66 protein-coding genes and 1 tRNA gene are annotated in these 83278 nt (G+C 68.8%); 32 read left to right on the top strand and 35 right to left on the bottom strand.

The features are described 5' to 3' along the window. Nucleotides 1–21: 21 nt before the first annotated feature. Nucleotides 22–1242, bottom strand: a complete 1221-nt coding sequence (locus tag FFS23_RS08590) for a dicarboxylate/amino acid:cation symporter (protein ID WP_137898270.1) — start codon at nucleotides 1240–1242, stop codon at nucleotides 22–24. A 59-nt stretch (nucleotides 1243–1301) separates the two neighbouring features. Between FFS23_RS08590 and glmM the strand changes: the two genes are divergently transcribed. The 7 genes from glmM (at nucleotide 1302) to FFS23_RS08555 (ending at nucleotide 8622) form a co-directional block, all read left to right on the top strand. Continuing rightward, a complete protein-coding gene (gene glmM / locus FFS23_RS08585) occupies nucleotides 1302–2654 on the top strand; it encodes a phosphoglucosamine mutase (RefSeq protein WP_137898269.1) in 1353 nt (450 codons plus the stop codon). Continuing rightward, a complete protein-coding gene (locus FFS23_RS08580) occupies nucleotides 2654–2878 on the top strand; it encodes a DUF1272 domain-containing protein (protein ID WP_137898268.1) in 225 nt (74 codons plus the stop codon). Before glmM ends, FFS23_RS08580 begins: the two co-directional genes overlap by 1 nt. 618 nt (nucleotides 2879–3496) lie before the next feature. Next, nucleotides 3497–4297, top strand: a complete 801-nt coding sequence (gene thiD, locus FFS23_RS08575; protein ID WP_171009427.1) for a bifunctional hydroxymethylpyrimidine kinase/phosphomethylpyrimidine kinase — start codon at nucleotides 3497–3499, stop codon at nucleotides 4295–4297. After that, the gene (gene rnhB, locus FFS23_RS08570) at nucleotides 4298–4984 is read left to right on the top strand and encodes a ribonuclease HII (protein WP_137898266.1); all 687 of its coding nucleotides are present in this window, start codon (nucleotides 4298–4300) and stop codon (nucleotides 4982–4984) included. 175 nt (nucleotides 4985–5159) lie between these two features. Further along, nucleotides 5160–6311 carry a site-specific DNA-methyltransferase gene (locus tag FFS23_RS08565; protein WP_038663953.1) on the top strand — a complete coding sequence of 384 codons (1152 nt, stop codon included), beginning with the start codon at nucleotides 5160–5162 and terminating at the stop codon, nucleotides 6309–6311. Nucleotides 6312–6610: 299 nt separating this feature from the next. Then, the gene (gene folP, locus FFS23_RS08560) at nucleotides 6611–7666 is read left to right on the top strand and encodes a dihydropteroate synthase (RefSeq protein WP_137898265.1); all 1056 of its coding nucleotides are present in this window, start codon (nucleotides 6611–6613) and stop codon (nucleotides 7664–7666) included. 71 nt (nucleotides 7667–7737) lie between these two features. After that, the gene (locus tag FFS23_RS08555; RefSeq protein ID WP_038663948.1) at nucleotides 7738–8622 is read left to right on the top strand and encodes a bestrophin family protein; all 885 of its coding nucleotides are present in this window, start codon (nucleotides 7738–7740) and stop codon (nucleotides 8620–8622) included. Here FFS23_RS08555 and FFS23_RS08550 read toward each other — a convergent pair whose 3' ends face one another. Beyond that, nucleotides 8623–9363, bottom strand: coding sequence for an SDR family NAD(P)-dependent oxidoreductase (locus FFS23_RS08550; RefSeq protein ID WP_137898264.1), 741 nt, complete (start codon nucleotides 9361–9363; stop codon nucleotides 8623–8625). A gap of 36 nt (nucleotides 9364–9399) precedes the next feature. Then, nucleotides 9400–10818: a sigma-54-dependent transcriptional regulator gene (locus FFS23_RS08545; protein ID WP_038663941.1), complete on the bottom strand. Its 1419-nt coding sequence runs from the start codon at nucleotides 10816–10818 to the stop codon at nucleotides 9400–9402. 155 nt (nucleotides 10819–10973) lie between these two features. On the opposite strand from FFS23_RS08545, the gene FFS23_RS08540 reads away from it, so the two are divergent. The 8 genes from FFS23_RS08540 to FFS23_RS08505 all read left to right on the top strand — a co-directional run bounded on the left by FFS23_RS08540 (nucleotide 10974) and on the right by FFS23_RS08505 (nucleotide 15818). Further along, nucleotides 10974–11096, top strand: coding sequence for an aa3-type cytochrome c oxidase subunit IV (locus tag FFS23_RS08540; RefSeq protein ID WP_137898263.1), 123 nt, complete (start codon nucleotides 10974–10976; stop codon nucleotides 11094–11096). Nucleotides 11097–11107: 11 nt separating this feature from the next. Continuing rightward, nucleotides 11108–12229 carry an NAD(P) transhydrogenase subunit alpha gene (locus tag FFS23_RS08535; RefSeq protein WP_137898262.1) on the top strand — a complete coding sequence of 374 codons (1122 nt, stop codon included), beginning with the start codon at nucleotides 11108–11110 and terminating at the stop codon, nucleotides 12227–12229. A 2-nt stretch (nucleotides 12230–12231) separates the two neighbouring features. After that, nucleotides 12232–12477 carry a type II toxin-antitoxin system HicA family toxin gene (locus tag FFS23_RS08530; protein WP_249340595.1) on the top strand — a complete coding sequence of 82 codons (246 nt, stop codon included), beginning with the start codon at nucleotides 12232–12234 and terminating at the stop codon, nucleotides 12475–12477. After that, nucleotides 12474–12689, top strand: a complete 216-nt coding sequence (locus FFS23_RS08525; protein WP_137898261.1) for a type II toxin-antitoxin system HicB family antitoxin — start codon at nucleotides 12474–12476, stop codon at nucleotides 12687–12689. Before FFS23_RS08530 ends, FFS23_RS08525 begins: the two co-directional genes overlap by 4 nt. A gap of 12 nt (nucleotides 12690–12701) precedes the next feature. Beyond that, on the top strand, nucleotides 12702–13001 hold the full coding sequence (locus FFS23_RS08520; RefSeq protein ID WP_038667399.1) for an NAD(P) transhydrogenase subunit alpha part 2: 300 nt from the start codon (nucleotides 12702–12704) through the stop codon (nucleotides 12999–13001). A 45-nt stretch (nucleotides 13002–13046) separates the two neighbouring features. Then, entirely contained in the window at nucleotides 13047–14555 is a 1509-nt protein-coding gene (locus tag FFS23_RS08515; protein ID WP_137898260.1) for an NAD(P)(+) transhydrogenase (Re/Si-specific) subunit beta, read from the top strand. A gap of 193 nt (nucleotides 14556–14748) precedes the next feature. Beyond that, nucleotides 14749–15687, top strand: coding sequence for a MarR family winged helix-turn-helix transcriptional regulator (locus FFS23_RS08510; protein WP_249340594.1), 939 nt, complete (start codon nucleotides 14749–14751; stop codon nucleotides 15685–15687). A gap of 55 nt (nucleotides 15688–15742) precedes the next feature. Continuing rightward, a tRNA-Val gene (locus FFS23_RS08505) sits at nucleotides 15743–15818 on the top strand. On the opposite strand, the gene FFS23_RS08500 is transcribed toward FFS23_RS08505, so the two are convergent. Beyond that, nucleotides 15819–16547 (bottom strand): hypothetical protein, encoded by a 729-nt coding sequence (locus tag FFS23_RS08500; RefSeq protein ID WP_038663924.1) that lies wholly within the window; start codon nucleotides 16545–16547, stop codon nucleotides 15819–15821. A gap of 4 nt (nucleotides 16548–16551) precedes the next feature. After that, a complete protein-coding gene (locus FFS23_RS08495) occupies nucleotides 16552–17760 on the bottom strand; it encodes a toxic anion resistance protein (RefSeq protein WP_137898259.1) in 1209 nt (402 codons plus the stop codon). A gap of 197 nt (nucleotides 17761–17957) precedes the next feature. Between FFS23_RS08495 and typA the strand changes: the two genes are divergently transcribed. Then, complete coding sequence (typA, locus tag FFS23_RS08490) at nucleotides 17958–19802, top strand: translational GTPase TypA (protein ID WP_038663919.1); 1845 nt, start codon at nucleotides 17958–17960, stop codon at nucleotides 19800–19802. 59 nt (nucleotides 19803–19861) lie between these two features. Here typA and FFS23_RS08485 read toward each other — a convergent pair whose 3' ends face one another. Continuing rightward, a complete protein-coding gene (locus tag FFS23_RS08485; protein ID WP_137898258.1) occupies nucleotides 19862–20668 on the bottom strand; it encodes an SDR family NAD(P)-dependent oxidoreductase in 807 nt (268 codons plus the stop codon). Nucleotides 20669–20739: 71 nt separating this feature from the next. On the opposite strand from FFS23_RS08485, the gene FFS23_RS08480 reads away from it, so the two are divergent. Beyond that, nucleotides 20740–21177 carry a winged helix-turn-helix transcriptional regulator gene (locus FFS23_RS08480; protein ID WP_137898257.1) on the top strand — a complete coding sequence of 146 codons (438 nt, stop codon included), beginning with the start codon at nucleotides 20740–20742 and terminating at the stop codon, nucleotides 21175–21177. 18 nt (nucleotides 21178–21195) lie between these two features. Here the strand turns inward: FFS23_RS08480 and FFS23_RS08475 are convergent, their stop codons facing one another. From FFS23_RS08475 to FFS23_RS08455, 5 genes are all read right to left on the bottom strand, one after another. Beyond that, complete coding sequence (locus tag FFS23_RS08475) at nucleotides 21196–23502, bottom strand: TonB-dependent receptor (protein WP_171009430.1); 2307 nt, start codon at nucleotides 23500–23502, stop codon at nucleotides 21196–21198. Between the two features lie 219 nt (nucleotides 23503–23721). Beyond that, complete coding sequence (locus tag FFS23_RS08470; protein ID WP_137898256.1) at nucleotides 23722–26082, bottom strand: glycoside hydrolase family 31 protein; 2361 nt, start codon at nucleotides 26080–26082, stop codon at nucleotides 23722–23724. Between the two features lie 114 nt (nucleotides 26083–26196). Next, nucleotides 26197–27708 (bottom strand): tryptophan halogenase family protein, encoded by a 1512-nt coding sequence (locus FFS23_RS08465; RefSeq protein WP_137898255.1) that lies wholly within the window; start codon nucleotides 27706–27708, stop codon nucleotides 26197–26199. Beyond that, a complete protein-coding gene (locus tag FFS23_RS08460) occupies nucleotides 27705–28439 on the bottom strand; it encodes a DUF6445 family protein (RefSeq protein WP_137898254.1) in 735 nt (244 codons plus the stop codon). Before FFS23_RS08460 ends, FFS23_RS08465 begins: the two co-directional genes overlap by 4 nt. A 5-nt stretch (nucleotides 28440–28444) precedes the next feature. Beyond that, nucleotides 28445–28990: a hypothetical protein gene (locus tag FFS23_RS08455; protein WP_137898253.1), complete on the bottom strand. Its 546-nt coding sequence runs from the start codon at nucleotides 28988–28990 to the stop codon at nucleotides 28445–28447. A gap of 215 nt (nucleotides 28991–29205) precedes the next feature. Here FFS23_RS08455 and FFS23_RS08450 point away from each other — a divergent pair, with 215 nt between their 5' ends. Further along, entirely contained in the window at nucleotides 29206–30606 is a 1401-nt protein-coding gene (locus tag FFS23_RS08450; RefSeq protein ID WP_212742931.1) for a family 43 glycosylhydrolase, read from the top strand. 117 nt (nucleotides 30607–30723) lie between these two features. Here FFS23_RS08450 and FFS23_RS08445 read toward each other — a convergent pair whose 3' ends face one another. Beyond that, entirely contained in the window at nucleotides 30724–33513 is a 2790-nt protein-coding gene (locus FFS23_RS08445) for a TonB-dependent receptor (RefSeq protein ID WP_137898251.1), read from the bottom strand. Between the two features lie 191 nt (nucleotides 33514–33704). Here FFS23_RS08445 and FFS23_RS08440 point away from each other — a divergent pair, with 191 nt between their 5' ends. The 4 genes from FFS23_RS08440 to FFS23_RS08425 all read left to right on the top strand — a co-directional run bounded on the left by FFS23_RS08440 (nucleotide 33705) and on the right by FFS23_RS08425 (nucleotide 38455). After that, entirely contained in the window at nucleotides 33705–34382 is a 678-nt protein-coding gene (locus FFS23_RS08440) for a FadR/GntR family transcriptional regulator (protein WP_245640722.1), read from the top strand. A 71-nt stretch (nucleotides 34383–34453) separates the two neighbouring features. Further along, entirely contained in the window at nucleotides 34454–36073 is a 1620-nt protein-coding gene (locus tag FFS23_RS08435) for a DUF5597 domain-containing protein (protein WP_137898250.1), read from the top strand. Further along, complete coding sequence (locus tag FFS23_RS08430) at nucleotides 36070–37086, top strand: glycoside hydrolase family 43 protein (protein WP_137898249.1); 1017 nt, start codon at nucleotides 36070–36072, stop codon at nucleotides 37084–37086. Before FFS23_RS08435 ends, FFS23_RS08430 begins: the two co-directional genes overlap by 4 nt. Before the next feature lie 4 nt (nucleotides 37087–37090). Continuing rightward, entirely contained in the window at nucleotides 37091–38455 is a 1365-nt protein-coding gene (locus FFS23_RS08425) for a family 43 glycosylhydrolase (RefSeq protein WP_137898248.1), read from the top strand. Nucleotides 38456–38516: 61 nt separating this feature from the next. On the opposite strand, the gene FFS23_RS08420 is transcribed toward FFS23_RS08425, so the two are convergent. The 3 genes from FFS23_RS08420 to FFS23_RS08410 all read right to left on the bottom strand — a co-directional run bounded on the left by FFS23_RS08420 (nucleotide 38517) and on the right by FFS23_RS08410 (nucleotide 43038). After that, nucleotides 38517–39065: a GNAT family N-acetyltransferase gene (locus tag FFS23_RS08420; RefSeq protein ID WP_038663897.1), complete on the bottom strand. Its 549-nt coding sequence runs from the start codon at nucleotides 39063–39065 to the stop codon at nucleotides 38517–38519. 89 nt (nucleotides 39066–39154) lie between these two features. After that, nucleotides 39155–40633: a glycoside hydrolase family 30 protein gene (locus FFS23_RS08415; protein ID WP_249340592.1), complete on the bottom strand. Its 1479-nt coding sequence runs from the start codon at nucleotides 40631–40633 to the stop codon at nucleotides 39155–39157. Next, entirely contained in the window at nucleotides 40630–43038 is a 2409-nt protein-coding gene (locus FFS23_RS08410) for a glycoside hydrolase family 127 protein (protein WP_212742930.1), read from the bottom strand. The genes FFS23_RS08415 and FFS23_RS08410 overlap by 4 nt, the downstream gene beginning before the upstream one ends. A 198-nt stretch (nucleotides 43039–43236) precedes the next feature. Here FFS23_RS08410 and FFS23_RS08405 point away from each other — a divergent pair, with 198 nt between their 5' ends. Then, a complete protein-coding gene (locus tag FFS23_RS08405) occupies nucleotides 43237–46464 on the top strand; it encodes a glycoside hydrolase family 2 TIM barrel-domain containing protein (RefSeq protein WP_137898247.1) in 3228 nt (1075 codons plus the stop codon). Between the two features lie 304 nt (nucleotides 46465–46768). Here the strand turns inward: FFS23_RS08405 and FFS23_RS08400 are convergent, their stop codons facing one another. From FFS23_RS08400 to FFS23_RS08385, 4 genes are all read right to left on the bottom strand, one after another. Then, nucleotides 46769–49186, bottom strand: a complete 2418-nt coding sequence (locus FFS23_RS08400; RefSeq protein ID WP_137898246.1) for a TonB-dependent receptor — start codon at nucleotides 49184–49186, stop codon at nucleotides 46769–46771. Between the two features lie 70 nt (nucleotides 49187–49256). Further along, the gene (locus FFS23_RS08395; RefSeq protein WP_137898245.1) at nucleotides 49257–50834 is read right to left on the bottom strand and encodes an alkaline phosphatase D family protein; all 1578 of its coding nucleotides are present in this window, start codon (nucleotides 50832–50834) and stop codon (nucleotides 49257–49259) included. 77 nt (nucleotides 50835–50911) lie between these two features. Further along, nucleotides 50912–51652: a hypothetical protein gene (locus FFS23_RS08390; RefSeq protein WP_137898244.1), complete on the bottom strand. Its 741-nt coding sequence runs from the start codon at nucleotides 51650–51652 to the stop codon at nucleotides 50912–50914. A 34-nt stretch (nucleotides 51653–51686) separates the two neighbouring features. Further along, a complete protein-coding gene (locus FFS23_RS08385) occupies nucleotides 51687–52514 on the bottom strand; it encodes a glycoside hydrolase family 16 protein (protein WP_171009426.1) in 828 nt (275 codons plus the stop codon). 117 nt (nucleotides 52515–52631) lie between these two features. On the opposite strand from FFS23_RS08385, the gene FFS23_RS08380 reads away from it, so the two are divergent. From FFS23_RS08380 to FFS23_RS08350, 7 genes are all read left to right on the top strand, one after another. After that, complete coding sequence (locus tag FFS23_RS08380) at nucleotides 52632–53402, top strand: AcvB/VirJ family lysyl-phosphatidylglycerol hydrolase (protein ID WP_137898243.1); 771 nt, start codon at nucleotides 52632–52634, stop codon at nucleotides 53400–53402. A gap of 69 nt (nucleotides 53403–53471) precedes the next feature. Beyond that, nucleotides 53472–53903 (top strand): DUF2147 domain-containing protein, encoded by a 432-nt coding sequence (locus tag FFS23_RS08375; RefSeq protein ID WP_137898242.1) that lies wholly within the window; start codon nucleotides 53472–53474, stop codon nucleotides 53901–53903. Beyond that, nucleotides 53900–56458, top strand: a complete 2559-nt coding sequence (mprF, locus tag FFS23_RS08370) for a bifunctional lysylphosphatidylglycerol flippase/synthetase MprF (RefSeq protein ID WP_249340591.1) — start codon at nucleotides 53900–53902, stop codon at nucleotides 56456–56458. Before FFS23_RS08375 ends, mprF begins: the two co-directional genes overlap by 4 nt. A gap of 22 nt (nucleotides 56459–56480) precedes the next feature. Continuing rightward, the gene (locus FFS23_RS08365) at nucleotides 56481–57317 is read left to right on the top strand and encodes an HpcH/HpaI aldolase/citrate lyase family protein (RefSeq protein ID WP_137898241.1); all 837 of its coding nucleotides are present in this window, start codon (nucleotides 56481–56483) and stop codon (nucleotides 57315–57317) included. A 39-nt stretch (nucleotides 57318–57356) separates the two neighbouring features. Next, complete coding sequence (locus FFS23_RS08360; RefSeq protein ID WP_137898240.1) at nucleotides 57357–57671, top strand: ArsR/SmtB family transcription factor; 315 nt, start codon at nucleotides 57357–57359, stop codon at nucleotides 57669–57671. Next, nucleotides 57668–57982 carry an SRPBCC family protein gene (locus FFS23_RS08355; RefSeq protein ID WP_137898239.1) on the top strand — a complete coding sequence of 105 codons (315 nt, stop codon included), beginning with the start codon at nucleotides 57668–57670 and terminating at the stop codon, nucleotides 57980–57982. Before FFS23_RS08360 ends, FFS23_RS08355 begins: the two co-directional genes overlap by 4 nt. 21 nt (nucleotides 57983–58003) lie before the next feature. Next, nucleotides 58004–58606 (top strand): ATP-dependent Clp protease proteolytic subunit, encoded by a 603-nt coding sequence (locus FFS23_RS08350; RefSeq protein WP_137898238.1) that lies wholly within the window; start codon nucleotides 58004–58006, stop codon nucleotides 58604–58606. Here FFS23_RS08350 and FFS23_RS08345 read toward each other — a convergent pair. The 16 genes from FFS23_RS08345 to FFS23_RS08270 form a co-directional block, all read right to left on the bottom strand. Next, nucleotides 58603–60693 (bottom strand): PAS domain-containing protein, encoded by a 2091-nt coding sequence (locus FFS23_RS08345; protein ID WP_137898237.1) that lies wholly within the window; start codon nucleotides 60691–60693, stop codon nucleotides 58603–58605. The two genes, FFS23_RS08350 and FFS23_RS08345, sit on opposite strands and share 4 nt — an antisense overlap. A gap of 96 nt (nucleotides 60694–60789) precedes the next feature. Continuing rightward, entirely contained in the window at nucleotides 60790–62154 is a 1365-nt protein-coding gene (locus FFS23_RS08340) for an efflux transporter outer membrane subunit (RefSeq protein ID WP_137898271.1), read from the bottom strand. Between the two features lie 314 nt (nucleotides 62155–62468). Beyond that, complete coding sequence (locus FFS23_RS08335; RefSeq protein WP_137898236.1) at nucleotides 62469–63620, bottom strand: HlyD family secretion protein; 1152 nt, start codon at nucleotides 63618–63620, stop codon at nucleotides 62469–62471. Next, nucleotides 63617–65275 (bottom strand): efflux MFS transporter permease, encoded by a 1659-nt coding sequence (locus FFS23_RS08330; protein ID WP_137898235.1) that lies wholly within the window; start codon nucleotides 65273–65275, stop codon nucleotides 63617–63619. The genes FFS23_RS08335 and FFS23_RS08330 overlap by 4 nt, the downstream gene beginning before the upstream one ends. 180 nt (nucleotides 65276–65455) lie before the next feature. Then, nucleotides 65456–66463 carry a glycosyltransferase family 4 protein gene (locus tag FFS23_RS08325; protein WP_137898234.1) on the bottom strand — a complete coding sequence of 336 codons (1008 nt, stop codon included), beginning with the start codon at nucleotides 66461–66463 and terminating at the stop codon, nucleotides 65456–65458. A 9-nt stretch (nucleotides 66464–66472) separates the two neighbouring features. Continuing rightward, on the bottom strand, nucleotides 66473–68035 hold the full coding sequence (locus FFS23_RS08320) for an alpha-amylase family glycosyl hydrolase (protein ID WP_137898233.1): 1563 nt from the start codon (nucleotides 68033–68035) through the stop codon (nucleotides 66473–66475). Continuing rightward, nucleotides 68032–69144, bottom strand: a complete 1113-nt coding sequence (locus tag FFS23_RS08315; RefSeq protein ID WP_137898232.1) for a glycoside hydrolase family 130 protein — start codon at nucleotides 69142–69144, stop codon at nucleotides 68032–68034. The genes FFS23_RS08320 and FFS23_RS08315 overlap by 4 nt, the downstream gene beginning before the upstream one ends. Nucleotides 69145–69297: 153 nt before the next feature. Further along, complete coding sequence (locus FFS23_RS08310; RefSeq protein ID WP_137898231.1) at nucleotides 69298–70143, bottom strand: TorF family putative porin; 846 nt, start codon at nucleotides 70141–70143, stop codon at nucleotides 69298–69300. 161 nt (nucleotides 70144–70304) lie between these two features. Next, entirely contained in the window at nucleotides 70305–71822 is a 1518-nt protein-coding gene (locus FFS23_RS08305) for a SulP family inorganic anion transporter (RefSeq protein ID WP_038663865.1), read from the bottom strand. Beyond that, the gene (locus FFS23_RS08300; protein WP_038663861.1) at nucleotides 71819–72514 is read right to left on the bottom strand and encodes a carbonic anhydrase; all 696 of its coding nucleotides are present in this window, start codon (nucleotides 72512–72514) and stop codon (nucleotides 71819–71821) included. The genes FFS23_RS08305 and FFS23_RS08300 overlap by 4 nt, the downstream gene beginning before the upstream one ends. A 155-nt stretch (nucleotides 72515–72669) precedes the next feature. Then, complete coding sequence (locus FFS23_RS08295; protein ID WP_137898230.1) at nucleotides 72670–73980, bottom strand: ATP-binding protein; 1311 nt, start codon at nucleotides 73978–73980, stop codon at nucleotides 72670–72672. A 145-nt stretch (nucleotides 73981–74125) separates the two neighbouring features. Further along, nucleotides 74126–74836, bottom strand: a complete 711-nt coding sequence (locus tag FFS23_RS08290) for a response regulator (protein WP_038663855.1) — start codon at nucleotides 74834–74836, stop codon at nucleotides 74126–74128. A 51-nt stretch (nucleotides 74837–74887) separates the two neighbouring features. Next, nucleotides 74888–76429, bottom strand: a complete 1542-nt coding sequence (locus FFS23_RS08285; RefSeq protein WP_137898229.1) for a DHA2 family efflux MFS transporter permease subunit — start codon at nucleotides 76427–76429, stop codon at nucleotides 74888–74890. Between the two features lie 133 nt (nucleotides 76430–76562). Next, entirely contained in the window at nucleotides 76563–77729 is a 1167-nt protein-coding gene (locus FFS23_RS08280; protein ID WP_137898228.1) for an HlyD family secretion protein, read from the bottom strand. Next, on the bottom strand, nucleotides 77726–79126 hold the full coding sequence (locus FFS23_RS08275) for an efflux transporter outer membrane subunit (RefSeq protein ID WP_171009428.1): 1401 nt from the start codon (nucleotides 79124–79126) through the stop codon (nucleotides 77726–77728). The genes FFS23_RS08280 and FFS23_RS08275 overlap by 4 nt, the downstream gene beginning before the upstream one ends. Nucleotides 79127–79128: 2 nt before the next feature. Next, entirely contained in the window at nucleotides 79129–79602 is a 474-nt protein-coding gene (locus tag FFS23_RS08270; protein ID WP_038663843.1) for a MarR family winged helix-turn-helix transcriptional regulator, read from the bottom strand. Nucleotides 79603–79775: 173 nt separating this feature from the next. Between FFS23_RS08270 and FFS23_RS08265 the strand changes: the two genes are divergently transcribed. After that, complete coding sequence (locus FFS23_RS08265; protein ID WP_137898226.1) at nucleotides 79776–82259, top strand: DegT/DnrJ/EryC1/StrS family aminotransferase; 2484 nt, start codon at nucleotides 79776–79778, stop codon at nucleotides 82257–82259. Beyond that, nucleotides 82256–83278, top strand: a 1023-nt coding sequence (locus FFS23_RS08260) for a glycosyltransferase family 2 protein (protein WP_137898225.1), incomplete at its 3' end; no start/stop codon positions are given. The genes FFS23_RS08265 and FFS23_RS08260, both read left to right, overlap by 4 nt.

Genomic DNA, 83278 nt, shown 5'->3' with positions numbered 1-83278 from the left:
CCTCCCCGCCAGCGGGGAGGATCAGTCGCGCTTCCCCACCACCCCGGTCACCGCGACGTCCATCGTCACGTTGCCGACGGTGCGGAACAGGTCCGGCACCGTCTCCACCGCGACGAGCAGCCCCAGCGCCTCGATCGGCACCCCCATCGCGAACGCCACCGGCGCGACGCTGGCGAAGAAGCTGACGGTGCCCGGGAGCGACACCGATCCCATGGTGGTGATCGCCGCGGTGGCGATTCCCGCGGCGAGCTGCCCCGGCCCGATCGGCACGCCCAGCCAATGCGCGACGTACAGCGCCACCGCGAGGTTCATCGCCGGACTCGTCGCGCGGAAGATCGCGACCGCCACCGGCAGCACGATCCCCGCCGTCGCCGGCGCCACGCCGATCTCGGCCGACCCCTTGAGCATCGCCGGCAGCGAGGCGAGCGAGCTTTGCGTGCTGATCGCCACCGCCTGCGCGGGCGCGACCGCGCGCGCGAAGCGGCGCAGCGGCACGCCGCCGGCGAAGCGCGCCACCGGATAGGCGGCGAGCAATACGATCAGTCCGATCGCCGACACCATGACGATATAATGGATCAGCGCGCCGAACGCCGCCGCGCCGGTCCGCGCGCCGACGCCATAAGCGAGCGCGAAGATGCCGATCGGCGCCAGTTTCAACACCCAGCCGATGATGACCAGCATTGCGTCGGTGATCGCCTGGAACAGGTCGGTCAGCCGCTGCCGCGCCGCATCCTCCAGCCGGGTGATCGCGAAGGCGAAGGCGAGCGTGAAGACGGTGAGCGGCAGGAAGGCGTCGCCCGATGCCGCCGCGACGACGTTGGTCGGTACGATCGTGGCGAAGAAATCGGCGAGCGTCGGCACCTTGCCGAGCGGCGCGGTCGCGGTCAGCGCGCTGCGCAGCGCGACCGACCACGCCTCGGGCAGCGGCCACAGATCGAGCAGCAGCGGCATCACCAGCGCCGACATCAGCGTCGTGCACCACAGGACGACGACGAACAGCACCACCGCGCGCCCGGCGATCCGCCCCGCTCTGGCCGCCTCGGCGGTGGCGGCGATGCCGGTCACCAGCAGTCCGACGATCAACGGCACGATCACCATCTGCAGGCCGTGCAGCCACGCCTCGCCGATCGGCTGGGTGACGCCGGTGACGCGCAGCGCCCAATCCTTGTCGAACGCCACCGCGGCGATACCGAGCGCGATGCCGGCGACGAGCGCCAGCAGGATACGGGTGGCTTGCGACATCGGGTTCCTTGGCGCATCGGGGGATCGAGCAAGCGGCATAGCGGAACGGATCGCACGCAATGGCAAGGAAATATTTCGGTACCGACGGCATCAGGGGCGCGACCAACGCCGGCGCGATGACCGCCAGCATGGCGATGAAGGTCGGCATGGCGGCCGGCACCTATTTCCAGCGCGGCGATCACAAGCATCGCGTGCTGATCGGCAAGGACACGCGCCTGTCGGGCTATATGCTCGAGTCCGCGCTCGTCGCCGGCTTCACCAGCGTCGGCATGGACGTCATCATGGTCGGGCCGCTACCGACCCCGGCGGTGGCGATGCTCACCCAGTCGATGCGCGCCGATATCGGCGTGATGATCTCGGCGAGCCACAATCCCTTCGCCGACAACGGCATCAAATTGTTCGGCCCCGACGGCTACAAATTGTCCGACGAGGCCGAAGAGACGATCGAGCAATTGATCGACAGCGCCAAGGAGGGCGACGTCGCGCTGTCGCCCTCGGTGCAGATCGGTCGCGCGCGCCGCATCGACGACGCGCAGGGCCGCTATATCCACTTCGCCAAATCGACCTTTCCGAGCGACCTGCGGCTCGACGGGCTGCGCATCGTGATCGATTGCGCCAACGGCGCCGCCTACAAGGTCGCACCGCTGGCGCTATGGGAGCTGGGCGCGGACGTGGTCTCGATCGGCATCACGCCGAACGGCACCAACATCAACGACGGCGTCGGCTCGACCGCGCCGCAGACGCTGTCGGAGACGGTGGTCGCGGCGGGCGCCGACATCGGCATCGCGCTCGACGGCGACGCCGACCGGCTGATCGTCGTCGACGAGACCGGCCGGGTGATCGACGGCGACCAGCTGATGGCGACGATCGCCGCGGGCTGGGCGCGCGCCGGGCGGCTGGCTGGCGGTGGGCTGGTCGCGACGGTGATGTCCAACCTCGGCCTCGAACGCCATCTCAAGGCGCAGGGACTGGGGCTCGTCCGCACCAAGGTCGGCGACCGCTACGTGCTCGAGAAGATGCGCAGCTCGGGCTATAACGTCGGCGGCGAACAGTCCGGCCATATCATCCTGTCGGATTACGGCACCACCGGCGACGGCCTCGTCGCCGCGCTGCAAGTGCTCGCCGAGCTGAAGCGCGCCGGCGCGCCGGCGAGCGAGGTGCTCCACCGGTTCGCGCCGCTGCCGCAATTGCTCAAGAACGTCCGCTTCGCTGGCGGCAAGCCGCTGGAGCATGCCTCGGTCCAGTCGGTGATCGCCGCCGCCGAGGCCGAGCTTGCCGGAACCGGCCGCCTCGTCATCCGCCCGTCGGGCACCGAGCCGGTCATCCGCGTGATGGCGGAGGGCGACGACGCCCGCCAGGTCGAGACCGTGGTCGACCGGATCTGCGACGCGGTGCGGCAGGCGGCGGCCTGATGCTGGCGATGCGTCCCGATTGCGAGCGCTGCGGCGCCGACCTGCCGGCGGATGCGCCAGGGGCGTTCATCTGCTCGCTGGAAACCACCTATTGCAGCGAATGCGCCGATGAACTCGACGAACGCTGTCCCGATTGCGGCGGCGAACTGCTCGACCGGCCGACCCGGATCAGCAAGGTGCTGAAGGCGCATCCCGCCGTCGCGGAGCGGCGCTTCCAGAGCTGAGACGGGGGTTCTCGCGCGAAGACGCGAAGACGCGAAGATGGTGCGCGCGCGGCAGCGTCACCTGCTACCGCCGCGGCTGTTCCTGTGGCGGGCAGGGCTATGGCATATGGTTGCGGTGATGAGGCTCGATCGGTTTCCTTACTAGTTACGTCACCCCGGACTCGTTCCGGGGTCCACCGGGCCGCGGGAGAACGGTGTCGAATCAAGCCCTTCCCCTCGCCGCAGGGTGGACCCCGGAACGAGTCCGGGGTGACGGGGTGGGCTTGGACGACGACCGGCTCGCACGAGCGTCCATATATGCGATAGCCCTGCTGCGGCTGGGGGGAAGAGCTGTCGCAAAGCCGCACAAAACACCTTCGCGCCTTCGTCTTCGCGTGAATCGATAGCCTTTCGTATTCTCTGCTCGAGCTGTCGCGTGCGAGTCCCACCGTGCTTCGACAGGCTCAGCACGAACGGTCGGGAAGGAGAAAGCCCTGCCCACCGGGTCCGACCCTCCGCGCCTCTGCGCCTCCGCGCGAACCACCTTCTTCTATTCTCCACCCCCCGACCTGTGGCATGGGCGGCCACCATGGCGCATACGATCAGCCACCCCACGACCATCGCCATGTCCTGCGAGCGATGCCGTCGCGCCGGCACCGTCGGGGCCGGGCGGTGATCCCGCGTGTGCTCATCGTCGCCGGATCCGATTCGGGTGGCGGCGCCGGGATCCAGGCGGACATCAAGACGGTCACGATGCTGGGCGGTCATGCGATGACGGCGATCACCGCGATCACCGCGCAGAATACGCTCGGCGTACAGGCGGTCCATGCCATCCCGGTCGACATCGTCGTCGCGCAGATGCGCAGCGTGGTCGAGGATATCGGCGTCGACGCGGTCAAGATCGGGATGATCGGTTCGGCGGAGACCGCACATGCGGTCGCCGACCTGCTCGACCAGCTCGACGTGCCGATCGTCTTCGATCCCGTGATGGTTTCGACCAGCGGGTCGGTACTCGCCGATGCCGCCACCATGGCGGCGTTCGAACGGTTGATGGGCGTCGCCTCGGTGGTGACCCCTAATATCCCGGAGATGGCGGCGCTCGGCGGGGAGGCGGCGGTGCTCGCGCACGGGTGCCATGTCGTCGCCAAGGGCGGGCACGGCGAGGAGGCCGAGATCACCGATCGCCTGCTGTCGCCGCAGGGCGAGCTTCGCCGCCTGATCGGCAAACGCTTCGACACGGTCGATACGCACGGCACCGGCTGTACGCTGGCCAGCGCGCTCGCCACCGGGCTCGCCAGCGGCCTCGGCATCGAGGCGGCGTTCGAACAGGCGGTGCGCTTCGTCCGTATCGCGATCGTCAACGCGCCGGGTCTGGGCGGCGGCCATGGCCCGATCGGTCATACGCTCGGCGTCGTCCCCTTCGACGAACTGGAGGGCTGAATGCCCGGATGGAAGCATGAGAAGACCTGCCTGCCCCCCGTCGCCGGGGTGGACGAGGCGGGACGCGGGCCGCTCGCCGGGCCGGTGGTCGCCGCCGCGGTGGTGCTGCCCGCAAAGGGCACGCCGCGTGGCATCGACGATTCGAAGAAGCTCTGCGCCGCCGAGCGCGAGCGGTTGTACGGGCTGATCACCACGCGCGGCGTCTATGGCGTCGGCATCGTCGAGCCGGCGGAAATCGACACGCTCAACATCTACTGGGCGACGATGAAGGCGATGACGCTCGCGGTCGATGCATTGGTCGCGCGGCTCGGCTGCGATCCCGGCCATGTGCTGGTCGACGGCAACCGGCTGCCGCGCTGGACCTATCCGGCGACCGCGATCGTCTCGGGCGATGCGCACAGCGTGTCGATCGCCGCCGCCTCGATCGTCGCCAAGCATATGCGCGACGGCATCATGCTGGAGCATGCCGCGGTCCACCCGCAATACAATTGGCATTCGAACAAGGGTTACGGCTGCAAGCACCATCTCGCCGCGCTGCGCGACCATGGACCGACGCCGCTGCATCGCCGCAGCTTCGCGCCGGTCGCCGCCGCCTACGCCCGAATCACGGGCGACGACGCGTCGGCCGCTATCCAGCTCGACCTGCAGGGCATGGACGGCAAAAATTTGCAGCAAAGCGCGCGCTGAGTCTTTTGAGTCACAGACCCCAGCACTTGGGGTCGGTGGCGGCCGCGCTTCCCAACATCTGGGTCGAGAGCATAGCGGCCCGCCGCGGCGACCGAACGGCGGAACCCGACGTTAACCAATCATCCCTTGACGGGAGTCCGCTGTTTCGCGCGAATAGGGCGGCAAGGGGGACGTAATGGCGGTTATCGAGAAGGTCAGGCAGTCGCGGGTCGCGGCGCGCGCAGCGGCGCCGGCGACGGCGCGCCCGGCCGCACCCCTGCCGCTGGACAGCATCATCCGCGGCGATTGCATCGCGGCGATGCGCGCGCTGCCCGACAAGTCGGTCGACATGGTCTTCGCCGATCCACCCTACAATCTCCAGCTCGGCGGCGAGCTGTTCCGCCCCGACGGCACGCACGTCGATGCGGTCACCGACGATTGGGACAAGTTCGACACCTTCGCCGCTTATGACGCCTTCACCCGCGCCTGGCTGGCGGAGGCGCATCGTATCCTCAAGGACGACGGCACGATCTGGGTGATCGGCAGCTATCACAACATCTTCCGCGTCGGCGCCGCGGTGCAGGATCTCGGTTATTGGATCCTCAACGACATCGTCTGGCGGAAAGCCAATCCGATGCCGAACTTCCGCGGCACCCGCTTCACCAACGCGCACGAGACGCTGATCTGGGCGGCGAAGGGCGAGGGCGCCAAATACACGTTCAACTATCGCTCGATGAAGACGCTCAACGACGAATTGCAGATGCGCTCGGACTGGGAATTCCCGATCTGCGGCGGCGGCGAGCGGTTGAAGAAGGGCGGCGTCAAGGTCCATCCGACGCAGAAGCCCGAGGCGCTGCTGTATCGCATCCTGCTCGCCTGCACCAAGCCGGGCGACGTGGTGGTCGATCCCTTCTTCGGCACCGGCACAACCGGTGCGGTGGCGAAGCGGCTGGGGCGCCGCTGGATCGGTATCGAACGCGAGGGCGATTATATCGCCGCGGCCGAGGAGCGGATCGCCGCGGCGCTGCCGCTCGACGAATCGGCGCTGGCGACGATGCAGAGTCCGCGCCAGCAGCCCAAGGTCGCGTTCGGCGTGCTGGTCGAGAACGGCTATCTGACGCCCGGCGCGGTGCTGACCGATTCGAAGCGCCGTTTCCGCGTGACGGTGCGCGCCGACGGCAGCCTGTTGTCCGATTGCGGCGCGGCGGGATCGATCCACAAATTGGGCGCGGCGCTGCAAGGCGCGCCGGCGTGCAACGGCTGGACCTTCTGGCACCATGACGGCGAGGGCAAGCTCAAGCCGATCGACACGTTGCGCCAGACGTATCTGCTCGCCACCCAGCCGTAAGCCATTCCTCCCCGTTCCGGCAGGGCTATCGCATATGGCTGCGGTGATGAGGCTTGATCGGCTTCCTTACCACTTTCGTCACCCCGGACTCGTTCCGGGGTCCACCGGGTTGCGAGAGAACGGTGCCGACTCAAGCCTTTCTCCTCGCCGCAGGGTGGACCCCGGAACAAGTCCGGGGTGACGGGGTGGGCTTGGAAGACGACAGGCCCGCACGAGCTTCCCTATGCGATTGCCTTGCCCGTTCCGGGGAGGAATGCGCGGCGCTTGCCTTGTCGGCGGCGCCGTCGGATGGACCGGCGATGAGTCTCCACCTTCGCCCCGTCCAGTTCGTCGACACCCCCGTCACCCAGCCGGACGGCGCGGTCGCGCGTCTCGCCGGCGGCCTGCAATGGTTCGCCGCCTACGAGGTCATCGAAGCAGGCCGCCGCCGCACCATCCCCGTCGCCGACGTCGCCACCCTCGGCGAGAGCGCCGTCCGCCTCCACGCTGCGATCACCGCGCCGCGCCCGCCGCTCCAACTCGGCGAGCGCGTGCTGCGGCTCGACCAGCCGCTGGTCGCGGGCATCCTCAACGTCACGCCGGACAGTTTCTCCGACGGCGGCCGGCACAGCGACGACCCCGCCGCCGCGGCCGCGGCCGGCGTCGACATGGCCGCCGCCGGCGCGGCGCTGATCGACCTCGGCGGCGAATCGACCCGCCCCGGTGCGGCGCAGGTCTGGGAGGGTGACGAAATCGCCCGCGTCGTGCCCGTCGTCGAGCGGCTCGCGCGCAGCGGCACCCCCGTCTCGATCGACACCCGCAAGGCCGCGGTCATGGACGCCGCGCTCGCCGCCGGCGCGCATATCGTCAACGACGTCTCCGCCTTGCTGTGGGACGACCGCGCGCTCGACGTGGTGGTGCGGGCGCGATGCCCGGTGGTGCTGATGCACTCGCCCGATCCGAAGGAGGGCGGGCACGCGCGTACCGGCTATCGCGACGTGCTGACCGACGTGTTCGACTGGCTCGACGCGCGCATCGCCGCGGTCGTCGCGGCGGGAATCGAGCGATCGCGGATCGTCGTCGATCCCGGCATCGGCTTCGGCAAGACGCTCGCCGAGAATCTCGCGCTCATCAACGGGCTGGCGATCTTCCACGGTCTCGGCTGCCCGATCATGCTCGGCGCCAGCCGCAAGCGGATGATCGGCGCGCTCGACAACGAAGCTCCGGTCGACGCGCGGCTCGGCGGCAGTCTCGCGCTGGCGTTGAAGGGCGCGGAGGCGGGGGTGCAATTGCTCCGCGTCCACGATGTCGCGGCGACCGTCCAGGCGCTGCGGATCTGGCGCGGCCTGCGCGACCGGGCGCTGGTGGGTGGCTGAATTGTGATTTTGCGTTGCAGCAGATCGATTGTTGATGCGTTCGGACCGTTCCGATCCCATCTGGACACGCTATGATCGTTGCAACCACTCCCCGCTTCACCCGCGTCGTCGCCGAAGTCTGGAAGCCGCTGGTGATCCTGTTCATCTGGGATGTCATCGTCACCGTCAGTTACTATGCGCTCGAGTTCAAGGCGCCCTCCCTGCCGCTGACGCTGTTCGGTACGGTGCTCGCGCTGCTGATCGGCTTCCGCGACAATTCCGCCTATCAGCGCTGGTGGGAAGGCCGCGTGCTGTGGGGGGCGATGATCAACGCCTCGCGCAGTCTCAGCCGCGAGGCGCGCAACTTCCTGCCGGTCGACGAGGCGCACGACCTGCGCCGCACGATCGTGATCCGCCAGATCGCTTACGTGAATGCGCTGCGCTGCCAGTTGCGCCGCCAGCCGGTCGACGAGCAGGTGCTCAAATTCCTGTCGCGCGGCGAGGCGGAGCCGGCACTGACCCGCAGCAACATCGCCAACGGCCTGCTCGACGGCACCGGCCGCCGCATCGACGATGCCCGCCGCCGCGGCTGGATTGACACCATCCAGCAGACGCGGATGGAATCGACGATGGTCGACATCGCCAATGCGCAGGGCGGGATGGAGCGGATCAAGAACACGCCGCTGCCCAATCAATATCGTTTCTTCCCGACCCTGTTCACCCACATCTTCTGCATCCTGCTGCCGATCGGGCTGGTCGAGACCTTGGGCTATGCGACGCCGCTCGGCTCGACGCTGGCCGGGCTGATGTTCCTCGCGGTGCTGCAGATCGGCGACGATCTGGTCGATCCCTTCGCCAATACCGTCCACGACGTGCCGCTGACCGCGATGTGCCGGACGATCGAGATCGATCTGCTCCAGTCGATCGGCGATCCCGCCCCCGAACCGACCAAGCCGGTCAAGGGCGTCCTGTGGTGATCACAACGTATAGCCGCCGTCGCTGACCAGGCAGGCGCCGGTGATCAGCGCCGCGGCGTCGGAGAGGAGGAAGCCGATCTGCGCGGCGATCTCCTCGGCTTTCGCATAGCGGCCGAGCGGCGTCGCCAGCACGGCGAGTTCGGCGAAGGCGGCATCGCGGCCGACCGCGGCGACGCGCTCGGCGAACATCGGGATCGCATCCCACACCGGCGTCTCGACCCCGGCGGGTGCGATCGCGTTGACGCGGATGCGGTTCGCGGCACCCTCCTTGGCGGCGACCTTGACGAGATGGATCAGCGCCGCCTTGGACGCGCCATAAGCGGCGACGCCGGCCTCCGCCTTGATCCCCGCCGCCGATGCGGTGGCGACGATCGCACCGCCCCCGGTCATCGCGCGCATCGCGGCGCGCAGCGTCAGGAACGCACCGTCGAGGTTGACGCCGAGGATGCGGCGCCATTCGGCGAAGGACAGATCGGCGATCGGCCCCGCGCCGGCCACCCCCGCATTGACCACCGCACCGTCGATCCCGGCGAGATCCGCGGCCGCTTCGTCCCAGAAATGCTCGTCGGCGACGTCGCCTGCCAGTGCCCTGATCGGACACGGCAAAGCGACCCGCGCCAGTGCCGCGGCATCGACATCGACCAGCACCAGCCGTTCCGCTCCCGCCGCGGCGAGATGCTGCGCGGTGGCGAGGCCGATGCCCGATGCGGCGCCGGTGACGAGGATGTGGCGACAGGGCATCGGCCGATGCTAGCGCCGCGCCGCCGCCGGGAGAAGTCAGGCGGCGTTGTCGATGCCGAGTTCGCCGAGCTTGCGATAGAGCGTCGAGCGGCCGATGCCGAGGCGGCGGGCGACCTCGGTCATCCGGCCGCGATAATGGCCGATGGCGAGGCGGATCACGTCGGCCTCGATATCCTCGAGCGGGCGCAGATTGCCGTCCGGCCGGAACAGCGTGATGCCCCCGGCCGAGGCGCTCGCCGAGCCGATCGTGCCGACGCGGCGGTCGCCGAGCGCGGCGATCTGCGGGAAGTCGGCGCGGGTCAGCGCCGCGCCCTCGCAGAGCACCGCGGCGCGGAACAAGGCGTTCTGCAACTGGCGGACGTTGCCCGGCCAGTCGTATTGCACCAGCAGCGCCAGCGCGTCGTCGGTGATGCCGAGCGGCCGCAACCCCGGCTGCTGCGCGATCCGCGCGAGCAGATGGCGGGCGAGCGCCGGCACGTCGCCGAGCCGCTCGCGCAGCGGCGGGATCGCCACCTGGACGACGTTGAGCCGGTAATAGAGGTCTTCGCGGAACCGCCCCGCCTCGACCTCCTCGAGCAGTTTCTTGTTGGTCGCGGCGATGACGCGCACGTCGACCTCGCGGGCGTGGCGCGCGCCGATCGGCTGGATTTCGCCCGATTGCAGCACGCGCAGCAATTTGACCTGCGTCTCCAGCGGCATCTCGCCGATCTCGTCGAGCAGGATGGTGCCGCCGTCGGCGTCGACGAACTTGCCGATCTTGCGCTCGAATGCGCCGGTGAAGGCGCCCTTCTCATGCCCGAACAGCTCCGATTCGACGAGATTGGCGGGGATCGCCCCGCAATTGACGGTGACGATCGGTTTCTTCGCGCGCGGCGAGGCGGCATGGATCGCATCGGCGACCACCTCCTTGCCGACGCCGCTCTCGCCCTCGACCAGCACCGGCACCCGCGCGCGTGCCGCCTTGGCGGCGATCGCCAGCGCGGCGCGGAAATCGGGCGACGATCCGACGATCTCGTCGAACGCGAGCAGCGCCGGGATCTTCTCGGTCAACGGCCGCAGCTCCCCGGCGGCGGTGCCCGCCACCGCCGCCTCGAGCGCGGCGAGCAGGCGTTCGGGGGCGAGCGGCTTGACCAGGAAATCGGTTGCGCCGGCGCGCATCGCCGCGACCGCGTGCATCACCGATCCGTTGGCGGTAAGCATCAGGATCGGCAGCGCCGGCCGCCGCTCGCGCAATTCGGCGATCAGCGGCGCGGCATCGGCGTCGGGCGCCCAATGATCGAGCAGGATCGCATCGAGCTGCATCCCGTCCTGCGTGCCGAGCTGCGCCAGCGCCATCTCGCCGTCGGCGGCGAAGATCGAGCGCCAGCCGGCGCGGGCGGCAAGCGCCGACACCAACCGGCGCTGCGCGGGCTCGTCGTCGATCAGCAGAAGCAGGCGCTGTCCGTTGCGCGTCATGGTATTTTCCTGTCCCGGTTCGGGGCACCTGATACAAGCCACCGGTAAAGGCCGACTTAAGCCCGCCGGCCGCCGCCCGCCTTGACGGCCGCGGCGCTTTGCGGGCAGGTATCGCCACAAGGGCGCAGACGCCACGAGCAGACGAGGGTTGGACGATGGCCGGCAATGGTGACCTCAAGGCGCATGAATCGACCTATGTCAGCGTCACGAAGATGCTGTTCTGGGGCGCGATCGCCTGCGCGGTGATCGTCGCGCTGGTGATCTGGGCGATCGCATAGGCGCCGATGGCATGAAGATCGCCGTCCTCAGGGAACATGCAGACGGCGAGCGGCGGGTCGCGGCGACGCCGGAGACCGCCAGGAAGTTCGTCGCGCTGGGTGCCGCCGTCGCGATCGAGGCCGGCGCCGGGGTCGCCGCCAGCTACGCCGACCGGGCCTATGCGGAGGCCGGCGCCACCGTCGCCGATCGCGCCGCGACGCTGGCCGGTGCCGACATCATCCTCGGCGTGCAGGGACCCGATCCGGCCGGCCTCGCAGGCGCGGCGCAGGGGGCGTGGATCGTCGCCGGCCTCAATCCGTTCGGCGATCGCGCGCGGATCGACGCCTATGCCGCCGCCGGTTACGAGGCGCTGGCGATGGAGTTCATGCCGCGCATCACCCGCGCGCAGTCGATGGACATCCTGTCGTCGCAGTCCAACCTCGCCGGCTACAAGGCGGTGCTCGACGCCGCGTCGGAATATGGCCGCGCCTTTCCGATGATGATGACCGCGGCGGGGACGGTCAGCGCCGCCAAGGCCTTCGTGATGGGGGTCGGCGTCGCCGGTCTGCAGGCGATCGCCACCGCGCGGCGGCTCGGCGCGCAGGTCTCCGCCACCGACGTACGCGCCGCGACGCGCGAACAGATCCAGTCGCTTGGCGCCAAGCCGATCTTCGTCGAGGCCGTCGCCGGTATCGAGGGCGAGGGCACCGGCGGCTATGCCGGCGAGATGAGCGAGGACTATAAGGCCGCGCAGGCCGAGCTCGTCTCCGGCCATATCGCCAAACAGGATATCGTGATCACGACGGCGCTGATCCCCGGCCGCCCGGCGCCGCGGCTGATCAGCGACGCGCAGGTCGCGTCGATGAAGCCGGGCAGCGTGATCGTCGACCTCGCGGTCGAGCAGGGCGGCAACGTCGAGGGCGCGGTGGCGGGCGAGATCGTCGAACGTCATGGCGTCCGCATCATCGGCCACCGCAACATGGCCTCGCGGCTGCCCGCCGACGCTTCGGCATTGTTCAGCCGCAACCTCTACAATTTCCTGACGACCTTCTGGGACAAGGACGCCGGCCGCCCGGTGCTCGACGCCGAGATCGGCGACGCGGTGCGGCTGACCCGCGACGGGCACATCGTCAACCCGCGGTTGCTCGCCTAGACGTGAGGGCGGAGGCGCTCCTCGAACGGATGCGGGAGGCGCCGCGCGACTGGCGCATCGCGGACATCGAAACGTTATGTCGTGGCTTCGGTATCGCTTGTACGCCGCCCCGTCAGGGGTCACACTATGAGGTGAAGCATCAATCGGTCGCGCAGATCCTGACCATCCCTGCGCATCGTCCGATCAAACCCGTGTATATCCGCGAACTCGTGAAGTTCGTGGACGCGGTTCGGGAGCAGGCTGAATGAACCCGCAGGATTACGAAGTCGACATCGTGCCCCTCCGTGACGACGACGGTGGCGGTTACGCCGCGGTCGTACCGGAGCTACCGGGCTGCCGCTCGGACGGCGATACGCCGGAAGAAGCGCTGGCCAACGCCTATGATGCCGTACGCTGCTGGATGGAAGCGGCCGACGAAATGGGGCGGGCGGTGCCGTCGCCCCGCCGCATCGCCGCCTGAAGGAATGGGATAATGGACTTCGTAGCGATCCTGTCGATCTTCGTGATGGCGTGTTTCGTCGGCTATTATGTCGTCTGGTCGGTGACGCCGGCGCTGCACACGCCGCTGATGGCGGTGACCAACGCCATTTCCAGCGTCATCATCGTCGGCGCGCTGATCGCCGGCGCGGCGGCGGGGAGCAGCGCGTCGAAATGGCTGGGGCTGCTCGGCGTCGTGCTCGCCAGCATCAATATCTTCGGCGGCTTCGCGGTGACGCAGCGGATGCTGGCGATGTACAAGAAGAAGGAGCGGCCGGCGGCGGCCAAGCCGTGATGCGCCACGCCGACGGCCGTCGTCTTTCGAAAACCCGGGGGTAGGATGGAACACGCAACCGCAGGCAGTTCGTTCGCGGCGCTCGCCTATCTGATCGCGGGGGTGTGCTTCATCCTCGCGCTGCGCGGCCTGTCGTCGCCGACGTCGAGCCAGCGCGGCAACCGCTTCGGCATGATCGGCATGACGATCGCCGTGGTGACGACGCTGATCACGCACGTGCCCGTCGACCGGCTGCTGATCAGCGGCTCGACCGCCGCCTACGACTATAGCGCGATGATCGCGCGGATCGATTATCTCACTGTGGTCGAACTGCTCGCCGCGATCGGCATTGGCGCCGCGATCGGCCTGATCACTGCGCGGCGGATCGCGATGACCGCGATGCCGCAGCTCGTCGCCGCCTTCCACAGCCTCGTCGGGCTCGCCGCGGTGCTGGTCGCCGCCGCCGCCTTCCTCAACCCGATCGCCTTCGGCATCGCCGACATGGTGATCCCGATGCTCGGCCAGCCGTTCGCGGCGATCCACCCGGTCAGCCGGATCGAGATGGGGCTCGGCGTCGCGATCGGCGCGATCACCTTCTCGGGCTCGGTGATCGCCTTCCTCAAGCTCAACGGCAACATGGGCGGCAAGCCGATCCTGCTGCCCGGCCGCCACGTCCTCAACCTCGGAATGCTCGCCGCGATCCTGCTGCTGATCGTCGCCTTCACCCAAGACCAGAGCCCCTGGATCTTCTGGACGATCACGATCCTCAGCTTCGCGATCGGCTTCCTGCTGATCATTCCGATCGGCGGGGCGGACATGCCCGTGGTGGTGTCGATGCTCAACAGCTACTCGGGCTGGGCGGCGGCGGCGATGGGCTTTACGCTGCACAACAGTGCGATGATCATCACCGGCGCGCTGGTCGGCTCGTCCGGCGCGATCCTCAGCTACATCATGTGCCGGGCGATGAACCGCAGCTTCGTCTCGGTCATCGCCGGCGGCTTCGGCGCGGAGAGTGGCGGTGGCGGCGACGGCGCCAAGGTCGATCGCCCATGGAAGCGCGGCAGCGCCGAGGACGCGGCCTTCCTGATGAGCCAGGCCGAACAGGTCATCATCGTTCCCGGTTATGGCATGGCGGTCGCGCAGGCACAGCATGCGCTACGCGAAATGGCCGACAAGTTGAAGGCGCACGGCGTCCGCGTCAAATATGCCATCCATCCCGTCGCCGGCAGAATGCCGGGCCATATGAACGTGTTGCTCGCCGAAGCCAACGTGCCGTACGACGAGGTCTTCGAGCTCGAAGACATCAATTCCGAGTTCTCGCAGACCGACGTCGCCTTCGTCATCGGCGCCAACGACGTCACCAATCCCGCCGCCAAGACCGACAAGAGCTCGCCGATCTACGGCATGCCGGTCCTCGACGTCGAAAAGGCGAAGACGGTGCTGTTCATCAAGCGGTCGATGGGCGGCGTCGGCTATGCCGGTGTCGATAACGATGTGTTTTACATGGACAATACGATGATGCTCCTCGCCGATGCGAAGAAAATGGTCGAAGAGATCGTCAAATCGCTCGACTGATCATGGTGCATCCGATTCGGAGGTGATAACCTTCTAAACATGCTTACCGCAGCAGTGATGATGCCGGAACGGAGATGAATGCGGGCGAACCGTTCGCGGTGCCGCTTATTCTGCGTCTATGGGGATCACAACGCTGGCTGACGCCAAAACGGAGAGACGCCCGGCGCGTCCTTATGGCGATCGCGGCCACCCCATGCTGCTGATCGCCGATGCCGCCGCGGCCGCGCCGTTCCATGCCGCGATCGACGCCGTCGGCGCACGCCTGCTCCAGCGCATCGGCTGGGCGGAGGTCGCGGGGCTGCTGCCGCGGCTCGGCGGTCGGCCGGTCTTCGCGGTCGAGGCACGCGACGTGGCGGCGGCGACGCTCGATGCGGTCCTCCCGCTCCTCGCCGATCATCTCGCGGCGGAGGAGGGGCGGGCGGTGCTCGCGCTCGCCACGGCGCAGATCGATCTCGTCGCGCGGCATCTGCTCGGCGAGCGCATCGAATTGCTCTGCGACCCCAGTCCGGCGCAGCGTGTCGTGGCGCTGGCCGAGGCGTGCCGGCGGATGCCGCCGACGCTGCGGGAGGGGCTGTCCGATACGGTGCGCAGCGACCGCGAGCCGTTCCTCCACGCTGGCCGCGAGAGCGACGAGGAGCGGTTGCGGCGGCTGACCGACGGCATGGCGCGTATCTCGCGTTTCGCCGCCGATTTCGTGCACAATCAGCCGATGACGGGCGCGTCCGAACTCGGCGACCGCCGCACGCGCTTCGACGGCGAGCCGGCGATCGGCCACGCCGTGCGGCCGCAGGACGTGCGCCGCGTCATCCATCGCCGGCAGTTGCGCAGCAAGTTCTTCGGCCAGTTCGGCGGCGAGGCGCTGTTCGAGGACCCGGCCTGGGACATGCTGCTCGACCTGTTCGCCGCCGAGCTGGAGGGCGTGCAGGTCAGCGTATCGAGCCTGTGCATCGCCGCCGGCGTCGCGCCGACGACCGCGCTGCGCTGGATCGCCAAGATGACCGAGATGGAGCTGTTCATCCGCCACCCCGATCCCGCCGATCGCCGCCGCGCCTTCATGACGCTGTCGCCGCGCGCCAGCGAGGCGATGCAGGCCTATATGATCGCGCTGCGCAAGATCGAGGCGGCGGGGTGACTGCACCCCCTTGCGGATCGCCGCGCGCTTTGGCAGGGCAGGCGAACCCGTGATGGGGCGATTAGCTCAGTTGGTAGAGCGTCTCGTTTACACCGAGAATGTCGGCGGTTCGAGCCCGTCATCGCCCACCATCACCGGTCGCCGGCCTCGTCGCGATATTTGATCTCCAGGAAGCGCCCGCGTGTCGACAGGCTGTCGAGGTCCGACTGCGCCAGCCGCGCGGTCATGTCGGCGATCTCCTGTTCGATCAGCCGCAACCCCGCGACCAGCTCGGCATCGGGCGTGCGGCCGTTGCGCTCGACCCGGCGCAGCGGTTCGGGAACGCGGGCATAATCGTTGACGAAGGCGGGGAGCTGCTCGCCGATCAGGCGGCGAACCTCATAGGCTTCCTCCTCGCGGCCATCGAGCCGGCCGAGCTGCGGCGACAGCGTCTCGAGCCGCACGCCGATCTGGTCGATCAGCCCGCGCGCCGGCGCGGGGAGGGCGGGGCGCTGCGCCTCGAGCCAGCGTTCGGTCTTGGCGGGAAGCGCCTTGATGTCGACCTCGCGCAGCACCTTCTCGCTTGGTGCGCGGGCGATCGGGGCGAGCGCGATGCCGATCGTCACCGCCGCCATCAGCAGCATGACCGCCAGAAAGCCGAAGATGCCCAACGGGATGAACATGCCGGCGACGCCGGCGGCAAGGAGGATCAGCGCATCGACCGCGCAGATGATCGCCAGCCGCGTGCCGACGCTGGTCGCCTTGCGCTTGAGCCGCTTGCCGTGCGCACGATAGGTCGCACCCGCCTGTCCGCGATAATCCTCGCTGATCCGTGCCATCGCGGCGCGGGCGCGTTCGATCTGCTGGTCGACCTCGGTCATCCGCTCACACCGATTCGAGACGGTAGGAATCGGTCGCGCCCGGTCCCTTGAGCGCGGCCTGGTTGGCGCCCTCGGCGCGGGCGATATAGCCCTTCGACTTCTCCACCTCGCTGCCCAGCGCGGTGACGGTGGTCTTCATCGAATCGAGCGCCTTCAGTTTGAACGAATCGATCGCGTCCATCGTGTCGTAGATGTTCTGGAAGGCGCGCTGCAGCGTCTCCAGCGGGATCGTCGAGGCGGCGGCCTGTTCGTGGATCGCCGCGGTGTTCGAGCGCAGCAATTTACCGGTCGAATCGATGATGTTGGCGGTCGTCGTGTTGAGCTGGGTGATCGATTCGAGCACCAGCTTCTGGTTGGTCAGCGCCTGCGCCACGGTGACCGCGGTGCGCAGCGCCGAGACGGTGGTGGTCGAGGCGCGGTCGACGCCTTTCACCAGCTCGACGTTGTTCTTCTTGACCAGATCGAGCGCGAGATAGCCCTGCACCGTCACCGCCATCTGGGTGAGCAGGTCCTGCGTGCGCTGGCGGGTGTAGAAGAGCGCGGTCTCGCGGATCGCCTTGGCCTTGGCGGGGTCGGTATGGTCGAGCTCGTTGGCCTTGTCTTCGAGCTTCGCGTCCATCGCCTTGCTGAGGTGGATCATCTGTTCGAGCCGCCCCATCGCGCTCCACAGATTGGCGCGCTCGGTATCGATCGCGGCATTGTCCATCAGCAGCTCGTCCTTGCCCGCGGCGAGGTTTTTGAGGATCGAGCTGATATGCGTCTGCGACGATTGGTAGCTGTCGAAATAGTCGCGCATCTTCGACCCGAAGGGGATGATGCCGAAAATCTTCTTGGGGCCGGACAGCGCGCCCTTGCGACCCGGATCGAGGTCCTCGATCACCCGGCGCAGCTGCGCGAGGTCGGCGCCGACGCCGGTGTCCTTGTCCATCGCGCGGATCGGCCGGTCGAGGAAGCGGTTCGACTGGCCCGCGGCCTCGCGGATTTCCTTGGCGCCCATCGCGGTGATCGCATCGACACGCTTGCCGAATTCGGGACTGTTGACGTCCTCGGCGACCAGATCGGCGACGAAGGCGTCGACGCGCGCGTCGAGCTGCGTCTTCTTGGCGTCGTCGATCGGCACCAGCCCGGCGGCACGCTCGGCGCTGACGGTCGGCACCGGCTCGGGCGGGGTCAGCACCAGATCGCGTTCGGGCGTGTCCAGATTCGTCGCCATTCCATTCGTCTCCCAAGCCGTTGCCCGCAAAATGGTCGCGTTCGGGCGCGACGGCAAGTGTGTTGGCGCTGTAATACGCGAACGCGTCGCCTTCAATGCCGGCGCCGCGCGGCGCGTGGAAACGGCTCCCCTTCCCGCGACGCAACATTTCGGCTATGGGGGCGCGCACTCCAAGCTCCATCTATTCAGGAATTCCCATGAGCCTCCGCAACGTGGCGATCATCGCGCACGTCGATCACGGCAAGACGACGCTGGTCGATCAGCTCTTCCGCCAGTCCGGCACCTTCCGCGACAACCAGCGCGTCGAAGAGCGCGCCATGGATTCGAACGACCTCGAAAAGGAGCGCGGGATCACGATTCTCGCCAAGCCGACCTCGGTCGACTGGGCGCCTCCGGGCGGCGGCGAGAGCATCCGCATCAACATCGTCGACACGCCCGGCCACGCCGACTTCGGCGGCGAGGTGGAGCGCATCCTGTCGATGGTCGACGGCGTCGTCCTGCTGGTCGATTCGTCGGAAGGCGCGATGCCGCAGACGAAGTTCGTCACCGGCAAGGCGCTGGCGCTCGGCCTCAAGCCGATCGTCGTCGTCAACAAGGTCGATCGTCCCGACGCGCGCATCCAGGAAGTACTCGACGAGGTGTTCGACCTGTTCGTGTCGCTCGACGCCAATGACGAGCAGCTCGACTTCCCGGTGCTCTACGCCTCGGGCCGCAACGGCTATGCCTCGACCGACATGGACGCGCGCGAAGGCACACTGATCCCGATGTTCGAGACGATCGTCAATCACGTGCCCGCGCCGAAGGTGGAAGTCGAGGACGTGCCGTTCACCTTCCTCGTTACGCTGCTCGATCGCGACAATTTCCTCGGCCGCATCCTTACCGGCCGCGTCAATTCGGGTACGGTGCGCACCAACCAGGCGATCCACGCGCTCGATAACGACGGCAAGATCGTCGAGACCGGCCGTGCGTCGAAGATCATGTCGTTCCGCGGTCTCGACCGTGTGCCGGTCGACGAAGCCAAGGCGGGCGATATCATCAGCCTCGCCGGCCTGACCGTCGCGACCGTCGCCAACACGATCGCCGACATCACCGTCACCGAGCCGCTGCACGCGCAGCCGATCGATCCGCCGACGCTGTCGATGCGCTTCGCGGTGAACGATTCGCCGATGGCGGGCCGCGAGGGCACCAAGGTGACCAGCCGCATGATCCGCGACCGTCTGTTCCGCGAAGCCGAATCGAACGTCGCCGTGAAGGTGACCGAGGCCGCCGACCGCGACAGCTTCGAAGTCGCCGGCCGCGGCGAGCTCCAGCTCGGCGTGCTGATCGAGACGATGCGCCGCGAGGGCTTCGAGCTCGGCATCAGCCGCCCGCGCGTGCTGTTCGGCGAAGACGAGAACGGCAAGAAGACCGAGCCGTACGAAACCGTCATCATCGACGTCGACGAGGAGCATTCGGGCACCGTCGTCGAGAAGATGAACCTGCGGAAGGCCGAACTGACCGACATGCGTCCGTCGACCGGCGGCAAGACGCGCATCACCTTCTCGGCGCCGTCGCGCGGCATGATCGGCTATCACGGCGAGTTCCTGTCGGACACCCGCGGCACCGGCATCATGAACCGGCTGTTCGAGAAGTACGGCCCGCACAAGGGCACGATCGAAGGCCGCAAGAACGGCGTGCTGATCTCCAACGGCGCCGGCGAGGCGCAGGGCTATGCGCTCGGCCCGCTCGAGGACCGCGGCGTGCTGTTCGTCGGCCACGGCGAGGCGCTGTATGAAGGCATGATCATCGGCGAGAACGCCAAGACGGACGACCTCGAGGTCAATCCGATGAAGGCGAAGCAGCTGACCAACTTCCGCGCGAGCGGCGGCAAGGACGATGCGATCCGCCTCACCCCGCCGAAGAAGATGACGCTGGAGCAGGCGATCGCCTATATCGACGACGACGAGATGGTCGAGGTGACGCCGAAGACGATCCGTCTGCGCAAGCGCTACCTCGATCCGAACGAGCGCAAGCGCGCGAGCCGGTCGAAGCAGGCGGCGTAAGCCGGCCGCGATCGTTGCAAACAAAGGGGGCGTCCGAGCGATCGGGCGCCCCTTTTGCGTCAGGCGTCTACCGAGACGCGATAGCGGGCGGCGGGGCGGTTGCCGCCGAGCACCGGCACCATCGCCGCGCGCGCCTGATCGGCGGCGATCCACAGCCCCTCGTCGGCGAGCGGTGGGATCGTCACTTCCTCGCGCGCGTCGAAGCCGACCAGCGCGGCGTCGACGAGGTCGCCGACCTCCATGACGATCTCCGTCGGGAAACTGTCGATGTCGATCCCCGAGCGTTCCCAGATCTCGGTGCGCGTCGCGGCGGGCAGCACCGACTGCACGTAGACGCCGCGATCGCCGAGCTGGCGGTTGAGCCAGCGGCTGACGGTGAGCAGATGCGCCTTGGTGCCGTTATAGGCGCCGTCGAACGTCTCGACGACCTGCGACAGCACCGACGAGACGTTGACAATCGCGCCGCCGCCGCGCGCCGCGAAGGCACGGCCCGCCGCAGCGGCGAGCCGGGTCGGGGCGGTGACGTTCAGCGCGATCAGCCGCGTGATCGCCTCCGGCTCGGCGGTGAGCAGATTGCCGGTCAGGCTCATCCCCGCATTGTTGACGAACAGGCCGATGCGCGCGTCCTCCGTCAGCCGCGCCTCGACGCGGGCGATATCGGCCTCGTCGGTGAGATCGGCGCGCAGCACCGTGACGCTGCGGCCGGTTTCGGCGTGAAGGCGATCCGCGAGTGCGGTCAGCCGTGCTTCGTCGCGCGCGACAAGGATCAGGTCGTGGCCACGGCGGGCCAGCCGGTCGGCATAGGTGGCGCCGATGCCGGCCGAGGCGCCGGTGATCAGGGCAGTGGGCAGGGGGGTATCGGTCATCGCGCATCTCCTTCACCCCGCATCCACGCCGGGTGACTTGCGAAAAGATAGAGAGTCACTATCTTATTGCAATGGACTGTGAAGGATTATCCAAAAGCGACTGCCCGCTCGGCCGCGGTATCGCCCGCGTCGGTGATGGCTGGAGCATGCTGGTGTTGCGCGACGTGGCGCGCGGCGTGCATCGCTTCGACGCGTTGCAGAAGGGGCTGGGGATCGCGCCCAACATCCTGACGCGGCGGCTGGCCGCGCTGGTCGAGGATGGGCTGCTGGAACGGCGGCGCTATTCGGAGCGGCCGCCGCGCCACGACTATGTGCTGACCGCGATGGGGCGGGACTATCTGCCGGTGCTCCATGCGCTCGGTGCGTGGGGGGCGCGGCATTTCGGCGATGAGACGATCGTGCGGCTGGTTGCGGCGGACGGCCATGTCGTCGAGCCGGTGGTGATCGACGCGGTCACCGGCACGCCGCTTGCGGAGATGGACCTGACGGTAACGGCGGCGGCGCCGTGAGACGCCGCCGCTATCGGCTCAGCGGAACTTGCCGCTGACCGAGACGCCGATGATCCGCGGTTCGTTGAACACCGCGGCCATGTAGTTCTCGATCACGCCCTTCAGGTTCTTCTCGTTGGTGATGTTGCGGGCGAAGGCGGCGATTTCGTAATTGTCGTCCGGCGTGGTGTAGCCGATCTTCAGGCCGCCTTCGAAATTGCCCTTCGCGTAGAATTCGCGCGTCTTGTAGAGCACGAAATTGGTGTAGCCTTGGATGTTCCAGTCGGTCGCGACGAACAGCTTGCCGTCATTGGCGAGCGGCAGGTCGTACCGCGCGGTGGCGTCGAGGTTCCAGCGCGGCGCGTTGGGCAGGGGGTTGCCGTCGATCTGCGCGAAGACGTTGCTGCCCACGCGGATCGTCGGATCCTGTACGGTGCAGACCACCACGCCGTTGAGGATGCAGACCTGCGCATAGACGCGCTTGTCGCGGATCTTCGACGCCAGCGCGCTCGCGCCGAGCGTTAAGGTGAGGTTCGGCACCGGGCGGAACTGCGTGTCGATCTCGACGCCATAGGCACGCGCCTTGTCGGCGTTGAAGAGCACGCCGTTGCCGTTGACGTCATTGCCGTTCAGCTGGATGTCGTTGACCGTATAGGTGAACAGCGACGAGTTGATGCGCAGCCGGCCGTCGAGGAAGACGCCCTTCGACCCGATTTCATACGAGGTGATCGTCTCGCTGTTCGCGGTCGAGAAGGGCGAGTTGAACACCGCCGAACGCCCCTGGATCGTCGGGCCGCGGAAGCCGCGCGCGACGCGGGCGTAGACGCTGTTGCGCGGATCGAGCTGGTACAGCGCCGAAACGTCCCAGCTCGGCTCCTTGCCCTCGAGCCGCACCGCGGTGGGGGCGGTCGCCGGGAACAGGCTGGCGGTGCCGGTCGCGTTCAGCACCGGCTTGACCAGCGTCGTGCGCTTGACGTCCTCGGTATAGCGGCCGCCGGCGGTGATCGTGAAATCTGGCGTCACCTTGAAGCTCGCCTGACCGAATGCCGCCCAGCTGGTGTTGATGTCGCGCAGGCGCACCCAGTTGTTCGGGTTGCGGGCCGCGGTGTTCAGGAAAAAGCTGCGCTGGTAGAATTCGGTCGTGTCGTTCTGGCGGAAGTAGAAGCCGCCGACCTGCCAGGTGAAATGCTGGTCGGATTGCGAGGCGAGGCGGACCTCCTGCGTATATTGGCCGAGCGCGCGGATATTGCCCTGGCTCTGGCCGAAGCCGTTCGCCACGCCGTTGACCGGGAAGTTCGCCGCCGCGCCGCCGTCGGTGTCGCCGCGGCTGTAGCCCGAGGTGGTTTCATAGGCGCTGATCGAGGTCAGCGTGACCGGGCCGAAGTCATAGGCCGCGTTCACCGAGCCGCCGTAGGTGTCGTAATCCTGCGGGTTGTTGTCGCCCTCGTCGAGCGCGATGCTGCTCCGCGGCTCGGCCGAGACCGAGTTCGAGCCCTTGCGGAGCGCGGCGCGGTGGAAGATCGTCGAGGTGCCGTGATAGCCGCGGGCGTGGCCCGAGACGTTGACCGAGAAGGCCTCGGTCGGGGTAAGCAGCACCTGCAGGCGCACGTCGCGCTCGTCGAAACCGCCCATCGCATCCTTCTGCGGGGTGCGCGTGCCGTCGGCGCTGACCCCGGCGAAGCGGTTGTCGACCCAGTCGTTGCGATGCTGGATCAGGCCGGACAGTCGCACCGCGACCTTGTCCTGAATGATCGGACCGCCGACGCCGGCGTCATAGGTGAAGGTGCCAAGGCTGCCCGCCGACGCCGACATGCGGCCCTGCCACGTCTGGCTGGGGCGGATCGTGTCGAACTTGATGATGCCGGCGGTGGTGTTGCGGCCGAACAGCGAACCCTGCGGCCCGCGCAGCACCTCGACCTGGTTGACGTCGTAGACCGGGTTCGACTTCAGCACGACATGTTCGAGGACGACGTCGTCCTGGATGATCGACACCGGCTGGCTGGCGCCGAGATAGAAATCGATGTTGCCGAGGCCGCGGATGTAGAAGCGCGGGAAGATGCGCCCCGTCGTCGTCTCGATATACAGGCCGGGAACCCGGCCGGAGAGCGACAGGATGTCCTCGCCGCCCGCCTGGAAGGTGCGCAGGTCGCTGCCGCCGACGACAGCGACCGACAGCGGCACGCGCTGCAGGTTTTCCGAACGGCGCTCGGCGGTGACGACGATGTCGCCGAGATCGCCGCTGGCGTCCTGCGTCGCGGTCGTATCGGTCGCGGCGGCGTCGGTCGCCGGCGTCGCGGTCTGGGCGAGCGCGGGCGCGGCGAAGCCGGCGGCACCGAGCAGCAACATGGTCTTGAGCAAACGCGTGGTCACGAAGGTCCCCCTGATGGTTACGGGGAGCCGCCGCCGGGCGGGACGCCAGGATATTCCCTTGGCGCGACCTGCCGGCGATGATGGCGACCGCCCCCCGGCGGATCTTCGCGCTAGTCGGCGATTGTGTCGGCTTCGTGAAATTACGTGTCTGAAAAGACACACCTTCCCCGTTTTCGACGGAGAAGGTGTGGCGGCTTATTTGCCCTGCACGACGCGGACCAATCCGGCGGCATCCTGCCCGGTCGGCAGGCGGCCCGACGCGGCGAGCTTGCCCGTTGCCTGGCTCCAGCGCAGCGTCGCCGTCCTGCCGCCGGTCTTGCGATTGGCGTTGGTGACGCCGTCATCGTCGTAGAGCGTGAAGCTCGCGTCGCGGCCGGGATAGACGCGGATGCTCTCCAGCGGCTGCGCGGTCGCGGTGCTCGGCACCTGCACCCCCATCGGCACGATCGATCCGGCGCGGACGAACAGCGGGATCTTGTCGATCGGTGCCGCCGCGTCGATCGTCTGGCCGCCGGTGTAGCGCCGCTCGGTCCAGTAATCGTACCAGTCGGCGCCGGCGGGCAGATAGACCTTGCGGCTGGTCACGCCCTGATCGGTGACCGGCGCGACGAGGAAGGCGGGGCCGAACATATATTGGTCGCCGATCGTCGCCACCGCGGGATCGTTGGGGAAGTCCATGAACAGCGCGCGCATGAACGGCGCGCCGGTCTGCGCGGTCTGATGCCCCAATGCGTAGAGATAGGGGATCAGCGCATAGCGCAGCCGCAGGAAGCCGGCGAGCACCGGCTCGGCGGCGGTGCCATACTCCCATAGCGCGGTGCCGGCACGCTGGCCGTGGATGCGCAGCGTCGGCGTGAAGCTGTTATAGGCGAACCAGCGCGTGAACAGCTCGGGGTAATCGGCATAGCTCGGCGGCATCGCGGTCGCGCCGGCAGGGTCGAGCAAAGGCGCGCGCTCGGCCTTGGGGCCGGCGGGGTTCTGCCAGCCGCCGGTGTCGCTGCTCCAATAGGCCATGCCGGTGGCGGTGAAGCCGAGCCCGGCGGGCACCTGCCGGCGCAGCGCTTCCCAGGTCGATTGCACGTCCGACGACCAGAAGAGGGCGCCGTTGCGCTGCGTGCCGAGATAGGCGGCGCGCGACAGGATCAGGTTGCGCATGTCGGGCCGGTCCTTCGCCGAGCCTTCCGCGACGCTGCTGGTGTGCACCAGCGGATAGAGATTGTGGTAGCGGTCGCCCGAGCCGATCGAGAATTGGTGGCCGTCGGGGACGAGGTCGGGCTCGGTCTCGTCGAGCCAGAACCAGTCGAAGCCCTGGCTGGCGATATTGTCGCGGATCTTGGTCCAGAACCATTGCCGCGCGTCGGGATTGGTCGAATCGAGCAACGCGCCGGCGCGGTCGGCGCGGATCGGCAGGCCGTCGACGACGCTGCCGTCCTTGTCGTGGAGCAGCCAGCCCTTGGCGCCGAGGAAATCGTAATAGCGCGACTCCCGCTCGAAGCGTGGCCAGACGCTGATGATCGAATGCATCCCCAAATTGTGGAGCGTATCGTTCATCCCCTTGGGATCCGGGAAGAAGGTCCGGTCGATGTCGAGCTGGCCCATCCGCGACCAATAGAACCAGTCGAGCACCATCACGTCGAGCGGCAGGTTGCGCTGGCGATAGCCCTGCGCGACGTCGAGCAATTCCTTCTGCGTCTCGTAGCGCGCCTTGGACTGGATCAGGCCGAACGCCGCCTTGGGCGGCAGCGGGGTGGCGCCGGTCAGTTTCGCATAGCCGGCATAAAGCTGGTCGGTGGTGTCGCCGGTGATGACGAAGAAGGATACGCGCTCGCCGACGTTCGACTGCCAGTGGGTGGCGTTGTGCAGGCCGGGCGAGACCGTCGTCGCCGAGGCATTGTCCCAGACGATTCCGTAGCCCTTGTTGGTGACCATGAAGGGGACGCAGACGCTCTCGCCGGCGGGGGCATCGTAATTGTGGCGGCAGTCGATCGTGCGGCCCTTGAGGTCGAGCACGCCCTCCTGGTTCTGGCCGAGGCCGTAATAATGTTCGCCCGGCTGCACCGCGAAGCTGGCGCCGACGCGAAAGGTCTTTTCGTCGTTGACGGTGTGCGGCGCCATTTCCCAGCCGGTCATGTCGAGCAGGGTGCGGCCGTCGGCACCGCGCACCGAGATCGCCACCGGCGGCAGCGACGGCGCGAAATAGCGCTGCATCTGCGTCGGCGCCTTGGGCCAGGGCTGCGCGGCGACGGTCAGGGTCAGCGCCGGCGAGGCGAAGACGTCGCCGCTCGCGTCGGTGCGGTGGCTCCAGCCGGCGGCATCGGGCTTGGCGTTGGGGCCTTCGCCCGGCGGGGCAACGGCGAGCGCCTTGTCGAGCGCGATCGTCACCCGGACGATGTTGGGAGCATAGGGTTCGATCGAGACGATGCCACCGTTGCGGTCGACGATCGCCAGCGGATCGGCCGCGGCAGGCAGCGCGGCGAGCGATGCGATCGCCGTCCCCGCGGCCAGCAGATGGCGCAGAAGGCCTGGCTTGCGGATGGCGCGCGTCGGCTGAGTCATCGAATCTCTCCCCCCGGACCAATCACTTGCCCGTTCCGTCTTTTACTTATGAGGGGATCGTTCACCCGTGCAAGCGGCAACCGTGGCTAGCCCTACCTTCGTCGCGCTTTGCGGCTAGCGTGGCGCGCGGCAGTGCCGCGCGATGAAATCCTGATGCGGCGGCATATGGGCGGCGGCGGCGGCGGTGACCTTGCCGATCCGGTCGAGCGCCGCACGCGCATCGGCGAGCGGCAGGGCGGCGCCGAGCGGATCGTACCCCGACGCGGTCAGCCCCTGGCCGTCCATTACCGCCAGCCAGCTCGTCTTGGTGAACAATTCGTCGGTCTCGCGGAACACGCGGCCGGTGCGGCGATAGATGGCGATCCGCTCCGCCAGCGTGTCCGGGATCGGCATCTCGGCGAGCCGTCGCCAATAAGCGGTGTCGCGGCGACCGGTGGCGTGGAAGTGGAGGATGACGAAGTCGCGGATGCTGTCGAACTCGGTCGCCATCAGCCGGTTGTAGCGGCGGATGTCGGCAGGCTCGAACGCGCGCGTCGGCAGCATCTCGAGCAGGCGCGCGATGCCCGACTGGATCAGATGGATGCTGGTCGACTCCAGCGGCTCGAGAAAGCCGCCGGACAGGCCGAGCGCGACGCAATTGCGCACCCAGAGCGCCGATCGCCGCCCCGCGCGGAAGCGCAACGTGCGCGGCTCGGCCAGCGCCTCGCCTTCGAGATTGGCGAGCAGGGTCGCGGTCGCCTCGTCTTCCGAGATATGGTCGGCGGCGAAGACATAGCCGTTGCCGACGCGATGCTGCAGCGGGATACGCCATTGCCAGCCGGCGGCGCGGGCGGTGGCGCGGGTATAGGGCGGTGGCGGCCCGGTGACCGCGCTCGGCACCGCGGCCGCGCGATCATTGGGGAGCCACGCCGACCAATCCTCGAACCCCGCACCGAGCGTGTCGCCGAGCAGCAGCGACCGGAATCCCGAACAGTCGACGAACAGGTCCGCCTCGACCCGTCCGCCGTCGGCGAGCGTCACCGCCTCGATGAAGCCGTCCGCACCGCGCAGCACGACGTCGACGACCCGCCCCTCGCGGCGGACGACGCCGGCGGCCTCGGCGCGACCACGCAGGAAGCGGGCATATAGCGCGGCGTCGAAGTGGAAGGCATAGCCGATATGCGCCAGTGGCGTGTTGCCGGGCTGCGGCCGCATGAATTTGCCCGTGGCTGCGGCGGCCGCGCAGATCGAATAATCGGACAACGGACCCGCCGCGCCCTCGGCTTGCAGCCGTCGCCACAGCGCCTCGAACGGCACCGCGCCGAGATCGATGCCGTAGACGCCGAACGGGTGGAAATAGCGCTGGCCGAGCGCGCGCCAGTCGACGAATTCGATGCCGAGCTTGAACGTGCCGCCGGTCGCACAGACGAAATCGTCCTCGTCGATGCCGAGCAAGGCGTTGAACGCCTGGATCGGCGGGATCGTCGCCTCGCCGACACCGACGGTGCCGATCTCCTCCGACTCCACGAGCGTGATCGCCGGACCGTGCGGGCCGAGCACGCGCGCGAGCGCCGCCGCCGCCATCCAGCCGGCGGTGCCGCCGCCGATGATCGCGATGCGGCGGATCGCGCCGTCTTGCCCGCTCATGCGCTCGCCCGGCATTGGAGGAACAGATTGCCGGTCAGCCGTCCGCGCCGCGGATCGGCGGCGGCGTCCGGCAGATGCGCGATCAGCCCCGAATGGAGCAATGCCGCGCGATAGAGCACGAGCCGGTCGCAGCGTGCCGCGACCGCACCGATCCGCTCGAAGCGCGCGTCGGACTCGATCCGATAGCCGGGCGGCGGTGGATCGGCGCGTTCGCGGTCGAGCGCGGCGTGATAGGCCGGCAGGCGTTCGGCATCGATCGTCTCGAACCCGGTGGCGCGATGGCGGAAGAAGCCGGTGCCGTCGGCATTGTCCGGCGACAGGAAATGCACGGTCGCGAATTGCAGCCGGTCGGCGGTGTCGACGTGCGGGACGCGCTGGTCGGGGCTCAGCGCATCCGCCGGCGTGGTGACCAGCGAGAAATTGCCGCGCGCGCGTGCCGGCACGACCGGGCCGGTGCCGAAATGCGCGGCGATCAGCGGCAGCACGAAGCGCACCATCGCATCGAGATAGCCGACCGGTGCCGGGCCGAGCAGTCCGGGATAGCCGCTGCCCGCGCGCGCCGCGTCGGTGAACCGCGCGCGCGCGGTGATCTCGACCAGCGCCGCCGGGTCGCCGCTGGCGCCGTCGATCACCACCACCGGCTCACGCTCCTCGCCGACGCGCAGGATCTCGATCGCGCCGGGAGCGGCGAACCAGGGCGTGGCGGCAGCATGCGGCGCGGCGGTCGACATCGGTGTCAGAACTCGTTGTTGATATAGAAGACGAAGCCGCGGCTGCCGTCGCCGGCATCGGCGACGAGCACCGGCCCCGGCGTATAGCCGCGGGCGAGCAGATCATGCTCGAACTGCTTGTCGCGAAAGGCGGTCACCATCGTCGCCTCCGTCTGCCCCGCCGGCAGCGGCCCCGCAACCTCGCAAGCGGTCCGCACGCAACTGACGTGGACGGGCGCGGCGGCGGCGAAGACCGGCAGGCGCGCGACTGCGGCGGTCATCGCCACCTCCACCGGCGCGGCGGCGGCGGCTGGCGGCGGCTGCGTCGTCATCACCGCCGCCATCATCCGCACGTCGCCGCCGCGACGATCGTGCTTGGCGAGCGTCTCGACCAGTTTGCGCTCGGGCCGCTCGCGCACCGGCGCGGGTGAGGCGCTCGGCGTGGCAGTGGGGCGGACGACGGTGACCGGTGCGCTGACCACCGCGACCGCCGCGGGGGGCGATGCGGGCGGACGGGTCCGGTGATGCACGGCATAGCCGCCGGCGAGCGCCAGCGCTGCGGCGGTGGACACGGCGGCCCAGCCTTTCCTCTGCATAATCCTCTCCCCTGGCATGATCGTCCTGCCTGTTGTCCGACATGATAGAGGAAGGTCTGGCGCTGTAAAGCTGGCGAAACCCACGGAAATGCGATGGTAGCGCTAGCGTTGGCGCCTCGGTCTATTCTCAACATGACATCCATATGTCATACATAATTGCCGACGGAGATCGGCTGATGAGGAGAGGAATGATGTTGAGAAAAACTCTGGCGCTGGGCGCCGCGATGGTGGCGCTGGCGCTGCCCGGCGTCGCCTGGGCGAGCGCGCAGACCGTCAACAACGGCTCGCAGTTCGTCACCACGACGGGCGGGCAGATCGACGCGCACGGCGGCGGCGTCATCAAGGTCGGCAGCTATTATTATTTCCTCGGCGAGAATCGGAACCCGGATTATTCCTTCCGTGCGGTGTCGATGTACCGATCGACCGATCTCAAGACCTGGGAATTCCGCAACGACGTGCTGAAATCCTCGTCGGCGAGCGAGCTGAACGGCGCCAACATCGAACGGCCAAAGATCCTCTACAATGCCGCGACCCGCAAATACGTGCTGTGGGCGCATTGGGAGAATGGCAAGGACTATGGCGAGGCGCGCGTCGCGGTGGCGACGTCGGACACGGTCGACGGCAATTACACCTATCTCGGCAGCTTCCGGCCACTCGATTATGATTCACGCGACATGACGGTGTATCAGGACAGCGACGGCACCGGCTATCTGATCTCGTCGTCGAACGTGAACTACGACCTCAACGTCTACAAGTTGAGCGCGGACTATACCAAGGTCGATTCGCTGCTCACCGTCATCAAGGGCTATCATCGCGAAGCGCCCGCGCTGGTCAAGCGCAACGGCGTCTACTTCCTGATCACCTCGGGCGCCACCGGCTGGAACCCCAATCGCGCCGCCTATTTCACCGCGACCAGTCTCGCCGGGCCGTGGACCGGGCCGACCTATTTCGGTCACGACACCACCTACAATTCGCAATCGACCTATATCCTGCCGGTGCAGGGATCGAGCGGCACGTCCTATCTCTACATGGGCGATCGCTGGGGGCCGGCGATCGGCCAGATCGTCAACGATTCGACCTATGTGTGGCTGCCGCTGACCTTTCCGACGAACACCTCGCTCGATTTCACCGGCACCGCGTCGCAGATCACGATCGATGCGGCGGCGGGCACGATCGCGCTCGGCTCGCCCAACACGCAATTGGTCAAGATGCAGGTCGCGCACAGCGGCCAGTGCGCCAACATCAGCAACGATTCGCCTTACTATAACGGCACGGCGATCCAATGGACCTGCACCAACACCAGCAACGAACTGGTCGAGCGCCGTCCGATCGGCAATTACACGCAATATGTCGTGCAGCGCAGCGGGCTGTGCCTCGCCCAGGCGGACGACAACGGCAGCGGCGGCGCGGTGGTGCAGACCTCCTGCTCGATCGGCGACAAGTCGCAATGGACGTATAACGGCACGACGATCGTCAACCGCGCCTCGGGCTCCTGCCTCGACGTCAACGAAGCCTCGACCGACACGGGCACCAAGCTGATCGTCTGGCCGTGCAACGGCGGCGGCAACCAGCGCTGGACGATGATCAACTAAACGACAGGCGAACGGACCGGCCGCGGCCCCCCCGGCCGCGGCCGTTTTTTGTTCCTGTGCGCCGGGCACAAGAAAGCCGGCGCGATCCGAAGACCGCGCCGGCAGTGGGGAAGCCGTTTAGTAGGTGGCGCGCAGCGACAGGCCGAAGCGGCGGTCGTTGAGCTGATATTGCAGCGGCTGCGCGGCGGTGCCGATGTAGGTGACGTTCATCCGGTTGGTGAGGTTCACCGCATCCGCCGACACCGCGACATGATCGGTGACATTGACGCTGATCGACGCATCCAGCGACGCATAGGGCTTGGCATATTGCGGAATGCCGTTGGCGCCCGCGCCGGTCGTCTGATCGAGATAGCTCGACCGCCAATTGTAGGCGAGGCGGGCGGTCAACGGTCCCTTTTCGTACAGGCCGATCAGATTGTAATTGTGCTTCGACAGCTTCTCCAGCGGCACCTGCGTCGGGATGTTCGATCCAGCCGTCGCGAACGGATTGCTGACGTTCGAGTCGACATAGGTGTAATTGGCCTGGATACCGAACCCGCTGAGCAGGCCGGGCAGGAAGTCGAAGAACTGCTGATAGCCGATCTCGGCGCCCTTCACCGTGCCATTGCCGGAATTGAGCACGGTATTCACGTCATAGGCGCGACCCTGGAAGTTCTGGACCACCACGCCGCTGGCGAGGAAGCCGTCGACCTTCTTGTAGAACAGGCCCGCGGTCAGCGACCCGGTCGGGGCGAAATACCATTCCGCGGTCAGATCGTAATTGTCCGACTCGATCGGGTTGAGCCGCGGATTGCCCGAATTGGCGCTCGGTCGACCGGTGATCGGGCTCACCTGATTGGGGTTGTTGAGCGTCAGGTTGGTCGACAATTGGTCGAAATTCGGCCGCGCGAGACCCTTCGAATAGGCGAAGCGCATCTGGATCTCGTCGGTGAACCGTGCCCGCACGTTGAAGCTCGGCAGCGCCCGGGTGTAGCTCTTGTCGATCGAGAGCGGCGAAATCGTGCCGTCCGAGTTGAAGAGCGTACCCGACGAGACGACCTTGGTCTTCACCAGCCGGACGCCGGCGCCGCCATCGAAGCGGACGCCGCCAGCTTCGAAGGCGTAATCGGCGATGCCCCAGGCGGTGTAGGTCTTCTCGTTCTGCGAATTGAGATCGCCGGGCGTGAACGCGTCCTTCGTCTTCGCGCCGAAGATCGCATAGAGCGCCTTGGTCTGCGCCCACACGCCATTGGCCTGCGGGAAGGCGGGGTAGAGCAGGCCGCCGGTGACGCTGTTGCCGTCGAAGAAGTTCTTCGAGGGGCCGGGCATCGCCAGCTGCGGATTCTGGGTGAGCGGGATGAACGGCGTTCCCGCCGGTGCCGAGCAGCTGCCGTCGGGACCGGTCTGATACAGGCAGACGCCGTTCCAGGTGCCGCGCAGATCGATCGAATTGTCCGAATAGCGGGCGCCGCCGCGCAGCTTCTTCAGGAAGCCGCCCTCGAGATCATATTCAAGGTCGTAGGACAAAGCGAGCTGATCGGCGTCGTTGCGCTGGAGCGAATCGGCGATGAACGTCGTCGCATATTTGCTTGGATCGGTCAGCAGCGCCTTGTTGCGCACGTCCCAGCGTGGCCGGCTGCCGCGCAGATCGAAATCGACGATCTCCTGATTGGGCGCGTTCGCCTCGGTCTGCCCCGCGGCGGTGAACAGCGACAGGACGTTGCCGTTGCGATCGGCGTTGTAATAGCTCTTGAGATATTGCGCGTCGAAGTGGATCTTCGCGCGGTCGGTCGGGCTCCAGTCGGCGCCCAGCGTGAAGTTCTGGCTCTGGCTCCACAATTCCTGGTCGAAGCGGCCGGTCTCGAACAATTGGTTCTGCAGCGCGCCCGACGTGGCATAGCCTTCGTCGTTGAAGGTGAAGGTGGCGCTGGGCAGCGGCCGCGACTGCGTCCCGCCATTGACCGAATAATAATAGGCGCCGCGGCGGTTGAACCAATATTTGGTATATTGATACTGACCGGTCAGCAGCAGATTGTCGGTCGCCTGCCACTGGAGGGCGCTCGCGATGCCGAGCCGGCGACGGTCGCCGAGATCGTCATACACCTGGAAGCCGAGCGGCGCCTTGGCATTGGCCGGCGCGCCCGTGATCGAACCGGCCGGGATCGGCTGCTGCTGGTTGGCGAGGATGCCGTCCTGCCGATATTGGCTCTTCGAATAGACCGCATTCACCAGGAAGCCGATCTCGCCGATGCCGGTGTCGAAGCGGTTGCTGTACAGGCCCGACACCGAATATCCCGGTTTGTCGACGCGGTCGTAGTAATTGCCGCGCGCGGTCAGGCTGACGACCTGCTTGTCCGAATCGAACGGCCGGCGGGTGCGCAGATTGACCGCGCCGCCGACGCCGCCTTCGATGATGTTGGCGGGTGCGTTCTTGTAGACGTCGACGCCCGACAGCAGTTCCGGCGGAATGGCTTCGAGGTCGAAGGCACGGCCGCCGGAGGCCGAATAGACCGCACGGCCGTCGAGGAAGTTCTGCACCTGGGTAAGGCCGCGCACGGTGATCGCGGGCGAGGTACGGTGATCGAAGTCGGTCGCGCCTTCGCCGTAGCGGCGCTGGATCTGCACGCCGGTGACGCGCTGCAGCGCCTCGGTCGTGTTCACGTCGGGCAGCTTGCCGATGTCCTGCGCGCTGATCGAATCGACGATCTGGTCGGAATTGCGCTTGATCGCCTGCGCCGACCGCAGGCTGGCGCGGACGCCGGTGACGATGATGTCCTGATCGTTCGTCGGATCGCTCGCCGCCTGATCGCTGGTCTGCGACACGGTGCCGGTTGCTTGTGCGGCCGGTATCGTCGTCTGTGCATGCGCCGCGCCGGCCAGTGCGACGAACGATGCGCCCGCGAACAGACGCACGTAAGTGCCCTTCATGGTCCCTCTCCCCAATAATACCGACATGAGTGCCGTGTAATGTCCTACATATAACGAGTCGGATTATGCCGGACAAATGAAATTTGCAGGTGGATCGGTTGCGGCCTATCGATGGGACGGCGATCCCTCGCCATGCCCTTGGGAAGGTTCATAAAAAATTGGCGAAACGCGAACGGATCAGGCCAGCGCACGTGACGATCGCGCGGACGCTCGGCGTCGCGATCGTCACCGGCGACTATACGCCGGGCGAGACGATTCCCGGCGAGTTCGATCTTGCCGACCGGTTCGGCGTGGCGCGCAACGTCATCCGCGAGGCGCTGCGTATGCTGACCGCCAAGGGCTTGATCGAAAGCCGGCGCAAGACGGGAACGCGGGTCCGCGAACGGGTCGACTGGAACCTGCTCGATACCGAGATGCTCGGCTGGATGTTCGAGGGCGAACCGCCGGTCGGCTTCGTCAAAAGCCTGTTCGAACTGCGGCTGATCGTCGAACCGGCCGCCGCCGCGCTCGCCGCGACGCATCGCACCGCGCGGCAATTGTCGCGACTCGGTCACGCGCTCGAACTGATGACGCACCACGGTCTGGAGAGCGTCGCGGGTCAGGCGGCGGACGAGCAATTCCACGCGGTATTGCTCGAGGCGACCGCCAACGAGCTGCTCGGCAGCCTGTCGAGCAGCATCTCGTCGGCGGTGCGCTGGACGACGTTCTTCAAATATCGCGTCGTCGCCGATTACATCGATTCGATCCCGCAGCATCAGGCCTTGTTCGAGACGATCGCGCGCGCCGACCCGGCGGCGGCGCATGCCGCGGCGACCGCACTGATCGAACAGGCGCAGCGCGATACCGAACAGGCGATGCGGATCGCTTGATCCAAGTTGCATCTTGACCGTCTCCGCAGCGGAAGTCATGTCCTACATATAAAATAGGGCAGGAGCGGACGATGGAGCGACGGTCGGTGACGCGATGTGCCTGGACGTCCGGCATCGGGCGTGCTGCTGCCGCGCTGCTGCTCGCCGGCGGCGTCGTGGCGGCGCCGCTGGCGGCGCAGGACAGCCGCTTCGTCGCCACCGACGCGGGCAAGCCGGCGCTGCGCGTCGATGGGCAACCTTTCCTGCTGCTCGGTATCCAGCTCAACAATTCCAGCGGCTTCCCCGCCGAACTGCGCCGCCTCGCGCCCGCGATCCGGCGGAGCCATGCCAATACGGTGATGGCGCCGATCGGATGGGAATCGGTCGAGCCGGTGGAGGGGCGGTTCGACTGGACGGTGGTCGACGAGCTGATCGCAGAGGCACGCGCGCAGCAGGTGCGGCTGGTGCTGCTGTGGTTCGGGACGTGGAAGAACGCCAACATGAGCTACACGCCCGCCTGGGTGAAGCGCGACACCGCGCGCTTCCCGCGGGTCGTCGACGCGCTGGGCAAGCCGATCGAGGTGCTGTCACCGATCGCCGCCGCCAGCCGCGACGCCGATGCGCACGCCTTCGCTGCGCTGATGGCGCATCTGAAAGCCGTCGACGGGCGGCAGAAGACCGTCGTCATGGTGCAGGTGGAGAATGAGGCGGGGACGCTCGGCGCCGATCGCGATCATGCGCCCGCCGCCGAGGCGCTGTTCCGCGCCGCGGTGCCCGCCGACATGCCGAGCGCGAAACCCGGCGACTGGACCGCCAATTACGCCGAGCGCGCGCCCGAGGCATTCATGGCCTATCACACCGCGCGCTATATCGGCGCGGTCGCGGCGGCGGGGAAGCGCGCCTATGATCTGCCGCTCTACGTCAACGTCTGGCCGCGCGAGCAGCCGGGTCTGCTGCGGCCGGGGGACAGTTCGCCCTCGGGCGGCGCGGTGTCGTGGCTGTTGCCGCAATGGCGCGCGCTGGCACCCGCGATCGACGTCGTCGGCGTCGACAATTACGACACCAATGTCGCGCCTTATACCGAGATCGCGCGCGCCTATGACGTGCCCGGCAATCCCCTGTTCGTGCCGGAGACGGGCGGCAGCATGGCGCATGCCCGCCACGCCTTCTGGACGCTGGCGCAGCCGCATGCGGTCGGCATCGGCAAATTCGGCATCGGCGCGGACTTCGGCCTTAAGGACGGGCAGGCGGCGGAGGAGCCGATCGCGCTCGATTATCGTCTGCTGCGCGAGGCGGCGCCGTTCCTGCTGCCGCTGCGCGATGCGGGGCAGGTGCGCGTCGCGGTCGAGGAAGACGGTATGGCGAACGTGCCGCTCGTCTTCGGCGACGTGGATCTCGTCGCACGCTTCGGCGAGGTGCGCGACGGCTATGGCGGGCCGCGCGGGCAGGGCAACAAGGACCTGTCCGGCCGGGTGATCATCGCACGCGCCGCGCCCGATCGCTTCCTGCTCACCGGCGCGAGTGCCAACCTCAAGTTCGCGCCGAGGCTCGGCGCGGCGGGCGGCATCCAGCTCGTCACGGTCGAGGAGGGGCATTTCGAGGGCGGCCGCTGGGTGCGCGAGCGCCTGCTCAACGGCGACGAGACCGCGTTCGGGCTGATCCTGCCGCCGGAGGGGAAGACGCTGATGGTCACCGTGCAGGAGAATCGATGATGTGGCGTGCCGCTTTTGCACTGATGCTCGCGCTGCCGATCGCGGCCGCGCCGGCGCCGACCCCCGCACCGCTGACGATGCCGGCGATGCCGCTGCACGATCCGTGGATCGTCGCCGATGCCGCGACGCGCACTTATTGGCTGTTCACCACCAATCAGGCGGAGATGACCGGCGACAAACGGCTCGGCATCATGGCCTATACCAGCCGCGACCTGAAGCATTGGACGCGCCCGACCGTCGTCTTCGCGCTGCCGGACGGCACCTGGGCCAATGACGGTGCCTGGGCGCCCGAGGTGCATCGCTGGCGCGGTCGCTGGTATCTGCTCACGACCTTCCACAACGAAACCGCCAGGCTCGCCAAGCCGGGAACGCATCGCCGCGGCACCGTGCTGGCGGTGGCGGACCGGCTCGGCGGGCCGTTCACGCTGTTGCGCGACGGCGACCCGATCGCCCCGAAAGAGCTGATGACGCTCGACGGCACGCTCCACGTCGATCGCGCCGGTAAGCCGTGGCTGGTCTATGCGCACGAATGGGTACAGGCGCGCGACGGCACGATCGAGGCGCTGCCGCTCGATGCGACGCTCAAGGCGGCGGGCGCGCCCCGCTTGCTCTTCCGCGCCTCGGAGGCGCCCTGGGCATCGGGCCGGCCGCAGAAGGAGGGCGACAAGATCTACGTCACCGACGGGCCGGAGCTGTTCCGCACCCGCACCGGCCGGCTGTTGATGCTCTGGTCGAGCTATGACGATCGCGGTTCCTACGTGCAGGGCGTCGCGCGCTCGCGCAGCGGCGAACTTGCCGGCCCGTGGGAGCAATTGCCGCCGCTGGTCCGCGCCGACAGCGGCCACGGCATGATCTTCCGCCGCTTCGACGGCGGGCTGATGATGGTGCTGCACCGCCCGTTCCACAATGCGCGCGGCAAATTATACGAGATGCGCGACACCGGCGACAGCGTCGCGGTGGTGCGCGGGGCGAGCGAGCTCGACGGCGAGACTCACCCCACCCATGGAGGCTGACGCGATGACGATCCGATCCCTAGTCGCCCGCGCGCTGCTGCCCGCCGCGGCGCTGCTGGTCAGTGCGGCGGATGCGCCGGCACGCTGGGACGCGACGGGTGCGGGCAATCCGCTGCTGCCGGGCTATTTCGCCGATCCGTCGATCGTCCGCGACGGCGGCCGCTGGTACGTCTTCGCGACGATCGATCCGTGGGGCGGCGATACGCTCGGGCTCTGGACCTCGGACAATGGCCGCGACTGGACCTTCTCGCAGCCGAACTGGCCGACGAAACAGGCGGCGACCAGCCCGACCTCGGGTGATTCCAAGGTCTGGGCGCCGTCGGTGGTCAAGGCGGCGAACGGCCGCTGGTATATGTACGTCTCGGTCGGCAGCGAGATCTGGGTCGGCAGCGCGCCTTCGCCGGCAGGGCCATGGGCCGACGCCAATGGCGGCAAGCCGTTGGTCGCGCGCGACTTCGCGCCCGCCTATCATATGATCGACGCCGAGGCGTTCATCGATAGCGACGGGCAGGCCTATCTCTATTGGGGGTCGGGGCTCAACTGGACCAACGGCCATTGCTTCGTCGTCAAACTGAAGCCCGACATGGTGACGTTCGACGGCGTTCCGCGCGACGTCACCCCCGCGAACTATTTCGAGGGGCCGTTCATGGTGAAAGCGGGGAAACGCTATGCGCTGACCTATAGCGACGGCAACACGACCAAGGACACGTACAAGGTCCGCTATGCGATCGGCGACACGCCGTTCGGCCCGTTCAGGGAGGCCGCCGACAGCCCGATCCTGACCACCGATGCCAGCCGCGACATCATCAGCCCCGGCCATCACGCGGTTTTCCGCAGCGGCGGTCAGGCCTATATCCTCTATCATCGTCAGGCCTTGCCGTGGCCGCGCGACGGCGAGGAGGTGTTGCGCCAGATCGCGGTCGATCCGCTGCGCATCGGCACCGACGGCACGCTGGCGCGGGTGGCGCCGTCGCATGGCGGCGCGGTGAAGGGCTTCGCGCCGGCGCGGGCGCGGGGCTTGCGCTGGCAGGCGTCGGGGAGCGGCGAGGGGGCCTATGGCGCGGCGCGTGCGGCGGACGACAATTACGCGACCTTGTGGCGCGATGGCGGTGAGGGGGCGGCGACGCTGGTGGCCGATCTCGGCGCGGTACGCGCGGTGACGGGCAGCCGGCTGCGGCCGGAATATGCGACGCGGACCTATACGGTCGGCATCGAGGCTTCGGACGACGGCCTGGCGTGGCACACGGTGGTGCCGACGGCGGCCCGATCGGGCTCGCCGATCGCGCTGCCGCATGCGCTGCGCACGCGCTACCTGCGGCTGACGACGGCCAGCGGCAAGGACGGCTATTGGGAGTGGTCGATCGACTGACGTCTTGCGGTCGCACGTGTCTTTTGGGCGGGCGAGTCGGACCGCGCCGGTTCGGGAACGGTCAAAGCGGTTTCTGCATCCGGATCAATGGGATCGCTATACCGTTCGCCACAGCCTCGACGGTTTCCACCGGCTGATAGCCGTTCACCGCATAGAGACGCTCTCCGCTCAACGTGGCCATCAATTCGACGCTGGTGAAACCATGCGAAGCAGCGGCGTCCTCGCATCCCTTCAGGATAAGCCGGCCTACACCCTGCCGGACGAAATCGGGATCCGTGTACATCGCCCTGATCCTTGCGGGATGCTGCGCCGGATCGAGAAGCTCGGGCGCGCGCAATGCGCTGCTATGATCGCCCCCGTAGAGAGTCGCCCGCTTGCTCCAACCGCCGCAACCCATGATGACCCCGTCGCGCTCGGCGATCAGGTAGGTGCCGTCCTCGATCAGCTGCGTGTCCAATCCCATGATCGCGTGACTGGCTGCGACCTGTTCCGGGGACAGCAAGCCGGTTTGAAGCGCATCGATCGCCCGTTCCATGAGCGCCTTGAGTGCCGGGATATCCTGCCGGGTGGCCCATCGTGTCCGGGGAGCGTCGTCGGTCAAAGCGGTCATGTCACATCCAAGCTGGTCGCCCGCTTGGCAGTCTAGCTTCGGGCGTTGCGCCTGTCAGCCGGGACCGCGACCCGTCCGGGCCACCACTATCACCCGGCTTGACACGCCACTGGCTTCCCCCGCCCGCGCGTCAGCACCAAAGTCACCACCGACTGCGCCGGCGCGGTCACCCCCGCGACGCAGCGCGCATCGTGCGTTGCATCGGTCAGCACCGCCTGCGCGCGCCAGCCCTGTGGCACCACCAGCGTCCGCGGCGCCACCCCGCCGTTGACGTGGACTAGCACCAGCGTCGCGCCATCCGGCGACAACGCCCCCGCGGTGTCGAGATCGTCGACCGGCACCAGTCGATAGCCGGGGCGGATATAGCGGCTGAACTGCGCCATCGCCCAATATTTGCGCGTGACGTGGATCGCATGCGGCCCCGCCGCCGGCGCCGCCAGATCGGCCTTGATCAGCCCCCAGTTCGAGGTCGGCTTGCCGTTGCCGCCCGAGAGGTTCTCCACCGCCTGCCAGAATACCCAGGCCGCCGGCTCGAGCCTCTTGAGATCGGCGACGACGTGATCGGCGAAGGCGAGCGCCGAAGGCATGCCGTCGAAATTCTCCCGATCGCCGTCGAGCGGCGTATCGTTCTCGCTCATCCACAGCCGGATGCCCGCCGCGCGGGCGGCATCGCGCGCACCCGTCTGGTACAAGGTGCCGTAGCTGTGGACGTTGAGCTGGCCGACCCGCGCCAGCGTCGCCGGTGGATAGGCCGCGACATCGGCGAGGAACAGCCGGGAGTTGGTCTCGTCCGGCGCCGAGACGACCGTCGCCAGCCCGCGCGCCCTGAGTGCCGCGTCGCTGGCGTCGATCATCGCCGCCTGCCGCGCCGGGCTCCAGTGGGCGCCCTCCTGCGTGTTGGCGGCATGCCAATAATCGGTGTTGGGCTCGTTCACCGGCGACAGCGTGCGGAAGGTGATATGATGCCGCCGCTGCAATTCCTCGACGCTGCGCGCGAGATAGGCGGCAAACGCGCCTTCCTGACCGGGGCGCAGATTGTCGTCGGTCCGCTTCTCCGCGCCCGAGACCTTGCCCGAGACGGTCATGAACCACGGCGGCGAGTTGGAGAAGGCCTCGAAGATCGCGCCCGGCACGCGCGCGTGGATCGCGTCGAGCCACCAGCGCTGGTTGGCATCCTGCGACCAGTCCCACATCCGCGGATCGTCGGCGCGCCAGTCCTGCGCCTGCGTGCCGGGCGGCAGCCGCCAGAAGCCCGGCACCGCCGCGCCGGTGCGCAGATAGGGCTTGGTGTCCGCGGCATCGCCGCCGCCGATATTGTAGCGCGCGATCGTCCAGCCGAGCCCCCGCCCGGTATAGAATAAATCGGCGAGCCGCGTCCGCTCCGCCTCCGGCCAGCCGCCGGTGACGTTGGCGAACCAGGCGAGCGCGGTCCCCCAGCCCTCGAACACCGTCGACGGCCGGTCGACGGCGGGGCGCAGCATGACGGTCACCGGCCGCGTCACCGACGGCGCCGGTGCCGCCGCGGTGCCGAGCAGCAGCGCGGCGAGCAGCGCGCCGATCCGCTTCACGCCACCGACCCCGGCGCCGCGGTCGGTGCCGACAGCATCCGCACCTCGTAGATGTCGACCTCGCCGCGCTTGCCGGTGAAGACGACCTTCGCCGCCGCCTTGCCCTGTTCGCCGGCGCTGCGCAGCGGATAGTCGATCGCGACGAAGCCCTCCTGCGGCTTCGCCTCGCGTGCATCGGTGGCGAGCGGCGTGCCGTCGACGCTGATCGCCAGTTCGCGATTGCCGACGTCGCCGCCCCAATAGACGACGCGCAGCACCGCCGGCCCCGGGCGGCGCTGCAGCGTCAGCGCGATCGTCTCGCCGGCGCGCAGCTTGCGTGCGGACCGGCCGTGGAGCTGCACCGTCTCGGGCTTGCTGGCGGTGAAGGCGTGGTCGCGCTCGGGCTGCATCTCGCCGAGATAGGCGACGTCGGCGGTGCGCCGCGCGAGCGCCTGCCGTTCCTGCTGCGCGCGCAGATAATCGGGCTTGGCCGCCGCCCAGGCCGCGGCGGTGAAGGTCGGGAAATAGACCGCGGTGCGTCGCTCATATTGCGCGTAGAAGGGGCTGAGCTGGAGCGGTTCGCCCAGCGCCGAGCGCGCGGTGAAGCGGTGGGCGCCACCCGCGGTGCGCAGTGCGGTGGTCGCCGAGCCGTCGACGGTGAGCGCCGGGCCCAGCCCGTCGAACGCCTCCGCCGCGGCGCCCATGTCGGCGGCGAGCACCAGCGGGCCATGCGTGAAGGCGATCATCGTCGGATCGTCCGGCGTTGGCTCGGCCTGCAAGTGCATCGGCAGCGTCACGCGGATCCGGTCGCCCGCCTGCCAGCGCCGGTCGATGACGGCATAGCCGTCGCGCATCGTCGCCGGCGCCGGCTTGCCGTTGAGTTCGACGGTCGCACCCTGCGCCCAGCCGGGGATGCGCAGCGCGATCGGCTGCGCGGGGCGGCCGGCGCGGCGGACGGTGAGCGTCGCCTCGCCCTCGCTCGGCATGCGCGTGTCGAGATCGAGCGCGAGCCCCTGCCAGTCGAGGCTGCTCGGGATGTAGAGATTGACGTAGAGCGTCCTCGCCTTGCCCGCGTCATGCCAGTAGATCGAGTCCGCGTGTTTTGCGTGGCTCTCCATCCCCGAGCCGACGCAGCACCAGAAGCTCTCCTCCGCGGTCGAATAGCTGCGCCGCGCGCCCGCCGACAGCGGCATGAAATAGACGAACTGGCCGGTATCGGGCCGCTGGTGCGCGAGGATATGGTTGAGCTGAACGCGTTCGTAATAGTCGAACCACTGCGCCTTCGGCTCCCAGGCATAGAGGTGCCGGGTGAGTTTCAGCATATTGTAGCTGTTGCACGCCTCGCACGTCGCCTCGGTGATCCGCTTCGACAATTGATCGGGCTGGCCGAAATGCTCGCGCTCCGAATTGCCGCCGATGACATAGCTGTGGTGATGGGTGACGCGGTCGTGGAAGAAGCGCGCGGCGCTGGCATGCGCGGGATCGCCGGTCAGCTCGTACAGGCGGGCGAGGCCGATCAGCTTGGGGATCTGCGTATTGGCGTGCAGTCCGGCGAGCTGGTCGCGGCCGGCGGTAAGCGGGTCGAGCACCGCCTTGTGGCGGATCTTCTGCGCCATGCGCAGCCAGCGCGGATCGCCGGTCAGCGCATAGGTTTCGGCATAGGTCTCGTTCAGCCCGCCATGTTCGGCGCGCAGCACTTGCTGCATCTGCGCCTCGCTCAACGGTTCGAGCACGCCCGCCAGATAGCCGGCGAGCGCGACCGCGATTGGCAGCGCGCGCGGGTTGCCGGCGAGCGTATGCGCGTCGAGCAGCCCGGCATGGACCTTGTGCCAGGTGTAGAGCGGCACCCAGCCGCCGTTGAGGTCAAAGCCGCCGGTGCGGATGTCGCCGCGGCGCACCTCCTCGAACACGACCTTGCCGTCGATCGTCTTGCCGTCGCGCTCCACCGTGGTGCCGCCGCAATAGCCGTCGCCATGCGCCGCCTGGATGCGTGCCATCTCGGCGAGCGCATGGTCGAGCGTCGCGGCGACTTCGCGATCGCCGGTATTGGCGACGACCAGCGCACAGGCCGACAGCCAGTGGCCGAGCGAATGGCCGGCGATTCCCTGCGCCTCCCAGCCGGCATAGACCGGCTTGGGCGCGGGCAGCTTCGCCGACACATAGAAATTGTGCAGCAGCCGCTCGGGATCGAGCGACAGCAGATAGCGGCGGTTGGCGGCGAAAGCGTCGGCGAAATGCGACGGCCTGAGCCGGACGTGGCGCATCGGCACCGGTTCGACCCTGGTCGCCTTGTCGGCGGGCAACGTCGCGGCGAACGCCGGTCCGGCGAAGACCAGCGCGCTCGCGCCGCCGAGCAAGGTACGGCGGGTGACGCTCATGGATGCGCAGCCATGCTGCGGCGTGTCTGCTTCTGCCGATCCCGTCATCGTTCCTCCCGAGCGCATCGCTGCCGCCGTCCTTGTCCGGTCTATGATTTGTCAGACTAGAGATGGCGATTTTGCGCGTCAACGCGGCTGCACCCGAAGCGCCCGGCAGGACGGCGCGCCACCGTATACGTTGGCCTTGCGCCGCCCGAATAAGCCGATATGTCTGACAACAAGAAGACAAATACAGGGAGCGGAAACATGCGACACGCATGGTTGTGGGCGGGAATCATCGGCAGTGTCGTGGCGAGCGCCGCGCTGGCACAGGACGGCGCGCCGCAGGTGCAGCCGGTACAGGTCGACCCGTCCCGCCCCGATTGGGAGAATCCCGCGGTGTTCGCCCGCGGCAAGCTGCCCGCCAGCGCCACCGGCTTCCCGTTCGAGAGCCGGGCGAAGGCGCTCGCCGGCGACGAGGCGGCGTCCGCGCGCCATGTCTCGCTCGACGGCACCTGGAGCTTCGCTTTCTCCCCCGATGCCGACCGGCTGCCGGCCGGGTTCGAGCGGCCCGACTATGACGTGTCGACGTGGAAGCAGATCAAGGTGCCCGCCGACTGGCAGACGCAGGGCTTCGACCAGCCGCGCTACAACAACATCACCTATCCGTTCCCGGCCAACCGGCCGCTGATCCCGCATGCGACCAATCCGGTCGGCTCCTATCGCCGCGACGTCACCGTCCCGGCGAACTGGACCGGGCAGGACGTCATCCTCCATATCGGTGCGGCAGGCTCGGCCTATTACGTCTGGGTCAACGGCGAGAAGGTCGGCTATTCCGAGGACAGCAAGCTGCCGAGCGAGTTCGACGTGACCAGATGGGTCAAGCCGGGCAGGAACACCGTCGCGATCCAGATCTTCCGCTGGTCGGACGGCAGCTATCTGGAGGATCAGGATTTCTGGCGCGTGTCGGGGATCGAGCGCTCGGTCTATCTGATGGCGGCGCCCAAGGTGCGCGCGCGCGACGTCTTCGTCCATGCCGGGCTCGACGCGGCCTATCGTGACGGCCGGCTCGCGGTCGACGTCGCGGTGACGCCGGGCAGCGCGGCGAGCGTGCGGCTGGTGCTGCTAGACGGCGCGCGGCAGGTGCTCACCCGGACGCAGCCCGTCGCGGCCGCCGCGGCGGAGCGCAAGCTGACGCTGACCGCGGACGTGCCGGCGGTGAAGCCATGGACCGCGGAGACGCCCGATCTCTACACGCTCGTCACCGAACTGGTCGATGCGCGCGGCACGGTGCTGCAATCGACCGCCCGTGCGATCGGCTTCCGCACCGTCGCGATGCTGAACGGGCAGGTCACCGTCAACGGCAAGCCGATCACGATCCGCGGCGTCAACCGCCACGAACACGATCCCGAGACCTTCCACGTCGTCAGCCGCGCCTCGATGGAGCGCGATATCCAGCTGATGAAGCGGAACAACGTCAATGCGATCCGCACCTCGCATTATCCCAACGACCCGTATCTCTACGATCTCGCCGACCGCTACGGCCTGTACGTCATGGACGAGGCGAATATCGAGAGCCACGCCTATATGGATTACGCCAATCGCGTTCCCGACGAGCGGTCGAAATATCAGATCGGCTTCGATCCGGCGTGGAAGGACGCGCATGTCAGTCGCGTCGCCAATATGGTCGAGCGCGACAAGAACCATGCCTCCGTGATCTTCTGGTCGCTCGGCAACGAGGCGGGGATCGGCCCCAATTTCCGTGCCGCCGCCGAGGCGGCGCGGGCGCGCGATCCGGGCCGGCTCATCTCCTATCTCGGCTGGGGGACGTTCGGCGGCATCCACGATCACCGCCCCAACGATTTCGCCGACATCTATGCGCCGATGTACGATCCGGCGGTGCGGATGGCCGATTACGCCGCCAACTGGAATTTCAAACAGCCGATGATCCAGTGCGAATATGCGCATATGATGGGCAATTCGGGCGGTAACCTGAAGGAATATTGGGACACGATCTACGCCCATCCCGACAAGTTGCAGGGTGGCTTCGCCTGGGACTGGGTCGACCAGTCGATGTACCGCTACACCAAGGACGGGCGGCGCTATTGGGGTGACGGCGGCGAATATGGCCCCAATCCGGGTGGCGATATCGAGTTCGGCGACGGCCTGTTGCAGTCGGACCGCACGCCGAACCCGCAATTGTTCGAACTGCGCAAGGTCTATGCGCCGGTGCAGTTCGACGGCTTCGACCCGGCGAGCGGGCGTGTCACCGTGCGCAACCGCCACGACTTCCGCGATCTGTCTGGCTTCGATTTCGACTGGGAGCTGGCCGAGAACGGCGTCGTCGTCGCGCAGGGTGCGCTGCCGCCGCAGAGCGTCGGGCCGCGTGCCGCCGGTTCGCTGACGCTGCCGGTGGCGAGCTGGACGCGCAAGCCGGATGCCGAATATTTCGTGACCGTCCGGGTCCGCGCCAAGGCCAATGCGATCCCCGCGGTGGCGGGCGGCACGACGCTCAGCTTCGAGCAATTCGCGCTCGGTGGCGCCGCGTCGCTCGGCACGCCGCCGGCTGCGGGCAAGGTCGACCTGCGCCAGTCGGGCGGCGCGATCACGCTGGCGGCGGGCGGGGCGAGCCTGGAGATCGATCGTGCGACCGGTCTGGTGCGCCGCTACGCCGCGGACGGGCGCGAGCTGGCGTCCGGAGGCGCACCGCACTTCTGGCGCGCGGTCACCGACAACGATCTCGGCATCGGCACCGCCGAACAGCTCAAGGTCTGGAAGACGATGAGCGACACGCGCCGCGTCACCGCGGTGCGTCAGGCGAAGACCGACGCGGGCGCGAGCGTCACCGTCGACTATGCGCTCGGCGATGGCGATGCGACCTTCACCACCGTCTATACGATGGCGGGTGACGGTACGGTCGAGGTGCAGGGCGCGCTGACCCCGCTGAAGACCAAATTGCCCTCTCCGTTCCGCGTCGGCCTCGCCTTCGCGCTGCCGACCGATATCACGACGGTCGAATGGTATGGCCGCGGGCCGCATGAAAGCTATGTAGACCGCAAGACCTCGGCGCCGATCGGCCTGTGGCGTGGCGCGATCGCCGCGCAGGACCACGATTACATCCGCCCGCAGGAAACCGGCAACAAGGTCGACGTGCGCTGGATGGAGCTGTCGGGGGCGGGGCGCGGGCTGCGCGTGCAGGGCGCGACGCCGCTGATGATGAACGCGCTCGCCTTTCCTTATGCCGATCTCGACCGGCATGAACCGGGCACGTGGAAGTCGACCGACGTCGTGCCGCACGGCCAGGTGACCTTGCTGGTCGATGCGGCGCAATGGGGGGTCGGCGGCGACACGCAATGGAGCGAGTTCGGCAAGCCGCTGCCGCACTATCGCGTGCCGGTGGCGCCGACCCGCGTCGCCTTCCGCCTCGCGCCCTTCACCGGCGAGGGGACGACCCCGGACAAGGCGCGCACGGCGACCGCGACGGGCAACGACTGACGCGGCGGGGGGTGCGGCGTGCGAGGACGCCGTACCTTCGCAGCCCGGTGCACCCCGGAGTGAGTCGAAACCTCTGCGAAAGTCCCATCGCTCAAATCAACGCAATGCTCCTGCGAACGCAGGAGCCCAGAGCCAAGCAAGACAACGCCGTATGGCGTTCGGTACTCCTGGGCTCCTGCTTTCGCAGGAGCACTGGGCGACTTTCGCAGGGGTCTCTAACGAATAAGGGGTGCCGGGTCTGATGGGGAAGCCGTGCGAGCCTCCCTCCCTGCCGCGACCTTATGCGGTCGCCCGGTGCGCCCCTTCAGAAGCGCACTCGCACCGTGCCGCCATAGGTGCGCTGATTGCCGGGATAGCCCTGAATAATGCCGGTCGACTTCGTATAGCCGAGCAGGTTGATGAAATAGGCCTTGTCGAACAGATTCTCGACCCAGAGCTGCATCTCGAGCCGCTCGTTGTCGAGCAGCACGCCGACGCGCGCGCTGGCCAGCGCATAGGCCGGGATCTCCGCCGAGGGATCGAGCGTGATCGTCGTATTCTGCTTCGAGCGCCAGTTGACGTCGATCAGCCCATAGGCCTTGGTCGTGGCGTCGAGCCGCTGCGTATAGTCGACGGTGAGATCGCTGGTCCATGCCGGCGCCCATGCCACCTGCCGCCCGGTCAGGTCGCAGGTCACCCGGTCGGTCACCTGCCCCGGGCAAACCGAATTGGCGAAGGAGGAATAGGTCGCCTTGTCATAGGCGATGAACCCCTTGGTATGCAGGCCCGGCACCAGCCACGTCTCATTCTCCAGCTCGATGCCGCGCGAGGTCAGCGAGCCGACGTTGGCGAGGAATTTGAGCGCGGTATTGCCGATGCCGACCGACTGGTTCGCCTGATAGTTGCTCACCTTGGTATGGAAGGCGGTGAGGTTGAACAGGATGCGGTGGTCGAGGAAGGTCGACTTGATCCCCGCCTCGAAATTGTCGGCGGTCTCGCCCTTCACCGTCTGGCCTGTACCGGGCGGCAGGTCGGGACCGGCGTTGAACGGCAACAGGTTGAAGCCGGCCGATTTGTTGCCGCGCGCATATTTGCCGTAGACGAACACGTCGGGCGTCACGCGGTAATTGGCGCCGATCTCGCCCGATAGCGCGCTGTCCTTCAGGCTGGTGTCGACATGGCCGAGCTGCGCATTGGCACCCGCGGCGGACAGGACGGCGATCTGCGCGGCGTTCAGCGCGCCGGGATTGGACGCGACGACACCGTCGTACAACTGGCTGCGTCGTTCCCACGTCTGGCGCAGGCCGGCATCGATCGCCAGCCGGCGCGATGCCTCGGGATGCCAGGTGACGTTGCCGAACAGCGCGTCGGTATCGGTGTGGAAGATCGCCTGGCTGCGGATGCCGAAGCCGGCGACGCGCGCGGCATAGGCGCCCTGTGCCCAGTTGCGCCCGACGACCGTGGGGAAGGCGCTGGCCGAGGGATTGGCCGCCCAGATATTGTACTGGCGGCCGAAGCGGACCCGCGAATCGACCTGCAGCCGCTGGCGGCTGAGGAAGCCGCCGAAGGTCGCCTCGATCGGCCGGTCGCGCGGCGTCGCCCAGCGCAGCTCCTGCGACACCTGCTTCTCGACGTTGCACGAGCCATAGTCGCTGATCGCGTCGAGCTGCGTGTAATCATTGTCGTTGTTGGTGAAGCAGCTCCACCGTTGCCAGCCGGTGATCGACGTGAAGGTGCCGAGATCGGCGGGCGACCAGTCGATCTGGCCGCTCGCGCTGTCGAGGCTGGTGCGGGCATCGAGCCGGCCGTCGATATTGACGTAGCGGTCGCGCGCGTTGCTGGTCAGCAGCGGATAGCCCGCTGCCGCCATCCGCGCCTGCAACGCCGCCGGATTGTAGACCGACAGGATCACCGGCGAGATCGTCGGGAAGAACTGGCGCGCATGCGTGCCGATCAGCCGGATCGCGAGATCGTCGGTCGGCGTCGCGAGCAACTGGCCGCGCACGCCGATACCCTGGCGCGCGTTCTGATATTGGTTGTTGAAGAGGTTCTTATAAGTGCCGTCGCGGTTGCTGTAGAAGCTCGACAGGCGGATCGCGAGCTTGTCGGCGATCAACGGGCCGGTGACGCTGCCCTTCACCTCGGTGAAGCCGAAATTGCCGGTGCTCGCCTCGGCGGTGCCGCCGGACGTGAAGCTGGGTTTCAGCGTGTTGATCAGCACCGCGCCGGCGGTGGTGTTCTTGCCGAACAACGTTCCCTGCGGCCCGCGCAGCACCTCGACGTCGGCGAGGTCGTTGAAATCGTTCGACACCATGCCTTGGCGGCCGGTGTAGACACCATCGACGAACACGCCGACCGACCCGTCGATGCCGTCGGTGTTGAAGCCGTTGTTGCCGATGCCGCGGATGCCGAGGTTGAGCTGCTTCGGATTGGTCAGATAGACCGAGAAGGCGGGCAGCTTGAACTGGAAGCTGGTGAAATTGGTGAGGTTCTGCCGCGTCAGCGTGGCGGCGCCGATGACGGTGATCGGGATCGGCACGCGCTGCGCATTCTCGCTGGTCTTGCGTGCGACGACGGTGATCTCGCGATCCTCGCCCTCCTCCACCGCGGCGGCGTCGGGGGTCCCGGGATTGTCGGCCGTCGCGGTCTGCGCGAGCGCCGGCACGGCGGCCAACAGCGCCGAGCTCGCCAGCCAGGCAAGCGTCATCCGGCGACGAAGCGTCGCCTTGCGTTCGATCGTCATTGCTGAACCCCCGTGATCTTATCCGGCTGGGCTAGCCATGATCCGTTACGTCGCTGTTACAATCCGGACATCAACTGCGTTGATCGCGGATGCCGGGGCGCCCGGGTTCGAGCGCGAAGCGGACGAGGTCGCGGATACCCGATTGCGAATCGCGCGCGTCGTCCAGCCCGCGGAAGGTGACGCGCCCCTCCTTCGCGGTCAGGTCCACGAGGCCATAGCCGCGCACCTCGTTTTCGGCGAAGACGAGACCGTTCGCCGCCGCCTGCTGCTTGAAGCTGGCGTCGTGGAACAGCGAGGTGATCGATCCGCCGACGAACTCCGCCGCGATCGGCGCCGCATCGGGCTGCGCGGGATCGTGGACGTCGGCGGCGGCGAAGGCGTGGATGTCGCCGCCGAGCGCCACCGGGTTCGACGTGCGCGCCTCGACCCAGCGGCGGTAGATGCGATCGCGCGCGGCGGGATAGCCCGACCAATTGTCCGCCGAATATTGCACGCCGCGCTCGGGATGGTCGGCGTCGATGCGGCCCTGCTGGTGCATCAACGTCTGCTGCGCGAGCAGATTCCATTGCGCGCGGCTGTCGCCTAGCGCCTGCATCAGCCAGGCTTCCTGCGCGTCGCCGAGCATCGTGCGGTCGGTGGCATAGAGATCGGGGCAGGGCTCGATCAGCGTGCGGTAGCGGGCGTGCGCCGCGACCAGCCCCGGCGGCTGGCAGGCGCGGGCGCCGCGATACTGGCGATCGTCGACGATCTGGAATTGCGCCAGCCGGCCCCAGTCGAGCGTGTGGTAGATGCGCATCGCCGACCCCAGCGGCGGCGCGGCGCGGACCGGCTGATGCTCGTACCACGCCTGATAGGCGGCGGCGCGGCGCAGGAGGAAGGCGGCGGGGTCGCTGTTGTTCTGGTCGAGCGCATTGGCGTAATCGTTGGCGACCTCGTGATCGTCCCAGGTCAGCACCCACGGCGCGGCGTGATGCGCCGCCTGCAGCAGCGGATCGCTCTTGTAGGTGGCGTAGCGGACGCGATAGCCGGCGAGATCCCTGGGCTCCGGATTCTGGTGCAGGCGCACCGCATCCTTGGCGGTCGGCGCGCCCTCGTAGATGTAGTCGCCGAGGAACAGCACGAAATCCGGGTCGTCGGCGACCAGATGGCGATAGGCGGCGTAGAAGCCAGACTCGTATTTCTGGCACGATCCGTAGGCGAGCCGGAGCCGCTCGACCGGCGCCCCCGCCGCCGGTGCGGTGCGCGTCCGCCCGACCGGGCTCGTCTCGCCGCCGGCGAGGAAGCGGTAGAAATAGCGGCTGGCCGGGCGCAGCCCGCGCACGTCGACGTGGACGCTATGCCCCCAGCGCGGCTCGGCGCGCGCCTCGCCCGTGCGGACGATCCGCGTGAAGCCTTCGTCGGTCGCGACCTGCCAACGCACCGGCACGGCGAGCGGCGGCATGCCGCCCGCCGCATCGAGCGGTTGCGGCGCCAGCCGCGTCCACAGGATCACCGAATCGGGCAAGGGATCGCCCGAGGCGACGCCGAGCGCGAACACTCCGGCGGGCAGCCGCTCCGCCCCGCGCGCCGCCACCGTCAGCAGCGCGGCGGAGCCGCCGATCAGCGCGCGCCGGCTCAGCACCGGCGCGGTCTTGCTCGTCTCAACCATGGATAAGGTCCCGCATCGCCGCGCTATCGTCCCGCGTTGCGCGGCGATGATGACAGCGTGATGACGCCCGGCGCGGCTCAGCCCGGCTTGAGCTGCGCCGAATCGATGTGCCAGCGCAACTGGCCGGGGCTGGCGCCGTCGACGTCGTTGACGCGGCGCACGACATAGCGGCCGCGGAAGCGCTGGTGACGGCCATCGTCGAGCGTCGCGTCGACGGTGACCGGTACCGGCTGGTAGAGCGATCCCGCCCCGGCGTCGCCCGGCGGCAGCGTGCCGATCGTCACCCGCGTCGTGCGGGTATGCGCGAAGCCGCCCGCGAAGGCGGCGTAGGTCTGGCCGGGGCGGCCGTCGTCGCCCCATTGCTGCCAGGCGGTGCCATAGTCGCCCGCGTTGAGCGCGGCGTAATAACGCTGCACCACCGCCGCGGCGGCGGCGGCGCTCTTGGGCGGCGGCGTACAGCCCGGCATCGGCGCGCCCTTGCCGTCGAACAGCGCGCAACTGCGCGCGATCTCGTCGTCGATCAGCGCGCAGCTGTTGACGGCGTTGCACGGCGGATGCGTCGCCGGCGAGACGTTGCGGCAGATCGCGACGCGGCGGGCAGCCGCGGCGGCGCCGATCTCGGCGGCGCAGGACAGCGGGCGGGTACGGCGCGGCGTCGTCGCGGCGACCGGCGCGGCGGCGGCCGGTCGCGACGCAGGGGCGGTCGTCGTGGTCGCGCCGTCGCCCGCGGCGCGTTCGGTCCGGCCATCGGCGCTGCCGCAGCCGGCGAGCAGCAGCGGCGCGCACCACGATGCCGCCGCGATCCATGTCTGTTTCATCGGGTAACTGCCTCCATCACCGTCGTTCTAGCCGCTATCGCCGCGCCCAGAAACGCACATAGTCCACCGCCATCCGCTGCGGCAGCGCGGCATCGTCCACGCCCTTCACGCCGCCCCAGTCGCCGCCGATCGCAAGGTTGAGGATCAGCTGATACGGCCGGGTGAACGGCCATGCCGCCGCACCGCCGGGGCGATCGTTGGCGACGCGCATATAGGCGCGGCCGTCGACGCCGATCAGGATCGCATCGCGCCGCCAGTCGAGCTGGTAGCGATGATAAGCGGTGCAGGCGGTCGGCACGGTCACCTGCGCGCCGCGCTGCGTGCCCTTGACGTGATTGTACGCCGCGCTGTGCACCGTCGCATGGACGACGTTCGGGTCCCAGCCGACCATCTCCATCACGTCGATCTCGCCCGCCGCCGGCCACCGCCCCGACGACGGCAGCAGCCAGATCGCCGGCCACGTCCCCCGGCCGCACGGCAGGCGCGCGCGGATTTCGTAGAATCCGTAGCCGAAGGCGCGGCGGCTGACGAGCTTGGCCGAGGTATAGGCCTGGCCGCCGCTGTCGGGTGCGGTCGCCCGCTCGGCGCGCGCCTCGATCACCAGCGCGCCGTCGCGGATGCGGGCGTTGGCGGGGCCGTAATATTGCTTCTCGTGGTTGAACCAGCCCGTCTTGTTCTGGGCCATGTCGAACCGCCACAGGGTCAGATCGATGCGCGGACCGTCGAATTCGTCGGCGACGTCGGGTGCGCGCGCGGGGGCGGCGATCGGCCGGTCGACGCGCTGGTCGGTCGCGCCGAGCGTCGCCGGCGGGGCGATGGCCGCCTGCGCGGCGAGCAACATAGGCAGCAGGATCGGCGACATGGCAGCACCCTCGATATCCAGATTTTCATCAGCCTATCAGTCTCTTGCCGCGTCGGGTGACGAAAAGTTCATGATCGCGCCATCGCCGGGACAGCGGAACGCGTGCAGGACGGCGGGATGGCATCGCAACGCTCCCGATCGCTGCGGTGGCGGCTCGCCTGGATCGCCGGTATCGCCGGCGGCGTGCTCGCGCTCCTCGCCGGGATCGCCGCCAGCGCCGGCTTCTTCGACCGCGATGCCGCGCATCTGTTCGGCCCACAGGGGATCGCGCGGCCGATCGGCGTGCTCTACGTGTCGGGCGACATGGGGCTGCGCTACGGCCCCAATCCGCATACCGTACGCGCTTTGGCCGGGCAGGGGTTCCCGGTCGTCGCCCTGAGTTCGCCGGCCCTGTTCGGCCTGCGCCGGACGCGGGCGGAGGTCGACCGGATCGTCGCCGACGGCGTACGCGCCGCGCTGGCGCGGACAGGCGCGGCGCGACTGATGCTGATCGGCCAATCCTATGGCGCCGACGTCTTGCAGACCGGGCTCGCCGATCTGCCGGTGGCGCTGCGCAGCCACGTCGCCGGCGTGGTGCTGGTGGTGCCCGGCGAGACCGTGTTCTTCCGCGCCGACCCGTCCGGCCTCGTCTATCGCGGCACGCCCGACAGCGAGAGCCGCACGACGCTCGCCCGGCTCGGCTGGACGCATCTCACCTGCATCTACGGCGCGGCGGAGGTCGACAGCGCCTGCCCGGACCTTTTGGCAGGGCGCCGGGCGGGGCGGGCTGGGCAGGCGACGGTGGTGGCGATGCCCGGCGGCCATTTCCTCAACGACGACCGCGCCGGCCTGTTCGCGCACATCCTCGCGGCGATCCGCCACGCCGCGCCCGACGCATTCGCGCGTTGATTCGCGATGGTGCTGCGGTTCCGAGGCGTGCGTGCCGTCTATGATCGTATGATGGTGGGGGATACGATCATGACGATGGCACGAATCACGACGGTCCTGGCGGGGATGCTGGCGGTCGCGGCGGGGGCGTCGGCGGCGCAGGCGAATTTGCGCCCGGGGGCGCCGGCGGTGATCGGCCGCTGGGCCAATCCACGCGGCACGCTGGCGGTGCAGACCGGGCGCTGCGCCGACGGCGCGCTGTGCGGCCAGATCGTCTGGGCCAGCCCGCAGGCGCGCGCCGAGGCGCGCGGCGCCGGCCTGCCCGACCTCGTCGGCACGCAATTGCTGCGCGGCTATCGCCGCAACAAATCGGGCGCCTGGGAGGGCAAGGTGTTCGTGCCCGACATGGGCCGCACCTTCTCCTCGCGCATCCATCAGAGCTCGCCCGCCACGCTGACCATCACCGGCTGCGTCGTCGGCACCTTCCTGTGCAAGTCGCAGACCTGGCATCGGGTGGCGTGACGACCGGCCGTCTGGATGCGGTGATGGCGCTCGCGCAGCATCACCGCCGCAGCCTGACGGTCGCCGCGGTGCTGCTCGTCGCGGGCATCGGCTTCGCCGCCTTGCGGCTGGTACTGCGCGAGGTGCATCTCAGCGACGTGCGCAAGGCGCTGGCTGCGATCCCCGACGTGCGGATCGCCGCCAGCCTCGCGCTCACCACCGCCAGCTATCTGCTGCTCACCGGTCTCGACTGGGTGGCGCTGCGCGCGATCGGCCGCCCGCTGCCGTGGCGGGTCGCCGCGGCGGGATCGTTCACCTCCTATACGCTCAGCCACAATCTCGGCCTGTCGCTAATCACCGGCGGCTCGGCGCGGCTACGCCTCTATGGCGCCGCCGGACTCGCGTTCGGCGAGATCGCGCAGGTCGCCGGCATCTGCGCGATCGCCTTCTGGGCGGGCGTCGCCGGGGCGGCGGGGATCGGGCTGATCATCGGCGACGGCATCGTCCTCGGCCCGGTGACGCTGTCGCCGGTCGCTGCGCAGGGACTGGGCGTCCTGTTGCTCGCCTTGCTCGCGGTGCTGCCGGTGCTGCGGCTGCGCGGCGCGACGACGCTCGGCCCGGCGCGGTTCGGCATCGCGCTGCCCAGCCTGCGCCAGATGGGCGCGCTCGCCGGCCTGTCGCTCGCCGATCTCACCATGGCCTCGGCCGCGCTCTTCGTGCTGGTGCCGGGCACCGCGCCCGGCGCCTTTCCCGGCTTCGTCGTCGCTTATGCGGTCGCCGTGGTCGTCGCGCTGCTGCTCCACGTCCCCGGCGGCCTGGGGGTGTTCGAGACGGTGGTGCTGGCGACAGTGCCCGGCGACCGCCCGACGTTGTTCGCCGCGCTGCTGCTCTACCGGCTGATCTATTATCTGCTGCCGCTGCTCGTCGCCGCGATCGGCATCGCCGCCAGCGAGGGCTGGCGGCTGCGCCATCCGATCCGCCGAGGCCTCTCCTATGTCGATCGCGCCGGGCAGTTGCTGGCGCCGAGCGCGGTCACCGTGCTGGTCTTCGTCGCCGGCTTCGTGCTGCTCGTCTCGGGTGCGCTGCCGGGGGTGAAGGGGCGGCTGACCGAGCTGACCGATCTGGTGCCGCTGCCGTTCATCGAGGGGTCGCACATGGCGGGCAGCCTGATCGGCACCGCGATGCTGCTCGTCGCGCCGGCGCTCACCGCGCGGCTGCGTTCGGGCTGGGCGGCGGCGCGCATCCTGCTCGTCGGTGGCGCGATCTTCTCGCTGCTCAAGGGCCTCGATTACGAGGAGGCATCGCTCCAGCTGGTCGTCGCCGGGGTGCTGCAATATTGCAAGGCGAGCTTCTATCGCGAGGGCGGCATCCTCACCGACCGGCCGCGCTGGCCTTGGCTGGTCGCCGCCGCCGCGGCGCTGGGGCTCAGCATCTGGGCGGGCTTCTTCGCCTACAAGCGCACGCCGTACAGCGACGAATTGTGGTGGCGGTTCGCGCTCGACGCCAATGCGCCGCGCTTCCTGCGCGCCAGTTTCGCCGCGGGCGTGCTGCTCACCGCGGTATCGGCGTGGCAATTGCTCACCGCCAGCCGGACGCGGACGATGCCCGACGCCCTGCCGCCCGAGCCGGTGCTGGCGGCGGCGCTGGCGCATTGCCCGCGCACCGACGCCGCGCTCGCCTTCACCGGCGACAAGAGCTTCATCGTCTCCGCCGCCGGCGACGCCTTCCTGATGTACCGCGTGCAGGGGCGCAGCTGGGTGGTGATGGGCGACCCGGTCGGCCCGGCGGCGGCGTGGAGCGAACTGGTCTGGAGCATCCGCCGCGCCTGCGACGCGCGCGCCGGGCGATTGTGCTTCTATCAGGCGAGCGAGCGGATGCTGCCGCTGTTCGTCGAACTGGGGTTGCAGGCGATCAAATATGGCGAGGAGGCGCATGTCGTGCTCGCCGACTTCACCACCGCCGGTCCGCGCGGCAAGCCGTTGCGCCACGCGGTGCGGCGGACCGAGGCGGCGGGCGGGGTGTTCTCAGTCGAACCGGCGAGCGCGGTGCCGGGGCTGATGGCCGAGTTGGGCGAAGTCTCCGCGGCTTGGCTCGCCGCCAAGGCGGGGCGCGAGAAACGGTTCAGCCTCGGGGCGTTCGATGCCGCCTATCTGACGCGCTTTCCGATCGCGCTGGTGCGGGTCGAGGGGCGGATCGTCGCCTTCGCCAACATCTGGGTCTCGGGCGACGGCGACGAAGCGTCGGTCGACCTGATGCGCCACCATCCCGACGCGCCTTATGGCACGATGGAGATGATGCTGGTGCGGCTGATCGAATGGGCGCGGGGCGAGGGATATGACCGCTTCAACCTCGGCATGGCGCCGCTGTCGGGCATGCCGAGCGGGCGGCTGGCGCCGGTATGGGCGCGGCTCGGCCATGCATTGTTCGCCAATGGCGAGCGGCTCTACGGCTTCGCCGGGCTGCGCGCGTTCAAGGCCAAGTTCGGCCCCGTCTGGGTGTCGCGCTACGTCGCCACGCCCACGGGAGCGGCGATGCCGCGCGCGCTGATCGACCTCGCGCGGCTGGTGAGCGCCTGATCGCCGGGTTAGGGTGGGCGCCATGAGCGACCACCATCCCGCCAGCCGCCGTCGCAGCGTGCTGTTCATGCCGGCCTCCAATCCCCGCGCGATCGCCAAGGCGCAGGGGCTCGCCTGCGACGCGGTGATCCTCGACCTCGAGGATGCGGTGGCACCCGAGGCGAAGGCGGACGCGCGGGCGGCGGCGGTCGCCGCGGCGGCAGGGTTCGGGGCGCGGCCGTGCGCCGTGCGGATCAACGCGTTCGACACGCCTTGGGGGCAGGACGATGCCGCCGCGGTGCGCGGCGTTGCGGCGGTGGTCGTGCCCAAGGTGGCGAGCGCCGCCGACCTGGTCGCGGTGCGGGCCGCGCTCGGCGCCGACGGGCCGCCGATCTGGGCGATGATCGAGACGTGCGGCGCGATCCTGCGCCTGCCCGAGATCGCGGCGGCAGCAGCGACGACGGGCACCGCGCTGCTGATCGCCGGCACCAACGATCTCGCCAAGGAGATGCGCTGTCGCCCCGACGCCGACCGCACGCCGCTGCTGCCGGCGCTGACGCAGCTGGTGATCGCGGCGCGCGCGGCGGGGCTGGTCGCGCTCGACGGCGTCTGCAACGCGATCGGCGACCCCGACCGGCTCGCCGTCGAATGCGCGCAGGGCGCGATGCTAGGCTTCGACGGCAAGACGCTGATCCACCCCGCCCAGATCGACGCCGCCAACGCCGCCTTCGGCCCCAGCGCCGAGCAACTGGCCTGGGCGCGGGCCGTCGTCACCGCCTTCGCCGCGCCCGACGCAGCGGGCCGTGGCGCGATCCGGCTCGACGGCGCAATGGTCGAACGCCTCCACCTCGCCGAGGCGGAGCGGATCCTCGCCAGCTAGGCACTTGCGAATCACATAAGTGTCCGCTTATGTGACGACATGACCGAGACCCGGATCTTCAAGGCCCTCGCCGACCCCACCCGCAGCGCGATCTTTGCGAAGTTAGCGTCGGGCGGGATGAACGCCAGCGCGCTGCGATCGGGCATGACGATCAGCCAGCCCGCGATGTCGCAGCACCTCTCCGTCCTCCGGCAGGCCAGGCTGGTGCGCGAGCAGCGGCAGGGCCGCTTCGTCCGTTACGAGGTCGATCCCGACGGCCTCGCCGTGGTCGGCGACTGGCTCGCCCGGTACCGCGCCTATTGGCCCGACCGCATCGACGCCCTCAAGACGCTGCTGAAGGACATGGACCAATGAGCGATGCGGACGCCCTCATTCTCGAATACGACCTCGACGCGCCGCCGGCCAAGGTCTGGCGGGCGATCAGCATCCCGGCGTTCCGCGAGCAATGGCTGCCAGCGGCGGCGCTGGTCGATCCCGAGGGGGTGGCGGTGATGCCGGGGGAAGCGGTCCGCTACCGGCTGCGCGACGCCGCACCGCCGTGCCGGGACAGCCATGTCACCTTCCGCATCGCGCCCAACGCCGACGGCGGTACGCGCCTGTCTATCCTCCACGAGCTGGTGCACGTCGCCAACGACAACGGCCAGATCCTCATGCGCGCCGCCTGACGCGGCGATCCGGAGCCTGTGATGCAACAGCTTGTCCCCATGGTCATCGAACAGTCGAGCCGCGGCGAGCGGGCGTTCGACATCTATTCGCGGCTGCTGCGCGAGCGGATCGTCTTCCTCAACGGCGAGGTCAACGACGGCGTCGCGGCGCTGCTGTGCGCGCAACTATTGTTTCTCGAGGCGGAGAACCCGCGCAAGCCGATCAGTCTCTACATCAACTCGCCCGGCGGCATGGTGACCAGCGGCCTCGCCATCTACGATACTATGCGCCACATCCGTGCGCCGGTGCATACCTTGTGCATGGGGACGGCGCGGTCGATGGGCTCGTTCCTGCTGATGGCCGGCGAACCGGGCGAGCGCGCGGCGCTGCCCAATGCGAGCATCCTGATCCACCAGCCCTTGGGCGGCTATCAGGGACAAGCATCGGACGTGCTGATCCATGCCGAGGAAACCCAGCGCGTCAAGCAGCGCATGACCCGTCTCTACGCCGAGCATTGCGGCGGCAGTTACGAGGCGTTCGAGCGCGCGATGGACCGCGACCGGTTCCTGACGGCCGAGGAGGCGCTCGACTGGGGGCTGATCGACCGCATCCTGACGCCGCATGCGCTGGATGCCGCGCCCTAACCCTCCAGCATCGCGCGGATGCGGTCGGCGATCGCGTCCATCGTGAAGGGCTTGGTGACCAGTGCCATGTTCGGGGCGAGCGGGCCGTTGCCGATCACCGCATTCTCGGCATAGCCGGTGATGAACAGCACCTTCAGCGCCGGCAACTGGACCAGCGCGGCGTCGGCGACCTGACGGCCGTTCATCTGCCCGGGCAGACCGACGTCGGTGACGAGCAGGTCGACCTGCGCACCGGTACCCAGCAGCCGCAGCGCGGCGGCGCCGTCGCCCGCCTCCAGCACGTTATGGCCCATTTCTTCGAGGATCTCGACGATCAGCATGCGGATCGTCGGTTCGTCGTCGACGACCAGAACGGTGTGGCGGCCTTCGCCGGGAACCGGGATCGTCGCGGGGGCGGGATCGTCATCCTGCTCGGCATCGCCATAATGGCGCGGCAGATAGATGCACATCGTCGTGCCCTGGTCGAGTTCCGAATAGATGCGCACCTGCCCGCCGGACTGGCGCGCGAACCCGTAGATCATCGACAGGCCGAGGCCGGTGCCTTCGCCCATCGGCTTGGTGGTGTAGAAGGGGTCGAAGGCGCGCGACTGGACCTCGGGCGTCATGCCGGTGCCGGTGTCGGTGACGCACAAGGAGAGATATTGGCCGGGTTCCAGATCGCGCTCTTTGGCGGCGCGCTCGTCGAGCCAGCGGTTGGCGGTCTCGATCGTGATGCGGCCGCCGTCGGGCATCGCGTCGCGCGCGTTGATGCACAGGTTGAGCAGCGCATTTTCGAGCTGGTTGGGATCGACCATCGCCGGCCACAATCCGCCGGCACCGACCACCTCGATCGTCACGCCCGGGCCGACGGTACGCTGGATCAGGTCGCGCAGCCCGTCGATCAACCGGTTGACGTCGGTCGGCTTGGGGTCGAGCGTCTGACGCCGCGAAAAGGCGAGCAGCCGGTGGGTCAGCGCCGCCGCCCGCCGCGCCGCGCCCTGCGCGGCATTGGCGTAGCGGTCGATCTCGTCGACGCGGCCCTGACGGATGCGGACCTGCATCATCTCGATCGCGCCCGAGATGCCGGTAAGCATATTGTTGAAATCGTGCGCCAACCCGCCGGTGAGCTGGCCGACCGCCTCCATTTTCTGCGCCTGGCGCAGATGCGCCTCGGCGGTCATCAGCTCGCGGGTACGCGCCTCGACCTGCTGTTCGAGCGAGGCGGTGAGCGCGGCGAGTTCGTGCTCGACGCGGCGGCGCTCGACCGCGTCGCGCGTCCGTTCGGCGACGTCGCGGACGAAGGCGACCTCCTCGGGCAGCCAGCGGCGCGGCTGTGCGTTGTTGAGGTAGAGCAGCGCGACGAAGCCGCCCTGTTCGGTCACCGGCATGTTGATGAACGACAGCGCGGCGAGGCTCTTCAGCCCCTCGGCGGTGGCGGCGGTGCGCGGATCTTCGTAGACGTCGTCGATCGCCACCGTCTCGCCGCGCTTGAGATCCTCGATATACGAGCCATAATCGCGGAAATGCAGGATGCCGGGCAGCGGCGCGATGCCGTGGGCGCACCACGCGCGTTCGGTGACGATCGTCTCCGCGGCGCGGTCGATCGTGCCATAGCCGCAGCGGCTGACGTCGAACAGGCGGCCGAGGATCTCGGCGGCGGCATAAGCGAGGTCGGCGGGGTCGCCGGGATCGCGCAGGCGGTCGTTGAGCTTGACGAGCGCCTTGAGACGCAGCTCGGCGGACTTGCGCGCGTCGATGTCGAAGCTGATGCCGGGAAAGCGCAGCGGTCGCCCGTCGTCATCATAGGTGACGCGGCCGCGTGCGGCGACCCAGCGCGCGCGGCCGTCGGGCTGTTGCAGGCGGTAGTCGCTCTCGAACGGATCACCGCTGGCGAGTGCCGCGGTGATCTCCGCCTGCACCCGCGGCCGATCGTCGGGGTGCATCGCGGTGAAGAACCGTTCCAGTCGCGCGCCGGCCTTCGCCTCATCGGGATCGACACCGTAGAGGCGTGCGAACTCAGGGTCGGCGGTGACGCGGTCGGCGACCACGTCCCAATCCCAACTGCCGACGCTGATCTGGCCGGCGGTCTTCAAATCGTCGTCGGCCATCGGCGGCGAAGGGCTCGTGAATGTAACATGGGTTGCGAGAACGCGTTGCGACCGGGAGTGATCCGACACCATGACATATTGCGATGCAGGGGCATGTCAGCGTTGCGTCGCGGCCACATCGTCGCGCGACCAGCCGCCGCCCATCGCCTGATACAGCGCGACATAAGCGGTGATCCGGTCGGCGCGCGCCTGCACCAGCGCCAGCTCGGCGGTAAGCAGGCCGCGCTGCGCGTCGAGCTGTTCGATGTACGAGGTATAGCCGGCACGATAGCGGTTGCTGGCGTTGCGCAGCGCCGCGGCGAGCGCATCGACCTGCAATCCGAGCGCCACCGCCTGTTCTCCCGACCGCTGCACCCCGGCGAGCGCATTGTCGACCTCCTGGAAGGCGACCAGCGCGGTACGCCGATAGGCGAAGGCGGCCTGATCGCGGCGCGCGGTGGCGACGTCGCTTTGCGCCCGCAGCCGGCCGCCGTCGAAGATCGGCGAGAGGATGCTGGCGCCGACCGAGAAGACGCCGATCGGATTGGCGAGCGCGGTCGACAATACCACCCCCGCCGAGCCGGTGAGCGCAAGATTGGGCAGCATCGCCGCGCGCGCGCTGTCGAGCGTGCGGTCGGCGGCGACCAGCGTCTGCTCAGCCTGGAACAGGTCGGGGCGGCGGCGCAGCAGATCGGCGGGCAGGCCGTCGGGGATCGCGGGGGCGAGCAGCCGGTCGAGCGGCAGGCCGCGCGGGATCGGACCGGGATTGGTGCCGAGCAGCAGGCTGAGCGCATTCTCCTGCCGGTTGATCGCGAGCTGCGCGGCGGGGACGAGCTGCTGCGTCGCGCGATATTCGGCCTCGGCCTGCCGTAGTTCGAGGTTGGAGGTATAGCCCGCCTCGGCGCGGCGGCGGGCGATGCGCAGCGCCTCGGTGCGCGCGGCGAGCGTCTGTTGCGCGACCGCGAGGCGCAGGTCGAGCGCGCGCAGCGTGACGTAATTGCTTGCGACGCCGCTGGCGATGGCGAGGCGGACGGTGTCACGCGCGCCCTCACTGGCGAGAAGCTGCGCCTGCGCGGCGCGGCTCGCCTGTCGCAGGCGGCCGAACAGGTCGAGATCGTAGCTGGCGGTGACCGCGGGCTGTGCGCCGATCGCGTCGCTGGGGGTGCCGAACGGGCTGACCGTCTGGCCGGTGGTGCTCGGCAGGTTGCCGCCGAGCGTCGGTGTCTGCTGCGCGCGGGCGAGCCGCGCGGCGGCGCGCGTCTCGTCGATCCGCGACGCGGCGGCGGCGAGGTCGACGTTGTCCGCAAGCGCCTGACCGACGAGCCGAGTGAGGACGGCATCGCCGAATGCGTTCCACCAGTCGGCGCGGATCGGCTCGCCATTGCCGAGCGCGGTGCGCCATGCGGGCGGCGGGACGACGGCGCTGGCGGCGGGGGCTTGCGGACGCGGACCGATGCAGGCGGTCAGCGTGAGGCAGAGCAGGGCGGTGCACGCGAAGGCGCGAAGACGCGAAGGGGGTGCGCCTGCGGCGGTCGTGGTCCTGTTATCTCCATGGATGACGGAACGTGCTGCGGGTCCCGGCAGCACAACGTCTTCGCGTCTTCGCGTCTTCGCGCGATTATCATCGGCGCTTTCGGAGAGAGGCCGGATATTGGTTCGCGCAAAGGCGCAGAGGCGCGGAGATGCTGCGCTTACGGCCATCTCCATAGTTTTACCACGGGCCGTCGGTCTGAGGGGCGGCTGCGCCGCCGCGAATGGGCTCTCTCTGCGTCTCTGCGTCTCTGCGCGAACCCTCCTCACTTCACCACCGGGCCGCTGGAGGTGTCGACGCGCGCCTGTACCGACATGCCGGGGCGCAGCCGTGCCGCGAGCTGCTGGCCGGGATCGATGCGGATGCGCACCGCGATGCGCTGCGGCACCTTGGTGAAATTGCCGGTCGCATTGTCCGCCTTGAGCACCGCAAACTCCGATCCCGCCGCGGGCGAGATGCGCTCGATATGGCCGGTCAGCCGCGCATTGGCGAGGCCGTCGACGGTGAAGCTCGCCGGCTGGCCGACGGTCATCCGGGCGGTCTGCGCCTCCTTGAAATTGGCGATCACCCAGGTTTCGGGCGGCACGAGGAACATCAACTGCGACCCGGCGGTGACATACTGGCCGACGCGGACGCCGACCTCGCTCAGCCGGCCGCGTTCGGGCGCGCGGATGACGGTGTTGGCGAGGTCGATCTGGGCGAGGCGCAGCGCCGCCTCGGCGCCGGAGACGCCCGCCTGCTGGCCGCCGCGGCCGACTTGGACGGTACGGATGTCCTGACGCGCGATCTCGCGTGCGGCGCGGGCCTGCTGCACCGCCGCCTGCGCCTGACGCAGTGCAGCGAGCGTCTGGTCGCGTTCGCGCAGGGATACCGAGCCATCGGTGACGAGATCGTTGACGCGGTTCATGTCCGCCTGCGCGCGCATCAACTGCGCCTCGGCATTGGCGACCGCGGCGGTCTGCGCGGCGAGGCTGGCGGTGCGGCTGCGCTCGGTCTGGCGGGCGTTGGCGAGCGTCGCCGCCTGCGCATCGACCTGCGCCTGCGCCTGATCGACGCGCTGGCGATAGATGCGGTCGTCGATCTGGACCAGCGCCTGCCCGGGCTGCACGTCCATGAAGTCGCGGACGAACACCTGCGTGACATAACCCGACACCTGCGGCGCGATCACCGTGGTGCGGCCGCGGACATAGGCATTGTCGGTCGACTGATCGGCATTGGCGAAGGGCGGCAGCCGCCATGCCGCGAGCACCGCGAGCACGCCGCCGACCATCAGTACGAGGATGACGATCAGCGCGGTGCGGCTCGGCGGCTGCGGCCGCCAGCCCGAGCCGACAGGGACGGCGGACGGCGGCGCAACCTCCGCCTGTGCCTCTTCGGTCGCGGGGATGGGATCGACGGGGCTGCGGCTATCGGTCATGCGGAACTCTGGCTGAGCGCGGCACGGCGTTCGCGGCTCGCGCGGCGGATCATGAGGAAGAGGAGATAACAGAAAGTGAGCGCGGCGAGCACCGCGATCAGGCGGAAGACGTCGTCGAACGCCAGCACGTTGGCCTCGCGCGTCGTCGTCTGCGATAGGATAGCGCCGCCCTCGGCGCTGCGCAGCGCGGGATCGCCGACGACGCGCGACACCGCCGCGCCGCCCGCCTGCAGCCGCTGTGCGACAATCGGGTCGGTCGGGTCGATCGCCTGCACCAGCGCGGCGCTGTTCGCCTTCTCGCGGATCTGCTGATAGCTGCCGAGCAAGGCGGTGCCGGCGAGCCCGCCGATCGAATTGATCATCCCGAACAGCGCGATAAAGCTGATGATATGGCCCGATCCCTGTTGCAGCGCGCGGGTCATGCCGAACAGGAGCGCCGGCCCCAGGAAATAGGTCGCGGCGAAGGCGATCAGCGCCTGGCTGGCGTACATCTGCGGCGCGCGAGTCAGGTTGGTCGCGTGACTGTCGGCGAAGGCGGCAATCGCGACGAGGCCGATCGCCAGCATGATCGGATGCGCCGGTCGGCTGACGTCCAGCGTCATTGCGCTCAGCACCACTCCGGCGACCGAGGCGAGGAAGATGATCGTGAAGAAGGGCACGAGCTGGTCGTTGTTCTGACCGAGCACGGTGAGCAGCCCGACCGAGGCATAGGTCTGTTCGGACAGGACGATGCGCGCCATGATCGTGACGATCGTGAAGCGGACGATATCGGCGCTGCCCAGCCAGCGCGTGTTGAGCAGCGGATTGACGCGGTGATGCTCGATCGCGAGCGCGGCGGCGAGCATCGAGATCGCCGCGATCAGCGCCCAGCCCAGCCACGGTGCGTTGGTCCACCAGACGTAGCGCCCCTGACCGAGCACCGCGGCGAACAGCGCCATCGCGCCCGCGAACAGCACGAAGGTGACGAAATCCAGCCGCTCGAACGCCTTCGACCGCGTGGTCGGCGGCAGCCGAAGCCAGGCGACCGCGGCGAGGCTGAGCAAGGCGAGGCCGAGCTCGAACAGATAGAGCGTGCGCCATTGCGACATGGCGAGCAGATCGGGCGAGAACAGGCGCGCCAGCGGCGTCGCGCATTGCGGGATGCCGATGCCGACCACCACCGCCTTCAGCCGCCATTTGGTCGGCAGCGCCTGCATCATATAATAAAGGCACAGGCTGGACACCGCTGCGCCGGTCATGCCGCTCGCGGCGCGGACGAGGATCGCGGTGTCGAAGCCGCGTACGAACAGATGCGCGAAGGTCAGCGCGGCATAGACGCTGAGGAATATCATCGCGAACGGCCGGAGGCCGAATTGCGCGCGGAACTTGATGAGCAGCAGGTTGATGCTGACGTTGGTCATCACATAGACCGTCGGCAACCAGGCTATTTCGGCGGGGTCGAGCCCCAGCGCGCCCTGCAACGTATAGGTGTTGGCCGAGATCAGCGCGTTGCCGAAGCCGCCGGTCAGGCCGAGCAGCACCGAGATGACGCCATAGGCGATGCGATGGCGCGTGCGATGCTCGACCGTGCCGGGCGAGCCGGGGAGGACGGGAACCTCGTGCGGCGCGAAGGTCCAGTCTTCCTCGGACAGGAAGCGGCGCAGGCGGGCGATCATGACCCGCCTATACGCGCGATCGGGGCGGGCGGTCCAACTGGCGCGATTGCGCAGGGGCGGGCGCTTCCACGGAAACCCTTGCTCACCCACACCGTCACCCCGGAACGGGTCCGGGGTGACGGGATGTTCGTGGCGATGGGCTGCGCCACGCGGGACGGCGACAAGCAATCGCCGGGTCGTTCAGCCACCCAGAATGTCGCGGTAGAGCGCGATATAGGCGTCCGCCATCCGCTCGACGGTGAAGCGCGCCGCCACCGCGGCGCGGCAGGCGGCGCGGTCGATCTCGGGCAGGCGCGCGACCGCGGCGATCGCCTCGTCGACGCTGTCGACCAGAAAACCGGTGACGCCGTCGTCGATCAACTCGGGCATCGAGCCGCGGTTGATCGCGATCACCGGCGTGCCGCAGGCCATCGCCTCGATCACCGACAGGCCGAACGGCTCGTCGAAATTGATGAGGTGGAGCAGCGCCGCCGCCTTGCCGAGCGCCGCGGTGCGGTCGTCGCCGCCGACCGCGCCGGGGTGGCGAATATGCGCGCCGAGATGCGGGACCACCGATCGCTCGTAATAGCCCTGATCCTGCACGATGCCGTACATGGCGAGGTCGCGGCCCGTCGCCTGCGCGACCGCGATCGCCTCGGCGGCGCCCTTGTCGGGGTGCATGCGGCCGAAGAACAGCAGGTCCTCGCTGCCCCCGGCGTCGAAGGGGAAATCGTCGAGGACGATGCCGTGGTGAATCGTCGCGGCATAGCGGAGCTGCGGCGACCGGTCAGCGTCGCTGATCGCGACATAGTGCACGCGGTCCTGATAGGGCTGGTACATCGGCAGGATACGGTCCGACGAAAAGCCATGGATCGTCGTGACCATCGGCGTTGCCACCAGATGCGAAAAGGCGTGGGCGGGAAAGTCGGCCTGGTTGTGGATCAGGTCGAACTCACCGGCGTGGTCGAACAGATGCGCGAGATGGCGAAATTCCCACACCTTGGCGTCGATGCTCGGATCTTCCGAATATGGCGCCGGCACCACTGCGCTAAGGGTTCCGGCGGTCAGGCTGTCCTGCGTCGCGAACAGCGTGACGTCGACGCCGCGCGCGACGAGCGCTTCGGTGAGCAGGCTGGTGACCAACTCCCACGGGCCGTAATGGCGCGGCGGGGTGCGCCACGAAATGGGGGCGAGCATCGCGATCTTCATGACGCCGGCTTAGCGGGTTACGCGCAGGATGATAGCTTCGTCGGGACGCAGCAGGCCGTGCTCGCCGCGCCCCGGCAGGGTGCCGAGCAGCACCTCGCCGGCCGGCAGCGTCACCGGCTGCGGCGTCGCGCCGAGGTTGAGCGCGACGACGATCCGCTCGTCGCCGTGGCGGCGTTCGTAGGCGAGCACGTCGCCGGCGGCTTCGATCAGTACGAAGTCGCCGATCGCGAGCGCATCATGCTTGCGGCGCACGTTGAGCAGGTCGCGGTGCAGCGCCAGCATCGATTGCGCATCGCCGCTCTGCGCCGCGACGTTGCGCGTCGGCCAGTCCGGGTTGAGCGGCAGCCATGGCTTGGCGGTCGAGAAGCCGGCATGGGCGCTGGCGTTCCACGGCATCGGCGTGCGCACCGGATCGCGGCCGAGGCCGAGGCCGGGTTCGCGCAGCTCGCGCGGATCCTGCACGCGGGCCGCGGGGATGGCGACGTCGGCGAGGCCAAGCTCGTCGCCGTAATAGAGCGTCGGTGTGCCGCGTAGCGTCAGCAGCAGCACCGCCGCGACGCGCGCCTGCGCGGCCCCGACGCGGCTGGCGATGCGCGGGCGATCGTGGTTGCCGAGCACCCAGTTCGGCCAGCCCCCCGCCGGCAACGCCGCTTCATAGTCGGCGATCAGCCCGGCGAGACGACGCGCGTCCCAGCGCGCGTCGATGAGCTGGAAATTGAAGGGCAGATGCACTTCGGGTGCGTCGAGCCCGTAATAGTGCATCAGCTGCTCGACCGGCAGATAGATCTCGCCGATCAGCACGCGGTCTCCGGGATAGGAGTCCGCGATGCTGCGCATCTCGGCGGCGATGGCATGGACCTCGGGCTGGTCGGTCGAGTGGAGCTGGAGCACGGCGTGCATCTCGCCCATTTCGGCGCGATAGCCGGGGTTGGCGGGATTGTCGGGGAAGTCGGCGTGCTTGACCATGTGCCAGAGCACGTCGATGCGGAAGCCGTCGACACCGCGGTCGAACCAGAAGCGCAGCGCATCCATCATCCCGCGCCGCAGATCGGGGTTGCGCCAGTTGAGGTCGGCCTGTTCCTTGAGGAAGGCGTGGTAATAATATTGGCCGGTGGCGGCGTCATATTCCCACGCCGAGCCGCCGAAATCGCTGATCCAATTGTTGGGTGGGCCGCCGTCGGGGGCGGGATCGCGCCAGATGTACCAGTCGCGCTTGGGATTGTCGCGCGACGACCGGCTTTCCTGGAACCAGGGATGGTCGGTCGAACTGTGGTTGGGGACGAAGTCGAGCAGGAGCTTCAGCCCGCGCGCATGCGCGGCGGCGAGCAGGCTGTCGAAATCGGCGAGCGTGCCGAAGCGCGGGTCGATCCCGCAATAATCGGCGACGTCATAGCCGAAGTCGCGCATCGGCGAAGGGAAGATCGGCGAGATCCACACCGCATCGACGCCGAGCGCGACGAGATGGTCGAGCCGCGCCTCGATCCCCTTGAGGTCGCCGACGCCGTCGCCGTCGCTGTCCTGAAACGAGCGCGGGTAGATCTGGTAGATCGTCCCCGTCCGCCACCACGTCATGCGAACATTCCCTTGGGCAGCCGGGTCATGCGGCAGGCGAGATCGGCCTCGCCGCTGGCGATCAGATAGTCGTCGCCGCTATCGACCAGGCCGGTCGAGAACACCACCGGGGTGGGCAGGTACATCTGATGCGCGATCGGCGCGGTGAGCGACGGGTTCGCCTCGAGCAGCGGCGTCTCGTCCTCGACGCGCAGGATGTGCGCGGGATCGTCGCGGTCGAGCAGCGCCCAGAAGCTGCGGTAGATACCGACGCTCTCGCGCGCCTCGACGCCGTGGTAGATCATCAGCCAGCCGTCGCGGGTCAGCACCGGCTGGGTGCCGCCGCCGATCTTCATCGCCGATCGCGTGCCTATGCGCGCGCGCAAGCCGGGGGCGTCGAGCGGCTTCCAGTGCAGCGTATCGGGACTTTGCGCGAAATTGATCGACGGTCCGCCGACCCAGGGGCTGTCGGGCGGATAGGCGAAATAGACCTCGCCGAGCGGGCGGGTCAGTGCCATGAACTTGTCGCCGACCAGCCCCTCGAACAGGATCATGTCCTTGTTCTGGTGGTCGAGGACGATCCCCTCCAGCCGATAGTGCAGCCCGTCGCGCGAGGTGTGGAGCGTGGTGCAATGCCGCTCTGCCCCGACCGAGCAAGTGGTCATATACCAGAGGCAGCCGATGCGGGTGATGCGCGCGTCCTCGACGCCATAGCATTGGTAGCCGGCGGCGGGTTCGATCGCCGCGTCGTAATGGATCGCGACGATCCGCTCGCCCGCGGGATCGAGCTCGACGGGGAGGAGCCACGACAGCGAGGTGAGCGCGAGGATGCGATGGCGGCTGCCCTTGAGCTCGAACTGGCGCGGATCGGTCATGTCGACCTGCGCCAGCGGCCAGGTGTCGAGGACGTAGCCTGCGGGGGTCCAGCGGATCGCATGGACGTGGCCGTCGCGGACCGGCTCCGACAGCGCCTCGGCGATGCGCACCATCAGCAGCAGATTGCCGTTGGGCAGCCGCGTGGAGCCCGGGTTGAACGCGCCGAGCACATAGGTCGGCTCGGCAACCCCCCGGCGCAGCGGCGAGCGGGTGAGATCGACATGGTCGGGGGTGAAGATCAGCGCATCGTGCATGATGGCGTTAGCGCGGGGATGGGGGAGTGGTTCCCAAAGGATCGTCATCCCGGCGCAGGCCGGGACCCATGGTGGCGATGAGGCCAATGAAGCGCGAACCCATCAGCCCCGCGCGTCCATGGGTCCCGGCTTTCGCCGGGATGACGAATAGAATCAGAACGCCGCGGTCACCGCGAACACGACCTGGCTCGCCGCGATGCTGCTGCCGTTCTTGGTCGAGGAGAAGTTCGGCTGGAGATAGGCCGCCTGCCGCTTGGTGATGTCGGTATCGACATAGGCGACGCCGAGCGTCAGCGGCGTGCCCTTGATCGCGTAATCGGCGCCGAGCAGCCAGTCCCAATATTCGCCGGTCGGTGCCGCGGAGGTGCCGTTGGGGCCGAGGCCCGAATTGCCCTTCGAATAGCCGATATGCGCCTTGGCGGTCAGCGGCGTGGTCGGGATCGCGCTGGCGAAGTCGCCCCACAGATAGAGGTTGTCGTTCTTCTTGCCGGGATTGTCGTAGATGCCGGTCTGCGTCGAGGCACCGCTGTTGTACCATTTGCCGAGCGCCTGCTGCTTGGGCGCATAGGCCACGCCGGCGAGCAGGTTGACCGGGCCGATCGTGCCCGACAATTTCGCATAGGGTTCGGCGAAGTCGGTCTTCGACGCGCCGCCCGGATACATGTACCAGGTCAGGCCGACGTCGATCGCGCCGCCGCCGACCGCATGCTTGTAGCCGCCGATCAGGTCGAGCTCCATGTTCGAGCCGCCGAACGTGCCCCAGCCGGCAAGATTCGACGCCCAGACGCCGCCGTAGAGGCCGCTTTCATGCGCGACGGTGATGCCGCCCTGGACCGCCATTTCCTTGTCGGTTTGCGAGACGCCGCGCAGCCGATAGTCAGAGACGAGCGCGACGCTGCCGGTGACGGTGACCGGCTTGGGCGGTGCAGTCTCCTGCGCGGCGGCGGGGAGGGCGGTAACGGCGGCGAGAGTCGCGGCCGCGAGCAGAGTATATTTCATGGGACCCCTTTCGAATGGATGGGTCCCTCCTGCGTCCGGGCCGCCGGCGCGCTCGCTCCGCGGTGGCGGACGGGCACCAGTCTTTCCCTGACGCCCATTCGCTACCGCAGCATTATGGCCAAAAAGCTTCTTTCTTGTAACGAAACATTGCTGAACTGGGTTCAGTGGGCGAGTGCGGCAGTCTTGCCACGCGCGCCGAGCAGCTCGACGACGTCGCCCGCGGCGCGGCGCCGCTGGAACCAGTCCTTGATCAGCTCAGCGCAGGTATGATCGACGGTCGACAGTCCGGTGACGTCGAGCCGCACCGGCATGCCGGCAGGCGCACGCTCCAGCGTGTCCGACAGTTTCGGCAGCGACACGAAGGTCGCCGCGCCCGACAGGTTGATCGCATGCGCGCCGCCCTGCGGCCCTTCCGATACCTTGAGGCCAAGCCGCTTGAGATGCGGCACCAGTTCGAGCATCGAGAGGCCGATGCCGACCAGCACGCCGGTCAGCAGATCCTCGACCACGACGGTGACCAATGTCGCCAGCCAGATGAGCGCCGGCAGCGGGCCGTAATGCGAGAGGAGGTGGCGGGCATGGGCGAGGCTGACCAGCCGCCAGCCGGTGATGACGAGGATCGCGCCGAGCGCCGCCATCGGGATCTCGCGCAGCACCCAGGGCAGCAGCGCGACGAAGCCGAGGATCCAGATGCCGTGGAAGATCGTCGACATGCGCGTGGTCGCGCCGGCCTGGACGTTCGCCGAGGAGCGGACGATGACGCCGGTCATCGGCAGCGCGCCGGCGAGGCCGCAGAGCAGGTTGCCGATGCCCTGCGCGCGCAGTTCCTTGTTGTAGTTGGTGCGCACGCCGTCGTGCATGCGATCGACCGCGGCGGCGGACAGCAACGTCTCGGCGCTGGCGATGAAGGCGATGGCGAGTGCGGCGGCGAGGATCGACGGATCGGCCCATTTGGCGACCATGCCGACGCCGGGGAAGCTGACTGCGCCGGCGATCGATTCGGGGACGTTGACCCGTGCGACGTCGAGGTCGAAGCCGAGCGCGACGAACGTGCCGGTGAGCACGCCGACCAGTGCGCCGGGAACGAGGCGCAGCGAGGCGGGGCGGAATTTCTCCCAGCACAGCATCGCCGCGATGGTCAGCATGCCGACGGCGAACGCGATCTCGGTCGCTTCGATATTGCTCGGCGACAGGCCGAACAGCCGGCCGGGTGCGGCAGCGAGGTTCTGGAGGCCGCTGGGCAGCGGCTTGGCGTCGAACAGCACGTGGAACTGGCCGACGACGATCAGCACGCCGATCCCGGCGAGCATGCCGTGGACGACCGCGGGCGAGATGGCGCGGAACCAGCCGCCGAGGCGGGCGATGCCGGCGACGACCTGGATCAGACCGGCGAGGACGAGGATCGGGCCGAGCGCGGACAGGCCCTGATCGCGGACCAGCTCGAACACGACGACGGCGAGGCCGGCCGCGGGGCCGCTGACCTGCAACGGCGATCCGGCGAGTGCACCGACGACGATGCCGCCGATGATGCCGGTGATGAGGCCCTTCTCCGCCGGCACGCCGGAGGCGACCGCGATTCCCATGCACAACGGCATCGCGACGAGGAAGACGACGATCGAGGCGGTGAGGTCACGCGTGATGACCGGGCCGCTCGGCAGCAGGGCGCGGAGGTTGCTCATTCCGCGGCTGCCAGGAATTCGACGTCGGAGGCCTGGCGCGGCGCGGCGGGCTGGGCAACGGGGAAATCGCCGCCTTCGTCGAGCGGTCGGAAGCGGCCGGTGATGCCGTCGAGCGCCAGCACGGTGCCGTCGTGAATGTCGATGAACCAGCCGTGCAGTGCGATCTTGCCCTGTGCGATCCCGGCGGCGACCGAGGGGTGGGTGCGCAGATGCGCGAGCTGCGCGACGACATTTTCGAGGCTGAGCGCGCGGATGCGCTCGGCATCGGTGAGGTCGGGATAGGTCTGGTCGACGATCTGGCGCGCGGCGGCGCCATGTTTCAGCCAGTTGGCGACAGTGGGGATCGCGGCGAGCGCGGCGGGATCGCCGGCAAGGCCCTTCATCGCGCCGCAATCGGAATGACCGCAGACGATGATGTCGTGGACGCCGAGCACCGCGACCGCATATTCGACCGTGGCGGAGACGCCGCCGGTCTGCAGCGCGAACGGCGGAACGATGTTGCCGGCGTTGCGGCAGACGAACAGGTCGCCCGGCTGCGCCTGCATGATATGCTCCGGCACGATCCGTGAATCGGCACAGGAGATCATCAGCGCCTTGGGGCTCTGCCCCTGCGCCAGCGTCGAATAGAGCGCATGCTGGCCGTGGAAGACCGTCTTGCCGAAACTCACGACGCGTCCGAGCAGCTCGTTCACGGGGGTATCCTCCCGGTCGCGGCGGAAGCCGGACCATCGGAAACAGTACCGAAACGAATTTGCCGGGGCGCGGCGCGCGTGTTTTAAAGTGTTGCCGGGGAACACTTTCGCAAACCTTCATCCCGGCTCATGTCAGGCTGACGAAACGGTTGGGATCACCGCGGCAGGAAGATAGCGGCGTGCAGGCCGCCTTCGGGGCGGTTCGCGAGCGTCAGCACGCCGCCCTCCGCCTCGACGATGCGGCCGACGATCGGCAGGCCGAGGCCGAAACCGACCGTGTCGCGCGGTCGCGACGTATCGAGCCGGACGAAGGGTTCGAGCACGCGGCGCAGCTGGTCTTCCGGAATGCCGGCGCCGTCGTCCTCGACGATCATCGTCACGCCGGCGGACTCGCTTTCCAGCCGCAGCACGACGTTGCCGGCATAATGGAGCGCATTCTCGATCAGATTGCCGAGCGCGCGTTTCAGCGCGACAGGGCGGACGGTGACCTCGCAATGCGACGGACCGTCGTAGACGCCGGGCAGGCCGCGATCCTCGACATCGTCGATCAGCGTCGCGCAGAGCACCGCGACGTCGGTCAGCACCGGGGCCTCGGGATCGCTGCCGCCACCGAGGAAGGCGAGCAGCGAATTCACCATCGCCTCCATCTCGCCGATATCGCGCTGGATCGCGGCGCGGGTCGTCTCGTCCTCGACCGCGTCCGCGCGCAGTTTCAGCCGGTGCAGCGGCGTGCGCAGATCGTGGCCGACCGCGGCGAGCGCCTGCGTGCGGTCGACGATCAGCCGCTGGATGCGCGCCGCCATCCGGTTGAACGCGGCGACGACGCGGCGCACCTCGCCCGGCCCCGCCTCGGGGATCGGATCGTGTTCGGCGTCGCCGAGCGTGTCGGCGGCGATCGCGAGCTGGCGCATCGGGCGGAGCGCGCGGCGGATCAGCAGCCCGCCGATCACCATCAGCGCCAGCGCCGGGATCAGCGCGAGCAGGATGCGTTCGGTGGCGAGTTCGAGATTGTGCAGCGGTTCGAGCGTGCGGAAATAGAGCCAGCTATTGTCGGGTAGCCGCAGCCCACCGGTGACCACCGAGCTGCGCCCCGGCGAGGTGAGCTTCAGCCGCAGGTCGCTGGCGGCGAGCGATGGTTCCCATTCGATCACCTGATGGCGCATGCCGTCGAGCGCCGGCGCGATCGGCGGCGGCGGCGGCAGGTTGCGCTGCCAATGAAGCGCGTAGCGTTCGGTGGTGAGATCCTCCGCCATCGCGTCGCGCCGCTCGGGCGGCTGCTCGGCGACGAGGCGGCGCGCGATGACGAGATGTTCCGCCAGGCGGCGTGCCTCGTCGTCGCGCACCGCAAACTGGCTGGCACGCTCGTAGAGGATCGTGCTGACGCCGAATTCGATCACCATCGTCAGCAGCAGGATCGCGACGATCTGGCCGATCAGGCCGATCGAGGGGCGGACGAAGCGTCTCATCGGCGAGGCGCCCTGTCCCTCTTCCCCGTTCGTGCTGAGCCTGTCGAAGCACGGGGATCCGCAGGCGATGACGGGGTTTGGGGCGACCAGCCCTTCGACAGGATCAGGGCGAACGGGGAGAAATGGGAACTGGCAGCGCCAGCCGTCACCGGCGCGTCACCTCGGTGTTGAGCATATAACCGACGCCGCGCACGGTGATGATCGGCGCGTCCTTGCCGGCGCTCGACAATTTGCGGCGCAGGCGGCTGATCAGCACGTCGATGCTGCGGTCCGAACTGTCGCCGAGCCGGGTGCGCGACAGCTCGATCAGCCGCTCGCGCGCGATAACGCGGCCGGCATGTTCGGCGAGGCTGACGAGCAGGTCGAATTCCGCGCCGGTCAGGTCGACCACCGCGCCGGTCGGCGAGGTCAGCTCGCGCCGCGGCAGCGTCACCTGCCAGCCGTCGAAGGTCAGCACGCCCTCCTCGCGCTCGCCGGGGCGGCGTTCGAGCTGGCCGCGGCGCAGCACCGCGCGGATACGCGCGATCAGCTCGCGGCTGCCGAAAGGCTTGGCGATATAGTCGTCGGCGCCGAGCTCGAGCCCGACGACGCGGTCGGTCTCGCTGCCCTTGGCGCTGATGAAGATGATCGGAACCTCGCTCTTCTGGCGCAGCGCGCGGCACAGGTCGATGCCGCTGGTGCCGGGGAGCATGATGTCGAGCAGGATCAGGTCGACCGGCCCGGCCTCCAGCGCGAGCCACATCTCGGGCGCGGCGGAGGCGGGACGGACGAGATAACCGTTTTCCTGCAAGGCTCTGGTGGTCAGGGTGCGGAGGGCGGGATCGTCCTCGACCAGGAGGATGGTGGGGGCGGTCATGGCCCGAGAGGTAGGCAAGGCGGCCGGGGCGGTCAACCGCGGCCCGGCCGATCAGTCCGCCGCGACCGGCCCGTGGCCCCCCTTGGGACGCCGCGTGAACCAGACGATCACCACCATCGCCGCGCACAGCCACGCCGAGACGCGGAACAGGTCGGTCGAGGCGAGCAGATACGCCTGCCCCACCATCTGCCGCGTGATCGCCGCCGCCGCCTGCGTTGACGTCGCGCCCAGTTTCTGGATGCCCTCGCTCGCCATCTGGTAGGGCATGCCCTGCCCGATCGCCTCGGCGAGGCGGCTCTGGTGGATCGCCTCGCGCCGGTCCCAGGCGGTGGTGATGATCGACGCGGCGAACGAGCCGGCGACGATCCGCGCGAAGTTCGAGATGCCGGTCGCCGAGGGGATGCGCGGCGGCGCGATGCCGTCGAGCAGGATCGTCACCATCGCGAGGAAGAAGATGCTCATCGCGATCCCCTGCACCAGCAGCGGCGCCATGAAGTCGAACACCGTCGCGCCGGTGACGAGGTTGGAGCGCATCCAATAGGAGACGGCGAAGGCGAGGAAGGAGATCGTCGCGAGGATGCGCGCGTCGACCTTGCCCGACAGGCGCGCGGCGAGCGGCGAGATGAGCACCGCCACGACGCCGCTCGGCGCCGCGATCAGCCCCGCCCAGGTCGCGGTATAGCCGAGCTGCGTCTGCAACCAGAGCGGCAGGATCAGCGTGTTGGCGAAGAACACCGCATAGCCGAGGCAGAAGGCGAGCGTGCCGATCGCGAAATTGCGGTTGGCGAACAGCGACAGGTCGACCGCGGGATTGGCGTCGGTCAATTCCCAGATGATCCACGCGACGAAGCCCACCGCCGCCACGACGGCGAGCACGCAGATCGCCGGATCGTTGAACCAGTCGGCGTTCTTGCCGAGATCGAGCATGATCTGCAGCGAGCCGACCCAGATGACGAGCAGCAGCAGCCCGACGGTGTCGATCGGCAGCTTGCGCGTCGGCGTCTCGCGGCTCTTCAATCCGTTCCAGCAGATCAGCGTCGTGAAGATGCCGAAGGGGATGTTGATCAGGAAGATCCAGCTCCAATGGTAATTGTCGCTGATATAGCCGCCGAGGATCGGCCCCATCACCGGCCCGACCAGCGTCGTCATCGACCAGACGCCGAGCGCGGTGGAGCGCTTGTCGGGCGGGAAGATCGAGATGAGCAGCGCCTGGCTGCCCGGCATCATCGGCCCCGAACAGGCGCCTTGCAGGATGCGGAAGACGATCAGCGAGGGCAGGTCCCAGGCGATGCCGCACAGGAACGAGGCGACGGTGAACGCCGCCACCGCGGTGCAGAAGGTGCGCACGACGCCGAACCTGCCCATCAGCCAGCCGGTCAGCGGCACCGCGACGCCGTTGGCGACCGCGAAGGCGGTGATCACCCAGGTCGAATTGTCGGACGAGACGCCGAGATTGCCCGCGATCGTCGGCAGCGACACGTTGGCGATCGTGCTGTCGAGCACCATCATGAACGTGCCGAGCGCGAGTGCGAAGGCGATCAGCGCGCGCTGGCCGCCGACGAGCGGGGCGGGGCCTTGGGCTTGGGTGGCCATTATAGGATGTTCCAAACGAACTTGCTGTCCTCACCCTTCCCACCCGGCTGCGCCGGGCGGGCCCCTTCCCTCTCCCAATTGGGAGAGGGAGAGACGCCGAAGGCGGCGATGGGTGAGGACAGCGGAGGCGACATCAACGATTGGCGGCGATGATCTGGCGGATGCGCGCCTCGACCGCGGGGTCGCTGCCGTCGCCGGGGCGGCCGGCATAGGCCTGCGCCGCGGGCTTGCCGAGCAGCGCGCCCGAGCGGTTGGCGGTGTCCACCGTCGTGTTGACCGACAGGCCGACGCGCAGCGGATTGCGGGTCAGCTCGCGCGGGTCGAGGCCGATGCGCACCGGCACGCGCTGGACGATCTTGATCCAGTTGCCGCTGGCGTTCTGCGGCGGCAGCAGCGCGAAGGCGTTGCCCGAGCCGGCGCCGACGCCGATGACATGGCCGTGGAAGACCACGTCGTCGCCGTACATGTCGGCGGTCACCGTCGCCGGCTGGCCGATGCGCAGGTCCTTGAGCTGCGTCTCGCGGAAATTGGCGTCGACCCACACCTTGGCGAGCGGCACCACCGCCATCAGCGGCGTGCCGGCGGCGACCTGCTGGCCGATCTGCACGGTGCGCTGCGCGACGACGCCTTCGATCGGCGCGACGATATGCATGTGGCTGCGCGTGATCGCGGCGCGGCGATAGGCGGCGGCGGCGGCGAGCACCGCCGGATTGGTGGTGGTGTCGGTGCCCTGTACCGTCGAGCGCGACTGCGCCTGCTGGCTGCGCGCGAGGTTGAGGTTGGCGCGCGCGACCTTCACCGCGTCGGCGGCATGCGCGAGTTCCTCGCCCGAGATCGCGCCCTGCGCCGCGGCGCCCTGACGACGCGCATAGTCGGCGGTGGCGGCGGAGAGCTGCGCCTGCGCCTGGACGACGGCGGCGCCGCTCTCGCTGACCTTGCTGATGTCGGCGCGAGTCGAGCGGACGGCGCGGGCGAGTTCCGCCTCGGCAGAGGCGAGCGCGACGTCGGCGGTGGCGGGATCGAGGTCGAGCAGCGGCGCGCCGGCCTTCACCGTCTGCGTATTGTCGGCATGGATCGCGGTGATCTGGCCGGGATCGCGCGCGGTGATCGCGACGACGTCGCCGGCGACATAGGCGTCGTCGGTCTCCTGTTCGGGCTTGGCGAGCAGGAAGTGGAACACCGCCCAGACGATCAGCGCGATCACGACGATCACGGCGAGGATCAGGAAGCCACGGCGACGCGTGCGCGGCTTGCCGCCGGCGCTCGCGGGTTGGGGCGTTGGGGCTTGCGTGTCGGTCATCGGCGGGGTTCCTGGGAGGAGGAGAAGCCGCCACCGAGCGCCAGCACCAGCGCGACGCGCTGGCGGGCCGCATCGGCGACGAGATTGGCTTGCGTCAGTTCCGCATCGAGCAGGCGGACGTCGTTGTCGACGAGGTCGAGCTTGCTATCGAGCCCGCTTGAGACGCGGATCGCGTTGAGGCGGTTGGTCTCGCCGAAGCCGCGCACGACCTCTGCGGTGCGCGCGCGCTGTTCGCCGAGGTTGGCGACGAGCGCGATCGCGTCCGCCGCGTCGCGCACCGCGCCGATGACGCGGTCGTTATAGTCGGCGGTGGCGAGATCGAGCGCCGCGGTCGCGCCGGCGAGGTCGGCCTTCAACCGGCCGTTGTCGAACAAGGGCAGGTGGATGGCAGGCCCGGCGCCGGCGGTGCCGGCATCGAGGCTGACCAGATTGCCGAGCCCGATCGCCTGGAAGCCGGCGAGCGCGGTGAGGTTGATGTTGGGATAGAAGGCGCGGCGGGCGACCTGGCGGCCGGCGGCGGCGGCCTCGATCCGCGCCTGCGCCGCGGCGATGTCCGGCCGGCGGGCGAGCAGGTCGGCGGGGACCTGCGCGGGCAGCGGCAGCGCCGCGTCGAGGCGCAGCGTCGCCGGGCGGATCGCCGCGGCATAATCGGGGCCACGCCCGGCGAGCGCGGCGAGCGCATTGGTCGCAAGCGCGCGGGCGCCGTCGGCGCGGACCAACGCGGTCTGCGCCTGCGCCAGCAGCGTCTGCGCCGCGGTCGCCTGCAGATTGCTGGCGAGCCGGTTGCGGATGCGGATGTTGACGAGGCGCAGCGAGTCCTGGCGGGTCGCGATCGTGCGGCGGGCGATCGTCGCCTCCGCCTCGGCGCGGGCGAGGTCGATATAGGTCTGCGCGACCGAGCCGGCGATCGCGAGGCGCGCGGCGGCGAGGTCGAGCGCGGCGGCGCGCGCCGAGGCGCGGGCGCCGGTGATCGCCGCCTTCTGCCGCCCGAACAGGTCGAGGTTCCAGGTGAGATTGGCCTGCGCCTGCCCGACGAAGCGGACCGAGCCGCCGTAGGGCGGCGGGATGATGTAGCGGCCGGACAGGCGCTGGAGCTGCTCGTTGGCGTCGAGCGTCACGTCGGGGCCGGTGTCGGCGCGGCGGCTGGAGAGCACCGCCTGCGCCTGGGCGATGCGGGCGAGCGCGGCGTCGAGCGTCGGATTGCCCGCGGTCGCATCGGCGACGAGCCGGTCGAGCTGCGGATCGCCGAAGCCGGTCCACCAATCGTCGGCGATCGCCGGGGTCGCGGCACCGGTCAGGCCGAGCGTCGGGGGCGCGACGGGCGCGACCGCGGGGGGGCTGGCCGGGATGGCGCAGGCGCCGAGCAGCAGCAGCGCGGCGGGGGATAAATTCGCTATCTTCACGCAAAGACGCCTTCGTCGGGGGTCTGTTGGACGGTGTCGCGGAGCCGCTGGAGGAGGCGGATTAGGTCCGTAATATCCCTTTCCTCCCAATCACTTAGCCAGTGGTTCCAGACGCGGATGACGGCATCGCGGACGGTGCCGGCGATGTGTTCGCCGGCAGGCGTCAGGGTAAGCCGGACGACGCGGCGATCCTCGCCGCCGTCGCGGTCGCGCATCACCCAGCCGCGCTCCTCCAGCGTGTCGACCAGCCGGGTGGTCGCACCCTTGTCGTGACAGAGGTCGCGCGCGATCTCGGCGCAGGTCGACGCGCGGTTGAAGTGGAGGGCGGCGAGCGCGCTCCACTGCGTCTTGGTGATGCCGGCGGCGACGAAGATCGGCTCGAGCACGGCCGCGCCGAGCTGCTCCGACCGGCGCAGGAGATAGCCGATCGAGTTTTCCGGAGTGAAGTTCGACTCGGAATAATAATCCATGTCGTTGCCATGGCAATGGTTGCTTCGGCAGTCAATCGAATGTTGCGAAGTGTTTCTCCGAACGGTATTTCATCGCCGGTCGCGACTGCGTCCTGCGTAGAGAATGACGCGCGCTAACCGGTTCTTAGGGGGGGTGGGGTACCTCCGCGGTTCGATTGTCAGGACGGCATCTCATGGAATTTCCGTTGATCGCGCCGCGGCCGCCGCGGCTGAGCGAGCTTACCGAGGGCCTGCGCCGCATCGAGGCGTCGGGCGTGTTCAGCAACAACGGGCCCGAGGTGCGCGCGTTCGAGGCGGAGGCGACCGAGCGGCTGTTCGGCGGCACCGGCGCCTGCCTCGCGGTCGGCAATGCCACGCTGGGGCTGATCGTCGCGTTGCGGCAGGCCGCGGGGATGCAGCTGCGACCGGGGACGCTGGCGTTGATGCCGGCGCTGACCTTCGCGGCGACCGCGCAGGCGGCGCTCTGGGCGGGACTGACGCCGCTGATCTGCGACATCGAGGCCGACGGCTGGACCGCCGATCCGCGGCAGGAGGAGGCGCTGCTCGCGCGGTACGGCGCGCGGATCGGCGTCATCGTGCCCTATGCGACGTTCGGCACCGCGATCGACCTCGACCGCTATGCCTGGCTCGCCGACCGTCACGGCGTCGGCGTGGTGATCGATGCGGCGGCGTCGCTCGGCACACGCGACAGCAACGGGCGCGGGTTCGGCAGCGGCGCGCCGTTCACGCTCGTCTATTCGATGCATGCCACCAAGACCTTCTCGGTCGCGGAGGGAGGGCTGATCCACAGCGGCGACGTTGCCCGGATCGACCAGTTGCGCGGCATGATCAATTTCGGTTTCGAACGGGGGCGCAGCGCGACGCTGCCCGGCATCAATGCCAAATTGCCCGAGGTGATCGCGCTGATGGCGCGCGCCAAGCTCGCCGAGATCGATGCGGTGTGCGACCATCGCGCCGCGATCGACGCCGCCTATCGCGCCGCGCTGCCCGGCTTCGCGATGCAGCGGCCATCGGGGCGGCGGCAGGCGACGCAGTTCATGCCGGTGCTGCTGCCGCCCGAACTGGCGGGACAGCGCGACGCGATCGTCGCGGCGCTCGCCGCGGACGGCGTCGGCGTCGGCCAGTATTTCAGCCCGCACCTCGGCGAACAGCCGCTGTTCCGGGACAGCGCGCTGATCGAGCCGACGCCGGTCGCCGACGCGATCGGCGGCCGCATGCTGAGCCTGCCGATCACCGATGCGATGACCCCCGCCGACGCGCCGGTGATCGCCGCGCGGCTGGCGGGCGCGGTCGCGCGGGTGACCGCGGCCGGCGCGACGCGGCAGATGGGGACGGCGATGCAGGATCTGACGACGGTGGTGATCGGCGGCGGCCCCGCCGGCACCGCGATGCTGACCTCGGCGAGCAAACAGGGCAAATTGGCGCCGCTGGTCGAGGCGGGGTTCGCGATCGTCGAGCAGAGAGCACGGATGGGCGCGGGCGAGCTCGGCGCCTATGCGATCCGCTCGGACACCACCGCCGAGACCTTCCTGTCGGCGGTGAAGAACAATCCGCATCCCGAACTCGCCGAGCTGGAGCATCACCCCGCCGGGCAATTGATGGGCCGCTACGTCGCCGAACTCGGCGCGCCATTGGTCGATACCGCGCCGCTGCTGTCGGCGACCGCGGACCGGCTGCGCGACATCGTCGTGCGGCACGGCGGCGCGGTGCTGACCGGCCATGCGGCGCAGCGCGTGCAGCGCACTGCCGATGGCCGCTGGCAGACGACGGTCAGCGACGGTGCGGGCGTCACGCGCGCGCTGGTGTCGCGCAACGTCGTGGTCGCGACCGGCGGGGTGCAGACCGACGACCAGGTCGCCGCCAAGCGCGTCGCCGGCGTCGCGCTCGGCGCGCTGGCGGGCGAGCGGCTGATCCGCTCCGATACGGTGCTGCGGCTCGGCGGGGTCGAGCAGGTGCACGAGCGGCTGCGCGACATCCCGTCGCCGCGGGTCGCGATCATCGGCGCCTCGACCAGCGCGATCGCCGCGGCGGTGCTGCTGCTCAAGAGCCAGCCGGGCTTCGCCTTCGGGGCGGGGGCGATCACGCTGCTGCATCGCCAGCCGCTCAAGCCCTTCTATCCCAACGTCGCCGCGGCGCATGCCGACGGCTTCCACGATTTCGACGACAACGACATCTGCCCGGTCAGCGGCTTCGTGCTGCGGCTCGCCGGGCTGCGGCTCGAATCGCGCGAACTGGTGCTGCGCATGCTGTCGCTCGGCGGCCGCACGCCCGATCCGCGCGTCGCCTCGCACCGTATCGCCGGCGACGAGGATGCGGCGGCGCGGGCGATCATCGCGGCGGCGGATCTGGTGATCGGCGCGCTCGGCTACCGGCCGCGCGCGGTGCCGCTGCTCGGCGTCGACGGCGCGCCGCTGGCGCTGGCGCATCATGCCGGCCGGCCGATGGTCGATCGCCATTGCCGCATCCTCGACGCGCAGGACCGGCCGGTGCCGGGCGCCTATGGCATCGGCCTGTCGGCAGGCTTCGTGCCATGGGGCCGGCTGGGCGGCGAGGCGAGCTTCCGCGGCCAGGCCAACGGCCTGTGGCTGTGGCAGAACGACGTCGGCCAGATGATCGTCGACCAGCTGCTCGACCGGGAGGCGCAAGAGGCGGCATGACCACGCCGGTCGTCTCGGTCGTCATCCCCGGCTATAACGGCGAGGCGTTCATCGGCGCGACGCTGGAGTCGCTCGCCGCGCAGACGCTGGCGGCGTGGGAGGCGATCGTCGTCGACGATCGCTCGAGCGACGGCACCCGCGAGCTGGTGCGCGGCTGGCCCGACCCGCGCGTGCGGCTGATCGAGAACGAGGTCAACGGCGGGCCGGTGCGCACGCGCAACCGCGGCGTCGCGGCGGCGCGCGGGCGGTTCATCGCCGGGCTCGACCAGGACGACCTTTGTTTGCCCGAGCGGCTGGCGCGGCAGGTCGCCTATCTCGACGCGCATCCCGACGTGGTGCTGGTCGGCACGCAGGCGGAGCAATTGCGCGACGGCAAGGTCTCGGCGATGCACTATGCGCCGCATACCACGCCCGAGCTGATCGCGTGGCTGAGCTGGATCGAGAATCCGCTGGTCTGGTCGACGGTGATGGTGCGGGCCGAGGTGGCGCGGACGCTCGATCCGTTCACCCGGCCCGAGATCCTCTATGCCGAGGATTTCGACCTGTATCACCGCGTCGGCGCATTCGGACGGATCGCGCGGATCGACGTGCCGCTGCTGCGCTATCGCCAGCATGCCGGCGGCGCCTCGAAACGGTTCACCGACACGATGCGCGATTCGGCGATGCGGGTGCTGGCCGAGCGGCATGCGGGGGTGCTCGGCGTCGAGGAGGCGGCGGCGATGGCGCGGCTGCTGGTGCTGCACAATATGGGCGGCGTGCCGGTGCCCGACCGCGCGACGCTGCAGCGGCTGGGCGCGGGAATCGCGACGTTGCAGGCGGCGTTCCTCGCGCAGGAGCGGCCCGATGCGGAGAGCCGCAAGCTGATCCGCTGGGAGACGGCGCGGCGCTGGGCGCGGATCGGGCGGGCGGGGTTGCGCTCGGGCGCGGTGCGGCTGCGCGACGTGCTGGCGGCGCGGCCGGCGCACCTCGGGCTCGGCTATGCGGGCGGCGAGACCTTGCTGTGGTCCGCTGCGGTGGGC

Origin of the sequence: Sphingomonas sp. 2SG, assembly GCF_005503285.1 — a bacterium.
GTDB classification, from domain to species: domain Bacteria; phylum Pseudomonadota; class Alphaproteobacteria; order Sphingomonadales; family Sphingomonadaceae; genus Sphingomonas; species Sphingomonas taxi.
This window is presented reverse-complemented; position numbering and strand designations above follow the sequence as displayed.

Bases quoted from the DNA above. Each gene is read 5' to 3' on its own strand.
- FFS23_RS08565 (WP_038663953.1), top strand. From the start codon at position 5,160: ATGGCGGTTATCGAGAAGGTCAGGCAGTCGCGGGTCGCGGCGCGCGCA.
- FFS23_RS08500 (WP_038663924.1), bottom strand. From the start codon at position 16,547: ATGACCGAGGTCGACCAGCAGATCGAACGCGCCCGCGCCGCGATGGCA.
- FFS23_RS08590 (WP_137898270.1), bottom strand. From the start codon at position 1,242: ATGTCGCAAGCCACCCGTATCCTGCTGGCGCTCGTCGCCGGCATCGCG.
- typA (WP_038663919.1), top strand. From the start codon at position 17,958: ATGAGCCTCCGCAACGTGGCGATCATCGCGCACGTCGATCACGGCAAG.
- FFS23_RS08535 (WP_137898262.1), top strand. From the start codon at position 11,108: ATGAAGATCGCCGTCCTCAGGGAACATGCAGACGGCGAGCGGCGGGTC.
- FFS23_RS08390 (WP_137898244.1), bottom strand. From the start codon at position 51,652: ATGAAACAGACATGGATCGCGGCGGCATCGTGGTGCGCGCCGCTGCTG.
- FFS23_RS08580 (WP_137898268.1), top strand. From the start codon at position 2,654: ATGCTGGCGATGCGTCCCGATTGCGAGCGCTGCGGCGCCGACCTGCCG.
- FFS23_RS08320 (WP_137898233.1), bottom strand. From the start codon at position 68,035: ATGACGTGGTGGCGGACGGGGACGATCTACCAGATCTACCCGCGCTCG.
- FFS23_RS08425 (WP_137898248.1), top strand. From the start codon at position 37,091: ATGACGATCCGATCCCTAGTCGCCCGCGCGCTGCTGCCCGCCGCGGCG.
- FFS23_RS08445 (WP_137898251.1), bottom strand. From the start codon at position 33,513: ATGAAGGGCACTTACGTGCGTCTGTTCGCGGGCGCATCGTTCGTCGCA.
- FFS23_RS08510 (WP_249340594.1), top strand. From the start codon at position 14,749: ATGCTGCTGATCGCCGATGCCGCCGCGGCCGCGCCGTTCCATGCCGCG.
- FFS23_RS08485 (WP_137898258.1), bottom strand. From the start codon at position 20,668: ATGACCGATACCCCCCTGCCCACTGCCCTGATCACCGGCGCCTCGGCC.
- FFS23_RS08280 (WP_137898228.1), bottom strand. From the start codon at position 77,729: ATGACCGACACGCAAGCCCCAACGCCCCAACCCGCGAGCGCCGGCGGC.
- FFS23_RS08555 (WP_038663948.1), top strand. From the start codon at position 7,738: ATGATCGTTGCAACCACTCCCCGCTTCACCCGCGTCGTCGCCGAAGTC.
- thiD (WP_171009427.1), top strand. From the start codon at position 3,497: ATGCCGTCGCGCCGGCACCGTCGGGGCCGGGCGGTGATCCCGCGTGTG.
- FFS23_RS08265 (WP_137898226.1), top strand. From the start codon at position 79,776: ATGGAATTTCCGTTGATCGCGCCGCGGCCGCCGCGGCTGAGCGAGCTT.
- FFS23_RS08360 (WP_137898240.1), top strand. From the start codon at position 57,357: ATGACCGAGACCCGGATCTTCAAGGCCCTCGCCGACCCCACCCGCAGC.
- FFS23_RS08345 (WP_137898237.1), bottom strand. From the start codon at position 60,693: ATGGCCGACGACGATTTGAAGACCGCCGGCCAGATCAGCGTCGGCAGT.
- FFS23_RS08350 (WP_137898238.1), top strand. From the start codon at position 58,004: ATGCAACAGCTTGTCCCCATGGTCATCGAACAGTCGAGCCGCGGCGAG.
- FFS23_RS08520 (WP_038667399.1), top strand. From the start codon at position 12,702: ATGGACTTCGTAGCGATCCTGTCGATCTTCGTGATGGCGTGTTTCGTC.
- FFS23_RS08305 (WP_038663865.1), bottom strand. From the start codon at position 71,822: ATGAGCAACCTCCGCGCCCTGCTGCCGAGCGGCCCGGTCATCACGCGT.
- FFS23_RS08295 (WP_137898230.1), bottom strand. From the start codon at position 73,980: ATGAGACGCTTCGTCCGCCCCTCGATCGGCCTGATCGGCCAGATCGTC.
- glmM (WP_137898269.1), top strand. From the start codon at position 1,302: ATGGCAAGGAAATATTTCGGTACCGACGGCATCAGGGGCGCGACCAAC.
- FFS23_RS08495 (WP_137898259.1), bottom strand. From the start codon at position 17,760: ATGGCGACGAATCTGGACACGCCCGAACGCGATCTGGTGCTGACCCCG.
- FFS23_RS08475 (WP_171009430.1), bottom strand. From the start codon at position 23,502: ATGTTGCTGCTCGGTGCCGCCGGCTTCGCCGCGCCCGCGCTCGCCCAG.
- FFS23_RS08335 (WP_137898236.1), bottom strand. From the start codon at position 63,620: ATGACCGATAGCCGCAGCCCCGTCGATCCCATCCCCGCGACCGAAGAG.
- FFS23_RS08380 (WP_137898243.1), top strand. From the start codon at position 52,632: ATGGCATCGCAACGCTCCCGATCGCTGCGGTGGCGGCTCGCCTGGATC.
- FFS23_RS08435 (WP_137898250.1), top strand. From the start codon at position 34,454: ATGGAGCGACGGTCGGTGACGCGATGTGCCTGGACGTCCGGCATCGGG.
- FFS23_RS08385 (WP_171009426.1), bottom strand. From the start codon at position 52,514: ATGTCGCCGATCCTGCTGCCTATGTTGCTCGCCGCGCAGGCGGCCATC.
- FFS23_RS08310 (WP_137898231.1), bottom strand. From the start codon at position 70,143: ATGAAATATACTCTGCTCGCGGCCGCGACTCTCGCCGCCGTTACCGCC.
- FFS23_RS08315 (WP_137898232.1), bottom strand. From the start codon at position 69,144: ATGCACGATGCGCTGATCTTCACCCCCGACCATGTCGATCTCACCCGC.
- FFS23_RS08545 (WP_038663941.1), bottom strand. From the start codon at position 10,818: ATGACGCGCAACGGACAGCGCCTGCTTCTGCTGATCGACGACGAGCCC.
- FFS23_RS08525 (WP_137898261.1), top strand. From the start codon at position 12,474: ATGAACCCGCAGGATTACGAAGTCGACATCGTGCCCCTCCGTGACGAC.
- FFS23_RS08550 (WP_137898264.1), bottom strand. From the start codon at position 9,363: ATGCCCTGTCGCCACATCCTCGTCACCGGCGCCGCATCGGGCATCGGC.
- FFS23_RS08515 (WP_137898260.1), top strand. From the start codon at position 13,047: ATGGAACACGCAACCGCAGGCAGTTCGTTCGCGGCGCTCGCCTATCTG.
- FFS23_RS08365 (WP_137898241.1), top strand. From the start codon at position 56,481: ATGAGCGACCACCATCCCGCCAGCCGCCGTCGCAGCGTGCTGTTCATG.
- FFS23_RS08270 (WP_038663843.1), bottom strand. From the start codon at position 79,602: ATGGATTATTATTCCGAGTCGAACTTCACTCCGGAAAACTCGATCGGC.
- FFS23_RS08285 (WP_137898229.1), bottom strand. From the start codon at position 76,429: ATGGCCACCCAAGCCCAAGGCCCCGCCCCGCTCGTCGGCGGCCAGCGC.
- FFS23_RS08325 (WP_137898234.1), bottom strand. From the start codon at position 66,463: ATGAAGATCGCGATGCTCGCCCCCATTTCGTGGCGCACCCCGCCGCGC.
- FFS23_RS08375 (WP_137898242.1), top strand. From the start codon at position 53,472: ATGACGATGGCACGAATCACGACGGTCCTGGCGGGGATGCTGGCGGTC.
- rnhB (WP_137898266.1), top strand. From the start codon at position 4,298: ATGCCCGGATGGAAGCATGAGAAGACCTGCCTGCCCCCCGTCGCCGGG.
- FFS23_RS08290 (WP_038663855.1), bottom strand. From the start codon at position 74,836: ATGACCGCCCCCACCATCCTCCTGGTCGAGGACGATCCCGCCCTCCGC.
- FFS23_RS08330 (WP_137898235.1), bottom strand. From the start codon at position 65,275: ATGATCGCCCGCCTGCGCCGCTTCCTGTCCGAGGAAGACTGGACCTTC.
- folP (WP_137898265.1), top strand. From the start codon at position 6,611: ATGAGTCTCCACCTTCGCCCCGTCCAGTTCGTCGACACCCCCGTCACC.
- FFS23_RS08395 (WP_137898245.1), bottom strand. From the start codon at position 50,834: ATGGTTGAGACGAGCAAGACCGCGCCGGTGCTGAGCCGGCGCGCGCTG.
- FFS23_RS08420 (WP_038663897.1), bottom strand. From the start codon at position 39,065: ATGACCGCTTTGACCGACGACGCTCCCCGGACACGATGGGCCACCCGG.
- FFS23_RS08430 (WP_137898249.1), top strand. From the start codon at position 36,070: ATGATGTGGCGTGCCGCTTTTGCACTGATGCTCGCGCTGCCGATCGCG.
- FFS23_RS08540 (WP_137898263.1), top strand. From the start codon at position 10,974: ATGGCCGGCAATGGTGACCTCAAGGCGCATGAATCGACCTATGTCAGC.
- FFS23_RS08450 (WP_212742931.1), top strand. From the start codon at position 29,206: ATGTTGAGAAAAACTCTGGCGCTGGGCGCCGCGATGGTGGCGCTGGCG.
- FFS23_RS08355 (WP_137898239.1), top strand. From the start codon at position 57,668: ATGAGCGATGCGGACGCCCTCATTCTCGAATACGACCTCGACGCGCCG.
- FFS23_RS08480 (WP_137898257.1), top strand. From the start codon at position 20,740: ATGGACTGTGAAGGATTATCCAAAAGCGACTGCCCGCTCGGCCGCGGT.
- FFS23_RS08470 (WP_137898256.1), bottom strand. From the start codon at position 26,082: ATGACTCAGCCGACGCGCGCCATCCGCAAGCCAGGCCTTCTGCGCCAT.
- FFS23_RS08400 (WP_137898246.1), bottom strand. From the start codon at position 49,186: ATGACGATCGAACGCAAGGCGACGCTTCGTCGCCGGATGACGCTTGCC.
- FFS23_RS08405 (WP_137898247.1), top strand. From the start codon at position 43,237: ATGCGACACGCATGGTTGTGGGCGGGAATCATCGGCAGTGTCGTGGCG.
- FFS23_RS08460 (WP_137898254.1), bottom strand. From the start codon at position 28,439: ATGTCGACCGCCGCGCCGCATGCTGCCGCCACGCCCTGGTTCGCCGCT.
- FFS23_RS08465 (WP_137898255.1), bottom strand. From the start codon at position 27,708: ATGAGCGGGCAAGACGGCGCGATCCGCCGCATCGCGATCATCGGCGGC.
- FFS23_RS08410 (WP_212742930.1), bottom strand. From the start codon at position 43,038: ATGACGGGATCGGCAGAAGCAGACACGCCGCAGCATGGCTGCGCATCC.